We start from the raw sequence: 115343 nt of genomic DNA on the forward strand, positions 1-115343 counted from the left end.
CCTTCGGCTCAGCGCTTTCGAGCGCTAACCGGCGACCCGGCCGCGGACCGGCCACTTCGTGGCCGTCCCTCCCTAAGGGTCGGGAGTGCGGTGGTTGGGTTGGGTGGGTTGTGGAAGACGGGGACGGGCTGAGGTGCACGGGGTGGTTGGCGGTTATTCGCCGGGTTAGTGGGCCGGGGATACGCAACCCACTGATTATGTGAGGACATGGGTAACTCCCCTGTCGCCTCCCAGCCGCTACTTACACGAAGTAAGGCCGGGAGCTAACGGGGTTAGCTCCCGGTCGGCCCGCTAAATTCGCGGAGAGGCGGAACAAGCGCCTTCCAATGCGGTTATGAAGAAGGGGAATTGGGCGGCGAAGCGGTGGAGGTTGGGGTCTCGGTCGTAGCCGGCGAACCAGTAGAGGCCTGGTTGTGAGTCCGCGGCGGGGTTCATGTCGCGGAAGGTGCGGATCCAGTTGTCGGCTCGGCCGCTGATCACCGTGTAGGGGAGGGCGCGGGAGAAGATCGTTTCCTGGTCGATGGGGGGGATGCGGTCGCGGGTGACGGTGTCGAGGCCGCGGTGCATGGCGCGGATTCGGCCTGCGACGGTGTCGCCGAGGGGAGTTCGGGTGGGGAGGTAGGTGGGGAGCAGCATCGCCGCGCCGCCTGCGAGGGCGATGGCTACGCCTACCAGGGCGTGGCCTGCGGTCAGGGCGAGCGTGACCGTGATGATCAGGCCGAGGGCGATCAGGGCGGCGCCGATCCAGCGGGGGAGAGCCCGCTGCTTCGGGTCGGCGAAGGCGCCGGTGGCGACGGCGTCGTTGCGCATGGCGGTGCGGATCGGGTCCAGTTGCAGGCGGCCGGGGGTGCGCAGTTCGCGGACGGCGACCGCGTCGGTGCCCTCGGGGAGCAGCATGTCGTAGACGGTGCGTTCGTAGTCGCGCAATTGGTCGTCGGGGGCGTTGACGCGGCTGATGCGCCAATCGTCTTCGCCGCGCGCGTTCACCGGGGTGATCCACAGGTAGCGCCGAACGGCGAGATCGACGACGGTGGCGGCGATGTCGACCGGATCGGCGTGCTCGTCGATGATCAGGCCCGCCTCGCCGGGGAGCACACCATCGGGGGAGGTGAACTCGACGCGGCCGCCCTGCTGGATCAGCGGATCGAAGGCATCGCTGCCCGCGACCGCGGCGGCGGCGCGCTTTCGCGCCAGCAGCACATAGGCGATCATGCCCGCCAATGCCAGCAGGAAAGCGCCGAACGCGGCGAGCACGGGTGTGGTGAAGGCGAACGGACCCGTACCTCCGCCGCGCACATCGGCATTCGCGGGCACGGTGCCGGGGGGCATCTGCAAGGTGAGGTCGATGGCATCGCCCTTGCGCAGGTTTGTCTGGTGCAGATAGAGCACGCCGTCGGGTTCGGTGTGGACATCGGCGCACGGCTTGGCATTGCCCGCGGAGCCGAGTTTGCAGTCCACGATGCCCATTTGGAAGCTCGGGCTGATCACCGAGACGTCGAGCACGGCGATATCGGCGTTGAGCACGCCCAGCCAGTGGAACACCTGTGTGCCGGGCATATCGGAGACGGTGTTGTGCACCGAATACGTGAACTTCGATTCGCCCGGCGTGGCCTCGACGACGAACTGATCGTTGACGGTGGTCGCGGTGCCCGCGCCGCTCGCCGTCACATCGGTGACCTTGAAGACCCGCTCGACATCGTCACCGACCTTCAGGCGCAGCGGCAGCGACATCGTGAAATTTCCATCGGCAGGTACCGCGACAGTTTCAATGACCTCGAGCACACCGGTTTCGGTGAGCGTGAGGTCGGCGGTGATCGAAACACCGGTGGTCTCGGGCTGCGTGTGGGCTACCGGCGCGGCCACGAGCAAACCCGCCGCAGCGAGCAGCAGCGCGCCCGCGGCGCCCCCCCGAAAAGTCAGCATGGGTGCCTACTCTAGACAGCTTGCTATTCTGCGTCAGCGGCTGTCGACGAACCATGAGACGAGGGGGGCACGGGGGAGTGACTCAACCACCGTACGGTTATGGGCCGAATGGCCCAGGTGGACGACCGGTTCCACCACCCCCCGGCTATGGTCCGCCCCCGGGATATCGGCCACAACCGGGATATGGGCAGCCAGGTTATCCACAGCCGCAGGGTTATCCACAGGGGTACGGGCAGCGTCCGGCGTATGGTCCGCCGCCGGGATATCGCCCGCCGCCCATGCCCTACGGTCCGCCGGGCAGGCCGACTCCGCCGCCACGTAAACGCGGTGGTGGCTTCACCTCGGCAATCCTCGTTGTCATCTTCCTGCTGGTCGGTGGTCTGGTGAAATACGCCGTCAACACCGGCGTAGATTTCGGCATCGGCGCGATCGGCCCCAAGCCGACCACCACCTACACTCCACAGCCCGGTACCGCGCCCGCCGCGACCAGCGACAACCCGCTGCTCACCGACTCCGACGGCACCCTGGTCCCGGCATCGTGCAACTACGCGCCGTGGGGAACCCAGGTGGACAAGGCACGCGCCTTCTTCGAATCGGCCGCGACGTGCCTCGAATCGGCGTGGAAACCGCTACTGGCGGAGAACAATCTGCCCTTCGAGTCGCCGACGCTCAACATCACCGCGACCACCGACGGCATCTCCACCCCGTGCACCGGATCGACGAGTAACTTCGCCGCCTTCTACTGCCCGGCGAACAAGACCATCTACATGCCGATCAGCCAGCTGCAGACCGAGCAGTTCCGCGACAACTGGGTCGTGTACCTGTCGGTGTTCGCCCACGAGTACGGCCACCACGTGCAGGCCCAGTCGGGCATTCTGCGCAAGGCCAACAGCGAGCGCGTCGACGCGGGCGCCCGCTCAGCCAAGGGGCTGGAGCTCTCGCGCCGAGTCGAGTTGCAGGCCAACTGTTTCGACGGCATGTTCATCGCCTCGTCGAAGGGCGGCGGCTCGCTGTCCTCGTCGCAGGTCACGGTCGCCACCAAGGATTCCTACGGCCGCGGTGACGGCCCCGGCGACATGCGCGACCACGGCACCGCCGAGCACGGCGGCCAGTGGTTCGAAACCGGCCTCGACCGCAACCTCACAGCCCAGTGCAACACCTTCACAGTATCCGCGAGCGAAGTGAACTAGCTGTCCCGCCTCTCCGCGCCTTCTAGCCGGACTTGTGTGCCGCACAGGTAGCGTTGGCGGCCGACGGTGGGGTGTGGGGTGAGTTGGCCCGTTCCCGGTGAGTTACCCATGTCCGTGCGTGATCAGTTGTCAAGGTGATTGATGTATCCCCCGCCTCCTCCGCAGCCGCCCTATGGCAGGCCAATGCCGCCACCGTACGGCGGGCAGATGCCACCGTATGGCGGGCAGATGCCACCATACGGTGGGCAGATGCCACCGTATGGTCGGCCCGCGATGCCGCCGTACGGGAGGCCGTTGCCGCCGCCGTACGGCTATGCGCCGCAGGGGTATCCGCCGCCGCGTCGGGGTGGATCGGGAGCGGTCGGTGCCGTATTGACGGTGTTGACCGTGTTCGGGGTCATCGGGTTGCTGATCGCCGCGGTGACTCTGTCCGAGCAGAGCTCGCCGGGTTCGGTCGCCAAGACGACGCCGCCGAGTTTCACCTACAGCTCGAATTCGCCGGTGCCGACCACCGATCCGACGTCAGCGCGCGCCACGACCACCGCGCGCACCACCGCGCCGACCACAACTAAACCCGCAGGGCCGCAACCTGTTATCGCTCTCGGTCAGCATCCGCTGTTCAAGAACGACGACGCGGGCCTGACGAACATGGACTGCGATCTGCCGCGCTGGTCGACCAACGCGGCGGTGGCCAAGGCCTTCTTCGCGGCGGCGCAGGTCTGCCTCGATCAGATGTGGCGGTCGAATCTGGCCGCCGCGAATCTGCCGTTCAAGAGCCCGGGTCTGGTTGTCGCGGAACAGCCTTCACAGCTGTCGTCGCCGTGCGGTGGCTCCACCAGCGACGCGTTCTACTGCAGCGCCTCTAGCACCATCTACATGTCGACGGCGGGCCTGGTCATACACAACACCCCGTATCCGCCGATGGAGGCGCTGTCGGTCTACGCCCACGAATACGGTCACCACGTCCAGGGGCTCACCGGCCTGATGCAGGCCTCGTCGAATCAGCGCCGTGAGCAGGGCGCGATGTCGTCGGATGGACTGGAGACCTCACGTCGAATGGAGTTGCAGGCCAGCTGTTTCGGCGGTATGTACATCGGTTCGTCCGAGGCGGGTGGCTCCTGGACCTCGCAGGAGGGCTACGCCGCGGTGAAACACAACTACAACCGCGGTGACGGCAACGGCCGCCACCGCGATCACGGCACCTCGGACCACAACGGCAATTGGTACAACCAGGGCTACACGAAGAACCGCAACTTCCAATGCAACACCTGGCTGGCACCCGCCGACGAAGTCAGTTAATTCCCGTAGTGGCCTTCGCCGAAGCGGCGCGGCGAACTGCCGTGAACCCCTTCGGCATAGGCGGTTTCGGCGTGGAGGGCGAAGTCGATGCCCGCGGTTTCGTCTTCCTTGCTCACGCGGAAGCCGATGATCTTGTCGATGCCCTTGCCGAGCACCCACGAGACCGCGAAGGCGTAGGCCGCGACCACGAGCACCGCCACGAGTTGCTTGCCGAGCTGGGCGAAGCCGCCGCCGTAGAGCAGGCCGTTCACGCCGCCGGTCATCACCTGGGTGGCCAGCAGGCCGATCAGGACGGTGCCGACGATGCCGCCGACGAAGTGCACGCCGACCACGTCGAGCGAGTCGTCATAGCCCGCTTTGTGTTTCCAGCCGACCGCGAAGGCACACACCACACCGGCGGCCAGGCCGACGATGACCGCACCGAAGGTGTTCACCACGCCGCAGGACGGGGTGATCGCGACCAGACCGGCCACCACACCCGAGGCGGCGCCGAAGGTGGTCGGCCTGCCGTCGCGGAGCTGTTCGACGAGGAGCCAGCCGAGCATGCCGAGGCTGCCCGCGACCAAGGTGTTCAGGAAGACCGCCGCCGCGGCACCGGTGGCACCCAGCGCGGAGCCCGCGTTGAAACCGAACCAGCCGAACCACAGCAGACCGGCGCCGAGCAGCACGAACGGCAGGTTGTGCGGACGCATCGCGTCGATGTTGAAACCGATCCGCGGCCCGAGGACCAGCGCCAGGGCCAAGGCCGAAGCACCGGAAGCGATCTCGACCACCAGGCCGCCCGCGTAGTCGAGCGCGCCGAAATTCAGCAGCCAGCCGTCGGGTCCCCACACCCAGTGCGCGATCGGCGCGTACACCGCCAGGGTCCACAGCGGAACGAACACCATCCAGCCCGCGAACTTGGCGCGGTCGGCGATGGCGCCCGAGACCAGGGCGGCGGTCAGGATGGCGAACGTCAGCTGGAAGGTGACGAACAGCAGCTCCGGAATGGTGCCGCGGACGGAGTCGGGGTTGATCCCGGCCAGCCCGACGTGCTCGAGATTGCCGATCAGGCCACCGCCCGCGTCGTCGCCGAAGGCCAGGCTGTAGCCGGCGACCAGCCAGACCACGGTGACCAGCGGGATCGCGATGAAGCTCATCATCAGCATGTTCAGCACGCCGGTCGAGCGCACCATCCCGCCGTAGAAGACGGCCAGTGCCGGCGTCATCAACAGCACCATGGCGGTAGCCGCGAGTAGCCAAGCAGTGGCCGCGGGGTCGATCGTTGCGGGCACGGTAACTCCTTTCACGCGTGAATGCGTTGCGAGAAAGTTACCGAACACTCACCGCGGATGGCGGCGCTAGGCCCGGTTTTCCTTGGCCAGTGCCCGCGCGCCGCGCTTGCCGGGAATGGGCAGGTCATCGCCGTCCGCTAGCCATTCGGCGGTGGTGAGCCAGCGGCGCTGGGCATGCGCGTCGGCAACGTCGAAGAACACGCGGCGGCCGCGATCGTCGCGCGCGTCGCGGGCGAGCACCGCCCAGCTCGGCGGCTTGCCCCGGTCGGCGGTGTGTTCCACGACGAAGCCCGCGACCAGCTTGCCGACCATGTTCACCGGCTTCTGCGAGACCCGATTGCCGTATTTCGCGGTGTGCCAGCGCCGCGCCGGACACAGCGAACCAGGGCCCGCGTTCGAGGCGATCCAGCCGGCGCGCTGCGCCCGTTCGATCAGCCACAGATGCTTCACCGCCGACGGCGCGATCTCGCCCACCCGTTCGGCGATGAGCTCACAGACCTCGGCATCGGCGAGGATGTCGCGCCTGGTCGGGCCGATATTGTGCTCGGTCCAATGCGCGGCGGCGAGGCGGGCGAGGATGCGACCGAACTCGTCGATGCTGCGCTGGGCACGGCGGCCGAGCCGCTCGATCCGCTCGGCCTCGCGGCGCATCTCGTTCTGCGCGGTGAGCGTGCGGATGGCCGCCATCGTGGGTACCTGCCCGCGTTCGAGCAGTTGCAGGATGGCGTCGGCGGTCGCCGGGTCGGCCGCGGCCGCGACGGGTAACGAGTCGCGTTTGATGTCGAAGTCTTGGGGGCTGATCGCCCGGCTCAATAGCCCGACCGCGGCATTGTCGCCAGCGAAGTCGGTGTGGGCCAGCCAGGCCGTTGCGATGTCATCACACGACAGCACGATGAAACGTTCCTCCGGTCGATGCGGTGGGGGAGCGATCGGTGCGCGAAGGTTGTGCCCCGGTCGGGATGAGGGACCGGCCGGGGTCACCAACCTGATGAAGGTTTGGCCACCGAAGTTGCCGAGATCCACGGTAGCCAGACACTTGCGTCGCTGTCACGACGGTTCATGGTTTCGTTACATCCAGTAAGAGGCCGTCAACCAGGGAACAGGTACGCATTTCCGGTGTTACCAGGGTCGATGGATTGGTCGACAGTGTATTCGCCGCTCGGATGGCAGTCGATAGCTCGGCCGTTGCACCTACTGGACCGCTTTGCTCCTACGCTTCAGACCGCGCAATTCAATGTGATTTGCATCACAGTTCGTTCATTGCTTCGTTACCGCGTTACCGCACAGTGCCAGCCGCCGATAAACCCTGTCGGACGCTCTCGGTAGCCTGTGGGTCGTGGCTCTGTACCGGAAGTATCGACCGGCGACATTCGCGGAAGTAGTGGGTCAGGAGCACGTCACCGACCCGCTGAGTACAGCGCTGGATACCGGACGGATCAGCCATGCGTACCTGTTCTCCGGGCCGCGTGGCTGCGGCAAGACCTCGTCCGCTCGTATCCTCGCGCGCTCACTGAACTGCGTGGACGGACCCACCTCGACACCGTGCGGTACGTGCTCGTCGTGTGTGGCGCTCGGGCCCGGCGGCACAGGCAATCTCGACGTCATCGAGCTCGACGCGGCCAGCCACGGTGGCGTCGACGACACCCGTGAGCTGCGCGATCGCGCGTTCTACGCGCCTGCCGAGTCGCGCTATCGGGTGTTCATCGTCGATGAGGCGCACATGGTCACCACGGCCGGTTTCAACGCGCTGCTCAAGATCGTCGAGGAACCGCCCGCCCACCTGATCTTCATCTTCGCCACCACCGAGCCGGACAAGGTGCTGGCGACGATTCGCTCACGCACGCACCACTATCCGTTCCGTCTGCTGCCGCCCGCCACCATGCGTGGACTGCTCGGCAAGATCTGCGAGCAGGAGCATGTGCCGGTGGAGGAGGCGGTGTATCCGCTGGTCATCCGTGCCGGTGGTGGTTCGCCGCGCGACAGTCTGAGCGTGCTCGACCAGTTGCTGGCGGGTGCCGGACCCGACGGTGTCACCTACCCGCGCGCGGTCTCGCTGCTCGGCGTCACCGATGTGGCGTTGATCGACGACGCTATCGACGCGCTGGCCGCCAACGACGGCGCCGCCCTGTTCAACACCGTCGACCAGGTGATGGAAGCAGGCCACGATCCGCGCCGTTTCGCCGTCGACCTGCTCGAACGACTGCGCGACCTGATCCTGCTGCGCGCGGTCCCCGACGCCGCCGACCGCGGCCTGGTCTCCGGCCCCGGCGACGTGCTGGAACGGATGCGCGACCAGGCCGAACGCCTCGGCCCCGCCACCCTCACCCGCTACGCCGAACTGCTGCACGATGGCCTCGGCGAAATGCGCGGCGCCACCGCCCCGCGCCTGCTCCTCGAAGTGATCTGCGCCCGCATGCTCCTACCCTCGGTCTCCGACGCCGAGTCGGCGACCCTGCAGCGCCTGGAACGCCTGGAACGCGGATTCGCGGGCGGATCGGTCCCCGCTCCGGCCCGTCCCGGCCCCGCCGCGGGTGAGCCACCCGCTGAACGTCCGTCCGCACCCGCGTCGAGCGGCCGCCGCGGCGCGGAACTTCTCGCCGCCGCCCGCGCCGAGAAGGAAGCGGCGACCAGCGGTTCGCCGGCAGCTGGCGTCGCGAGCCCCGTTGTCGCGGAACAGAAGCCCCCCGCCACGGCGCCCGCAATTCCCGCACCGAGCGTCGCGCCGGCCGAGCCTGCGCCGCTCGCTGAGTCCGCACCTCCGTCGCCCGCACCCACGCAGTCAGCGCCGTCCGTGCAGGCCCGGACTGTGTCTGAGCCGCCCGCACCGCCTGTGCCTGCCGCGCAGCCCGCATCGCTGGCGCCGGTCGCACAGTCCGCACCGCCGATGTCTGCCGCGCAGCCCGCACCGCCTGCGCCGGTCGCACAGTCCGCACCGCCGATGTCTGCCGCGCAGTCCGCATCGCTTGCGCCAGTCGCGCCGCCCGCGTCGCCTACCTCACCACCGGTCGATTCCGGGCAGGGCGTCGGTGAAGGCCCTTCGGAAAATGTTGCCCCCCAACGACTTGTGGCAGGTGTTCCCCCGGCTGAAACAGTCAGGACAGCGCCGTCCGACTCCCGTATTCGGTCGGAAAGCTCTGGCCCCGAGCAGTTCTCCGGACGGCCGACCGAAACCGGCTCACGTCGCGCTGGCGTCGAACCGACCTCGGCGCCGGAAGCGGTAGCACCCCAGGCGGATTCGTCGGCTCAGCCCGAACCCGAGTCGGCTGTCGGCGCAGCGTCGTCGCCGGTCGAGGCGGCCCCTGTGCAGGCGGAGCCGCGGGTCGGCGCCGCGCAGCCACCGGCGGCGACCGAGGATCTGGTCGGCATCGTCGATGCCGCGTGGCCGGAGATCAAGGGCCGGGTGCGCGAGTTCGGCGCTACGTTGCAGGCGTTGCTGTCGGGGGCGGCGGTGTCGCGGGTCGACGGTGACGTGATCGTGTTCGCGCATCAGAGCGCGCCGTTGGCGCAGCGGTTGTCCGATCCGCGCAATATCGATGCGGTGCGTTCAGCCGTGCGGGCGGTGCTCGGGCGTGAACTGAATGTGCGCTGGGAGACCGGAGCTCCCGCGCCGCGACCGGCGCCCGCCGCCAAGACCGGGGCGGCACGGGGAACGGCGAGTCCGGAGAGCAAGCCCGCGGGGCGGCCGAAATTCTCCCGGCCGAGTCAGGCCGGGGGCAACCAGTCGACGAACCGGGCGAACCGGCCATCCGACGATGACATTCCGCCGCCCGATTTCCCCGACTTACCCGATGATCCCGGCCCGGACAGTGGGTCCGAGTCCCGCTCCGGCGCCGATTCCGCGCGCAATGCCGCCGTGCTCGCCCCGCCGACCCCCGAAGAGGAACGGGAGATGCTGGCCGCCGCCGCGGTGCCGGTGGCTCCCGGTGACCGTCAAGACCCGGACGAGGTCGCTCTGGCGTTGCTACGTGAACAGTTCGGAGCAAAGAGTCTGGATGGTTGACAGCCACCGTCCGCACCGCGTTAAGTTAACCGGAGTTCGCACACCACGGTAGTATGAACGGGTGGCCGGTATCACCGGAAGAGCATGGTTCTATGCTCCGCTGGTGCTTGCCGGGATTTGTACGGCGTCGAGACAATTGGTCGTGGCGTTCGTGCGGCCACCGCACCCCAAGGAAGGAAACACTCCGATATGACCACAGAGGCCTACATCTACGAGGCCATCCGCACTCCGCGCGGCCGCGGCAAGAAGAACGGCTCGCTGCACTCGGTCAAGCCGATCGATCTGACTGTTGGTCTGATCCAGGAGCTGCGTGGCCGTTTCCCGAACCTCGACGAGGACCAGATCTCGGACCTGATCCTCGGTGTCGTCACTCCCGTCGGTGACCAGGGCATGGATATCGCCCGCGTCGCGGTCACCATCGCGGGTCTGCCCGACACCGTCGGCGGCTTCCAGCTCAACCGCTTCTGTGCCTCCGGCCTCGAGGCCGTGAACCTGGCCGCGCAGAAGGTTCGCTCCGGCTTCGACGACCTGGTGATCGCCGGTGGCGTCGAGTCGATGTCGCGCGTGCCGATGGGCTCCGACGGCGGCCCCTGGGCGCTGGACCCGGCCACCAACTACGACGGCTACTTCGTGCCGCAGGGTATCGGGGCCGACCTGATCGCCACCATCGAGGGTTTCACCCGCGATGACGTCGACGCCTACGCCGTGCGTTCGCAGGACCTGGCGGCCAAGGCCACCACCGGCGGCTACTTCGCCAAGTCGATCGTGCCGGTCAAGGACCAGAACGGCCTCGTCGTGCTCGACAACGACGAGCACATGCGTCCCGGCACGACCGCCGCCGACCTGGGCAAGCTCGGCCCGGCCTTCGCGGGCATCGGTGAGATGGGTGGCTTCGACGCCGTCGCGCTGCAGAAGTTCACCTACATCGAGAAGATCAACCATGTCCACCACGGTGGCAACAGCTCGGGCATCGTCGATGGCGCCGCCCTGCTGCTGATCGGCAACGAGGAAGCGGGCAAGAACTCGGGTCTGACCCCGCGCGCCCGCGTCGTCGCGACCGCCACCTCGGGTGCGGACACCACCATCATGCTGACCGGTCCTACCCCGGCTGCGAAGAAGGCACTGGCCAAGGCAGGCCTGACGATCGAGGACATGGACCTCGTCGAGATCAACGAGGCGTTCGCCTCCGTGGTGCTGAAGTTCCAGAAGGACCTCAACGTCCCGGACGAGAAGCTGAACGTCAACGGTGGCGCGATCGCGATGGGCCACCCGCTCGGTGCCACCGGCGCCATGATCACCGGCACGGTGCTCGACGAGCTGGAGCGCCGCAACGCGCGCTACGGCCTGATCACCCTGTGCATCGGTGGCGGTATGGGCGTTGCCACCATCATCGAGCGCGTCTGAGCCTCGGCCGACTTCACTTCTCATAGGAGAGAACGAAAAACTATGACTGACAACATCATCGGCTGGGAGAAGGACGCCGACGGCGTGGTCGTGCTGACCGTCGACGACCCCAACCAGGGTGCCAACACCATGAACGACGCGTACCTCGATTCGATGGTCGCGACCGTGGACCGCCTCGAGGCCGAGAAGGACGACATCACCGGTGTCGTGCTCACCTCTGGCAAGAAGACCTTCTTCGCCGGCGGCGATCTGAAGAACATGATGAAAGTCGGCCCGGACAACGCGGCCGAGGTCATGGCGATGGTCGCCCGGGTCAAGGCCCCGCTGCGTCGCCTCGAGCAGCTCGGCAAGCCGGTCGTCGCCGCCATCAACGGTGCTGCCCTCGGTGGCGGCCTGGAGATCGCGCTGGCCACCCACTACCGCATCGCGGCCGACGTCAAGGGTTCGGCCATCGGCCTGCCCGAGGTCTCCCTCGGCCTGCTGCCCGGTGGCGGTGGCGTGACCCGCACCGTGCGCATGCTCGGCCTGCAGAACGCGCTGATGCAGGTGCTGCTGCAGGGTCAGCGTCACCGCGTCACCAAGGCCAAGGAAATCGGCCTGATCGACGAGGTCGTCGGCACCATCGAGGAACTCGTTCCCGCCGCCAAGGCGTGGATCGCGGCCAACCCCGAGGCCGCCCAGCCGTGGGACAAGAAGGGCTTCAAGATCCCCGGTGGCACCCCGTCCACCCCGGCCTTCGCGGCGAACCTGCCCGCGTTCCCGGCCAACCTGCGTAAGCAGATCAAGGGCGCCAACATGCCCGCCCCGCGCGCCATCATGGCCGCGGCGGTCGAGGGCGCGCAGGTCGACATCGACAACGCGCTGACGATCGAGGCCCGTTACTTCACGAGCCTGCTGACCGGCCCGGTCGCGAAGAACATGATCCAGGCGTTCTTCTTCGACCTGAACCACATCAACGGTGGCGGCTCTCGTCCGTCGTTCGAGGATGTGCCCAAGCGCGACATCAAGAAGATCGGTGTCATCGGCGCGGGCATGATGGGCGCGGGCATCGCCTACGTCTCGGCCAAGGCCGGCTACGAGGTCGTGCTCAAGGACGTCGAGCTCGCCAACGCCGTCAAGGGCAAGGGCTATGCCGAGGCCATCGAGGCCAAGGCGCTCTCGCGTGGCAAGACCACCCAGGAGAAATCCGACGCGCTCCTGGCTCGCATCACCCCGTCCGCCGACGCGGCCGACTTCAAGGGTGTCGACTTCGTCATCGAGGCCGTGTTCGAGAACCCCGAGCTCAAGAACAAGGTCTTCCAGGAGATCGAGGACATCGTCGACGTCGATGCCCTGCTCGGCTCGAACACCTCCACTCTGCCGATCACCCTGCTCTCCGAGGGTGTGAAGCGCTCCGAGGACTTCATCGGTATCCACTTCTTCTCCCCCGTGGACAAGATGCCGCTGGTGGAGATCATCAAGGGCAAGAACACCTCTGACGAGGCGCTGGCCCGGGTGTACGACTACACTCTCGCCATCAAGAAGACCCCGATCGTCGTCAACGACAGCCGTGGCTTCTTCACCTCGCGCGTGATCGGCACCTTCATCAACGAGGCCATCTCCATGGTCGCCGAGGGCATCGACCCGGCCACCATCGAGCAGGCCGGTCTGCAGGCCGGCTACCCGGCCGCGCCGTTGAAGCTCAGCGACGAGCTGAACTTCACCACCATGCAGAAGATCTACAAGGAGACCCAGGCCGCCGTCCTGGCCGCCGGTGGCGAGCTGAACGCGGCCAACGTGGCGACCTCCAAGGTCGTCAACTCGATGGTCGACGAGCACAAGCGCACCGGCAAGCTGGGCGGCGCGGGCTTCTACGAGTACGTCGACGGCAAGGCCACTGGCCTGTGGGACGACCTGCGCGAGATCTTCAACTCGAGCCGTGAGCTTCCGGAGGGTGTCACCTTCCAGGACCTCAAGGACCGGATGATGTTCGCCGAGTCCATCGAGACCCAGAAGTGCTTCGACGAAGGCGTGCTCACCAGCACCGCCGACGCGAACATCGGCTCGATCTTCGGCATCGGCTTCCCGGCCTGGTCGGGTGGCTCGCACCAGTTCATCGTGGGCTACCCCGGTGGCCAGGAGGCCTTCGTGGCCCGCGCCGACGAGCTGGCCGCGAAGTTCGGCCCGCGTTTCGAGGTCCCGGCCTCGCTGCGCAAGTAAGTAGGTAGTTCCGGTCTTCGCGCCGGATCGCCGACGCCCGCCACCTCACCGAGGTGGCGGGCGTTCTTTCGTTGTCAGCGCTTGGCGTAGTCGGCCTTCGGGCTAGTAGCAAGGCCGCTAGCGGAAGCCGAGCGCCCCGACGATGTCGCCGTGGCGGTATCGTAGGTACTTCTCGACGAGCGCCGAATCGACAGCCGCGGTCGCGGTCACGAGCGTGATCACCACGAATTCCTTCGATGCCCCGGCCTTCCATTTGCCGGTCTCGAAGTCGTCGATCATGCCTGCGGGGCGCACTTTCAGATCCTTTTGCTCGATCTTGTCGGCCGCCGCTTCAGCCGCCGCCGCGTCCGGCATCGCCAGTACGAACTGGGTCAGCTTCACTGCTCCGGCCTCGGCCGAGAGCAGCATCTCGACCGCGTACTGACACCCGAGCCCGGTGAGCTTCCCGTCTTTCTCGACCGCGGCGCAGTTGTCGTGATCGCGTCCTTCCACCCAGTCGGCGTTCATCTCGACCGCGCCGAGCTTGAAGTCCCACGGCCCCTCATAGTCGGCATAGCTCAACTTCGCCCCCGACTTGGGCTTCGGCTTGGTAGTCGTTGTCGGTTTCGCGGCAGTGGTGGAAGTAGCCTTCGAGGACGCGGCCACCGCGGTACCCGCAACCCTGTCCCGACCGGCTGCTACGAGCAGCCCGGCGCCGATGGCCAACCCGGCGATCGCCACCAGCGCGACAACGATCCACCCCGCGTTCGACTTCGGTGGCGGTCCGAGCGGCGCGATCTCCTGCGCATAGGGCTTCGGACCGGCGGCACCGTACTCCTGCGGCTGCCCCCAAGGCGCCGGATCCTGCTGCCCCGACGGATACGTCATAACCAACTCCCCCCAATCCGCTCGACGCGCTCCCTATCCGCCCGAGTCGTGCCATCGACTGTACTGACCTCTGACCGTCCGCTACAGATGGCCTCGCCACGCGTCTGACAGGTGAGGCTCCGCCATAAACCGTGGGTTATGGGAACGCCGTGTCATACTTGACACAGAACTTCTGAAAAAATTCAGAAGTCCTTCCCGATGGCTGAGGTATGCGGCATGATCACCGAGGTGCAATGGAGCGAGTTGCAGCGCGACCCGAAGCAGGTGGCTCGGCTCGCGGATGAAGGCGACGTGCGGGTTCGGCGTCGTGACGGGGCTGCGCTGCTACTCATGCGTGAGGATCGGGCGCAAGGGCAGGCCGAAGGCGCAATGGCGGCGGCCAGAGCCTTGCGCAACGTCCTTACACATCTGCCACCAGATATCGCTGCAGCAGCATTGATCGATGAATTCCCCTGGGTAGACCTGCTTCCCGAGGCCGATCGGGTGTTGTTTGTCAGGGAATTCGCGCGGTCCTTTCAAGCATCGGCAGAGCTGGGCGAATGGTCGATGCTGGCCAATACCGTGCACGCGTGGCGCAATACGGCATATATCTACACAGACCCGGACCTCGTCGAACAACTGACCACGCCGATCGACACCGATTTCGGACCGGTGCCGGAACCCGAGGTGGACTAGCAATGTCGCCGAAGCGAGGTGACCGAGTCGCGCCGCCTGCGGGTCCCGGCATGTGGGAGGCGCGATTTGCCACAACAGCAGCAGCGAAGGGCTGGGAGGAGCTATGTCGATCGGCGCGCGCGAGCACCTGGGAGGCATGGATCGTGTTGACTGAGCGCCCGACAAAACCGGAAAACCCTGCTCGCCAGGACAAACTCAAGGGCGCTCTCTCGACTCACGTCGTGGGTGGGAAGCTGCTCGACCAGTGGCAGTACGAAGTTACTGGAGGTGGGCGAATCTGGTACTGCCCTGACGCCGAGTCGCGCATCGTATGGATCGTGGTCGCCGGTACTGGGCATCCGAAGGCGACCGACTGATCTCCAGTTCGTTGGTGGATCGCGTTGTCGCCCACGGGTCGTCGCACCGCGCTGATCGCGCTCGCGGTGTGTTGTGCCGCGGTTCGGACAACCGTTGCCGCCACAGCGTCGAATCTCCACCCGATAGACGCCGGATCGCGCTAGCTTGGATATGTGCGGTGATGTCGGTGACAACCCCGCATACCGACCGAAACGCCGGTGACGCCGATGGTGAGAGGTGGTCACATGGATCCGGAGCAGACGCGTATGCAGCGCGGGCTGGCCGAGGCGGCGCCGGTGGGGCTGAATACGCAGCGGACGATGGCGCCGGGGGTGCCCGACGAGGCGGTGATCGCCGAACTCGATGTCATGGGCCTCACGGGAGCCAAGGAGATCGGGCGCGGCGGGTTCGGTGTGGTGTACCGGGCCTTACAGCCTGCGCTGGATCGAGTCGTCGCGGTGAAGGTGCTGTCCTCGGAAATCGACGTGGAGAGCCGGGAACGGTTCCTGCGCGAGGAACAGGCGATGGGCAGGCTCTCGGGTCACCCGAATATCGTCGACATCCTGCAGGTCGACGTGACCGAGACCGGGCTGCCGCTGATCGTGATGCCGTACTGCTCGCGCGGCTCGCTCGAACGCCTCATCCACGATCGCGGCCCACTGACCTGGTCGGATACCTTGCGAGCCGGGGTGAAGCTGGCCGCGGCGATCGAGTCGGCGCATCGGGCGGGCATTCTGCATCGGGATGTGAAACCGGCGAACGTACTGCTCAGCGGCTACGGGGAACCGCAACTCACCGACTTCGGCATCGCCCGCATCCCCGGCGGTTTCCAGACGTCGAGCAGCCTGATCACCGGCTCGCCCGCGTTCACCGCGCCGGAAGTGCTCAGGGGCAATGAACCGACTGTTCAGTCTGATATCTATGGCCTCGGCGCGACCCTGTTCGCCCTGCTGACCGGCCACGCCGCGTTCGAACGCCAATCGGGGGAGAAGGTGGTCGCCCAGTTCCTGCGCATCACCACCCAGCCCGTCCCCGACCTGCGCGCCCAGGACATCCCGAGCGACGTCGCCGCGGTGATCGAAAAGGCCATGTCGCCCGAGCCGACCGACCGTCCTTCCTCCGCCTACGAGTTCGGCGAAATGCTGCGTGAGGTTCAGCGCGCCCACGGCCAGATGCCCGACGAAATGGCGCTGCTCGACTCCGAGGACACCACCGAGGACGCATCAGAGGTCTTGAAATCGGTCACCGGCCGCCGCAGTTGGCCGCTGACACTGCAGACCGTCGGCCCCTCGGTACCCATGCCGAGCACGACGACCGGCACCCTGCCGCCGACCGCCGCCACCAAATTCCGCCCGCCGACGCCCGCGCGCGAGCCCTTCCCCCGCCAGCGCCTGCTCGACGTGCTGCGCGAGGGCGGCGAGCGCCGACTGGCCCTGATTCACGCGCCCGCCGGTTTCGGCAAGAGCACCGTCGCCACGCAGTGGCGCGCGGATCTGGCCACCCGGGGTATTCCGGTGGCCTGGCTGGGTGTCGACCAGGACGACGACAGCGAGATCTGGTTCCTCGCCCACCTCATCGAGGCCATCCGCCGGGTGCGCCCCGATGTCGGCGCCGGGCTCGAGCAGGTGCTGGAGGAGCGTCCCGCCGACGCCGTCGCCTACGTGATCGCCACCCTGATCGATGAGATCCACGCCAGCGGGCAACCGGTGGTCGTCGTAGTGGACGACTGGCACCGCGTGCGCGACCCCGGCGTGCAACGGGCGATGGCGACCCTGCTCGACAACGGCTGCCACCACGTGCGGTTCGTCATCACCAGTCGCGATCAGTCCGGTCTGCCGATCAGCAGGTTGCGGGTACGCGACGAACTGGTCGAGCTGGACGCCGCCGCGCTGCGGCTCACCGAATCGGAGACCCGCCAGATCCTGGTGGAACGCAACGGTTTCGCGCTCACCGATGAGCAGGTCGAGCAGATCCACGTCGCGACCGACGGCTGGCCCGCCGCGATCCAGCTGGTGAGCCTGACGCTGCGCGGTAAGGCAGACCCGGCGCAGTTGCTCGCCTCGCTCGCCGAGGGCGGGCACGGGATGCGGGAGTACCTGGCCGAGAACGTGCTCGACGCGCTGGCGCCGGAGCAGCTCGAGTTCCTGATGGCGATCTCGGTGGTCGAGCGGGTGAACGGCTCCCTGGCCGGGCTGCTCGCCGACGTGCCCGACGGTGCCGCGCTGCTGGCACAAGCCGAGCAGCGTGAGCTCTTCCTGCACCGGATCCAGCACGACCCGGAGTGGTACCGCATGCAACCGCTGTTCGCCGAGCACCTGCGCGCCCGGCTCGACCGCGAACATCCTGGACGTTCGAAAATGCTGCACCGCAAGGCTGCTCGCTGGTACGCCGAGCATCAACTGCTGCGCAAGTCCGTGGATCACGCACTGGCGGCGACCGATCTCAAACTCGCCGCCGACCTGCTCGAAAGCGGCGGCATGGACCTGATCGACGGTTCCCGGCTGGCCACCCTGCTCGGCACCGTCTCGAAACTGCCTGTGCAGCAGGTGACGTCACGGTCGAAGCTGTTGATGGCGGTAGCCAGGGCAAATATGAACATGCAGCAGACCGGGACCGCCCGCAGCGCGCTCGGCAGGCTGTCGAACCTGCTGGCCCGCAGCTCGCCCGGTGAGCCGGAACTGACCGAACAGCGTTGCGTGGCAACGGTGCTCGATGCCGCCGACCGGGTAGCCCACGATGACATCGCCGAGGTGGCCGACACCCTGGCCGCCGTGTTGGCAGAACCCGGCGACCTGCCTGCCTGGACGGTGTCGACCGCCGCGAATCTGATGTCGTTCGTTCGGCTGTGTGAGTTCGACTTCGACGCGGTGACCGAGCTACAGGATTGGGCCGCCGACTATCACACACAGTCGAAGGACCCGCTCGGTCCGGTATTCGGCCTGTGCGCGCTGGGCGACGCCGCCTACGAGCGACTCGACATCGCCGCTGCTACTACCTTTTTCGAGCAGGCTTACGAGACTGCGCGGACCAAGGCCGGGCCGCGCTCGGACGCCGCCCGGATCGCGGCCGCGCTCCTCGGCGAATTGGCTTATCGCCGTGGCGATCTGGTGCTGGCTGATCGGCTGCTCGACGAGAGCCACGAGCTGGTTACCCGGGTCGGTCCGGTCGACTTTCTGATCGCGACCTTCGTGATCGGGGCCAGGGTGAAGGCCGCGCTCGGCGACCAGTACACGGCCTCGGCGCGCCTCGACGAAGGCGCGCGCGTGGCCGCGGAGAACGGGTTGGCCCGCCTGGATGCCCATGTGCGGGCCGAACGGTCCAGGCTCGGATTCCCCACCGGCGAGGACGGCTTCGTTCCCGACACCTCCGGTAACGGCGCACGGCGTAAGAAGGGCGCCGCCGCGCTGATCACCGAGGCGCGTGGCATCGCCGAAATCCGCATCCTGCTGGCCGAACAGCGGCTGCGTGCCGACGATCGCGCCGCCCGCCACGCCAGGGTGATCTACGCGAAAACGCTCGACCAAGCCCGTCCACGCGCGGAATTGGACGCGACCCTGCTGCTCGCGGAATGTCTCGCGTCGGCGGGGTGGGTCGGGGAAGCGACCGGGCTGGTGCTGCCGGTCCTGCGCACCTGCGCCGAACTGGGCTGGACCAGACCGCTGCTGGACGCGGGGCCGGGTGTGGTCGGCCTGCTGCATGTGTTGCGCACGCAGTCCCATGACGGGCAGGAGCATCCGATCCTGCGGGACCTGCCCAGTCACTTCCTCGACGAACTACTGCAATAATCTTGGCGGCTGGCGCCGCGGTTCTCTGTGTTTATTGGCGGCTGGTGCCGCGGTTCTCGGCGCTGAACTCCACCTCTTCCCTCCCTACGGGCACTCCTTCGTCGCACCCTTCGGTCAGTCCATCGGCGGAGGCGCGCCGAGAACACGGCGGCGTGCTAGGGCTGCCACCACGGGCGCAACGGGACATCCCAGTTGCCGCTCGAATCGAGCTTCACGCCGAGCACGTGGTGCAGCTGGATCACATTGCGCTGGAAGCCCAGTCGGCAGCCCGCCATGTACAGCCCCCACACCTTCGCGGTGCCCTCGCCGACCTCGGCGACGGCCTCGTCCCAATTGGTGACCAGGTTCTTGCACCATTCGTGCAGTGTCAGCGCGTAGTGCTCACGCAGGTTCTCCTCGTGCAGCACCTCGAGGCCGACGTTCTGGATATCGGCGATGATGCGGCCGGAACCGATCAGCTCCCCGTCGGGGAAGACGTAGCGGTCGATGAAGTCGCCGGCCTTGGTGGTGCGGGTGTTGTCGTGTCGGGTGATGCAGTGATTGAGGAAAAGCCCGCCCACCCGCAGCTTGTCCTTGATGTAGCCGAAGTAGAACGGGTAGTTGTGCACGCCGATGTGCTCGGTGAGGCCGATCGAGGAGACGGCGTCGAATTCGCCCTCGGGGATGTCGCGGTAGTCGCTGTGCCTGACCTCGGCGAGCTCGCTGAGACCTTCCTCGGCGATCTTCTGCTGTGCCCAGGCGGCCTGTTCGGCCGACAGCGTCGCCCCGATCACCCGCACACCACGGTGTGCCGCGTAGCGAACCATGCCGCCCCAGCCGCAGCCGATATCGAGCAGCCGGTCGCCTTCCTTCAGGCGCAGCTTCTCGAAGATCAGGCGGTACTTGTTCTCCTGGGCCTGCTCTAGCGTCGAGTTCTCATTGCCGTACACCGCACAGGTGTAGGTCATCGACGGGCCGAGGACGTACTCGTAGAACTTGTTGGAGACGTCGTAGTGGTGGTGGATCGCCTCCGCGTCGCGAGTCTTGGAGTGACGCAAGCCTTCCAGCGCGATCCGGCGCCACCGGGGCAGTGTCTCCTGCGGCGGGGGTGCGATCGGCTTGAGCCGCTCCCAGCCCAGCGAGCGGGCGATGGTGACCAGCGACATTGCCGAAGGACGATGGAACTTCATGTCCTGCATGGCTTTCAAGATGTCGTACGGGTCGCCGGGATGCACCCCCTCGGCGATCATGTCACCGGCGATGTAGGCGCGCGCCATGCCGAGGTCGCCGGGGGCGCCCGCCAGGTAGTTGATGCCGCGTGGGGTCTTGATCTCGAGGGTGAAGGGCGCGTCCACCGGGCCGGTCGTGCTGCCGTCGTAGGCGGTCAGGCGGACAGGGATGTCGCCGTCTACGAGGGTTTCGACGACCTCGGCGATGTTGAGCCGGGTCCCCAGCTCTGCCAATACCTCGGATCGGTCCTTGAATGTCGTCACTTGCGTTGCACCGCCTTCGAATACAGATTCAGCAGTCGTTGGTCCGGGTCGTAACGGGTCTTCAGTTCGGTGTAGGTGTCGCCGCCGTAGAGCTCGGCGAACTCGGCTTCGTCGTAGTAGGAGTCCGAGTAGAGCGACTTGTGTCCGTCGAACGCGGACACGATCTTCTCGATGGCGCGGTTGGCCGCCCCTTCCGGTTGACCTCGCTCGGTCGGCACCGCCGACCAGAATCCGACATTGACGTAGGTGCGCTGTGGCTCGAGCGGATACAGCGGCCACGGACGGGCACCGTCCGTGGCCGGCGCGTCGTCGAGCGCACGCAAGCGCAATGGGCACAACCAGATCGGCTCGATAGGTATTTCCCGGAGGAACCATTCGACGAAGTCGGCGGTGTGTTGGACCGGCACCTCGATGTCCTGCACGACGCGTTCCTGCGGGGGGTTGCCCTTGCGGGCCTGCCTGCGGTCATCGATGTGGTACTTGCGGTCGAGCGCGACCAGTTTCCAGTAGAAACTGCTGCGGCGGCGCGACTTCGGCCAGAGCCTGCGGATCTTCGGATTCTGGGCGCCGAACGCGCGCGAGCACCAGAACCAGTCGGTGTCCCAGCGCCACAGGTAGTCGTGGATGGTCAGCCGGTCGCGTGTCACGCCGTCGGCGTGCTGCAGGGAGCGGTAGAAGATGTCCATGCCGGTGTAATCGCTGACCGGCCCCGGCTCCTCGGTCCGGCGACCCAGGGTCAGGTAGCTCTCGCTCGCGCTGAACACCACGCCGTCGACGTAATCGACATCTTCGCCCTCGAAGCGACGTTCGACGACGATCCGATCGAGTTCGGCTTCCAGCTCACGCAAGTCGTGGAAGCGCACGTGCCGCAGTTCCACGAACGGCAGAACGGGTTCGAGCTCGATCTTCAGCCGGACGGAGTATCCGAGCGTGCCGTAGGAGTTGGGGAAGCCGTGGAACAGGTCGGCGTGCTCGCCGGTCGGTGTCGCGGTGACGATCTCGCCGGAACCGGTCAAAATGTCCATTTCCAAGACGGATTCGTGGGGCAGACCGTTGCGGAACGAGGTCGATTCGATGCCGAGGCCGGTCACCGCGCCGCCCAGGGTGATGGTCTTGAGCTGGGGCACCACCAGCGGCGCCAGCCCGTAGGGGAGAGTGGCCGCCACCAGGTCCTCATAGGTGGTCATGCCCGCGACGTCGGCCGTGCGGGCTCGCGGGTCCACCGCGATCACCTGCCCCAGGCCGGACACGTCGAGGCCGGGCGCGGTGGGTGCCGCCCTGGCCCGGAACAAGTTCGATGTCTTCTTCGCCAGCCGGACGACGGCACCGGGTGGGATGGCGCGATAGCTTGCCAGCAGTCGCTCCACACCCGCCCGATGCGCGGCATATCCGGACTCGCGTGTGGCCGGTTCGTGACCAGCCCTACCCAAAAGACTCACTGCCACCCCTTTGACGCTAGTACGACCCCGTCCGCCCGGCCACCGGATACTTGCGCGCCGCGACAAAAAGTCACGTACATGTTCCCGCGCCGCCCCGACCTGGTCGGGTGAACCGGTGCGAGACAGGGCAGGATGTAACCCGGTCGAGATATCGCCACACCCCCCAGCAAGGAGTCAACAGTGGGACAGGTCAGCGCCAGCAGTTCGATCGTCGTCGCCGCGGATCCGCAGCGCACGCTCGCAGCGATCGGCGATTACGAGACGATTCGGCCGCGCATTCTCTCCTCGCACTACCGCGACTACAAGGTTGTCGAAGGCGGCAACGGCGCGGGCACCGTGGTGGAGTGGACGCTGCAGGCCACCGAGAAGCGCACACGCAACGTGCGCGCGACCGTCACGGTGGCGGATTCGGTCCTCACCGAGCGCGACGCCAACTCCACCATGGTCAACACCTGGACCGTCACCCCCGACGGCACCGGCTCGAAGGTCACCGTCGAGACCACCTGGAAGGGAGCGGGCGGCATCGCGGGCATCTTCGAGGGCATCTTCGCCCCGCTCGGCCTGAAGAAGATTCAGGCCGAGGTGCTCGGCAACCTCTCGCGCGAACTGGCCTGAACCCAGTTCTCCGGAGTCGGTCAGTCCTTGCCGATGTCGAAGAGGTTTCCTTCGGGGTCGGCGAGGGTGGTCCACTGGATGCCGTACTCGTCGAAGTCGCCGATGTGCTTGCCGCCCAGGCTGATCGCGCGCTCGATGTACTCGGCCCACTCCGCGGTGTGGAAATCCAGATGAACCACATTTTTGCCAGGGGTCTTGTCGGGGACCTGGATGAACATCAGGGTCGGGGCGTGGCCGGCGGATTTGCCGACGGTGGCGAAGAACTGCGACGCCTCCGGGTCTACGGGCAGATCGAGCAGTTGTGCGTAGAACTCGGCCTGGGCGGTGGCGTTGTGGCAGTCCATGGTGATGTTGGCCAGGACGATGGTCATCAGATGTCTCCTTCGGTGATCGGCCAGCACACTTCGGTGCGATATTCGGCCGGGTTATCGGTGATGTCGGGTCCCACGAGATAGCGCTCGCGGACCGGTTCGTCGGGCAGTGCGGCGCCGTGCTCGGCGACGTGGCTGCCGAGTGCGCCATAGGTGCGGTCGAAGTCTTCGAACGGGCCGTCGTGTACGGCCACGGCGAAGTGGCGGGCCGGGAAGTCGACGATGGCGAAGCCGCGGGTGGGGACGAATTCGGCCCCGGGCGGCAACGGTACGTACGCGGTCACCGCGCCGTTGTCTTCGGTGAAGAACTCGTTCGAATACGTCGCGCCAGCAACGCCTCCCGGATCCACGCCCGACTCGAGCAGGATCATGTACAGCTGCTCGAACGCTGTGCCGCACCAATCGGCGATGGCGGTGTGCTCGACGTGGTCGGTGACCGTGAGCGCCGTGAACGCGGGCTCGATCCGGTAGTCGACCTCGATCGGTGGTGGGGGTGCGGTGAGCAGGGCGCGCAGCGAGAGCACCACCTCGCGGGTGCGATCCAGCGCCGCCTCCATCCTGATCAGATGCGCCCGCAGCGCGGCGTCGCGCTCGGCGGGATCGGCGGCGGCGAGCACGGTGCGGATCTCCGGCAGCGGCATGTCCAGATCGCGCAGGCGGCGGATCAGATGGGCTCGCTCCACCTGGTCGGTGGAATATCGGCGGTAGCCGGTGCCGACATCCACCGCGGCAGGTTCGAGTAACTCGATCTCGTGGTAATACCGCAGCGTCTTGACGCTCAGATGGGTGAGGCGGGCGAACTCGCCGATCGCCACGGTTGCTGTCATAAGAGCTAGACAACACCCTCCAGCGGGTGGAGGGTCAAGCGCCGATCAGGCGGGCGCCAACACGAAGGCGGCGAGCAGTGGCCAAGAGCCCTCGCGCCACCACGAATAGCCGAACCAGACGCCCGGGGTGACCTCGCGGATCTCGTCGTAGACCTGTGGGGTGGGTGACGGCGCGTAGTTCAGTGCCCAGGTGGGGGCGCCATCGAGGATCGACGGTGCTCGATAGACATCGGCGGGGAAAGCCTCGATCCCGGCGCCGGTGACCCGGTTGGTGAGTGAGCCGCCGTCCGGTCCGGTGCGGAACACCTTGCCGATCCACAGTGCGGGTGCGGCCGCTTCGAGTTGCGGCGGGCGTGTCACCCAGCCGTTGGTGAGGCCCGTCGCCACCGCGCCCGCCTGCGCGTCACGGTAGATCTGGTCCTGCTGGGTGACGCTGCAGCGGAAGCGCAGCGAATCGATGGTCGCCGCGCGATTGCCTGGATCGAGTACGCAGCCGTTGCCGTAGTCGTTGATCGCGCCCCCGGAGTCGGCTGATACGGCGGCGGGAGCGAGAAGGAGCAGGCTAGCGACAGATACGAACACGGCTGAAACTGATGCCAGGCGCGCACGGGATGTATTCATCTGATCTCCTAGAGATTGCTGAATCATTGCCAGGCCTGGTCTGATCGTATGCTCGAATCCCCGGCGGAGCCATCGTTTCAGCGGCCATTCGCCACGACTAAACTGGTAACCGCACGCGGCCAGAGCTCCGCACCCGACGCATCCCACGGTTTTCGGCCGCCTCGCACCCGAGGGCGAGACGGAATGCCGCAGGCGCAGTATCGTCCCTCGGTGTGCGGCCCCCAGGGCCGAAAACCCCGCGGCGCCAGCCGCCAAAGACACAGGAGTGTTGTGCAACCCGGTGATGGTCAGTTCGATATGCAGGCACTGCTCGCCCAGGCTCAGCAGATGCAGCAGGCAGTGATGCAGGCGCAGGCCGAGCTCGCCGAGACCGAGGTGTCCGGTCAGGCAGGCGGCGGTCTGGTGCAGGCCACGATCAAGGTCAGCGGCGAGGTGATCGCACTGACGATCGACCCGAAGGTGGTCGATCCGGACGATGTCGACGGACTGCAGGACCTGGTCATCGGCGCGATCAACGCCGCGATGGCCAATGCGCAGCAGCTCGCGGCCGAGCGCCTCGGTCCCCTGTCGCAGGGCCTCGGCGGCAGTTCGATGCCCGGTCTGCCCGACTTCTGATGTATGAGGGGCCGGTTCAGGATCTGATCGACGAGCTGGGCAAACTGCCCGGGGTCGGTCCGAAGAGCGCGCAGCGCATCGCTTTTCATCTATTGCAGGTGGAGCCGCCGGATATCGACCGGCTGCAGGCCGCCCTGCAGAAGGTGCGCGACGGCGTGCAGTTCTGCGTCTCGTGCGGCACCGTCGCCGATGGTGAGCTGTGCCGGATCTGTGCCGACCCACGCCGCGACCGCACGATGATCTGTGTGGTCGAGGAACCCAAGGATGTGCAGGCGATCGAGCGCACCCGCGAGTTCCGTGGTCGCTACCACGTGCTCGGTGGTGCGCTCGATCCGCTCAGCGGCGTCGGGCCCGATCAATTGCGGATCAGGGAGCTGCTGACCCGCATCGGTAATCAGGAAGACGGCATCGATGTGAGCGAGGTGATCATCGCGACCGACCCGAATACCGAGGGCGAGGCGACGGCCACCTATCTCGTGCGGATGCTGCGCGATTTCCCCGGGCTCACCGTCACCCGGTTGGCCTCCGGGCTGCCGATGGGTGGCGACCTGGAATTCGCCGACGAACTGACCCTCGGCCGGGCACTTTCCGGCCGACGGACGCTGTAGGACCAGGCGCGACGGCGGTAGGCGTGGTTGCCGCCGTCGCGGCCGCACGAGGCTCAGAGCTCGACGCGGGTCCAGGTGACACCCTCGGCGGTGGCGGGCTTGCCGTTGGCCCAGTCCCAGATGATGGCGGCGACCTGCGCCGGGTCGTCGAGGGTCGTGCCGAAATGCCGGTCGGGGGCGCCGTCGCGATATTCGAGGGTGTAGGGGCCGCTCGGGTCGCGGTAGGTCTGGATGTAGCGCTGTTCGCCCTCTTCGACGATGAGGTACGGGTTGGGGGCGGCGAGCCCGGCGACCCATTGGTGTGCCAATTCCTCGGTGAGATAGGGGAATTCGCCCGCGCCGCCGTGCGTGACGTTGATCGGGATGTGGTCGGCCGGGTCGATGATCCAGGTCAGCTGCGGATCGTAGACGGCGTAGCCGCGCGGAGTGGCGAGGTCGAAGAGCAGGTTGCGGACGAAGCCGATGGCGTCGTACGGCGAGGGGATGTAGAGCGTGTCGCCGCTGGGGCCGCCGACGGATTCGACGCTGAGGAACGAGTCGTCCACCGGCAGTTCGGCGTTGCGCGCGTTCAACTCGGCCGCGATCTCGGCGATCGGTTCGGACTCGGTCAGGCCTTCCTGGGCGGCGAGGTAGGCGTCGATCTCGTCGACAGAGCTGGCGACGCCGGATGGCAGCAGGATGTGGTCGTAGCTCACGGTGCCAGCTTAGCCGCTGGTGCCCCGCGTCTCGGCCGGTAACCCACAGGGCCGAGACCGGCTATTACCGCGGTGTTTCGAAAGGGGTGCCGGTCGGGAAACTCCGGTTTCGTCGGCCCGCGCGGTGTCGGGGGTGTGTGGTCCACTTGGTGAATGGGCATCAAGGTGTCACTCGAGCACCGCACGGCATACTCCTTCGATCGTCTCGTCGAGGTGCATCCGCATGAAGTGCGGTTGCGCCCCGCCCCGCACTCGCGCACGCCGATCGAGGCGTACTCCCTCGAGGTGTTACCGGCCGAGCACTTCGTCAACTGGCAGCAGGACGCGTTCGGTAATTTCGTTGCGCGCCTGGTGTTTCCGAACCCGACGAAGGAGTTGTCGATCACCGTGGGGTTGATCGCCGACCTCGAGGTGGTCAACCCGTTCGACTTCTTCATCGAGGATTACGCCGAGTTCTTCCCGTTCGAGTACGACACCGCACTCGCCGCGGATCTCGCGCCCTATCTGCGGCGCGTCGACGAGGCGGAGCCGGGCAGTGGGCCGGGGGAGTTGCTGCGGGACTGGGCGCGGGTGCACCGGCCGCAGGGCCGCATCCGTGCCATCGACTATCTCGTCGAACTCAACTACGCGCTGCGCGGTTCGGTCGACTACACCGTGCGCATGGAGGCGGGTGTGCAGACGCCCGATCACACCTTGCGCACCGCGCTCGGGTCCTGCCGTGACTCGGCCTGGTTGCTGGTCGGCGTGCTGCGTGAGCTGGGGCTGGCCGCCCGCTTCGTCTCCGGCTACCTGGTCCAGCTCACCTCCGATGTGCCGTCGCTGGACGGTCCGTCGGGCCCGGCCGCCGACTTCACCGACCTACACGCCTGGACCGAGGTGTATCTGCCCGGCGCGGGCTGGGTCGGCTTGGATCCCACCTCCGGCCTGTTCGCGGGCGAAGGCCACATCCCGCTCGCCGCCACCCCGCATCCCGGCGCCGCCGCCCCGATCACCGGGGCCACCGGGATCACTGAGGCCACCCTCGACTTCAGCAATGTGGTTCGCCGTATCCATGAGGATCCGCGAGTCACGCTGCCCTACACCGATTCCCAGTGGGAAAGCATCGTCGCATCCGGTGCCGCGATCGACGCCCGGATGGCGGGGGCCGATGTCGGCCTCACCATGGGCGGTGAGCCGACCTTCGTCTCCATCGACGACCAGGTCAGCGCCCAGTGGACCACCGACGCCGACGGCAGGCACAAACGTGAGCGCGCCGTCGACCTCGCCGACCGACTCCGCTCGATCTACGCGCCGACCGGCATCGTGCAGTACCGCCAGGGCAAGTGGTATCCCGGAGAACCGTTGCCCCGCTGGGAGATCGCGATCGCCTGGCGGGCCGATGGCGAGCCGATCTGGCGGCGTCAGGATCTACTCGCCGACCCGTGGACGCCGGTTTCCCGGCACACGCCGTCGACTGGGGGCGTCGCCGACACAGTGGGGGCCGACCACTCGAACGGCTACGCGCCTGCCGGTGCCGAGGTCGCGACCGCGGTTGTCGCGCTGGGGCTGGCGGACGAGTCCGGTGCGGACGCCGTCGGTGACGTGCCAGGGTCGGCCGGCGCGGTGTCGGTGCTCGAAGCGCACCTCCCCGCCGCCACGATCGACACCGACATGGTCCCGGTCTTCGATGCGCGTCGTCGCGTCAGCGGTGACGAAATCGCCGCCGCGGTTGTCGCGTTGGGGCTTGCCGGGGATGACGAGGTCCGGAGGATGGGCAAGGCGGGCGGTGTCGATCTGCTCGACAGAGTCGACTATGTCGATGCGGGCGATCTCGCGGAGGCGGCAGAACCCGCTGTCGAGGCGGCGGATCTCGAGGTGGTGGAGTTCGACGACGGGCCGGCGCTGATCGACGAACCCGTCGAACTGGTCGCCGCCGAACATCGCCGCGCGGCGGAGACCCAGCAGGCCTGCGCCGACGCCGGTGGCGCTGTTCGCCCGGCGGAGAAGGCCGAGGTGTCGAAGAAGGCAGCGAAGGAGTCAGCCAAGGCGGCCAAGAAGGCAGCGGCTGAACTGCGAAAAGCCGCCAGGAAGAACAAGTTTCGCGGGAAAAAGGGGGCCGGGAGCGCGCCGCCGTCGGTCCACCCGCCCATCCAGTTGACCCGCTCGCAACCGAGCAACTCGGCCGCCGGGGTGATTCCCGACCGGGCGCCCGCGGCCGACATCGGTGCGGCCAAGGCATTGATCGCCGAGATCGCGGGCACCCTGGGGTTGCCGGATGTGCAGGTGCGGCCCGCTTTCGAGGATCCGTTGGCGCGGTTGGCAGCGACCGTGAGCGCGCCGTATGGCGATCCGCCGCCCGCCGATATCGACCCGACCGAGGACTCGCCCGAGGTGCGGCGGGTATTGCTCGAGAGTTTGGAGGAGTCGGTCGATCAGCCGTCGGCGTATGTGCTGCCGATTCATCGGCGGGCCGACGGCGTCGGCTGGGCCAGTGCCGACTGGCAACTGCGCCGTGGCCGTGCCGAGGACAGTCGCGGTCGGATCGTGTTGGCCGATGGCGATTCGCCTGCCGGACTACGCCTTCCGATCGGTTCGGTGTCCTGGCACGCGCCGCCGATCCTGCCCGACAGCGACCCGCTCTACCAGAAACCGCTGAGTGAAGAACGGGTCGAGCCGGCCGCCGCGGTGGAGCCGGCCGATTTCACGCCGACGACCGCGCTGGTCGCCGAGGTCAGGCAGGGTCGGCTGCATGTGTTCCTGCCGCCGGTGACCGAGCTCGACGACTTCCTCGATCTGATCGCCAAGGTGGAGGCGGCGGCGGTGGCGATCGGGCAGCCGGTGGTGCTGGAAGGCTACGCCCCGCCGAGTGACGCACGGCTACAGACGTTTTCGGTGACGCCCGACCCCGGTGTGATCGAGGTGAACATCATGCCCACCAGCTCGTTCGCCGAGCAGGCCGAGGTGCTGAACACCCTCTACGAGCAGGCCAGGCTCGCCCGGCTGAGCACCGAATCCTTCGACGTGGACGGCACCCACGGCGGTACCGGCGGCGGCAACCACATCACCCTCGGTGGCGTCACCCCGGCGCGTTCACCGCTGCTGCGCCGCCCCGACCTGCTGGTTTCCATGCTCACCTACTGGCAGCGCCACCCCGCGCTGTCGTACCTGTTCGCGGGTCGTTTCGTCGGCCCGACCTCGCAGGCGCCCCGCGCGGACGAGGGTCGCGAAGGCGCGCTCTACGAACTCGAGATCGCCTTCGCCGAGGTCGCCAGGCTCACCGCCGAACAAGCCCCTGGCCCCACGCCGTACGAAATCCAGTCGGCCCCTTGGCATATCGACCGCGCGCTGCGGCACCTGCTCACCGATCTCACCGGCAACACCCACCGCGCCGAGTTCTGCATCGACAAGCTGTACAGCCCCGACTCGGCTCGCGGCCGGCTCGGGCTGCTGGAACTGCGTGGTTTCGAGATGCCGCCACATTTCCAGATGGCGATGGTGCAGTCGTTGCTGGTGCGCGGCCTGGTCTCGATGTTCTGGGACAAGCCGCTGCGCGCGCCGCTGATCCGCCACGGGTCCAACCTGCACGGCCGCTATCTGCTGCCGCACTTCCTGAACAACGACATCGCCGAGGTCGCGGCCGACCTGCGCGCGGCGGGCGTCGACTTCGACACCGCCTGGCTCGACCCCTTCACCGAATTCCGCTTCCCCCGCATCGGCACCGCCATGATCGGTGAGGCGGAGCTGGAACTGCGCGGCGCGATCGAACCGTGGCTCACCCTCGGCGAACAGACCACCGGCCAGGGCACCGCGCGCTACGTCGACTCGTCGGTGGAACGCCTCCAGGTGCGGTTGGTCGGCGCCGACCGCGGCCGCTACGTCCTGACCTGCAACGGCATGCCAGTACCGCTGCTGGCCACCGACAAATCCGACGTCCAGGTGGCAGGCGTGCGCTACCGCGCCTGGCAGCCGCCGAACTCACTGCACCCCTCGATCACCGTCGACGCCCCTTTGGTGTTCGACCTGGTAGACGTCGCGACGGGCATCTCCCGCGGTGGCTGCACCTACCACGTCGTACACCCCGGCGGCCGCGCCTACGACGACGCACCCGTCAACGCCGTCGCCGCCCAATCGCGCCGCAACCGCCGTTTCGAGGCCGCCGGACATACGGTGAATCCGATGGATCCCGCCGAACTCCGTGCGAAGATCGCGGCACAGTCGACCGATGTCGGAGCGCCAGGCATCCTGGACCTACGCCGCGCGCGAACAGTGTGGGGCCAGTAGTCGAGAGTTTCGGCGCGCCACCGAACGTCTGGTCGACACACAGGCCGATCTGGTCGACGAGTCGTTGGAAGTCAGTGGCTTTGGGTTTTGCGGCCGTCCCGATTCTGGAGTGACGGAGGGAGGGAGCGCAGCGACTGACCGGAGGAGGGAAGAATCGCCGACATTCGGGGCCGCAAAACCCCGCGGCGCCAGCCGCGAAAATTACAGGAGGCTCGGTGGCTCAGCGCGATGAAGCGCTCAGGGACGGGAATCGGCAGGGATCGGGCGTGCGCGCTCAGGTTGCCGAGCAGTTCGCGCGGTATCGGGCTGACAGTTTGGCGGGAGCGCGCTTCGACGAGTGCGGTAGACCCACTACGGGCTATTACGACGAGTTGGTCGATGGGCGTGGCCGGGTGCGATCGATGTGGTCGGAGCTGTCGGCCGACTTCATCGATCAGGGGATCGGCGGGATCGATCGGATCGATCACCGGGTGCGCAGGCAGATCGAGGACGACGGTGTCACCTACACCGAGGTCGGTCTCGGCGGCGATGACGACACCTCGATCCCGCAGCCGTGGCGCCTCGACCCGATTCCGCTGCTGGTTTCCGCCGAGGACTGGACCCGCCTGGAAACCGGGTTGGTGCAGCGCTCGCTGGTGCTCGACGAGGTGCTCACCGATGTGTACGGCCCGCGCAGGCTGCTGAGCTCGGGCCTGCTGCCCGCGGAGGTGGTGTTCGGCAATACCGGGTATGTGCGGGCCGCGCACGGCATCACGATTCCCGGCACCCACCAACTGTTCCTGCACGCCTGTGACATCAGCCGGTGGAGTGACGGGCAGTTCCGGGTGCTGGCCGACTGGGCGCAGGCTCCCTCCGGCGCCGGATACGCCCTGGCCGACCGACGTGTGGTGGCCTCGGCGATTCCCGAGGCTTTCGAGCACGCGGGGCCACGACCACTGAGCCCGTTCGCACGGGCCATGCGGTTGATGCTCGAGGAAGCGGCACCCGAGCTGGCCGACGGGGAAGAGCCGGTCGTCGTGGTACTCAGCCCCGGTTCGCATTCCGAAACCGCCTTCGACCAGGCATATCTCGCGCAGATGCTCGGTTTCCCGCTGGTCGAGAGCTCCGATCTGGTGGTGCGCGACGGCGCGCTGTGGATGCGTTCGCTCGGCAGCTTGGAACGGGTCGATGTGGTGCTGCGGCGCGTCGATGCCGAGTTCTCCGACCCGCTGGATCTGCGCCCCGATTCGCGCCTCGGGGTGGTCGGATTGGTCGAGGTGCTGCGCCGCGGGGCGGTGACGGTGGTGAACACCCTCGGTAGCGGGCTGCTGGAATCGCCCGCGCTGAGCCCGTTCCTGCCGCGCATCGCCCGCTCGGTCCTCGGCGAGGATCTGCTGCTCGACGCCACCCCCACCTACTGGGGTGGCGACGACACCGAGCGCGCGCACCTGGTGTCGCACGTCGGTGACCTGGTGATTCGCTCCGCCGTCGACGGCTCGACGATTTTCGGGCCGAGCCTGTCGGCTGCCGAACGCACCGACCTGGCTGCCCGGATCGAGGTCGAGCGGTGGAAGTGGGTCGGGCAGGAGCCCGCCCAGTTCTCGGTCGCGCCCGCGGTCGACGGCCCGGCGGGATTGGCGCCCGCGCCGGTGGGTATGCGGTTGTTCTCGCTGGCCCGGCGGGGCGGTTACACGGCGATGGCAGGCGGACTCGGCCAGCAGCGCATGCGGCTCGAACCGACCCGCAGCGTGATCAAGGTGGCCGCCAAGGACGTGTGGGTCCGCGCGGCTCCGGCCACCGTGCCCGCCGCGAGTTCCGAAGCGCCGCACGAGGAACGGTTGCGCCGGGCGGTCCCGGTCGTCGAGGCGATCAGCTCGCCGCGCGTGCTCAATGACCTGTTCTGGATGGGCCGCTACAGCGAACGCGCCGAGTCGGTGGTGCGGCTGCTCGCCGCCACTCACGATGTCTACCAGGATTACCGCTACCGCCCCTGGCTCGACGGCGCCGAAGCCTTGCCGATCCTCATGCGCGCGCTGTCGATCACCACGGGCACCGCCGCTCCACAGTCGGTGCTGCCCAATGGAACCGGTCAGTTGGTGGCGGTGCGGTCCGGTGATGCCGGTGCTGCTGAGAAAGATCCGAAAACCGATGTCGGGCACGGTGAGTCGCCAGTCGGCGCCGAAGATCCCACACACGACGCGGCGGTCACGCAGCCACCCCGCTCCCCATCGGCCGACGAAGTATCAACGGACGCGGCACCTCACGACTCGCCGTCTGATCCGATGGCATCACAGTCCGCGGGGCAGAGGGAGTCCGTGGGGCAGAGGGAGTCCGTGGGGCAGAGCGAGTCCGTGGGGCAGAGCGAGTCCGCGGGGCAGAGTCAGATCGCTGGGCAGCGCCAGTCCCTGGCGGAGGATCAGTCCGCCGGGGCGGATCAGTCCACGGCGGATGAGGCAGAACTCGACTCCGAGGATGATGCGGCGGAGGCGCCGTGGGAGCGGGCGGGGACCAGTGCCCTGGCTCGCGCGCTGCGGACCACCGGTGTCACGCCCGAGCGTGGGGCGGAGCCGGTGCCCGCGGCTGAGCCGGAGCCTGTTCTCGCGCGGTCGCGGCAGGCGCAGGGGCAGTTCACCCATCGTGCGATGGATGCCAGTGGTCAGGACGGTGTGGCGGCGCGCCGGGCGGTCGCGGGCGCCTCCGCGGAGGGGTTCGGGTACCTGGCTTCGTTGACCGGCGATCGTGAGCTGGCCGGATCGTTGTCATACGCGGTGGACCACTACGGGTCCGCCGCGCGGGCGGTGCGCGATCAGCTCTCCAGCGACACCTGGATGATCATCGGTGCTGTCGATCGCGCGCTGGCCGAATTCCGCAGTGCCAGTACCGAACAGGAGACGGCGCTGTCGGCGGTGCATTCGCTGACGCTGGCGGCGTTGCTGTCGCTGTCGGGGATCGGCGCCGAGTCGCTGGTGCGCGACACCGGCTGGTACGTCATGGATATCGGCAAACGGATCGAGCGCGGGCTCGCCGTGACGTCGCTGCTCAATGCCGCACTGGGGCGGCGGAGTTCGGCCGAGGTGCAAGGGGTAGTCGCGGAGGCCGTACTCACCGCGACCGAGTCAGCGGTGAGTTACCGTCGCCGCCATCGTGGTTCGGCCCATGTGGCCGCGTTGGCCGGACTGCTGCTGTTCGATCCGGGCAACCCGCGTTCGCTGGTCTATCAGCTCGACCGCCTCGAGGCCGACTTCCAAGCACTACCAGGCGGTTCCGGCGCCTCGCGTTCGCAGCGGCTGCTCGCCGATGCCCAGCGCATGCTGCGCCGCATCGACCCGGCCGACCTGGAACACACCGACGACGACGGCGTACGGACCGAGCTGGTGGAATTGCTGGAGGGGGTGCACTTGCGACTACGCAAGCTGGCCGAATCGTTCGAGGCCACCAAACTCACTGTCCCGCTGGGTATTCAGCCCCTCTGGGGCAACACAAGGCTCGTCGGATGAGCGGGCGATACGCGGCAGTACACCGCATCGGCGGCAACACAAGGCTCGTCGGATGAGCGGGCGATACGTGGCGGTACACCGCATCGGTGGCAACACAAGGCTCGTCGGATGAGCGGGCGATACGTGGCAGTACACCGTATCGGTGGCAACACCAGGATGGTCCGATGACCCGGCGATACCTGGTGGTGCACCGCACCACCTACAGCTATTCCGACGAAGTGACCAGTTCCTACGGTCGCGCGTACCTCACCCCGCGCGAATACCCGGGCCAGCGCCTGCTCGAGCACGAGATCTACATCGACCCCGTGCCCTCGGACCGCTCGGTGGGCACCGATGTGTACGGCAACACCACGACGTATTTCCATGTGACCGCCGAGCACCGCAACCTCGAAGTCACCGGCGAGTCCCTGGTGGACGTCGACGGCGAACACCCGCAGAACATGCCGGGTGTCGACCTGCCGTGGGAGTCGGCGCGTCCGAGCACCGCCACCGGCCCACTGGCCGTCGAATTCACCCTGGACCTGCTCCCGCCCGAGATCACGCCCGACGTAATCGACTACGCCGCACAGAGTTTCCCACCGGGAAGGCCGCTGCTCGAAGCGGTGACGGAACTGAACACCCGCATCCACGACGACTTCCAGTATCGGTCCGGCTCCACCACCGTGAGCACCAGTGTGGCCGATGTCTTCGCCGCCCGCGAAGGTGTCTGTCAGGACTTCGCCAGGATCGGCGCGGCCTGCCTGCGCTCGCAGGGTCTGGCCGCCCGCTATGTCTCGGGCTATCTCGCCACCGATCCGCCCCCGGGCAAGGAGCGCATGGTCGGCGTCGACGCCACCCATGCCTGGGCCGCGGTGTGGCTGCCCGGCACCGACGACACCGATCGCGCCGGTCGCTGGATCGCCTTCGACCCCACCAACGACCAGTTCGCCGATGAGCGGTACGTGACGGTGGCGTGGGGCCGCGATTACCAGGACGTTCCGCCACTGCGTGGCATCATCTACACCGATGCGAAGCAGTCCACAATCAAGGTCTCGGTCGATGTAGCTCCGGTGGAGGTGTAGTCCGTGCGTGATTTCGTCTGTCCGAATTGCGGTCAGCAGCTGGCTTTCGAGAACTCGGTCTGCCTGTCCTGCCGCAGCGCACTGGGTTTCAGCCTGACCGATCGCACGCTGGTGGTGATCGGTGACCCGCCGGGCGACGCCGCGGTCGATCACGCGGCAGGTGTCGTCGACAGTGATCGCTTCCGCCTGTGCGACAACCTGCATGTGGCGCAATGCAATTGGCTCGTCGACCGGGATGGGTATGGGCCGGCGCTGTGTGTGTCGTGCCGGCTCACCAGGACCAGGCCCAATGATTCCGACACCGGCGGCCTCGCCGCGTTCGCCGAGGCGGAGGCAGCGAAACGCCGGTTGATCTTCGAACTGGTCGAGTTGGGCCTGCCGATAGTCGGCCGTGACGAAGACCCCGAGCACGGGCTGGCCTTCGACCTGCTGTCCAGCCGTACCAAGGGCGTGCTCACCGGTCATATCGACGGAGTGGTCACCCTGGACCTGGCCGAGGCCGACGACCCGCATCGCGAGCAGTTGCGCATCGAGATGGCCGAGCCGTATCGCACCTTGCTCGGCCACTTCCGCCACGAGATCGGGCACTACTACTTCCCCGTTCTGGTCGCTGATAACGCTGCGCTGCAACGCTTCCGGGATCTGTTCGGTGATCCGTTCGCCGACTACCAGGCGGCACTGGATCGCCACTATTCCCAGGGCGCGCCCCGTGGCTGGAAGCGCGACTACGTCTCCTCCTACGCCACCATGCACGCCGCCGAGGACTGGGCCGAGACCTTCGCCCACTACCTGCACATCCGCGACACCCTCGATACCGCGGCGGCCTTCGGACTCGCCCCCGCGGGCGCGACCCTCGACCGCCCGCAGATCGGCCGTGCCGGGTTCGACAAGATCATCGAGCTCTGGCTGCCGCTCACCTGGTCGCTGAACATGGTCAACCGCTCGATGGGCCACGACGACCTGTATCCGTTCGTGCTGCCCGAGCGGGTGCTGGAGAAGATGCGCTTCGTCCACGACCTGTGCGCCGGTAGTCACGCCGCCGTCCCGGAGATCGTCGCCTCTACCGGATAACGCATTGTCGATTTCGCTGCGACGAGGGTCACAGCTAGCTACCCTTCGGGATTGAGACCAGAGCGTCTCAATCCGGTCGGTACCTCGACTCGGACTGCTCGATGAGAAGTGTGTGGCTATGAACTCTCCACTGGTATCAGTCGGTCTGCCGTTGGCGCTGGCGGTGATCATGTTCGGCCTCGGGCTCTCGCTCACCGGCGCCGACTTCGCCCGCATCGCGAAGACGCCGCGCATCGTCGCCATCGCGCTGGCCTGCCAATTGCTGGTGCTACCGGTGGTCGCGTTCGGCCTGGTGCTGCTGTTCGATCTGTCGCCGATTCTGGCGGTCGGCATGATGCTGCTCGCCGCCTCGCCCGGTGGGACGACGGCGAACCTGTTCAGCCACCTGTTCCGTGGCGACGTGGCGCTGAATGTGTCACTGACCGCGGTCAATTCGATCATCGCGGTCGTCACCGTGCCGGTGGTGACGAACTTCGCCATCGGCTACTTCGAGCCGGCAGGCGAGGATGGTTCCGTCGGTCTGCAGCTGAGCAAGGTGGTCCAGGTTTTCGCCATCGTGCTGGTTCCGGTCGGTCTCGGCATGCTGGTGCGCCGCTGGTCGGCGGGGTTCGCGAACCGGATGGACAAGCCGGTGCGGATCGGGTCGGCGATCACATTGCTGCTGGTGATCGTCGGCACCATCGTCAGCGAGCGCGAGACGCTCACCAGCTCGCTCGCCGATGTCGGCGCCATCACCGTCGTGTTCTGCCTGATCAGCCTGTCGGTCGGCTACTACCTGCCGCGCCTGCTCGGCGTCGCCGACCGCCAGGCCATCGCCTGCTCGTTCGAGGTCGGCATCCACAACAGCACGATCGCCATCACCATCGCGATCAGCGTGCTCGACAGCACCGAAATGGCCATTCCCGCGGCCGTCTACGGCGTGCTGATGTTCCCGCTCGCCGCGCTCGTCGGCTGGCTCATCACCCGCAGGCAAGTGCGGTCCGAGGTCGCCGTCGAGTGAGTCAGGCAGTGGACACTTTCCCCGCATCGGACTAACCTCTTAGCTAAGGAGGCGTTATGGCAGGGAACGCGGCGGAACAGTTCAATATTCACGACGCGAAGACGAACCTGTCGCGCATCATCGAGCGGGTGGAGCAGGGGGAGGAAATCGTGATCAGTCGTGCCGGAACTCCGGTCGCCAAGGTGGTTCCGTTGAGCCGTCGGGTCAATCGCACCGGTCGTGGTTCGCTGCGTGGCCGCGTGGAGCTGTCGTCTGATTGGGATTCGCCGGAGACCAACGCCGATCTCGCGCGCGACTTCGACGCATGAGTGTCCTGCTGGATACCCATGTGATCCTGTGGTGGCTCACCGACGACCCGACGCTCGATGCCGGGCTACGGGAGCGGCTCGATCACGATCCCGACGTGTATGTCAGCGCGGCATCGGTCTGGGAAATCGCGATGAAGCAGGCATCGGGAAAGCTGGCTGGTCCTGCCGACCTACCCGAGCGGGTGGTCGGCAGTGGTTTCCTGCCGTTGGCCATCGACGCGCGACATTCGATCGAGGCCGCACGTCTGCCATTGATCCATCGCGACCCGTTCGACCGGATACTGGTCGCTCAGGCTCGGTGTGAGGAGCTGACGCTCATCACCCGGGATCCGTATTGCCTCCAGTACGAAGTTGATTCGCTGCGCTGCTGACTTCAGGCGCGCAGGCGTTCCTTGCGGAGTCGGTCGACCTCGGGGAGGTCGAGGGGGGCCAGGTCGGTGGCGGGGATGCCGAGGGCCTTGGCGATGAGGAGATCGGCCAGTTCGGGGTTGCGGGCCAGGGCCGGGCCGTGCAGGTAGGTGCCGAAGACCGAGCCCTGGACGACGCCCTCGGTGCCGTCGCCGACGCCGTTGCCGACACCGCGGGTGACGCGGGCGAGCGGGGTGGCATCGGGGCCCAGAGTCGTTCCGCCCCGGTGGTTTTCGAAACCGGTGAGGGGTGCTTTGAGTCCGGGGACCAGGGGTGTGGTGGTTACTTCGCCGATGGCGCGAACCTTTTGGGGAGAAGTGGTGACGTCGAAAAGGCTTACGCCGTCGACCTTTTCGCCCGCCGAAGTCTCGTACCAGTTGCCGAGCACCTGGATGGCGGCGCAGATGGCCAGGACGGGTGCGCCCTTGGCGGCGGCCTGCTGGAGGCCGGGGTACTTCTGGAGATGGCGGGTGGCCAAGCGCTGCGCGGAATCCTCAGCGCCGCCGAGGGTGTAGATGTCGAAGGAGTCCGGGACGGGATCGGCGAGGGTGATGTCGATGATCTCGGCGTCGTAGCCGCGCATGCGCAGACGTTGCCGCAGCACCAAGGCGTTGCCGCCGTCGCCGTAGGTGCCCATCACGTCGGGCAGGACGAGGCCGATACGAATGGTTGACTCGCTCACTTGCGGGCCTCCAGGTCACGGTTGAGATCGCGGAACGCGGTGTAATTGGCCAGCACCTCGACGTGTCCGGCAGGGCAGGACGCGATGGCGCGCAAGGGATCCGGGACGAGAGTGTGGTCGACGCCGGCGTAGGTCAGGCGCACGGCGAGGTCGGTGGCGCGCTCGCCGGAGGCGACCACCTGCACGCCTTCGAAGTGCTCGAACCGCACATCCCACAGCCAGGACAGATCCTCGCCGTCGGGCACCTGACCGTTCACCGCGATCACCAGACCGGCCGAGGACGGCTCGATCATCGACAGCGCTTCCTGCCAGCCCGCGGGATTCTTGGCCAGCAGCAGCCGGGCATCGTGCTCGCCGACGGTGACGGTGCGGTAGCGGCCCGCGATCTCGCGCACGGTGCCGGTGGCATCGGTCGCCTTCGCCGGTTCGGCGCCCATCGCGACCGCGGCGGCCACAGCCTGCGCGGCATTGCCGCGGTTCGCGCGACCGGGCAGGGCCAGGTGCAGCGGAGCGCGGAAACCATCAGGGCCGCAGAGGTCTTCGCCGTCGAGCCACCACACCGGTTGCGGGCGGTGGAAATCGGCGCCGGTCGAGCGCCAGTTCTCGCCTTCCCAGACGATCGGCTCACCGCTGCGCGGACAACTCGTCGCGTCGACGGCCCAGCCGCTGCCGGCCGACACCCACACCACCTTCGGATGGTCGTAGGCGATGGAGGCCACCAGCACGTCGTCACAGTTGGCGATCACGACCGTGTCGGGATGACGCAGGAGCCCGGCGCGCAGCTTGCGTTCGATCATGTTGATCTCGCCGACCCGGTCGAGCTGGTCGCGGCTGAGATTGAGCAGCACCACCGCGGCGGGGTCGAGCGCGTCGCTCACGTGCGGCAGGTGCAGCTCGTCGACCTCGATCGCGGCCAGCGCCACCCCTTGGTGCAGGCTCAGCGCGGCCACGATGCCCGCGTCCATATTGGCGCCGTCGGCCTGGGTGGCGACATCGCCGAGCGTGCCGAGCGCGGCGGTTGTCATCCGCGTGGTGGTCGACTTGCCGTTCGTGCCGGTGATCAGCACTGTGCGCCGACCGCGCCCGAGCTGCGTCATGATCGACGGATCGATCTTCAACGCGATCAGGCCGCCGATCATCGAACCCTTGCCGCGACCCGCCTTCTGCGAAGCCCACGACGCTGCCGCCGCTGCTCGCAAGGCCAAGCGCCCACGCACCGAGATGTCTGCCACGCCGCGAGTCTATGTGCGCGGTGTTACGCGCCGCGTGCGGGAGGGTTTCGCACGGTCACGCGCCCCGTGCGGGACGGGTGTGACGTGCGGTTCGGTGGTCGCGGGTCAGGTGTGGTCGTCGAACAAATTGGGCAGGCCGCGGGCGTAGCGGTCGGTGTCGAGGGCGCGCAGGGGCTCGAGTTCGGGGGTGCGGCGCAGGCGGAAACCGCGGCAGCGCGGCGCCGAGGAGCCCGCCACGTCGAGCAGCGCGTTCACCGCGGCGCGGGCCGACTCGTTGGCACCCTCCATGGTCGCCAGGTCGATATCGGTGCGGACGTAATCACCGGCGAGGAACATGTTGTCGATCGAGCCGTGCGGCTCGGGGCGGGCGTCCCACGAACCCGCGGTATTGATGAGCAACGGGTCGGCATTCGCATTGCGACTGCCCTGCCAGGTGATTCCCGGATCGAGAAACCAGGAATGCACGTCGGCGGGGCGGAGCAGTTGTTCGCGATCGTTGAGATGGCTGCTCAACTGCTCCCAGACTTCGCGGAAGATCTCCTCGTGGGTGCATTCGGTGGCGGGTTTGCCGTAAAGCATTCCGGGCGAATTCCAGTCGGAGATATCCACCGAAAGGCAATCGGCCACCGAACCGTCGCCGAAGGACGGCAGTTTGTCGGTCCACAACTGATTCTGGCTGATCGAGGTGAGCGACCACGGCGAATCGACATAGGCGGTGTGGCCGCGTGAAATACGCAGTGGCGCACGGAAATAGATCTGTATTCCGTTCATCCAATCGACGAAGAGCCGATCCGTCGCGGCGAGTTCCGGTGCTACGGCGAGCACTTGCGACGACCACAGTTTTCTCGCCTGCTCCACCGGCAGTGCCACCACGAAATAGTCGGCGTCGACCGTGCGTGCCCCGGCGGAATCGGTGATTCGCGCAGCGCGGATTCGTCGGTCGCGCACCTCGAGTTCGCTGACCCGTGCGCCGAGTTCGAACCGGACGCCGAGGCCACGCAGGTGGCGCACCCACGGGTCGATCCAGGCGGTGTTGGTGGTGTTGTTGAGCACCCGGTCCAGGCTGCCGTCGTTGCCGAGGCCGAGCGGGTTGCCGAGGAACTGTTCACCCATGCTGCCGATGGTTCGGGTACTGGCCAGGTTCTCCTTGGCGGCGACCATGATCGATGTCAGCGACCTGGACACGATGGCGCGGAACTCGTGCGAACGCTCGTGCCCGCGCACGAAGTCGAACCAGGAGGTGTGCTCCCACTGACCGAATCGGCGGGCATCGCAGCTGGTGTTGAACACCATCAGCCGGTTGGCGAAGTACATGCCTTCGGTGGGGGACATCCTGGAGATCGTGGTGATCGTGGCGGCCAGGGTTTCCCTGATCGAATCCGGGGTCACCTGTGCGGCGGTGATGCTGTCGGGCAGGGCGAGCAGGATGTCGTCGCCGTCGCGGCGCGAGAACCTCGCCTCCGGCACCGCGATGAGGTTGTTCCACACGCCGTCGGCATTGCCGGCGAACGGAATTCGGCGCATCGTGTCGGGCAGGTTCTGATAGAAGCCGGGGAAGAAGCGGAACCCGTGCTCACCGGGCAGATCGGGCCTGCCGTCGCGGCCGGTGCCCGGCACGCCCACGCTGCGCGCCTTGCCACCCAGCGCCCGCGCCTCGTACACGGTGACCTCGAACCCGCGTTCGGCCAGCTCGTGGGCGGCGGTCAGTCCGGCCACACCGCCGCCGAGTACCGCGACCCGACGGCCGGGTGGCGCGGCGAATCCCGGCGCTCCCGCTACGGCCCCCGCCGATATCACCCCCGCTGCGACCGTGCCGCGAAGAAGGTTCCTTCGCGAAACGGGCCACCGCTGTTCCGCCATACGCTGTTCAGCTGCCTTGCTCGAGTATTGCTTGCGATTTGCTACCACTCTAGAGCGCGGCGAAGACCTAGCTTTATCGACCTGTGCGTCGTTCGCGAGCTCGAAACCGACCGGTCGCACGGAAAACGCATCGGGCGACCGATCACATGCTAGCCAGAGCTCGAGCGATCGTGGGTTGAATTCGGGTTCATGCGCGGGCCAATTCGGGGATGGGGGCGGGCGCTGGTGGTTTCGCGATGCCACGGCCGGTGGTCGCCGCGAAGGCGCCCGCGATCACGACCGCGCCGCCGATCAGCGCGGCCACCGACGGCTCCTCGTCGAAGACCGCCCAGGCCGCGGCGATGCCGACGACCGGCACGAGCAGCGACAACGGTGCCACCGTCCCCGCGGGATAGCGGCTCATCAGGTAGGTCCACAGGCTGGATCCGCAGACCGTCGAGAGGATGGCGATGTAGGCCAGCGCGACCAGCGCCGGCAGGCCATCGGCGGAGAACGCGGTGCCGATCGCGCGCAAACCTGTTCCAGGCCCCTCGACGGCCATCGACAGCGCCAGCATCGGCAATACCGGAACCACCGACATCCATAAGGTCAGGTGCAGTGGGTTGTAGCCGGGGGAGTCGGCACCGGCCTGCCGGGCGCCGATATTGCCGAACGCCCAGCCGAGGCCGCCTGCGAGGGTCAGCAGCACCGGGAGCAGGGTGGCGGTCGCCATGCGGTCGGCACCGATGATGACCATGCCGAGCACGGCGACCGCGAGACCGGCGACTTGAACAGGCCGCAAACGCTCGCGCAGCAGCACCGCGCCCAGCACCACAGTGAACGGCGCCGACGACTGCAGCACCAGTGAGGCGAGACCGGTCGGCATGCCGGTGCGCATCGCCGTGAACAGGAACGCGAACTGCAGGATGCCGAAGCCGGTGCCGTAGAGCAGCAGCCAGCGGGTGCGCACAGCCGGGCGCGGGATGAAGATCAGCACGGGGATCGCGATGACGGCGAAGCGCAGTGCGACGAAGAAGAAGGGCGGGAAGTGGTCGAGGCCGATCCGGATGGCCAGGAAGTTCAGGCCCCAGAGCACAACGACGGTCAGTCCGAGCAGGCGGTCACGGGAGGTCACGCCCTTATCGTGCGGGCGGCTAAAGATCAGCACAATCGAATAAATATGGATGAATAACGTAGTTTTACTTCATGTTCTCGATCGAGCGGTTGCGGATTCTGCGCGAGCTGGCCGACCGTGGCACGGTCGCCGCCGTCGCCGAGGTGCTGTCGATGACGCCCTCGGCGGTCTCGCAGCAACTGAAGGTGCTGGCCAGGGAGGCCGGGGTCGCGCTGCTCGAACCGGACGGGCGCCGGGTGCGGCTCACCGACGCCGGGCAGGCGCTGGTGCTGCGGGCCGACGACGTGCTCGCCGCGATGGAGCGGGCAACCGCCGAGATGGCCCACTACCGGGGCTCGCCGCGCGGACAGGTGCGGGTGGCGTCGTTCCCGTCCGGGGCCGCGCTGCTGCTGCCGCCCGTGCTGGCCACGTTGGCCACCAGCGGGGTAGAGCTGGTGGCGGGTGACGAGGACCTGCCGCCGAGTGAAGCATCGAAACTGCTGGCCGACTACGACATCGTGCTCACCCACCGCGACGAACGCGCGCCGTCGCTGTCCGGGCCGCGGCTGTCGGCGCGGGTGCTGATGCGTGAGCCGATCGATGTCGTTGTCGCGCCGGATCATCCGCTGGCGGGGCGTTCGTCGGTGCGTCCGGAAGAACTCGCCGAGGAGACCTGGGTGAGCGTGCGCGGTGGGTTCCCGATCGACGATGTGCTCGAGTCCATCGCCACCGTCACCGGGGTGCGACCGCGGATCGCGCAGCGGCTCAACGAGTTCCGGGTGATCGAAACGCTCGTTGCGTCCGGCTACGGCGTCGCGCTGATGCCTCGCTATGCCGTCGCCCACCCCGACGTGTCGGTGCTACCGCTGGCCGGGGTCCGTGCGGCCAGGGTCTACGAGATCATCACCCGCCCGCAGGCGCACCGCAGCCCGGCCATCGCCACGGTGCTCGACGCGTTCGAGGCCGCAGCGCGCGAAGTCATCGCGCGGTGACGGACCGATACCATCGCCGCCGGGTAGGCCGCGACGGCCGCCTACCCGCCGGCGATGTTCTGTGACAACAGAATTCGGTCAGAATTGGCCGGGCTGGTACTGCTGACCCGGGTAGGGCTGGCCCGGCTGATACGACTGCTGCTGCTGCTGTGAACCGTGGTAGCTGAAGTCGTCGGCGACCATCGCGGCCAGTTCGAGCAGGGCCCGCCTGGTCGGCTTGCTGACCAGTTCGAGGTCGATCTCGGCGCCCTCGGCCAGGTGATCGTCGAACGGGACGATCTGCACGGCGCGGGTGCGGTCGAGGAACAGCTTGCGCAGCTGGTCCAGGTCGACCGTGGACGCGCCACGCCGCGAGGCGTTCACGACGACGACGGTGCGTTCGACCAGCTTGCTGTAGCCGTGGTGGTCGAGCCAGTCCAGCGTCGCCGAGGCGCTGCGCGCACCGTCGATGGCGGGGGAGGTGACCAGCACCAGCGAGCTCGCCATATCCAGCACGCCCGACATCGCCGAGTGCATCAGACCGGTGCCGCAGTCGGTGAGGATGATGTTGTAGAACGACTGCAGGATGCCGATGGCCTTGCGGTAGTCGGCCTCGCTGAAGGCCTCCGACACGGCCGGATCCTGTTCGGAGGCAAGCACTTCCAGCCGGCTCGGGGCCTGCGAGGTGTGCGCGCGAACATCCGAGTAGCGGGTGATCTGCTGGTCTTCGAGCAGGTTGCGCACCGTCGAGCGGGTCTGGCGCGGCACCCGGTGGGCGAGCGTGCCCAGGTCGGGGTTGGCGTCGATGGCGATGACGCGGTCACCGCGCTGGGAAGCGAAGGTGGAGCCGAGTCCGACCGTGGTGGTGGTCTTGCCGACGCCGCCCTTGAGCGAGAGGATCGCGATCCGGTAATCGCCGCGCACGGGCTGGTTGACCCGCTCGCCGAGATCGCGGTAGACGACATCGGCCGCCGACTCACCGGGGTTGATCGCACCGCCGGACACCTTGTGCACGGCCTTGCGCCACCCGCTGCGCGGCGACTTACGCGCGCGCTTGAGCAGGTTCAGATCGTTGACCGAATGGCCGGGCTGACCGGGCTGCTGCATGTGCTGCGGCTGGAAGGGCTGCTGCTGCGGGGGCGGACCGCCTTGCCACTGCTGGCCGGGCGGCGGACCCGCCGGACCCGGCTGGCCGAGCTGACCGGGGAACTGCCCCTGTTGCCCGGGGAACTGTCCTGGCTGTTCAGGGAACTGTCCCGGTTGTCCGGGGAACTGTCCCGGCTGCTCAGGCTGCTGACCCGGGGGCATCCCGCCCTGCATCGGCGGCTGGTACATCGGCGGCGGCGGAGGCGCCCAGCTGTAGATGGGCTCGGACTGCGGCCCCTGCTCCTGGGACGGGAACTGCTGCTGCTGTTCGGGACCGGGGTAAGGCTGCCCCTCGGCGCCGGGGTACTGCGGCTGCTGTTCGGCGCCGGGGTACTGCGGAGGCATGCCCGGTTGCGGCTGCTCGCCTGTCGCGTGCGGGCCGGGGTAGGGCTGTTGCTCGCCCGGCTGACCCGGCCACGGCTGCTGCTCTGGGCCGTTCATCGGCGGCGCGCCATTGTGCTGATACGGATCGGGCACCGAGTACGGAGCGCCCTGCGCGAACTGACCCGGCGGCGCGAAACCGGCGGGCTGGTACACGGTCTGGTCGGCGACTCCGGCATGGCCGGGCTCGGCGACGGGATGCTCACCGGTCGACGGATCGCCGACTTCACCGGTCGGTTCGGCGGCGGTGTCGGCGGGCTCGATGTCGTCCTCGGTCGCGGTCTGCACACCGGAGGGACCGGACGCAGCTTCGGACACGTCAGCCGACGGACTCTGCAGCCACGGCGGCGAGGTCGGATTATGGTCGTTGTTGGTCACAGTTCCCCCACTTGCTCGCTGAACGAGCAGGAAAGCTCGGCGCTGAATATGCCCTAAAACGCTAACACGGGGTGCCTGGTCGGGTGGTGTCGCGCTTGGGTTCGCGGGTGTGGAGCGGACGGGGGTTTGGTGGTCTCAGGTGGGTTTACGAGATGTGGCTCGGGACTTCGGGTCCGCTCGAGTTCGCGGGGGGCGGGATTTGTTGTGGGGTAGTCCCAGGAGGTTTGACGCTGTGTTTATTGGCGCGCTGGCGCGCGCGTGTCCGCGGCCCCAAGGGGCCGCCGATCAGGGCTCGAGACTAACGCCTTCGGCGTAGCGCTTTCGAGCCCTGATCGGCGACCCGGCCGCGGACCGGCCACTTCGTGGCCGCCGCTCCCCAGGGGTCGCGGGTGGGGGTTGGGAGTGCGGTCATGGCGGATTTGGGGTGTGCCATGGGGTTGGGAGTGCGGTCAGGGGAGATTCGGGGTGCGGTGTGGCCGGGTTCGCTGGTGTGCGGACCCGGCCAACCTTGGTGTGGGTCTACTGCGCGGCGCGGTTCACGGCCGAGACGACCGCGCGCAGGGAAGCGGTGGTGATCGAGGTGGCGATGCCGACACCCCACACGACCTTCTCGCCGATCGCGACCTCGACGTAGGCGGCGGCCTGCGCGTCGTCGCCGGCGGACATGGCGTGCTCGCTGTAATCGAGCACCCGCACATCGAAGCCGACGGTCGCGATCGCGTCGACGAACGCGGCCAGCGGGCCGTTGCCGGAACCGCTGATCTCCTGCTCGGCGCCCTCGACCTTCACGGTCGCCACGATCGAGTCGACGCCACCGTCGGTCTCGGCGGCGGTGACCTTCTGCTTGATCCGCTCGAGCGGCATGATCGGGTTCAGGTACTCGGTGGCGAAGACGTCCCACATCTCCTTGGGCGTCACCTCGCCGCCCTCGCCGTCGGTGATCGCCTGGATGGCCTGCGAGAACTCGATCTGCAGGCGACGCGGCAGCACCAGCCCGTGATCGGTCTTCATGATGTAGGCAACGCCGCCCTTGCCGGACTGCGAGTTCACCCGGATCACGGCCTCGTAGGTGCGGCCGACATCCTTCGGGTCGATCGGCAGGTACGGAACCTCCCAGACGATGTCGGACACGTCGGCGTCCTGCGCGTCGGCGGTGGCCTTCATCGCGTCCAGGCCCTTGTTGATGGCGTCCTGGTGGCTGCCGGAGAACGCGGTGTAGACCAGATCGCCGCCGTAGGGGTGACGTTCCGCGACGGCCAGCTGGTTGCAGTACTCCACCGTGCGACGGACCTCGTCGATATCGGAGAAGTTGATCTGCGGGTCGATGCCGCGCGAGAACATGTTCATGCCCAGCGTTACCAGGCAGACGTTGCCGGTGCGCTCGCCGTTGCCGAACAGGCAGCCCTCGATGCGGTCGGCGCCGGCCTGGTAGCCCAGCTCGGCGGCCGCGACGGCGGTGCCACGGTCGTTGTGCGGGTGCAGCGACAGCACGATCGAATCGCGGCGGGCCAGATTGCGGTGCATCCACTCGATCGAGTCGGCGTACACGTTCGGCGTGGCCATCTCGACGGTCGCGGGCAGGTTGAGGATCAGCGGCTTCTCGGGAGTCGGCGCGATGATCTCGGAGACCGCGTCGCACACCTCACGGGCGTAGTCCAGCTCGGTGCCGGTGTAGGACTCCGGGCTGTACTCGTAGCGCCACTCGGTGTCGGGGTAGCGCTGCTCGATCTCCAGGCACAGCTTCGCGGCATCGGTGGCGATCTTCTTCACCGCGTCGCGCTCGGCGCGGAAGACCACGCGGCGCTGCAGGATCGAGGTGGAGTTGTAGAAGTGCACGATCACGTTCGGTGCGCCGGCGCAGGCCTCGAAGGTGCGCTCGATCAGCTCGGGGCGGCACTGGGTGAGGACCTGGATGGTGACGTCGGCGGGGACAGCGCCGTCTTCGATGATCTCGCGGACGAAATCGAAATCGGTCTGGCTCGCGGCCGGGAACCCGACCTCGATCTCCTTGTAGCCCATCCGCACCAGCAGGTCGAACATGCGGCGCTTGCGGGCCGGGCTCATCGGGTCGATGAGGGCCTGGTTGCCGTCGCGCAGGTCGACGGCACACCACGCGGGCGCGCGATCGATGATTTTGTCGGGCCAGGTGCGGTCCGGAACCGTGATCGGCTCGACCTCTTCGGCGAAGGGGCGATACCGGAACGACGGCATCGAGGAGTTCTTCTGGGTGTTCCAGGCGGGCTGGTCGGCCGGTGCGGGTTTGCCGGGGGCCGTAATGGTGCGCGAAGCGGATACGAATGCGTCAGCCGAGGACATGCAAGTTTCTCCGTGGGTGTGAAGGATTCCCTGAATGGGAGCGGGTCGACCGGCGCGTTGGAACCCCGCGACGGGAGCCGGTCCGTATCAGGACCCGTCGCGGCGGCCGAGAAGAAGAGCCCGCTGCAGCATGATCCTTCGAGCTTACCGCGTGCCCACCCTCGCTCGTAAGCGGCCTGGAGAATCCACCTAGTTGATTTTGCTCACCAGTTGACCAGTACGGTTTCCCCCATAACGCACGCTTGTACGGACCCGCGCGTCCGACGAGACGTACCAAAGGAATTCGAATGACTTGGTTACAACAGGTGGCCATCTTCGCCGCGGGTATCGCGGCGGGTGGCATCAATACGATCGTCGGATCGGGCACGCTGATCACCTTTCCCACGCTGCTCGCTTTCGGGTTGCCGCCGGTGACGGCGAATGTGTCGAACACGATCGGGCTCGTTCCCGGCTCGGTGAGCGGGGCTATCGGATATCGGCGCGAACTACGAGGGCAGCGGTCGCGACTGCTGCAACTGGGCATCGCGTCGCTGCTCGGCGGCATCACGGGCGCGATTCTGCTGTTGACGATGCCGGCGGAGGCGTTCAAGGCGATCGTCCCGGTCCTGATCATCGTGGCGCTGATCCTCGTTATCGTGCAGCCGCGGCTGGCCGCGTGGGTGAAGAAGCGCCGGGAGGGCGGTGAGTCGGCGGCGCCGGAGCACGGTGGCCCGATTCTGCTGATCGCGGTGTTCGCCACCGGCATCTACGGCGGCTACTTCGGGGCTGCCCAGGGCGTGCTGCTGATCGGTCTGCTCGGGGTGTTCGTGCACGAGGACATCCAGCGGCTCAACGGCGTGAAGAACGTCCTCGCCCTGATCGTCAACGGGGTGTCGGCGGTGATCTTCATCGCGATCGCCGAGGTGGACTGGCAGGTGGTCGCGTTGATCGCGGTCGGCTCGATCATCGGCGGGCAGCTCGGCGCGAAGGTCGGGCGGAAGTTGCCGCCGAATGTGCTCAGAGGGGTGATCGTGGTGGTCGGCACGATCGCGGTGGTGCGGTTGTTGACCAGCTGATCCACGTTCGGTAGTCCCAGATGGTTTGACGCTGTGTTTTTGGAGCGCTGGCGCGCTCGAGTTCACGGCCCTGTTGGGTCGCCGATCAGCACTCGAGACTAGAGCCTTCGGCTCAGCGCTTTCGAGCGCTGATCGGCGACCCGCCGCGAACCGCCGCTTCGCGGCGGACCCGCCTCGAGGTCGGGTCGTGCGGGGCTGAGTGTGTGTGGTGACATTCGACAAATGTGGGTACTACCGGGCGATATCCGGTAGTTGCGGGGTATTCTTCGCGTCGGCCATGCGTGATGAGGGAGGTGGCCTGGTGCACAGACGTGCCTTTTTCAAGGCGGCGGGACTGGCGGCTGTTGCCGGTGCCGCGGGAACGACGCTGACCGGCGCGCCCGCTTCGGCGGATCCGCGCGAGGCGATGTTCCGGTCCTGGGTGCCGGAGATCTTCGCCCCGATTCCGGACGCGCCCGCGCACTCGCCCGCCATCGTCATCGGCTCCGGCTTCGGTGCCGCGGTGACGGCGCTGCGCCTGGCCGAGGCCGGCATCGCCAATACCGTGCTCGAGCGCGGTTCGCACTGGCCCAACGACCCGTGGCGGGAGATCTTCACCGGCGACGATCTGCCCGATGGCCGCGGATTCTGGCATCGCACCAGCTTCACCGGCGTCACCAAGGTGCCGATGAGTTTCAGCGCGTTCGGCGGGGTGCTGGATGTGACCGAGTATTCCGGGATCGATGTGTGGCGGGCCGCCGCGGTCGGTGGCGGATCGGTGATCTTCACCGGGGCGATGGTGGCGCCGCAACGCAGGCTCTTCGACCAGGTCTTCGGTGGTGTGGTCGACTACGGCGAGCTGGAAAGCGTGTACTACCCGCGGGTGCGCCAGATGCTGCGGCTCGACACGATGCCCGCCGACATCTACAACTCCTCGCCGTTCGCGCACTCGCGCGCCTGGGACGACCAGGTGCGCGCGGCCGGTTACCAGCCGCTGCCCAACGATTCGATCTTCACCTGGGATGTGCTGCGCAGCGAGCTCGCGGGAACCTCCCGTGCCTCGGCCACCTCGGCCCGCTCGAACCTCGGCAATTCCAACGGCGCCAAGTTCGATCTCAATCAGAACTACCTGCGCTACGCCCGCGAGACCGGCAAGTCCCAGATCTTCCCCGGCCACCGCGTCGACGCCATCGCCCAGGAGGCGAGCGGCAAGTTCGTGGTCGCCGTGTCGAAGCTGACCCCGAGCGGCCAGGTACTGAGCACCCGCAACCTGACCTGCGACAAGCTCTTCCTCGGCGCGGGCTCTGTCGGCACCTCGGAGCTGCTGGTCCGCGCCCAGGCCACCGGCACACTACCCAACCTGAACGAGCACATCGGCGACGGTTTCGGCACCAACGGTGACGTGGTGCTGGCCCGCGGCGCGAGCGCTATCGCGGGCCACGGCCAAGGTGTGCCGAGCGCCAGCCGGATCTACGACGAATCCAGCGTGCCGCTCACCCTGGAGAACTGGTACATCCCCGGTATCCCGTTCGAGACCGGCGCGCTGGCCTCGCTCGGCATGGTTCTCGACCCGAGTCGCGCCCGCTTCGGCTATCACGCCGCGACGGGCGGCGTCGGCCTGAACTGGTCGACGGGCACCCAGCACGCGGTCGCCGCAGCGGCCCGCGCGGTCGACCACCGGATCGCCGAACGCGCGGGCGCGGTCGCCGAATACAGCGCGCTCGGCTACGACGCCAACGCCCAGTTCACCGCGCATCCGCTCGGCGGCGCGGTCCTCGGCAAGGCCACCGACGCCTTCGGGCGCGTCCACGGACACCCCGGCCTCTATGTGATGGACGGTGCCGCGATCCCCGGCAGCACCGCGACAGTCAACCCGTCCCTGACCATCACCGCACTGGCCGAACGCAATATCGAGGCAGTGCTGCGCGGCTGAACACGCCACCGACCGGCGTCGGCAACTCCCCTCGCCGCGCCGGTCTACCAATTAGCGTGGGAAAAGCACTAGGCGACCCCGCACCGCCTCGATGAGGTAGCCGGGGTTGCCTGCCATGCCCGAACTCGCGGATTCAGCCGCCAGAAATACAGGAGCGACCAGTTGGCTTCACCGGGGATCGAACGGGTCGAGGCCCTGCCGGACGTACGCTCGAAAACGCCAACGCTGCGTACCGATATCTTCATGCTGATCCTCGCGATCATCTCGGTGGTGCTGGTCGTGTGGATCACCTTCTTCGACGTCAGCGAGCCGACCTATCACGCGATCGTCATCGTCGACACATCGATCTGCGCGATCTTCCTAGTCGAGTTCCTCTGGCGCTGGCGGCGGGCGGGCTGGCCGTGGTCGTACCCGTTCATCTACTGGTACGAGATCCTCGGCATGATCCCGGTGACCAGCCCGCTGTTCCGCGGGTTCCGGCTGCTGCGCATCGTGGTGATCGTGATCCGGCTCGGCCGGGTGGCCGATCGGGCGCTGGGGGAGCGGGTCACCGCGACGATCGTCAACCGGTTCGTCGGCACGATCGTCGACGTCATCAAGCGCCCGATGACGATCGCGATCCTCGACGAGGTCTCCAAGGTCCTGCGCGCGGGCCATTACACCCAGAACATCGCCGCCGCGCTCGAGGAGAACCACGCCGAGGTCGACCAGCTGATCATGGACCTGATCAAGAACGACCCGCAGACCGGCAAACTGCGCTACGTCCCGTTCCACGACGACATCATCCGGCTCGTCGCCGACACGGTCTACCGCATGCTGCGCCAGCTGCTCGACGACCCACGCACCGACGAACTCGTCGCCGACATGCTGCGGGAGAACCTCGACCAGATCAACGACGCCGTGCGCGCCGGGGTGCGGGTTCCGCCGTCGCACCGTGGGGCGACGCCCGCCGAGCACGGCGTGCGCCACCACCTCAGTCAGATCAAGCGTGTCTGATCTGGTCGCGCGGCTGGGCGAATCGCAGCGTCTCGAAGACCACCAGCGCGGCCAGCAGCGCGCACAGCAGGGTGAGCGAGGCGAGCGCGGGCAGGTGCGCGGCGAACGGGATGAGCGCGAACAGCAATACGGCGACCACCACGCGTTCGGCCGACAGTGACTTGGTCGCATAGTATTTCGCGAACGTGATGCCGAGCAGGAACAGCGCCGGACCGCCGTAGAGCGCGCCGAGCGGGATGCCGTACAGCGGGTCGGTGAGCGTGTGATGCGACGAGTCGCCGACGTAGTACAGCACCTTCTTCAATCCGAGCGAGAGGCCGATGATGCCGACGATCATCGGAAAATGCCCGTACATGTAGGTGTTCTGGGCGATCTTGATCTGCCGAGCGTCCTTGGCATGGGCGAAGGCGTGCTCGATCGAGATCGCCGCGACATCGAAGTACAACCACCACAGCAGGCCCGAGATGGCCAAGCCGAGCATGGAACCGAGTGCGATCGGCCAGGAGATGGGCAACCCGGCCACCCCGATGCCGATCGAGACGATGGATTCGCCCAGCGCCACGATGATGATGAGCCCGTAGCGTTCGGAATAGTGCTTGGCCGAGTTGAGCCGCCAGTCGGTGCCCGCCGCCCAGGTCCACAGCATGTCCCCGACGATCGCGGCGAGCCACAGCAGGATCTGGGTGAGACCGGTCGTCATCGCGGCGACGACCAGCAGCGTGGTGCCGACGGTGATCGAGCCGAGCGCCCAGCGCAGCAACTGCTTGCGCAGCTGCGCATCCCCGGCGCTGATCGTCCAGAACACCGTGACGTGCACCAGTCGCACGATCAGGTAGGCCACCGCGAAGACCAGCGGACCGAACCAGCCACCGGAGAGATCGGCGAAGGCCTCGGGAATGGTGAGCGCGGCCAGGAACGCGCCGCCCATCGCGACGAACATCGCGACCCGCGTGATGCCCTCGTCGGCCCGCACCACATTGCCCAGCCACGAGTACGCGATCCACAGCCACCACATCAGGGCCAGGACCAGTGTCGCCCGCAGCATGTTCGCGGCGGTCGTCTCGTTGGCGGCCAGCGCGGTGACCATCGTGAACGCGAAGACGATCACCAGGTCGAAGAACAGCTCGAGCTGGGTCACCGAGTTCTCTTCGGTAACGGGCTGGTACCGGGCCCGCCGATTTCCGATCATGCGCCAATCGTCGCACCCCCGGCCGCGATTCGCGCGGACAGAAAATCGACGACGCGATGGTTTCGCCGACGGCGCAACTAGCCGGCCGCGTAGCCCCCGACCTCGGGGTACCGCTCGGCGAATTCGATGAAGTTCGCGACCGTCTCCTCGTGCAGCTTGCGCAGCGTGCGGTTGAACAGGATGCCCGGAATGGGCAAGGGGAGCGAGAGCTCCACGTGGTAGTCGACCTCGGTGCCCTCTGGAGTGTCCAGCAGCTCGATCCAGCCGCCGCCCTTGGAACCGCGACTGCTGTCGACGACCCGCCACGACGACCGGTACTGCTCCCAGGTGTACTCGAGCACCTGGGCGTCGGAGTTGCCCATGAAGTGGGCGGTGGCGAAGACCCGGCGTGGCCTGCCGTCGGCATCCCGTGGCCCGACCCGGACATCGCTGAGCGAGGTCGACCACTCCGACATCAGGTCAACGGCCAGTAGTGCGTCCATCACTTGGTCGATCTCGGCGTCAACGGTGAATCGGATGTCGATCTTCGAGCGCATCTGTGTCTATCCTCCGAACCCCCGCAGCTTTCGCGCCCGATTGTGCACAGTCGTACTAGTGATCGTCAACACGTCTATGGTCTGGACATATGACCGGGGTCAGCTGCATATCACACGCTCTACGGCTGTTTCGATCAACGCCATGCTCTGATTCTCGGTGAAGATTCCGGGCAATGTGAGATGTTCGACAATGAGCCAGTTGAGCGCCAGATAGAGCAGTAGTACCGACTCCGCGTCGCCGGGCAGGCCGGATGCCAGATGGTTGCGCACGTTGAAATCGATGTCGGCGCGGACCCGTTCGGTGAGCACTTCGCGCAGTTCGGGGCGGCGGGTGGCCTCGAGGCGGAGTTCGAGCAGCGCGAGATAGGCCTTGCGATGCGATTCGATGCGTCCGACCACCTCCTTCATCAGTGCCGTGATGTTCTCGATGTTCTTCGGCCCGTCGCTGACCAGGGCCATCGTTTCCTCGCTCGGCTGCACCACCTCGTAGAAGCGCACGCCTGCCTGGGTGAGCAGCTCGTCGCGATTGGCGAAGTAGTTCGACGCCGTGCCCGCGGGCACGGCGGCCTGCTTGTCCACGGCACGGAAGGTGAGGCCGCGGGCGCCTTCGTCGGCGAGGACGTCGATTGCCGCGTCGAGCAGGGCTTGCCGACGTTCGGGATTAGTTCGCACTTGACACCACTCCATCCGTAGTACTACGTTGAAACCACTTCAATCAGAGTACAACACCTGAGGCGGTAACCATGCGAAAGCTTGTCTACTACATCGGCGTCTCGATCGACGGCTACATCGCCGGCCCCGGCGGGGAGGCGGAGTTCTACCCGGTCACCGACACCTACGCGGCGGCGCTCGGTGCCGAATTCCCCGAAGCCATCCCGACCCACCTGCGCGCGAGCATCGGCATGGACGTCGATACGCCGAACAAGAACTGGGACACCATCCTCATGGGGCGCGGCACCTACGCCCCGGCATACGACGCCGGCATCGCGAGCCCGTTCGCCCATATGAAGCAGTACGTCTTCTCGTCCTCGCTCGGTCCGGTCGACGATCCGAACGTCGAGGTCGTCACCGGCGACCCGGTCGAACTCGTCCGGGAACTCAAGCAGCACGACGGTCTCGACATCTATCTGTGCGGCGGCGGCAACCTGGCGGGCCAGTTGGTCGATGAGATCGACCAACTGATCGTGAAGAGCTACCCGGTCGTCGCGGGCGACGGCATCGCGGCCTTCACCGGCGTCTTCAAACCGACATCCTTCACCGCGGTACAGCGCAAGGAATTCGACAACGGCGCGCAGGTCACCTGGTTCGATCGAGCGTGAATCCCATGGTTATCCACAGGTGACAAGCCTGTGTCGTTTTCCACAGGCAGGGTAGGTAGCAGCAAAACCGGTGGCCCGAGCCCGGTACTCTTGGTCGCTGATACCAACCTGACACTCGATCGTGAAGGACCTGCTGTGGCTCTCGTAGTTCAGAAGTACGGAGGATCCTCGGTGGCCACCGCCGAGCGGATCCGGCGCGTCGCTGAACGGATCGTGGAGACCAAGAAGCAGGGGCACGACGTGGTAGTCGTGTGCTCGGCCATGGGTGACACGACCGATGAGTTGCTCGATCTCGCGGAGCAGGTGGCCCCGGCGCCGCCCGCGCGCGAGATGGACATGCTGCTCACCTCGGGTGAGCGCATCTCTAATGCCTTGGTGGCCATGGCTATTCACACTCTCGGCGCCGAGGCCCGCTCGTTCACCGGCTCGCAGGCCGGCGTGATCACCACCGGCGCGCACGGCAACGCCAAGATCATCGACGTGACCCCGGGCCGCCTGCAAGAGGCCCTCGCCGAGGGGCAGATCGTGCTGGTGGCGGGCTTCCAGGGCGTGAGCCAGGACAGCAAAGACGTCACCACACTGGGCCGCGGCGGTTCCGACACCACCGCCGTCGCGCTGGCCGCGGCGTTGAAAGCCGATGTCTGCGAGATCTACACCGACGTCGACGGTATCTTCTCCGCCGACCCGCGCATCGTGCCCGACGCCCAGAAGCTCGACAAGATCTCCTACGAGGAGATGCTCGAGATGGCGGCCTGCGGCTCGAAGGTGCTCATGCTGCGCTGCGTGGAGTACGCGCGCCGCTACAACGTTCCCGTTCATGTTCGGTCGTCCTACACCGACAAGATCGGCACCACTGTTTTCGGATCGATGGAGGACATTCCCGTGGAGCAGGCAATCCTGACCGGCGTCGCGCACGACCGCAGCGAAGCCAAGGTGACCGTCGTCGCCCTACCGGACGAGCCGGGCTACGCCGCCAAGGTGTTCCGCGCGGTGGCCGACGCCGAGATCAATATCGACATGGTGCTGCAGAACATCTCCAAGGTCGACACGGGCAAGACCGACATCACCTTCACCTGCCCCAAGACCGACCTGGTCCGCGCGGTGCAGATGCTTACCGCGCGCCAGGACGAGATCGGTTTCGCCGAGATCCTCTCCGACGATCACATCGGCAAGGTTTCTCTGGTCGGTGCCGGGATGAAGTCGCACCCCGGCGTCACCGCCACCTTCTGTGAGGCGCTGGCCAACGCGGGGGTGAACATCGATCTGATCTCCACCTCGGAGATCAGGATCTCGGTGCTGGTGCGCGATACCGAACTTGATGAAGCTGTCCAGGTGTTGCACAAGGCATTCGATCTCGGCGGCGACGAAGCCGCTGTCGTCCACGGCGGAACGGGGCGTTAAGCAATGGGTGTACGTGTAGGTGTTGTCGGTGCGACCGGTCAGGTCGGCGCCGTCATGCGCAAGCTGCTCGAAGAGCGCAACTTCCCGGCTGACGAGGTGCGGTTCTTCGCATCCGCTCGCTCGGCGGGCAAGACGCTGCCGTGGCGCGGTGGCGAGATCGTTGTCGAAGACACCGAGACCGCTGATCCCTCGGGTCTTGACATCGCGCTGTTCTCGGCCGGTGCCACCATGTCGCGCGTGCAGGCCCCGCGTTTCGCCGCGGCGGGCGTCACCGTGATCGACAATTCCTCGGCCTGGCGCAAGGATCCCGATGTGCCGCTGGTGGTGTCGGAGGTCAACCCCGAGGCCACCCGCAACCTGCCCAAGGGCATCATCGCGAACCCGAACTGCACCACCATGGCCGCGATGCCGGTGCTCAAGCCGCTGCACGACGTGGCCGGTTTGCAGCGCCTGATCGTCTCGAGCTACCAGGCTGTTTCGGGTAGCGGGCTGGCCGGCGTGGAGGAGCTCGCCTCGCAGATCCGCGCGGTATCCGCCGATGCGGAGAAGCTGGTGCACGACGGTTCGGCCGCTGAGTTCCCCGCGCCGAACAACTACGTCGCGCCGATCGCCTTCAACGTGATCCCGCTGGCCGGTGCCCTGGTCGACGACGGTTCCTTCGAGACCGACGAGGATCAGAAGCTGCGCAACGAGAGTCGCAAGATCCTCGGGCTGCCCGATCTGCTGGTGAGCGGCACCTGCGTGCGGGTTCCGGTCTTCACGGGGCACTCGCTGTCGATCAATGCCGAATTCGCCGAACCGCTTTCGGTGCTGCAGGCCAAGGAACTGCTGGGCAAGGCGGCGGGTGTGCGGCTGGTCGACGTGCCGACTCCGCTGGCCGCCGCGGGCCAGGACGAGTCTCTTGTGGGACGGATTCGCCAGGATCCGGGTGTGCCTAGCGGTCGTGGTCTCGCACTGTTCATCTCGGGTGACAACCTGCGAAAAGGTGCCGCTTTGAACACGATTCAGATCGCGGAAGTTCTGCTCGCCAACCGCTGATTGTTCGGTAGTCCCGGATGGGGGCGGAGCCCCGGGGTTTGGTAGTCCCGGGGTGGGTTGTGTGGCAGAGCTTGGGGTTCGAGTAGTCCCAGGCAGGTTTGACGCTGTGTTTATTGGCGCGCTGGCGCGCGCGTGTCCGCGGCCCTGAGGGGCCGCCGATCAGGGCTCGAGACTAACGCCTTCGGCGTAGCGCTTTCGAGCCCTGATCGGCGACCCGGCCGCGGACCGGCCACTTCGTGGCCGCCGCTCCCCAGGGGTCGCGGGTGGGGGTTGGTAGTGCGGTCATGGCGGATTTGGGGTGCACGGGGTGGCTGATGGTGTGGGAGGGGTGCGGTGATGGCGGTCTTGGGGTGCAGCGGGTGCGACTGGTGCTGCGGTGATGGCGGTCTTGGGGTGTGGTGGGCGGCGGGGTTATCTCGATTGTGGGAGAAACCAGCTCAGCGGATGCCGGGGGTGCGTGGGTCGTTGCCGATGCAGGCGAGGATGGCGCAGCCGGGTGGGATGCTGGCGAAGGGGGGAGCCAGGGGTTGGTTGAGGCAGTCGAAGACGGTGCAGCCGGGGTAGGCGCCGGGGCCGATGCCGAAGACGGCCAGCAGGATGTTGGCGTCGATGAGCTTGCCCGCGTCGAATTGGAGTGGGGGTTCTACGTAGGGTTCGGCGATCGGCACTCGGGTGTCGGTGATGGCGGCGAACAGGCGGCGGAAGAATTCGTGGGGCAGTTCTTCCGCGTGCGCGAGGACGCCGCTCGGGCCGTGGGCGGTCTGGTTGCCGAAGGGGCCGGTCCACATCACCGTCATGTCGAGGCTCGGCAGGAAGAAGATGTTCTGCAGGCCGAGCCCGGACATGAAGTACGAGTCGGCGGGCAGGAATTCGGGGGATTCGCCGCAGTTGGCGCCCAGCCAGAACAGGTAGCCGTAGCAGCTGTTCGCCTTCGACGGTGTGCGGGCTTCGCGCAGATAATCCGCCGAGATCACCCGGTCGGCGCCCCAGCGGCCGTCATTGGAGACGAGCAGCCCGATCTTGGCCAGGTCGTTGGGCGGCAGCATGAGGTGGGCGTAGCCGTAGGTGTGGCCGGATCGGTCACTCGCCCAGTAGTAGTCGGTGCGCGGGATGCCGAGCGGGTCGAACAATTCCCGCTGCGCGAACTGCTGTAGCGGTTCGCCGACGGCCAGCTCGATCACATACGACAGCAGGTCGACATTGCGCTGGCTGTAGCTGAACGTGGTGCCGGGCGGGTTGGTCAACTCCACCGACAGTGCCTGCACCGCCGAGTGCGGGTCGATCGGGATCACCGCGGTGATGCCCTCCGACAGCACACCAACTTTCATCCCCGAGGTTTCCGTGAGCAGGTTCTCGACGGTGATCGAGCGGTGTGCCGCGTCGCCGAGACCGGGCGGTAGGTAGCGGTCGATGGGCGCGTCGATATCGAGTTTTCCTTCATCGGAAGCGATTCCGGCCAGGATCGACACCACCGATTTGGTGACGCTCCAGATGTTCCACGGCGTATTGCCGGTCTCGTCGTTGCGCAGTCCTTCACCGACGAGGCAGTTGTGCCGGAAGATCTGGACGTTGAGCCGGTTGCGGGTGGCGGCGAACTGCAGTGCCGCTTCGAGTTTCGCCGAATCGAGCCCGACCTGTTCGGGTTCGGCTCGTTCTAAGTCGCGACCGGAGGTCACCTCGCAGGTCGTACTCGGCGCAGCGTGGGCCGGTACGGCGAACAAGCTCGCCGAGGCCAGCACCGCAGCGATCGTTCCTGCGAAAACGCCCGTGATGTGCCGCATGCGGGCGAGAGTAGCCCCCGACACGCACCGTAACCCGTATAGCGTGGCCGCCGAATCCACTGATCGCGGACATGTTCATCTCCGCGCAATACCGCGAATCCCGTACACCCCAGCACCGACCGCGAGCACCCCGAGCCCGGCCAGCACCGACCCGATCGGCAACGCGAACCCGACCACCACACACCCCACCGCGCCGAGCACCGGAACCCAGCGCTGCGGCCTGCCCTCGGCGGCGGTCAGTGTAGCCGCCGACAGATTGGCGATGAGGTAATACGCGAGCACCGCGAACGACGAGAAACCGATCGCCGCCCGCAGATCGACCGTCGCCGCGAGCACCGCGACCACCACACCCACCGCGAGCTCGGCCCGGTGCGGGACAGCGTATTTCGGATGGATCTCGGCCAAACCTTTGGGCAGATGGCCATCACGCGCCATCGCGAGCGAGGTCCGCGAAACCCCCAGGATCAACGCCATCAGCGAACCCGCCGCCGCCAGCACCGCACCGATCCGCACCACGGGCGCCAACCAGTCGGCCCCCGCCGCCGCGACGACCTGCGCGAGCGGATCGCGCGCCGCCGCCAGCCCTCCCGAGCCCAACGTCAGCAACGCGGCCACCGCCACCAGCGCGTACACCGCCAAGGCCACCGCCAGCGCGAGCATGATCGCCCGCGGAATAGTCCGCTCCGGCGCACGCACCTCCTCGCCTAGCGTGGCGATCCGCGCGTACCCCGCGAACGCGAAGAACAACAACCCCGCCGCCTGCAACACCCCATACGGCCCGATCTCTTTGTCGAGAACCGTTGCCCCCGAATGAGTCCCACCCACACCCACCACAACGACAACCGCCAGCGCCGCCAGCACCGCCGCCACGATCACCCGCGAAGCCAACGCCGACTTCTGCACCCCCACATAGTTGATCCCCGTCACCAGCACCACGGCACCTACCGCCACCGCATGCGCCTGCTCCGGCCACGCGTAACTGCCCACCGTCAACGCCATCGCCGCACACGACGCCGTCTTCCCCACCACGAACCCCCACCCCGCCAAATACCCCCAAAACGCCCCCAACCGCTCCCGTCCATAGACATATGTCCCGCCGGACACCGGGTACAGCGCGGCCAACCGCGCCGAAGACATCGCGTTGCAATAGGCGAGCACCGCGGCCACCCCCAAAGCCACCAGCAACCAAGACCCACCCACCCCCGCAGCGGGCCCCAACGCCGCGAAAACCCCGGCCCCCACCATCGCCCCCAACCCCACCACGACCGAATCCCCCAGCCCCAGCCCCCGCCGCAACTGCCCATCCGAAGTCATAGGCCCATCCTCGAGCATGCGCGGATAGCCCGCGACCCGGATAAGACAAACGCCGCCAGGTCGATGAGGGTGACCTGGCGGCGTTCGCTGGGGCCGACGCCCCACAAGCGCCTCTCGGCGGGTGGTCGCTCGTAGCGACAAAAGGGGTGAGGCCCGGGGCTGTTCGGACGTCGACTCCCGTGTTCAACCGCGGTCGGCGGTGAACTATTCCGACGGCTCGATGTGATCCGCGCAACGCACGAGGCAGGTACCGCGAAAGGTGTACCTGCCTCGTGTCATAGCAGGGCAAAGGGCCTGGTTCGGGGCTCTTTCGTGGTCGGTGTCAGTGGGTCAGAAGTTGCTGAACCAGTACAGGATGCTTGCCAGCAACCAGACGATCGCGGTTTCCATCGTCGTTCTCCTTGCGTCGGTACTTCCATCATCGCCGAAGACGTGCGTTCGCCGACAAGTTGTTCTTAAGAAGCTCTAGAGACCGACACCGCATTGTTGCTTCAGACACCGGAACAACCGGGTCCGATCGGTCTCGAGGGGTGATCGGCCGGACCCGGCGGTGCAGACCAGAAGGTGGCTCTTCCAGACGCTGAAGACGCACTGCCGACGGTAACCACACCGACGGGCTGGGCCGAGGATGTTCCATGACGTGTCGTCGGGTACGCGGACCGGGCCGGTCTGATCGAGGGGTGATCGGCCCGGCCGTTTGCGTATGGCCCGGATTCGGGTAAGGGTTGTGGGGTGGTCGATATTGCGGAGCACTCCGACGCGCTCGACCGTGCTGAGGTGCGGCTGCGCGAAGAATTCGCGACAATGTTCGAGCTGGAGACGATCCATCGTTTCCTGCATTCCTCCTACGAGAACTTCGCCGCCAGGGCGACGGTGACCCTGTACTTACCGCTGCTGGCCGAGCGATTCGGGCGGCAGCGCTTGCAGGCGCTGGCCAAGATCGAGGGCAAGGTGGCCCAGCCGCGCCCGACGGTGCTGTTCCTGTGTACGCACAACGCGGGCCGCTCGCAGATGGCGCTCGGCTTCTTCGAGGAGCTGGCGCTGGGCCGGGCGGTGGCCTGGTCGGGTGGGTCGGTGCCGAGTGGGCAGCTCAATCCGTCCGCGGTGGCGGTGATGGCGGAGGTCGGCGTCGATATCTCGCGCGAGTATCCGAAGCCGTGGACCGATGAGATCATCCGCGCCGCCGACGTGATCGTCACGATGGGTTGCGGCGATACGTGTCCGCTGGTGCCGGGGGTGCGCTACGAGGAGTGGATCATCGAGGATCCGGCCGGGCTGGAGGTCGAGCAGGTGCGGCCCATCCGCGACGACATCGGTCATCGCGTGACCGGCCTGCTCGCCGAGCTCGGCATCGACGTCACCGATCCCGTTGATACGCCACCCAACTCCCGTACCGCGTGATGTCGGTGGTGCCTAGCTCCTGATCATGCAGGGCAGCAACAGTTTCGGTGAAGGCTGCCGGGCTCTGTGGCTCGAGGTCTTCGGGTCGGGGGATTGCGATCTTGGGCACGGCGGATACTCCGAGTCGGACGTCGGCTGGCCACTCGCGGGTCGCGAGAATCCTTGCCCGCCAGCACCTTTCTAGCGGTGACGGCCAGGTCCAGCGGCAGTTTCCATTGCCGCATAAGCGAATTCAGGACAGCCGGCAATGGTGATCACTAACGGCTCTATTCGCTGAGGGACATGGCGGCAACGGCACGGGAAATGCGCTCGAGCACCACATCCAGCGAATCGCCGATGTGGGTGTGCAAGAGCCGCTGAGCCAGCGTGAGGTCATCGGCGAGGACCGCGTCGAGAATGCCGAGGTGCTCGCTGATCGTGGTCTCGATGCGGTTGTTGATCATGAAGTCGTACATGCGCACATGCCGGATCCGGGAGTTCACCGCCACCAGGGCGCGCACCATCTCGGCATTGCCCGCCGCGGTCAGCAGCGCGACATGGAATTCCTCGTCGACGACGACGAAACCCGGCTCCTGGACGGGCGGGTCGGCCTGCAGGGTCAGCCATTTCTGCCGCTCGGCGCGCAGCAGCGCGGTGTCGTGGGTGATCCGCGGATCCGCCCGCACGCGCGTCATCCCACCCAGTTCCAGGGTCAGCCGTAGCTCGTAGAGATCGCGAATCCGCGCCACACTCGGCCGCACCGGGCTGAACCCGAACTCCTCACGCTGCAACAGCCCGTCGGAGCAGAGCATCGTGAGCGCCTCCCGAACCGGCGTGCGGGAGATCCCGAACCTGGTCGACAGTTTCGGCTCGGTGAGTCGCTCCCCGAACCGGATATCCCCGTTCATCAACTCCCCCCGCAACGTCGAATACACGACGTCGCGCAACGGCCTTCCCGAGCCATCTCCCGGTGCATCCACCCTTGTCGACATGGGTGTATACGCTATCGACCGCTAATTTCTATCGAATGGCAGAAAGTAAGCGCCACGTTATCCCCTGCTCACACCGGCACCCTCACCACGCAGGGCCGCGCGCCGCGAGAACTTCTCAACCAACCCCGAACACGCAGGCAACCCCACCCACCACGCAGACGCCCACACTCGAACCACGAGCCCACCGTCGCGCTCCCACTCCGCTCACCCCGGAAGGGCGACCCACATGAGCCCCACCATCCTGGCCCTCATCCTCGGCCTGATCTCCCTCACGGCCATCACCATCTGCTGGCCGAACCCCCTCGACCGCAAACCCCCTCAGACAAGCGAAGAGCCCCTGACCAGTGAACTGATCAGGGGCTCTTCTGTGTCTCAACCAACACGTCGGGGTGACAGGATTTGAACCTGCGACCTCTTCGTCCCGAACGAAGCGCGCTACCAAGCTGCGCCACACCCCGTGAGGCGAACCTGAAGTAGCTTACAACGTGGGGTCGTGAAACGTTAAATTGGCTGGTCAGGTGGGGGCTAGTCGAGGGATCTGATGGTGCTGAAGATGCGTTTGGCCGTTGCGGTGTCGATGGCTCCGGGGACGCCGGTGTCGGCGACCATGACCATGACGAAGCTGCCGTCCTTGGCGCCTTTGAAGGCGTAGGTGTAAACGGAGTAGGTGGCGGCGCAGCCGGATTTGGGGGCGGGGACGGTGCCGGTGGTCTCGGTGAACATGCCCTCGGTTTTGCCGTCGATCGACTTCAGGGGCTGGGCGGGCCCGGGGGTGCCCTGGGAGCCCTGGTAGGCGAGGGGGGCGGCTTTGATGCCGAGTTCGGCGCCCGCGGCGGCGTTGTCGGCGTTTTTGGAGCCGGTGAGCAGCGACATGGTGCGGGTGGAGTTGGGGCAGTAGTCGCGGCCGTCGGAGGCGTAGCCCTTGCCGATCACGGAGTCGCCGGGCGGTTCGCCGACGCCGCCGATGGTGGTTTCGGAGGCGACCTTCCAGCCTGCCGGGACGTCGTAGGCGGCGCCACGGTCGGGGGAGGCGACTACCTGGTAGCCCTCGATGAGGGGTTTGCGATTCGATGCGGCACCCGAGGGGGGCGTAGTGCTGGGTTCGGTTTTGCTCGACGAGGTCGGCTTAGGGGTGGTCGACAGGGCGCTGACCATCGACGGAGTGGCGCCCGCGGTGTTGGTCGGTGCGTTGTCGCCGCGAGTCAGTGCGACCGCGGTGATCGTGCCGCCGACCAGGAGCAGCGCCGCGACCCCGGCCGCGGCCCAGATCGCCGCCTTGTTTCCGGATTTCTGGCTGGGCGGGAAGGGCTGGCCGTAGGACTGGACGCTGCGGTGGTCCAGTGGCGGGATTTCGCCGTATTGCTGCGGCACCGGCTGCTGCCAACTCGGTGCGCCGACCCTGGTCGGGTCGGTATGCCCCGCCGGTGTGCCCCATTGCTGCTGGCCGGGCTGTTGCGGAGCGGCCCCCCAAGGTTGCTGGCTACCTGCGGCAGGAGCGCCCCACTGCTGGCCGGGAGGAACCGGCGCGCCCCACTGGCCGGGAGGCTGTTGTCCGGCAGGTGGATTCATGCCCGGTTGCGGATCCGCGGGCTGCCCATGCTGGGCCGGAAGCTGTTGTCCGGTAGGCGGATTCATGCCCGGTTGCGGAGCCGCGGGCTGCCACTGCTGGCCCGGAGGATGTTGTCCCGCCGGGGGGTTCATGCCGGGCTGCCATGGCTGATTCGAACCCGGCTGGCCTGCAGGCGGATTCGCTCCCGGCCAGGGCAGGGGTGGCTGATGGAGCTGGGTCGGGTCGCCCTGCCCTGGCGGTGGACCTTGTTGTCCCGCAGCGGGATTGCCGGGATCCTGCCAATCCTGCGGGCCCGCGGGAGCCCAGGAGGTGGGCTCGGGCAGGCCGGGCGGTGGGCCGGAGCCGTCCCAGCGCAGCGTCGGCGGGAGGCCGGTGCTGCCCGGTGTCCAGACCGCGGTGGGGTCAGGTGTGCCCTGATTCGGTTGTCCCGCAACTGGATCAGGCGAACCGGGCCGCTGCCACTGCTGGTCGGGCTGGTTCGGTGCGCCGGGCCCGCCGAATACGGTCGGGTCGTCGCGCCTGTCGTCGGATCCACTGCTCACGGTCGTCTCCTGATGACACCTCAATGAAAATGTCGTTCGGAGCCAGACCCTAGCGGGCTACGGCCTCCGAGGTCGAAATGCCGAAGCCGGTGTCGGCGGAGGGCCGCTTGGGCTGGGCGCCGACCAAAGTCAGCAGCGTGGCTTCGGGGCGGCAGCAGAAGCGGTAGGGCGCCCACGGGGAGGTGCCGATGCCCGCCGAGACGTGCAACTGGGTGTGCTCGCCCCACTGGGAGGCGCCCTTCACGCGCGACTTGTCGATGCCGCAGTTGGTGACCAGCGCGCCGTAACCGGGGACGACCAGCTGCCCACCGTGCGTGTGACCGGCCAGCACCAGGTCGTAGCCGTCTTCGGCGAAACGATCGAGCACGCGCGGCTCGGGCGAGTGCGTGACACCGATACTGAGCTGCGCCAGCTGGTTCGGTGCGCCCGCGACGGTCTCGTAGCGGTCGCGCTGCAGGTGCGGGTCGTCGACGCCGGCACTGGCGATGCGGATACCCGCCACCTCGAGGTCGCGCCGGGTGTGGGTCAGGTCGAGCCAGCCGCGTTCGGTGAATGCCGCGCGCAGGTCCTTCCACGGCAGCGGATCGCCGTAGACGCGACGGTGATCTTTCTTGAAATACTTCAGCGGATTCTTCGGCACCGGCGCGAAATAGTCATTCGAACCGAACACGAACAAGCCCGGTCGAGCCAGCAGCGCACCGAGGGATTGCACCACGGCGGGCACGGCCTTGGGATGGGAAAGATTGTCGCCGGTATTCACGACCAGGTCGGGTTCGAGCCGGTCGAGTTCGCGCAGCCACTGCTGTTTGAGCTGCTGGCCCGGCATCATATGCAGGTCACTGACGTGCAGAATGCGCAACGTCGGCGACCCGGGCGCCAGCACCGGCATCGTGGCTTCACGCAGGACGAACGCGTTCCGTTCGATCAGCGTGGCGTAGCCGATGCCTGCGACGGCGGCCCCAGCGGCTCCCAACGCGGTTCGGCGGACAGCGGACGTCGAGATAACGGGCATTTGCCCAGCATAGGCGACCCCCTCCCGGATCGGCGCGTGTGTTTCCGCACAAACGGTCTGGAATTTTCTCCGCGACGGAAATGTGATGGGAGTCCGGAGAGCGAACGACTACGGTAAACCGCATGTCGGAACTGAAAGCCAAGCTGCGCGCGGATATGACCTCCGCGATGAAAGCCAAGGACAAACTGCGTCTCGCGACCCTGCGGATGCTGCTCGCCGCTATCCAGACTTCCGAGGTCTCCGGTACGGAGGCGCACGAACTCTCCGATAACGATGTCGTGTCGCTGTTGCAGAAGGAAGCGAAGAAGCGCAACGAGGCGGCGGTGATCTACGAGCAGAACGGTCGCGGTGAACTGGCCGCGAACGAGCGCGCCGAAGAGCAGATCATCGAGGAGTACCTGCCGACTCAGCTCGACGACGCCGAGGTGGCGCAGGTTGCCGATACCGCGATCGCCCAGGTCGCCGAGCAGCTCGGTGCGCGCCCTGGGATGAAGCAGATGGGTCAGGTCATGAAGGTCGCCACCGAACTGGCCGCCGGTAAGGCCGACGGGTCCCGGATCTCCGCCGCGGTCAAAGCCCGGCTCTGAAACAGGAATGGCCGCCGTCCGAATCGGACGGCGGCCATTTTCGTGTGACTAGCGCGGCACCGGGATGGGGATCGGTGGCAGGCGCGGAATCTGCGGCAGCCCCGGAATCACCGGTGCTGGCGCGGCGGGCGGGGGAGTCGTCGGCGCGGGCACCCGGACGGTCCCGTCACTGATGTAGATCGTGACCACCGAGCCCGGAATGGCCGAGCCGTTCGGTGAACTGCCCATCACCGTGCCCTTGGCCTGTGAACCGGCTCCTGTCACCGCCGAGACCTGGAAGCCTGCACCGGACAGGATCGAGGTGGCCTCGCCCTGCGACTTGCCCGCGACATCGGGGACCTGGGAGTTGTTCGCGCCACGGACGTACTTGTCGTCCAGCGGCGGCAGCGCGGCAGGCGGGTATCGGTCCATCAACGGCTTGATGGCGTTGAACCAGGTGCGGGCCGGTTCATTACCGCCGAACAGGCCGGAGGCATTACTGGCGCCGCAGTTGCGCAGCGGGAACGAGCAGATCTCCCCGGGGGTCGGGCTGTCGCCGTAGACGTAGACCGACGATGCCAGCGAGTTGGTGAAGCCGACGAACGCCGAGGAACGGTGGCTTTCGGTGGTACCCGTCTTGCCCGACATCGGCGCCGACCAACCCACGCTGCGCGCCGCACCCGCGGCGGTACCGCTGACGTCGTCCTTGCTCATGGCGTTGGCGAGGGTGTTGGCCAGACCGGGGTCGACTACCTGCTCACAGGCCTGCTGGGTGAGCGGAACAGCCTTACCGTTGCGGTCGAGAACTTCCTTGATCGGCGAGGGCGGGCACCACTTGCCGCCGGAGCTGAGCGTGGCGGCGACATTCGACAGTTCGAGCGGGTTGATCGCGAACGGGCCGAGGGTGAACGAACCCATGTTGTTGTTCTTGATGTGGTCGGCCAGGCTCGTCTTGCCGTGGCCGGAGGTGCCCGGTTCGGCGTAGGCCCGCATGCCGAGGCGCACAGCCATGTCCACCGCGGCCTCGACACCCACGTCCTGGATCATCTTCACGAAGGCGGTGTTGGGCGAGGTCGCGAGCGCGTCGGTCACCGACATCGATCCCGGGTAGTTACCGGCGTTCTTGACGCACCACGAGTCGGCTGGGCAGCCCGGCGAGTTCGAGTAGCCCATGCCCTTGGCAGCGTAGGTGCCCGGCACATCGATCTGGGCGGCGATGCCGAGGCCCTTCTCCATCGCGGCGGCGGTGGTGAAGAGCTTGAAGATCGAGCCCGCGCCGTCACCGACCATCGAGTACGGCTGGCCGAGCAGCGTCTCGTTGGCGTCACGGTTGAGGCCGTAGGTGCGGCTCGACGCCATCGCGAGAACCGCGTGCGAATCCTGACCGGGCGCGATTACCGACATGACCTCGGCGATGTTGTCGAGGTTGGGGTCGGCCTGCTCGTTCACCGAACGCTTCACCGATTCCTGCAGCACCGGATCGAGGGTGGTCTTGATCAGGTAGCCGCCCTTGTCGATCTGCTCGCGACTGATCCCGGCCTCTGTGAGGTACTCCAGCGCGTAGTCGCAGAAGAAGCCTTTGTCGTTGGCGGCGATGCACCCGCGCGGTAGACCCTTGGGCTCGGGCAGCACGCCGAGCGGTTCGGCCTTGGCCTTGCTGAACTCCGCGGCGCGGTGCGGGATGTTCTGGATCAGCGTGTCGAGCACGGTGTTGCGGCGATCGGTGACGCCGGTGACGTTGGTGTAGGGGTTCAGCTTGGAACTGGACTGCACCATGCCCGCCAGCATCGCCGACTGGGTGATGTTGAGCTGGGACGCGTCGATACCGAAGTAGGTCTGGGCGGCGTCCTGGATGCCGTAGGAGCCGTTGCCGAAGGGCACCAGGTTCAGATAGCGGGTGAGGATCTCGTCCTTGGACAGCTCGCGGTCCAGGGTGAGCGCCATCCGGATCTCGCGCAGCTTGCGCGCCGGTGTGGTCTCGATCGCGGCGCGGCGCTCGGCGTCGGTCTTGGCGACCACGAGCAGGTTGAAGTTCTTCACGTACTGCTGGTCCAGGGTCGACGCGCCCTGCTGCACTTCACCGGAGGAGGTGTTGGTGAGGAACGCGCGCAGCGTGCCCTGCCAGTCCACGCCCTTGTGATCGGCGAAGCGCTTGTCCTCGATGGACACGATCGCCAGCTTCATGTTGTTGGAGATGCGATCGCTCGGCACCTCGAAGCGGCGTTGCTCGTAGAGCCACGCCAGGGGCGATCCGTTCGCGTCGACCATGGTCGACACGGCGGGGACGGTGCCCTCCACCAGTTCGGCTGAGACGTTGTCGACGGCATCGGCGGCGCGGTTGGAGATGAACCCGAATCCACCGGCCAAGGGGAACAACAGCCCAGCGACAAGCACGGCGGCCAGCGCGCAGCTGCCGGCCAGCCTCGCGAGCGTTTGAGTGATCGGCACGAGCCCAGCCTAAAGGGTGGCGTGGCGAGGTTCACTGCTGTGCTGCTCGACGGGGAATGTCCGGGCGGTGCCAGGGGGGTTGCTCGGGCGTGTCAACAAAATGATCACATCGGCGTGTCGCGACCGGCCACGCCGGTGAACAGCACTACTGCGCCGTTCTGGCCCGATTTGAATGGACGCCCGTACCAAAAAATCGGGGGGCGGTCTTGCGTAACCGCCATACCTTTACCTAGATTGAGAACCCAGTGTGATAGAGCTAACACTCAAAGTGGAATGTGGTGCGGAACGCAGCGGTAGTTGGGTTGCTGTGATCCGCGCTCGCGATTCTGGAGCGCCGCACAACGGTGTTCGGACTGCAAAGGGGCACATCAAATGCACATCACAACCCCCATCGCTCGACTGGATGTAGAGCAGGCCGAGGCAAGGATCGCTTGGGTTGCCCAGGCGCGATGCAAGGAAGTGGACCCTGATCAGCTGTTCGTTCGCGGTGCGGCCCAGCGCAAGGCGGCAACGATCTGCCGCCACTGCCCGGTGCTGATGCAGTGCGGTGCCGATGCGCTCGACAACCGGGTCGAGTTCGGTGTGTGGGGCGGGATGACCGAGCGGCAGCGGCGTGCGCTGCTCAAACAGCATCCCGACGTGACGTCGTGGGCGGAATTCTTCAACGCCCAGCGCCAGCATCAGGTGGCTATCTAGCAGTCGAGACCGGACCGTTATCACAAACGGCGCCGAGACCGCGTGGTTTGCGGAATCGGCGCCGTTGGTGAGTGTTACCGGATTGTGAGCTATAGCGGATTTGTCTGAATCGATCAGGCCGAAGCCGGGGTACCTGTCAGCTGATCGGCGACCGCGCGCAGTGCTTCGAGGTCGGAGACCTCGAAGGGCAGCGCCGTCACCGAGACGATCTGTACACGCGGATGCGCACCGGTGAAGCGATGCAGCAGCCGCCGCTCCCGCGCCGCCGTCGACACCCGATCCGCGTGGATGCGCAGCACCGAGGCGGTCAGCGGGTCCGAATCGGCCAGCTGGTCCGAGGCGGTCAGCGCGTGATCACCGGACAGCTCCGAGAGCGCGGGGTGCGTCCGGTTCAGCACCAGCCCGGCCAGCGGCATCTTCTCGGTCGAGAGCCGGTCGACGAAGAACGACGCCTCGCGCAGCGCGTCCGGCTCGGGCGCGGCGACCACCAGGAAATGGGTGCCCGGCTTGGACAGCATCGCGAAGGTGCGCTCGGCCCGGTCCTGGAACCCACCGAACAGCGATTCCAGCGACTGCAGGAACGTCGAGGCGTCCTTGAGCATCTGCCCGCCGACGATGGTCGACACCCCGCGCATCGCCAGGCTCATCGCCCCGGTGACGAACCGGCCGACACCGCGCCCCGGCGCCATGATCAACCGGATCATCTTGCCGTTGAGGAAGGTGCCGAGCCGCTTGGGCGCGTCGAGGAAATCCAGCGCGTTGCGCGAGGGCGGAGTGTCGACCACGATGAGGTCCCACTCCTTGCGCGCGGCCAGCTGGCCGAGCTTCTCCATCGCCATGTACTCCTGCGTGCCACCGAACGAGGACGCCACCGTCTGATAGATCGGATTGGCGAAGATCTGCTCGGCCTTGTCCGCGCTGGTGTGCTCGAGCACCATGTCGTCGAAGGTGCGGCGCATGTTCAGCATCATCGCGTGCAGCTCGCCCGGGACCTCGTGATCGAGTTGCACCCGCTGCGGGGTGTTGTCCAGCTCGGCCACGCCGAGCGACTGCGCCAGCCTGCGCGCCGGATCGATGGTCAGTACCACCACCTTGCGGCCCGATTCCGCCGCTCGCAGCGCGATCGAGGCCGCGGTGGTGGTCTTGCCGACCCCGCCGGACCCGCAGCACACGATCACCTTGGCGCTCGGATCGGCGATGATCTTCGAAACGTCCAATAAGGGCGGGGTGGAAACGTGCTCGCTCATCGGACTCCCTGCGCGGATAGCTGTTCGGCCAGTTCATAGAGGCCGCCCAGGTCGATGCCGTCGCCGAGGGCGGGCAGGGACAGCTGGGGGACATCGATCAGCGCCAGTTCGGCGGCGCTCGCGTTCTGCGCGGTGAGCACCGTCGCGTGGTCGACCGTTTCGGCGATCAGACCGTCGAAGTCCGATTCGGACAGGGTGATTCCGGCCTTCGCCAGGCCGGCGGCGATGGCGGCGGTGTCGAGTTCGCCCGCGACGGCCGTGTCGCGCTCGGCCGGGGCGAGTTCGGCGGTGGCCGCCCGGTTGACGATCACCGTGCCGATCCGCAGATCGTCGGCGGTGAGTTCGGTGATCGCGTCGGCGGTCTCCTGCACCGGCAGCGCCTCGAGCAGCGTCACCAGGTGGATCATCGTCTGATCGGAGTGCAGCAGGCTGGACACGCCCTCGGCCTGCGAGGCGATCGGGCCGCCCTTGGCGATCTCGGCCATGGCCGTGGTGACGTCGAGGAAGCCGGCGATCCGGCCGGTCGGCGGCGCGTCGACGACGATGTCGTCATAGGCGGGCTTGCCGTCCTTGCCGGTGCGGACCACGCATTCTTTGATCTTGCCGGTGAGGATCACATCGCGCAGACCAGGCGCAATGGTGGTGACGAACTCGATGGCGCCCATCCGGCGCATCGCCCGGCCCGCGAAGCCGAGGTTGTAGAACATGTCGAGGTATTCGAGGAACGCGTACTCGATGTCCAGTGCCAGCGCCGTCACTTCGCCCCCGCCGTCGGCGCTGGCGATATGGGTCTCGGTGGGCGGCAACGGTGGCCGGTCGAACAATTGCGCGATGGACTGGCGACTCTCGACCTCGACCAGCAGCACTTTGCGTCCCCCAGCGGCGAGCGCGAGTGCGAGTGCGGCCGAAACGGTCGACTTGCCGGTGCCTCCCTTGCCGGTCACGTAGTGCAAGCGGGCCTTGGCCGCGCGCTGTGGCCATCCGGTCGACGGTTCGGGAACCGACGAAACCGGCTCTGCTGTTGGTGCTCCCACGTCGCCGAGCCTATAACCCGTTTCTCACAGGCGTTCGGGGTGAGTCCTAAACTCACACCATGAGTGAAGTCACCCTGTGGGAGTACGCGACCGTGCCGCTGTTGACGCACGCGACAAAGCAGATCCTCGACCAGTGGGGGTCCGACGGCTGGGAGCTGGTCTCGGTGCTGCCCGGCCCGACCGGCGAACAGCACGTGGCCTACCTGAAGCGGCAGAAGTAACCATGGCCACCGCGTGGAAGGACGCGCTCGACCGGCTCGGTGTCACACTGCCACCGGTCGCCGCCCCTGTCGCGGCCTACATCCCCGCCGTGCGCACCGGTTCGCTGGTGTACACCTCCGGCCAGCTGCCCTTCGTCGACGGTGAATTGTCGGCGGTCGGCAAGGTCGGGGCCGAGGTGGATGTGGAGCAGGCCAAGGAGGCGGCTCGGCTGTGCGCGTTGAACGCGCTCGCGGCCGTGCACGATCTGGTCGGGCTCGACCAGGTGGTGCGGATCGTGAAGGTCGTCGGATTCGTCGCCTCGGCGCCGGGCTTCAGCGATCAGCCGATCGTGATCAACGGCGCGTCGGAATTCCTCGGTGAGGTCTTCGGCGAGGCGGGCGTGCACGCGCGCTCGGCGGTCGGCGTCTCGGAACTGCCCAAGAACACACCCGTCGAGGTGGAATTGATCGTCGAGGTCGGATAGGCAGCCGTCATGGCACTGGAACATCCCGCGTACGGCCAAGTCAGACAGGTCACCCCGACGGCATCGGTACTACTGGCCGACAATCCTGGTCAGATGACGCTCGACGGCACCAACACCTGGCTGCTGCGCGGCCCGGACAGCGACTCCTTTGTGGTCGTCGACCCGGGACCGAAAGACAAGAAGCACACCGCCGACATCGTCGAGGCCACCGGCGGCCGGATCGCGCTGACCCTGATCACCCATCACCATCACGATCACACCGGCGGTATCGATCACCTGGTGAAGGCCACCGGGACGCCGGTGCGTTCGGTGGACCCGGCGTATCTGCGCGGTGCGGTCGTGCCGTTGGCCGACGGCGAGGTCATCGAGGTCGCCGGTCTGCGGATCACGGTGCTCGGCACGCCGGGTCACACCACCGATTCGGTGAGCCTGCTGCTCGACGACGCGGTGCTCACCGGTGACACGGTCCTCGGCCGTGGCACCACCGTGCTCGAATCCGCTCCCGGCGCGCTGGCGAACTTCCTCGCGTCGCTGGAAAAGCTGCGTGAGCTCGGCGCGGGCAAGGCATTACTGCCTGCGCACGGGCCGGATCATCCCGATGCGACACCGGTCGCGCAGTACTACCTCGACCATCGGCGCGAGCGGCTCGATCAAGTGCGGGCTGCGCTGGTGGAGCTGGGTTCGGGCGCGGGCGCTTTCGCGGTGGTCCGCAAGGTGTACGCCGATGTGGACAAACGGCTGTGGCCCGCTGCGCGTAGTTCCGTGCAGGCGCAGCTGGAATACCTGCGAGCCGAACAGAACTGATCCCCACTCGATCGCCGACGCGCTCGCTCCGTCGGCGATCGAGCTATGTCCGGGCCAGGAACGCAGACGTCCCGGCACGGCGAAACCGCGATGGTGTGGACGAGGCCCTCTCCTCGTGAGCCCACACACAGACGCGGCCCCGCTGTACCGGGACGACCTCGTGTTCGAACGTCAGCGAGCGCGACGTGCCAGACGCTCGGAATCCGAGATCAGCACGCTCTTGCCCTCGAGGCGCAGCCACCCGCGATGAGCGAAGTCGGCGAGCGCCTTGTTGACGGTTTCCCGGGAAGCACCGACCAGCTGGGCGATCTCTTCCTGGGTCAGGTCGTGGGTCACGCGTAGCGCGCCCGCTTCCTGGGTGCCGAAACGCTGTGCGAGCTGCAGCAGCGCCTTGGCGACGCGACCTGGCACGTCGGTGAAGATCAGGTCGGCGAGGTTGTTGTTGGTGCGGCGAAGGCGTCGTGCCAGCACGCGCAGCAGCTGCTCAGCGATCTCGGGGCGCTGATCGATCCACGACTTGAGAGCGTCGCGATCCATCGTCACGGCGCGGACCTCGGTGACCGTGGTCGCGGTCGAGGTACGCGGGCCCGGGTCGAAGATCGACAGTTCACCGAACATGTCGGACGGACCCATGATGGTCAGCAGGTTTTCCCTGCCGTCCGGGGACCGTCGGCCGATCTTCACCTTGCCCGTCGTGATGATGTACAGCCGATCGCCGGGTTCGCCCTCGTTGAAGATGACGTGGCCGCGCGGAAAATCTACGGGCTGCAGCTGCTTGGCGAGCGCGGCCACCGCGGTGGGCTCGACGCCTTGGAAGATGCCTGCTCTGGCGAGGGCCTCGTCCACGAATGTGCTCCTTATGGGATATGGCTTGCGAACCTGGTCGAGCGAATCGACCAACCGCGCAGTCTACGCGGCAATCCGGCACCGCAGTGACAGACACCACGTAAAGAGTGGATTGCGCTCTGTGAATCGATCGTTTAGCTCGCCCGGGCAACGTCCATTTCGGAGGTCCGGGAACGGCGTTTGCGCACGCGCGCCACGGCGGCGGGCAGGCCGAGCTTCGTCAGCTCTTTCACTTCGGCGTTGCTGGCGCTGTCCAGGTACTGCTGAACCTCTTCGTCGGGTTCGAGAAGCTTTCGGAGCCGATTCTCGACCCGCTCCATCCCCAGCGCGAACAGCATCAACAGCACTGGGAAGAGCACCACAGCGAGTCCTTGCATGACTGGCAGTAAACACGGTCCAGGTCTCAGATGGAACACAGCGGGCAAACTGGCCGGGCAATGTTGTCGTAGCGGTTCCGTATGGTGAAGCAGTGCCCGTTTCCCCTGCCCCCGCTGCCGCCGGCGATGCCGATCCGGCAGTGGTTACGGCTGCCGCGCCCACCGGAATTTCGGCTGCCCGCAAGCGCAAGAACCGTGCGATAGCTGCGGAAACGCGGATCGGACTGGTCCGCCGAGCCCGCCGGATCAACCGCACGCTCGCCGAGGCGTTCCCCGGGGCGCACTGCGAGCTCGACTTCACCACCCCACTGGAACTGGCCGTCGCGACGATCCTGTCCGCCCAGTGCACCGACGTGCGGGTGAACCTCACCACTCCGGCGCTGTTCGCGAAGTACCGCAGTGCCTACGACTACGCGCAGGCCAACCGGGTGGAGCTGGAGGAATACATCAGGGCCACCGGCTTCTACCGGAACAAGACCAGTTCGCTGATGGGGCTCGGCCAGGCGCTGGTCGAAAAATACGACGGTGAGTTGCCTCACACTCTGGACGAATTGGTGAAATTGCCCGGGATCGGGCGCAAGACCGCCAACGTCATCCTCGGCAACGCGTTCGAGGTGCCGGGTATCACCGTCGACACCCACTTCGGCCGGCTGGTGCGCCGCTGGCAGTGGACCGACGAAGAAGATCCGGTCAAGGTCGAGCACGCGGTCGGCGCGCTGTTCGAGCGCAAGGACTGGACGATGCTCTCGCACCGGGTGATCTTCCAGGGGCGTCGGGTGTGCCATGCGCGCAAGCCGGCCTGCGGCGCGTGCGTGCTCGCTGACGACTGCCCGTCGTTCGGGCTCGGTCCGACCGATCCGGCGGTGGCCGCGGAGTTGGTGAAGGGCCCGGAGCGCGAACACCTGCTGAACATGGTCGGCCTGTGAGCGGAGCCTCGCTGCTGCGGCGGCCCGAATTGCGCTGGGTGCTCGCCGCGGTGATCTTGGTCGTCGCCGCGACGGTGGCACTGTGGCCGCGCGAGGGTTCCGAGTCCACTGGCACTATTTCGCAGACAACGCGACAGACGTCGGGCGTGTCGGCCGAGGAACGAGCAGCAGCGGAACTCGCACCCTGCCCGGCTACGCAAGCATCTGTGTCGGGCCCACAGCCGACCGCGCAGACGCAAGCGGCGGGGTCGGGACCGTTGGCCGGGCTTCAGCTCACCTGCCTGGCCGATGGCAAGCCGACGGACCTGGCTGCCGCGCTGGCGGGAAAGCCCGCGCTACTCAATCTGTGGGCCTACTGGTGTGGCCCCTGCGCCACCGAGTTGCCCCACCTGCAGGAATTCGCGCAGCGGGCGGGCTCGGCACTAACGGTCATGACCGTGCACAGTGATCCCGGCGAGGCGATGGCACTGTCTCGGCTGAGCGGACTCGGCATCACCCTGCCCGGTGTCGAGGATCCGGAGGCCGCCGTGCGCAGTGCGGTCGGTGCGCCCGCGGTACTGCCCGTTTCGGTGCTCGTGCGGGCCGACGGCACCATCGCGAGTGTGGAGGTGCGTACCTTTGCCGACGTGGCCGACATCGCGGATACGGTATCCGCGAAGCTGGGGGTCACGGTATGACAGAGGACGTAACAGTGGCGTGCGGATCGAAGGCGATGGCGTGAACGATGTAGCGAGGCTCGACGATTCCGGCCTGCCCTCCTGGCTGCGCCACGCGATCAGATCCGGTGGCCACGACGCCGACGACACTCTCGCTACCTCCCGCGCACTACGCCGGGCCATGTCGATCACCGGCAAACCACGCCAGGCCGCCGTCCTCGTGCTGTTCGGCGGTTCGCCCGAGTCCGACGAGTCAGCGCCCGGCGGCCTGCCCGCCGACGCCGACGTCCTGCTCACCCAACGCGCCTCGACCATGCGCCAGCACCGCGGCCAGATCGCGTTCCCCGGCGGCGCCGAGGATCCCGGCGACGGCGGCCCGGTCGGCACCGCGCTGCGCGAGGCCGCCGAGGAAACCGGTCTCGACCCCGCGGGTGTTCAGCCGTTCGCCCTGCTGCCGAAACTGTTCGTCCCGCCGTCGAAATTCGACGTCACTCCGGTGCTCGGCTACTGGCGGGCACCCAGCGCGGTCCGGGTCGTCGATCAGGGCGAAACCGAGCGTGTCGTGCGTGTGCCGCTCACCGAATTGCTAGATCCGGCACACAGATTCATGGTGCGTGGCAGTCTCGGCTACCAGAGCCCCGCGTTCCAGGTCGACGGCATGCTGGTGTGGGGACTCACCGGCGGTATTCTCGCCGGCATCATCAAATCCGCTGGGTGGGAACGAAACTGGGATCGGGGCGACGTGCGTGACCTGGAGAGCTCGCTGGCTGCGGTCGGAATGACCCTGTGAGCCCCTCGGTATGGCTCGACATCGCGGTGGTATTGATCGCGCTGGTCGCGGCGTCCACCGGGTGGCGGCAGGGCGCGGTGGCGTCGGCGCTGGCGTTCTTCGGGGTCGCGCTCGGCGCGGTAGCGGGCATTCTGATCGCGCCGCACATCCTCAAACACCTCAGTGAGGGCCGCAGCCGGGTGCTCGGCGGCATCCTGCTGATCGTGCTGCTGGTGATCGTCGGCGAGGTCGCGGGCATGGTGCTCGGCCGCGCCGCGCGCACCAGCATCAGGCAGCCGGTCGCGCGCAGTGTGGACAGCGTCGTCGGCGCGGTGTTACAGGCGGTGACCGTGCTGGTCGCGGCCTGGCTGCTCGCGTTGCCGCTGGCCACCGCGTCCCAACCCGCCGTCGCCGCCGCGATCAACGGGTCCAGGGTGCTCGCCGACGTCAACTCCGTCGCGCCGGACTGGTTGCGCAAGGTACCCAACGAGTTCTCCAAGCTGCTCGACACTTCCGGACTGCCCGACGTGATCGGGCCGTTCGGCCGAGCGCCGATCGCCGCCGTCGAACCGCCTGATCCGTCAGTGTTGGCGAGTCCGGTCGCGGCTTCGCTGCAGCAGAGCGTGCTGCGCATCCGGGGCACGGCCCCCAGTTGCCAGCGGGCGCTCGAGGGTTCGGGCTTCGTCGTCGCGCCGGAACGCGTGATGACCAACGCGCACGTCGTCGCGGGCACCAACACTGTGTCGGTCGATACCCCGCGCGGCGCCCTCGATGCCACCGTGGTGCTGTTCGATCCGTCCAAGGACATCGCGGTCCTGGCCGTACCGGGGCTCACCTCGCCGGTCCTGGACCCTGCCCCCGAGCCCGCGAGTTCGGGCGAGAGCGCGATCGTGCTCGGCTACCCCGGTGGTGGCCCGTACACGGCCAGCGCCGCCCGAGTCCGCGCGACCCTCGACCTCACCGGCCCGACCATCCACCGCGACGGTGAGGTCGAACGTGAGGTGTACACCGTCCGCGGCCAGGTCCGCGCCGGCAACTCGGGCGGACCACTGGTCGACGCCGAGGGCAAACTGCTCGGCGTGGTCTTCGGTGCGGCCGTCACCGACGACGACACCGGCTACGTCCTGACCCTGAACGAGGTCGCGCCCGAATTGGCCGCAGCCGCCCCGAGCAGCACCAAGGTGGACACGGGCGGCTGTGTACTGAGCTGAGCTAGCTCGTCCCGGGTCAGAATCTCGGTTCAGGGTGAGACCAGGTCGTCGTGGGGTGACCCGTTGACCCCGTTCTGCTCGCGCCAATGCGTGGTCAGCACCTCGTTGACCTTGGCCGGTTTCTCCTGGTGCGCGTAATGCCCGGCATCCGGAATCGACACCAGCGTCCGATTGGGTGACAACGACTCCCCGCGACGGAACGTGGCGTCGAGCAGATACCGATCGTGCTCGCCGCGCAGCATCAACACCGGGATGTCGATCGGCGTGCGCATCGTGGCCATGAACCGCTTACCGTCGGGCCGCCACTGACTGCGAAACGCCCAGCGCTGATATTCCAGCGCACTGTGCGCGGCCCCCGGGATCCGGATGGCGTGGCGCATCCGCGACGCGGTCTCGACAAATTCCGCGCTGCGCGACCAGGATGCACCGACCCGATCGTGCAGCAGCCGCTCGACCTCGGCTCCACCACGCCGGGTGAGCAGGTTTTCGGGATAGCGCGGCAGCTGATACCGCAGGAAGTCGGGCAGCCAGGTCGCACGCTGCGCCGGATCGCGCAGGACAGCGCTCTTGAGCGCGGCGGGATGCGGCGAGCTGACCAGCGCGATCGAGCGGACCAGTCGCGGATGCAGCACCGCGGTGGCCCAGCACACCAGTCCGCCTTCGGCGTGTCCGACGAGCGTGGCCTCGGTGTGTCCGAGCGCTCTGATCAGTCCGGCGATGTCACCGGCGAGGGTCCACCCGTCGTAACCGCGCGGTGGTTTGTCGGTATCGCCGTAGCCGCGCAGGTCGACGGCGACGGTGCGATACCCGTGGTCGGAAAGCGCGGTCAGCTGATGACGCCACGACCACCAGAAATCGGCGAAACCATGCAGCAGCAGCACCAGCGGCGCCTCGGCGCGGTCCGTACCGTCGGCTTCGGCGACAACTGCTTCGACGACATGGAAGCGGATTCCGTTGGCGTGCACGTCCCGGTGGGTCCACGGTCCGTCGAAACGGACGCTGGAGGGATCCGGGAATGAGTTGGACGACACGCCGATCGAGCCTAGTGGGCGGGTCCGGCTGTTGCGACCGGGCCCGCCCGGTGCGTCATCGGTTACTCGACTTCTCCAGCGAAGGAGTCGCCTCACGATGGGTGAACGCGGCAGGCAGTACCTCGGCGGACTGCTTGAGCGAGCCGATCGTCTTCTCCGGCGCGCGCACCTTCCGGACCTTGAGCCACCCGAACAATGCCAGCAGGACTGTGGTGAGCACCATCAGCAGGAACACGATCAGGAACGCGGCCCAGCGCCACAGCCACATGTCGAGCAGCTCGGCGACGAAGAAGAAAAAGAAGAACGAGCTGAACAGCAGTACCACCAGCGCGAGGATGAAGAAGACGCTGCCGGTGAGCCCCTTCTTGATCTCGCCGGTGACCTCGGCCTTGGCCAGCGCCACCTCGGCGCGCACCAGTGTCGACATCTGCTCGGTGGCATCGCGCACGAGGCTGCCGATGCTCGCCGATCCGGGCGGATTGGCGTCGGTCAACGGGATCGAAGTGACCGTCCGACCGTCATGTCCGCCTTGGGTGTAACTCACTTCGTCGACCCTTCTCCCTGTGGTAACTGGTCTGCATCGCGGCGCGCCTGGTGCACACGTCCTCGGCGCAACAGTAGCGCCGATCCGATCAGCGATGCTGCCATCGAGGTCACCAGAACGGCGGCCTTGGCAAGATCGATGGCATCGGTGCCGACGTCGGCGAGCGCGAGTTCCGCCACCAGAAGGCTAACGGTGAACCCGATCGCGCCGAGTACCGACAGGGCGAACATGTCGCGATACTCCAGTCCGGCAGGCCGTTTCACCCAGCCGAGCCGGATCGCGACCCAGCTCACCCCGAAGATCCCGATCGTTTTGCCGAGCAGGAGCCCGAGGATGATCGCCAGCGCGAGCCGGTCGGTGAACAGCGATCCGAACACCGCTCCGTTGAGCGGCACACCGGAGGCGAACAGTGCGAACAGCGGCACACAGAACCCGGCCGAGATCGGCTGCACCACATGCTCGAGGTGCGTCGCGGGCGCCGTCTTCTCGCCGGGATCCTTGCGCACTCTGGTGAGCAGCCCGAGCGCGACACCGGCCAGCGTCGGATGGATGCCCGCCTCGTGCAGCGCGTACCAGCACACCAGCGCGACCGGAATATAGAACAGCGGCGTGTGCAACCGCAGTTTCTGGGCGAGCGCCCACGCGCCGCAGCAGGCGATGGCCGCGGCCAGCCACAGCAGCGACAGCGAGGCGGTGAACAGCACCGCGATGAGAACGATGGCGAGCAGATCGTCCACCACGGCCAGGCTCAGCAGGAACACCCGGGCGCTGGTGGGGATCCGCGAACCGGTCATCGCGAGGATCGCGAGCGCGAAGGCGATATCGGTGGCGACGGGAATGGCCCAGCCTCGGTCCATGCCGGGCACGCCGTGGCCGATCACCAGCGCGATCACGGCCGGGGTGATCACGCCGCCCACCGCGGCGATGATCGGCAGCGCGGCCCGTTTCGGGTCGGCCAGCTCGCCGACGGCGAACTCGCGTTTGAGCTCGAGCCCGGCGACGAAGAAGAAGATCGCGAGCAATCCGTCCTTGGCCCAGTCGGCCAGGGTGAGGTCCAGGTGCAGCGCGGAGATACTGAGGCGGGTGTCGATTATCGTCTGATAGCTCGCGCCCCACGGCGAGTTCACCCAGATCAGGGCCACCGCGGCGGCCACGAGGAGCAGCGCACCGCCGACGGTCTCGGTGCGGAGATAACGGGTGAGCTCGGAGCGGACGCGTGTGATCAAGGGCAAGCCTTCCGGCAGGGGTCGACTGAGCTGCGGGCGCTCATCGGCTCGATGCACGACCGCATGCCGACCAGACTTCCCGGCACACCTCTACGCGATCTTAACGGACCCGGCCGGTGACTCCGGAGGTCACCGGCCGGGTGCGCGTCAGTTGCTCCCGGTGCGAATTGCCTCGAAAACGCCAGGATCGACCAGCGTCGAGGTATCGCCGAGCTCGCGTCCCTCGGCGACATCGCGCAGCAGCCTGCGCATGATCTTGCCGCTGCGCGTCTTGGGCAGCTCGGGCACGATGTGGATCTCGCGCGGTCGCGCGATCGGGCTGATCTCCTTGGACACCTGCGCCTTCAGCTCGGCGACGAGCTCCGGCCCCGCCGACCCCGCGGCCTCACCGGTGAGGATGGTGAACGCGACGATCCCCTGCCCGGTGGTCGCGTCGGTAGCGCCGACCACGGCGGCCTCGGCGACGGCAGGGTGCCCGACCAGCGCGGACTCGACCTCGGCGGTGGAGATGCGATGCCCGGAGACGTTCATGACGTCGTCGACCCGGCCCAGCACCCACAGGTCACCGTCGGCGTCGAGTTTGGCGCCGTCGCCCGCGAAGTACCACCCCTGCTCGGCGTAGCGCTCCCAGTAGGTGGACCGGTAGCGATCCATATCGCCCCAGATGCCACGCAGCATCGACGGCCACGGCTTGTCGAGCACGAGGTATCCGTTGGCCTCGGTCTCGCCGAGCTGTACCGGCTTGCCCTCTTCGTCGACGACGGTCGCGGAGATTCCGGGCAATGGGCCCATCGCGGCGCCCGGCTTGGTCGCGGTGACGCCGGGCAGCGGGGAGATCATGATGGCGCCGGTCTCGGTCTGCCACCAGGTGTCGACGATCGGAGTCGTGTTCGCGCCGAACACGTCCCGGTACCAGCGCCATGCTTCGGGGTTGATCGGTTCGCCGACGGAGCCGAGCAGTCGCAGGGTGCTCAGATCGTGTGCGTCGGGGATCTCACGGCCCCATTTCATGAACGTGCGGATCAATGTGGGCGCGGTGTAGTAGATGGTGACACCGTATTTTTCGATGATCTGGAAGTGTCGGTGTTCGTCGGGGGAGTTGGGGGTGCCTTCGTAGACGACTTGGGTGGCGCGGTTGGCGAGTGGTCCGTAGACGATGTAGCTGTGGCCGGTGACCCAGCCGATGTCGGCGGTGCACCAGTAGACGTCTTGTCCGGCTTTGTGGTCGAAGACGTTGTGGTGGGTGTAGGCGGTCTGGGTGAGGTATCCGCCGGTGGTGTGGAGGATGCCCTTGGGTTTTCCGGTGGTGCCGGAGGTGTAGAGGATGAACAGCGGATGCTCGGCGGGGAAGGCTTGCGCCTCGTGTGAAGGCGAAGCGGCAGCGACGGTTTCGTGCCACCACAGATCGCGCCCGTCGGTCCACGGCACCTCCGTGCCGACCCGGCGCACCACGAGCACGTGCTCCACCGACGACGGCACGTCACCCTTGGCCGCCAGTGCCTCGTCGACCGCCTCCTTGAGCGGTGCCGGCTTACCGCGCCGCCACTGACCGTCGGTGGTGATGATCAACCGGGCCTCGGCGTCGTCGACCCGCTGCCTCAGCGCGCTCGGGGAGAATCCCGCGAACACCACCGAGTGGGTGAGTCCCAGCCGCGCGCACGCCAGCATGGCCACGATCGCCTCGGGCACCATCGGCATGTAGATGGCGACGCGATCGCCTGCCGACAGCCCGAGCTCGGTCAGGTAGTTCGCCGCCCGCGAGACTTCTTCCAGGAGTTCGCGGTAGGTGATCTCGCGCGAGTCGCCGGGTTCGCCTTCCCAGTGGATAGCGACCTGGTCGCCGTGCCCGTCGATGACGTGGCGGTCGACGCAGTTGTAGGAGACATTGAGCTCGCCGTCGCCGAACCAGCGCGCGACCGGGGCGTCGGCCCAGTCGAGCACCTCGGTGAAGGGTTTGTGCCAGTGCAGCCGGTTGGCCTGTTCGGCCCAGAAGCCGTCGCGGTCGGTCTCGCCACGGTCGTAGAGCGCGGCGTCCGCGTTGGCGGCGGCGGCGAATTCCGCACTCGGCGGATACGAGTCCTGGTGTCCTGCAGCAGTTTCGGTCACGTCGATTCAGCCTCACATGCCTGGTGCGGTCGGGTCGGTCGCCGGGGTGCGGCCCGGCTGTCTAGACAGTAGCCAACAGACCCGCGCGGGAGTGTCCCGTTATCGCGACGATGTTTCGCGGCGGTCAATAGGGCTAGTTCATCCGATGACTTCGCGGACAGACCGGCCGGTCGCGAGCTATCGTTTTTACTCAACGGTTCAGCTGATGGTTCCCGATATTTGTTCATATTTTTCTGCCGAGGGCGAGGGGCTCGGCAATTTTTCCTGCGTTTCCAGCGAGTAACCGTACTGATACATGTGAACTGAAAATGGCTCGGATCGCTGAAAAATCGAGCCGGAGCCGCTAACCTCCGACCGTTAGCCACGGAATTGAACCGGGAGAGAGCGTTGAGATTCATCAGAGCGACCGCGCTGGTCGCGGCGGGACTGGCGGCCACAAGCCTCAGTCTCACCGCGTGCTCGTCCGACGACAGTGCTGATTCGAGCATCGTCACCACCAATGCGGGCGAGCCGCAGAATCCATTGGTGCCCAGCAATACCAACGAGAACATGGGCGGCCGCGTTGTCGACCGTTTGTTCGCCGGGCTGAAGTACTACGACGCCAACGGCGTCGCCCACGACGAGATGGCCGAGAAGATCGAGACGACCGATCGTAAGTCGTACAAGATCACCATCAAGCCGAACTGGAAGTTCACCGATGGCACCACGGTGACCGCGAAATCCTTTGTCGACGCGTGGAACTACGGCGCTCTCGCCGACAACGCGCAGCTGCAGAGTTACGTGTACAACCCCATCGCCGGGTTCGACGAGGTAAGCGCGGAAAAGCCGACCGCCAAGACAATGTCGGGCTTGAAGGTCGTCGACGACCGTACTTTCACCGTCGATCTGAAGTCGCCCTCGATCGACTTCGAGAGCGCGCTCGGTTACTCGCCGTTCTATCCGCTGCCCGAGGCCGCTTTCAAGGATATGAAGGCTTTCGGTGAGAAGCCGATCGGCAACGGTCCCTACGCTTTCGGTTCGTGGGAACACAACGTCAAGATCGATTTGACGCCCAACCCGGACTACCCCGGTGGCCGCCCGGCCAAGAACAAGGGCCTCCGATTCGTGATGTACCAGTCCTACGACACCGCGTACGCGGATCTGCAGGCGGGAAACCTCGACACCCTCGATACCATTCCCGACAGCGCCATTACCACCTACCAGAGCGACCTCGGCGACCGTGCGATCACCAAGCCGACCGCGCAGAACCAGCACATCGGCATCCAGACCACCGTGCCGCATTTCGGTGGCGAGGAAGGCGTCTTGCGTCGCAAGGCCATCTCGATGGCGATCAACCGCCCGCAGATCATCGACAAGATCTTCAACGGCACGCGCACGCCGTCGCGCGACTTCACCGCGGCGACCCTGCCTGGCTACGACGCGAACCTGCCGGGTTCGGAAGTGTTCGATTACAACCCCGACCAGGCCAAGAAACTGTGGGCGCAGGCCGACGCCATCTCGCCGTGGTCGGGTCAGTACCAGATCACCTACAACAGCGACGGCGGCCACCAGGCCTGGATCGAGGCCGTGGCCAACAGCGTGAAGAACACCCTGGGTATCGACGCGGTCGCCAACCCGATGCCGACGTTCAAGAACATCCGTGACGCGGTGAACGCCAAGACCATCGGCACGGCGTTCCGCTACGGCTGGCAGGGTGACTACCCGACGATGATGCAGTTCCTGAGTTCGCAGTACTACAGCTTCTCCGAGACCAACAATGTCAACTACAACAATCCCGAGGTCGACCGCCTGTTCAACGCCGCCCTCGCCGCCCCGACGCAGGCGGATTCCTACAAGCTGATCGCACAAGCGCAGGCGATCATGCTCGAGGACATGGCCGACATCCCGGTGTTCGACTATGTCGCCAACGCGGGTCGCTCGGACAAGGTCACCAAGGCCGAGCTCACCTGGAATGGTCTGTTCGACTTCGAGAACATCGAGAAGTAGAACTCGACGATGGGGCCGAGTCACTGTGTGTGGCTCGGCCCCCGTCGTTTTCGGAGGAAATGATGGCTTGGTACGTACTTCGGCGTCTGCTCCAGATGATCCCGGTATTCCTGGGCGCGACGCTGCTCATCTATGCGATGGTCTTTCTGATTCCGGGTGACCCGATCAAGGCGTTGGCAGGCGAGAAACAGCTGACGCCTGCCGCCGAGGCGGTACTGCGCGCTCGATATCACCTCGATCAGCCTTTCATCATGCAGTATCTGCATTACTTGAAAGGGATTCTCACCCTGGACTTCGGCACCTCGTTCTCGGGCCGACCGGTGCGCGAAGAACTCGAACGCGCCTTTCCGATCACCATCAAACTCGCTTTTCTCGCGGTGCTGATCGAAGGCTTCTTCGGCATCGTGTTCGGATTGATCGCCGGGTTGCGCAAAGGCAAGCTTTTCGATTCGTCGATGCTCATCGCGAGTCTGGTGATCATCGCGCTGCCGGTGTTCGTCGTGGGTTATCTCGCGCAGTTCCTGCTCGGTGTGAAGTGGGGGATCGCCCCGGTCACCGTCACGGGTAAGGCGAGCCTGAGCGAGTTGATCGTGCCCGCGTTCGTACTCGGATCGCTGTCGTTCGCCTATGTGCTGCGGCTGACCCGGAACTCGGTGGCGGAGAACAAATCCGCTGATTTCGTCCGTACGGCGACGGCGAAGGGACTCGGGCGCCGTCGCGTGGTGACCGTGCACATTCTGCGGAACTCGATGATCCCGGTTGTCACCTTTCTCGGAGCCGATTTCGGCGCGCTGATGGCGGGCGCGATCGTCACCGAGGGCATCTTCAATATTCCCGGCGTCGGCGGCACCATGTACCAGGCGATCATCCGCGGCGAGCCGCCGACCGTGGTGTCGTTCGTAACGGTGTTGGTGGTGTTGTTCCTGCTCGTCAACCTCGTGATCGACCTGCTCTATGCCGCTCTGGACCCGAGGATCCGTTATGCATGACAAGCAACAGCATTTCGTGGCCCCCGCCGACGAGGTGGAGGTGCTCGCCACCGACCGTGTCCTGGACAACGGCACCCCGACCAGCATCTGGGGCGACGCGTGGCGGCGACTGCGCCGAAACCCGGTGTTTCTGGTCTCGGTGGTGTTGATCGTGTTCGTCATGCTCGTGGTGGTCTGGCCTTCGCTGTTCACCGACCAGGATCCGCGATTGTGCCTCGGCGAGTTCGGCATGGACGGCCCGCGTGAGGGTCATCCATTCGGATTCGACAAGCAGGGCTGTGATGTCTTCGCGCGCACCATCTACGGCGCCCGGGCGTCGGTGACCGTCGGCATCGGCTCAGCCGCGCTGTTCCTGCTGGTAGGCGGCATCCTCGGCGCGATCGCCGGCTTCTACGGTGGCCTGCTCGACACGGTCGTCTCGCGTGTCGCCGAGATCTTCTTCGCCATCCCGATGGTGCTGGCCGCGATCGTGCTGCTGCAGCTGCTGCGGCCCGCGGGGATCATGACGGTCATCACGATCCTGGTCGCCTTCACCTGGCCGCAGGCCGCGCGCATCACGCGTGGCGCGGTGATCGAGGCCAAGAACAGCGAATATGTCACCGCTGCCAAGGCATTGGGTGTGTCGCGTCTCGGCACGCTGATGAAGCACGTGCTGCCCAACTCGGCGAGTCCGCTGATCGTGGTCGCCACGATCTGGCTCGGCGTCTTCATCGTCACCGAGGCGACGCTGTCCTACCTCGGCGTCGGCCTACCGCCGAGCATCGTGTCCTGGGGCGCCGATATCGACCGCGCCAAGACCGAGATCCGTACCTCGCCGATCCTTTTCTACCCGGCGACCGCGCTGGCCATCACGGTGCTGAGCTTCATCATGCTCGGTGACGCGGTGCGCGACGCGCTCGATCCGAAGGAGCGCACCCGATGAAGCCCCTGCTCGAAATCCGGGACCTGGACGTCAGTTTCACCTCCGACGGCAAGCAGATTCCTGCCGTGCGCGGGGTGAACCTCACCGTCTATCCCGGTCAGACCGTCGCCATCGTCGGCGAATCCGGCTCGGGCAAGTCGACGACCGCGCACGCGATCATCGACCTGCTGCCCGGCACCGGCAAGGTGACCGGCGGTTCGATCCTGTTCGACGGCAAGGACCTGACGACGGCGTCGGAGAAGGAGATCGTCGCGATTCGCGGCAACGGCATCGGCCTGGTCCCGCAGGATCCGATGTCGAACCTGAACCCGGTGTGGAAGATCGGCTTCCAGATCCGGGAAACGCTGGTGGCCAACGGGATAGCCACCGGCAGCGCGGCTCGCGAACGCTCGGTGGAACTGCTGACAGAGGCGGGCATGTCCGATGCCGAACGGCGGGTGAACCAGTACCCGCACGAGTTCTCCGGCGGTATGCGTCAGCGCGCGCTCATCGCGATCGGTCTGTCGTGCAGGCCGAAACTGCTGATCGCCGACGAGCCGACCTCGGCACTCGATGTCACCGTGCAGCGCCAGATCCTCGGTCATCTCGAACAGCTCACCACCGAGCTGGGGACCGCGGTGCTGCTGATCACCCACGACCTCGGCCTCGCCGCGGAACGGGCTGAGCACCTGGTGGTGATGTATCGCGGCAAGGTGGTGGAATCCGGTCCCGCGCTACAGATTCTGCGCGATCCGCAGCACGCGTATACCAAGAAGCTGGTGAACTCCGCGCCGTCGTTGGCGGCCTCGCGGATGTCGTCGTCGCGGCAACGCGCCGAGGTGCGTGCGCAGGCTGTGGAAGTAGCTGTCGCCGAGAAGGCATCCGACGCGCTACCCGACACAGTCCTCGATGTGCGAAACCTGTCCAAGGCGTTCAAGATTCGCGGCAAGCGTCCATGGCAGTCGGCGGATTTCGTGGCCGTCGACGACGTGAGTTTCACGGTCTGCCGCGGCACCACCACTGCGATCGTCGGGGAGTCGGGATCGGGCAAGTCGACCATCGCACAGATGGTGCTCGGCCTGCTCGAACCGACTTCGGGCACAGTGGCTTTCGACGGCAAGGACGTGGCGAAGCTGGGCGGCAAGGGCGCGTTCGCATTCCGGCGCCGAGTGCAGCCGATCTTCCAGAATCCCTACGGTTCGCTCGATCCGATGTACTCGATCTTCCGCACGATCGAGGAACCGCTGCGGGTACACAAGATCGGTACCGCCACCGAGCGCGCAGCGGTGGTGCGCGACCTGCTCGACAAGGTGTCGCTGCCGTCGTCGGTGCTGCGGCGCTATCCCAACGAGTTGTCGGGCGGGCAACGTCAGCGGGTGGCGATCGCCCGCGCGCTGGCGCTCTCGCCGGAAATGGTGGTCTGCGATGAGGCGGTCTCGGCTCTGGATGTGCTGGTCCAGGCTCAGATCCTTACCTTGCTCAATGATCTCCAGGCGGAGCTGGGGCTGACTTATCTGTTCATCACCCACGACTTGGCTGTTGTTCGGCAGATCGCGGACAACGTGTTGGTTATGCGTGAGGGCAAGGTGGTCGAGGCGGCCACGACTGATGAGGTGTTCGCCGCGCCGCGTGAGGAGTACACGCGGACGTTGCTCGAGGCGATTCCTGGTCGGGAGCTGCTCACGGGGTAGGGGTTTGGTAGTCCCAGAGGGTTTGAGGCTGTGTTTATTGGCGCGCTGGCGCGCGCGTGTCCGCGGCCCTGAGGGGCCGCCGGTTAGCGCTCGAGACTAGAGCCTTCGGCTCAGCGCTTTCGAGCGCTAACCGGCGACCCGGCCGCGGACCGGCCACTTCGTGGCCGTCCCTCCCCAGGGGTCGGGAGTGCGGTGGTTGGGTTGGGTGGGTTGTGGAAGACGGGGACGGGCTGGTGTGAGCGGTGTGGTTGGGAGTGCGGGGGTTGTGTTGGGTGGGGTGTTGAAGGAGGGGTGGGGTGGTGTGAACGATGTGGTTGGGAGTGCGGGGGTTGTGTTGGGTGGGGTGTTGAAGGACGGGAGCGGGGTGGTGTGAACGGCGTGGTTGGGAGTGCGGGGGTGGGGTTGGTGGTTGTGGAGGACGGGGGCGGGGTGGTGTGAACTGTGTGGTTGGGGGTGCGGTGGTGGGGTTGGTGGGTTGTGGAAGATGAGGCGGGCTGGTGTGAACCGTGTGGGTGGGAGCGCGGGGGTTGGGGTGTTGAAGGACGGGTTGGTCTTGGGTAGTCGGCTCTCGAAACTCTTCGAGAGCTCGATACGTCGGCGTACCGTGGGTTCGTCCGGGTGGTGCGGTGTGGATCACAGGGTTGGAGACGCCGGTGGATCGAATCGATGCTGAACGGCTGGCTGAGCGGGAAGCGCGGCGGCGTCGGGCGGTGACCCCGGCGGCGAAGCGGCTCGCGGAGGTGCCGTGGCCGGATCGCAGCTGGCCGACGGTGCGCGGGTTGTATGTGACCGTGGGGGCCGCACTGTACGAGCGGTAACCTCCATGCCGTGACTGATCCGCTGCAGCCCCTGGTCGACCTGCCCGGCGTGCGCGAGGCCGCCGACAAGGCGCGCGACGCGCTCGCGGCCGTGCATCGGCACAAGTCGAACCGGCGCGGTTGGGCGACCACCGCCGCCGAAGCCGCCGTCCGTGCGGCCCGTTCCTCGGCGGCCATCGAAGGCGCGAGTACCGATCTGCCCGCCGATGGCCGGGTCAGCGATCCGGTGCTGGCCGGCGCGTTGCGGGTGGGCCAGGCGCTCGACGGCGACGCGCTCACCAATCTCATCGGCACCTGGCGGCGCGCACCCCTGCAGGCGCTGGCCCGGCTGCACCTGCTCGCCGCCGCCGACCTGGTGACCGACGATCAGGAACTCGGTCGTCCGCGCTCGACTCCGGGCGTCGCCGAGCGGCTCGATCTGCTCGCGCAAACCATCCAGACCAGCAAGGCACCCGCCCCGGTGATCGCGGCGATCGTGCACGGCGAGCTGCTGACGCTGCGTCCGTTCGGCACCGGCGACGGGGTCGTCGCGCGCGCTGCTTCGCGTCTGGTCGCGGTGGCCAGTGGGCTCGATCCGCACAGCCTCGGCGTGCCCGAAGTGTTCTGGTTGCGCCGCCGTCAGGCCTACCTCGACGCGGCGGCCGGATTCGGCATGGGCACGGCCGAAGGTGTCGGCGGCTGGGTGCTGTTCTGCGCGGGCGCGCTGGAAGACGGTGCTCGCGAGGCGAACTCGATCGCTGACGCGGCGGCCGGCTGAGCTTCATCGAAGGCGTCCCCACACATCGAAACGGGCGGCGTTGTCGATTGCTCGACCTCACCGCCCGCTAGCACGGAACACCCGGTTACCAAGCGTGCAGGGTGGGTTGTGTTCGGTGGCCTCGGCGATCATCCCAACCCCGCCGGTTCATCCCCGCAACCTGTGCGAGGCGTTCGCCGACGTGAGCTCGAATTTCGCAGGCCCACAACTCTTTCGGCCTTGTCGCGGCGCGCTCCGCGTGGGTGCCTGGTGTCCGTGCTGGGAAGGGTGGGATGGGAGGCGAAACCTTCTCTTCCGGGTCCGTCTTGGCCTTCCGTCCTTCCGTGCCTCCATTCTTACACTGTGATGGCACTCACATCAAGGGTTTCGGAGGCATTACCGAATCCTATCGAATTCGGCGTGTCGCTCGGAGATTCGTGCTGGAGCGTCGCAGGTCAGCGTCGTTTACGCAGCAGCCGATAGCTGATCGCGCCCGCGATGATCGCGCTGAGTCCGACGGCTGCCGTCGCGGCGACGGTGGTGGTCGACGGTGTCTGGAATCGCGACCACAGCGACACCGGATTGGAGAATGTGAGCACCGGCCAGCCGCGGCTCGCCGCCTCCTTGCGCAGCGCGCGGTCGGGGTTTACCGCGGTCGGATGGCCGACAGCGCTCAGCATCGGCACATCGGTCACGGAGTCGGAGTAGGCGTAGCACCGTGACAGGTCGTAGCCCTGCTCGGCGGCGAGCTTCTCGATGGCGGCGACCTTGCCCTCGCCGTAGCAGTAGAACTCGATATCGCCGGTGTACTTGCCGTCCTCGACCACCATCCGGGTCGCCTCGGTGTGCGAGGCGCCGAGCACCTCCGCGATCGGGCTGACGATCTCCTCGCCGGAGGCCGAGACGATCACCACATCGTGTCCGCGGATCGTGTGATCGGCGATCAGATCGGCGGCCTCGGCGTAGATCAACGGGTCGACGAGATCGTGAAGTGTCTCGGCCACAATGGCTTTCACCTGCTCCACATCCCAGCCCGCGCACATGTTGGCCAGGTTTGCCCGCATCCGTTCCATCTGGTCGTGATCGGCACCGGAAAGCAGGAACAAAAAGTGTGCGTAGCTGCTCTCCAACACGGCTCTGCGGTTGAGCAGACCTTGCGCGTAGAACGGTTTGCTGAAGACGAACGCGCTCGACTTCGCGATCACTGTTTTGTCGAGATCGAAGAACGCGGCGACCCGCCTGCCCGGCACCGGGGCTCCGCCCGATTTGCCGAGTCTTGTGTCCGTAGGCGAGGTCTGGTCGCGTTCTGGCGTCACGTCAACAGAATAGGCACGACCAGCGCGCACCGCAGGATCGACTGTCCGCACCGTGGAAAAGGGTTTGCCCCGGGGACGCCGGACGGCGCGAATCGCCGAAGAATGTCGGCGAATGCTACTTGCGCCCGAACTAGGGAGTGGGTGTAGTATTGCTGGCACCTGGACTTAGTCCAGGCGCGTTCAGCCCGACCCCCCGGGGCTGAACCCGACGGCCCCAGCCTCCTCCCCCCCGGCTGGGGCCGTCCTCTATTTCGGGGACGATCGAAAAGTTCTCCACACCCCCGAGTTATCCACAATCGGCGTTTTCGGGGTGTTGACAACTTCCTCGCTCGGCGACGCTGAGTCGTATGAACCAAGCCCCGATGCGCAGCAGCTCCCCACACATCGCGCCCGCTCTCGTGCTCGTGCGTGACGATCGATTGCGTGCGGAGGTACGCCGGGTCGCGGCGGCCGCCGAGCGCGTCACCGACGAGCGGGTGATGCCTGTCGGCAGGCATGCGTGGGCAGGGGCCGGGATGGTGATCCTCGATACCGCCGCCGCTGTTGCCGCCGCTGTCGCCGGCTGCCCGCGGCGGGCGGGCGTCGTCCTGGTCACCGAGGGGGAACCGGCCGTGCCCGACTGGCAGGCGGCGACTGCGGTGGGTGCCGAACGGGTTGTCGCGCTGCCCTCGGGTGCGGTCGCGCTGGTCGAACAGTTCGCCGAACACGCTGAATCCCGCACGGGCGAAGGGATAGTCGTGGCGGTGGTGGGCGCGGGTGGTGGCGCCGGGGCATCCACGCTTGCCGCGGCTACCGCGCTGCGCGGGGCCGCGCGCCGCGTCCGTCGCGACACGGTGCTGATCGACGGTGCCCCGCTCGACGGCGGGATAGATCTGGTGTTGGGCATGGAGAATGTGCCAGGGCTGCGATGGCCCGACCTGATCATCGAGGACGGGCGGGTGTCCGCCGCGGCACTGCATAATGCGTTGCCCGCCGCGTCTCCCGGCTTGGCGGTGCTGTCCTGTGGGCGAGCGCGGCCAGGTGCCGCCGGGCCGGGTCGCTCGCCGACCGACCCGGCTGGACGCGCCGGGATCGGATATTCGCCGACCGGCTCGTCCCGCGCGGCCGAGCATGCGGTGAGCGGACACCCGATCGGGTCGGCGCCCGGGGATGGATGTGCGGGGATCGGCGGGTCGTCGATCGGGTCGATGCCCATGTCGGCGCGTGCGGGGATCGGATATGCGCCGACCGGGTCCGTGGCCGGGCGCCCGCGGACCGGATGGTCAGCCACCGAGCTGTCTCCCGCTGCTGTGCGCGCGGTCATCGAATCCGGTAGGGACGCAGGCGATCTTGTCGTCTGTGATGTCTCGGCCGAGCGTGGCCCCGCCGCCGACACGATGCTCGACGCCGCCGACCTGGTCGTCCTCATCGTCCCGGCGCGACTGCGCTCCATCGCCGCGGCCGAAGTCGTCTCGGCGTATCTGGGAGAACGAAACCCGAACCGCGGCTTGATAGTTCGTGGACCCGCGCCGGGCGGCCTGCGCGGTGCGGAAGTGGCCGAGTTGCTCGGGTTGCCGCTCCTGGCCGCGGTTCGAGGGCAAGCAGGCTTGGCGTCCCGCCTCGAACGCGGGGGTCTGAGCGTGCGCCGTCGCGGCCCTCTACGAGACGCCGCCGATGCGGTCCTCGCCATGGTCGGAGCTGACGTGCCATGACTACCTCCGGTATGACCACATTTGTCACCGTCGATCTCCTCGAACGGGTCCGTGAGCGACTCGCCGAACATCCGGGTGTCCCTGATGCCGCGCAACTGGCGGCCGCGATCCGCGCCGAAGCCGGCGGTGTGCTTGCCGATACCGACCTACTCCGGGCCCTGCGCCTGCTGCAGACCGAGATGACCGGGGCAGGGCTGCTCGAACCGCTGCTGCACGATCCTCGGGTCGCCGATGTGCTCGTCACCGGCCCGGATTCGGTGTGGGTCGACCGTGGCCGCGGGCTGGAGTCGACCGATGTGCGGTTCGCCGACGAGGCAGCTGTTCGCCGCCTCGCCCAGCGTCTCGCCCTAGCCGCGGGCCGCCGCCTCGACGATGCTCAACCCTGGGTCGACGGCAAACTCGCGGGAACCGAAGCCACGCTGGGCGATGCGTTCGGCGTCCGGCTCCACGCCGTCCTCGCCCCTGTCGCCCACGACGGCACCTGCCTATCCCTTCGCATCCTCCGACCCGCGACTCAGGGTCTCGACGCGCTGGCCGCCGCCGGCTCGATTCCACCGGATGCCCGCCGACTGCTCGGCGACATCGTCCGCGCCCGGCTCGCATTCCTCGTCGTAGGTGGTACCGGCGCGGGAAAAACTACGCTCCTCTCTGCCCTGCTCGCCGCGGTAGACCCGGCCGAACGGATCATCTGCGTCGAGGATGCCGCCGAGCTGGCCCCCGTTCATCCCCATGTCGTGCGCCTGGTCGCACGGACCGCGAATGTCGAAGGTGTTGGCGCGGTTACGGTCCGCGATCTGGTCCGCCAGGCCTTGCGAATGCGGCCCGACCGGATTGTCGTCGGCGAGGTCCGCGGTGCCGAAGTGGTCGACCTGCTGACCGCGCTCAACACCGGCCACGATGGCGGTGCAGGCACCGTCCACGCCAACTCGCCCCAGGAAGTCCCCGCCCGGCTGGAAGCATTGGCGGCCCTCGGCGGCATGGACCGCGCCGCCCTGCACAGCCAACTGGCCGCCGCGGTCCAGGTAGTCCTCCATGTCCACCGCCGCTCCGACGGAACCCGTGCCCTCCGCGAAATCGGCATCCTCCACCGTGATTCCGACGGCGTCCACATCACCCCGGCCTGGCGGTCGGACAGCCACCCCACCCCCGCGGCCGCCGAACTCCAACGGCTACTCGAGGTGCGCCTCGGATGAGCGATCTCATTGTGGAGATGGTGGTTTCACCGCCGGATCGGCGCCCACACGACCGAATCGGATCGGTGGGCGCGGGGACTTGTTGGTTGGACCTCCGCTCGACGCGGTCGGCGAGTGGTGACCGAGCAGCAGGTTTCGTCTCGAGGAAGGTGAGCTCGTGGGTAGTGCGTTGCTCTGTTGTGCGGTTGCGGTTCTCGTGCTTCCAGTGGCAGGCGGGCAGCGGCGCTTCGCCCGGCTGTTCGGCGCGGGCGGGAGTAGCGCACCGAGCCGGGTGCCTGTGGAGTGGTGTGCAGGAATCGGATTGGGGTGCACGGCGTTCATGTTCGGCCCTGGCGTCGGCCTGGCAGCTCTCCTGCTGGGAGTCACTGTGGCAGCGCGGAAGCGGCGCGGTCGTGGTGACCGCGACCGACGCCGTGAATGTGGATACCTACTGGCCGGCCTCGAAGCCGTGGTCGGCGAGCTCCGAGTCGGCGCCCACCCGAGCGCGGCGGCGGAATCCGCCGCAGGCGAGTCGCGCGGCGAAGCCGCACGCGTACTGGCGACCAGCGCTGGCCGCAGCCGCCTCGGTGGCTCCGGCGCCGACGGCTGGGTGCAAGCGGATTCGATTGTCGCCGAAGAACTGTCGAGGGTCGCCGCCGCCTGGCGAGTAGCCGAAGAACACGGCCTGGCCCTGGCAGAGCTGCTCTCGGCCGCCAGATCAGACCTGCTCGGCCGCGTTCGCTTCCGAGACCGCACCGAAGCCGCCCTCGCCGGCGCCCGCGCATCGGCTACCGTCCTGGCCTGCCTCCCCGTGGTAGGCATCGGCCTAGGTCAACTGATGGGCGCCGCCCCGCTCACCATCCTGTTCACAGCTCCGGCCGGCGAGCTACTGCTCCCACTGGGCGCGGCCCTGGCCTGCTGTGGACTGCTGTGGACAGATGTCATCACCCGCAAGAGCACGGCCTGACCCACATCGCAGCACGGTCGAACGGTTGGCAGAAGTGGCCGTCGACCCGACTGCCTGTGGACAGATGTGAACACCCCGACAAGACCACAGGCTGACCGCGAGGTGCCGGCGGGTCGGCCCGGATCGGGTGTGGACAGGTGTGGATCAAACTTCGAGGAGGGGATTGCTGTGCAGGGGATGGTTGGTGCTGCGCCGGCGGCGTTGTTGGTCGCCGCGGTGGCGATCATGTTGTTGCCCGGGCGGGTTGCCGTCAGCCGACGGGTGCGTGCGCTCGGACCGCCAGCAGTTGGTGCGTCCGGCGCGACCGGCGGCGCCGCGAAGGTCGATCCGCTCGGGTCTGCGTCCGCCTTCGATCTGCTGGCCGCTTGTCTACGCGCGGGACTGCCGATGGCCGCGGCCGCGCGCGCGAGCGCGCCGACAGCGCCGCCGGTTCTTCGGGCCGCATTGCTCAGGGCCGCAGACCTTCTCGCGCTGGGCGCCGACCCGGCGACGGCTTGGGAGCGGGCGGCCGCGGATGCCGTCGGGTCGGTCGGCGCCGACGAGGTGGAGTCGCTGGCCAGAATGGCACGCCGTTCGGCCCGCTCCGGCGCCTCGCTGGCAGCGGCGATCGGCGAACTGGCCACGCAGCGCCGCGAAGTCGTGGAAGACGCCGCCGTCGCGCGCGCCGAACGCGCGGGCGTGCTGATCGGCGGCCCGCTCGGCCTGTGCTTCCTGCCCGCTTTCGTCTGTCTCGGCATCGTCCCGGTCGTCATCGGCCTGGCGGACCGAGTGCTCGGCGCGGGCGGCCTGCTGTGACCGGCCTCGACGAGGCCACCGAATCTTCACCGTGCGGAGCAGCCGCGCGGTGCAACCAGAGAGGGGATCACGATGACGTTCGTCCACGCGGTATACACGGGGGCCCGCACCCGATTCACACGTCTGCTGATCGACGACGACGGCATGTCCACGGCAGAATACGCAATCGGCACCATCGCCGCGGCGGCCTTCGGGGCAGTGCTCTATGGGGTCGTCACCGGGGACAGCATTGTCAACGCGCTGACCGGCATCATCGACAAGGCGCTCAACACGAGCGTGTAAATCGCTGCGACACAAGCATTCTCGGTGCCGATGCGGGCGCGGTGACGGTCGAGGCCGCCATCGCCCTCGCGGCCTTGGTGTGCGCCGTGGCCCTGTGCGTCGGCGCCCTCCTCGCCGGATCCACCCAGGTCCGCTGCACCGACGCGGCTCGCGAGACCGCCCGGTTGGCCGCCCGCGGTGACACTGCGCGGGCGATCACCGCGGGCAAGACCGTCGCCCCGCCGGGCGCGACCGTCGAGCTTCGCACCGAAGGAGATCGAGTCGTAGCCACTGTCGCCGCGAACACCCCACTGCTCCCTGGCCTGCGCCTTCGCGCCGAAGCCGTAGCCGTCACCGAGCCGGGAGTGCGACCGTGACGGCAAGGTGCGACAGGTCGGCGTGGCGTGGGCTGGCTGGGGATGAGGGCGGGGCGACGGTGTTCGTGTGTGTGGCGTTGGCTGGGTTGATCTGTCTGACGTTGCTGGTGGGGCAAGTGGGTGGGGTGGTGGTGGCTCGGCATCAGGCGCAGGGGGCCGCTGATCTGGGGGCGTTGGCCGCGGCGGGGGTGTTGGCGCAGGGCGCGGAGTCGGGATGTGGGGAGGCCGGGGAGATCGCTCGGCGGATGGGGGTTCGGGTGCGGCGATGCGTGGTCGCGCAGTGGGATGTTGTTGTCGATGTCGAGGCGAATGTGTCGGCGGGAGTGTTCGGCGTGCGCACTGTACGGGCTTCGGCACGGGCGGGTCCGGTAGAAGAGAATGCGTGACGCGGAAGTGTTATCACTGGTCGGTGGTTGTTCCGCGCCGAACCAATTCGGAATTCAGTGCCAAGCCCGTTTGCGCATTCTTTGATCTCGCCCAGAAAAAAATGAAAAGTATTGGTGTGGCGGTACCGGCGGTTCCAGTTGGCTATGGGCCAGTTAATAGAAAAGTGGTCCTTTTTAATCGGACATCGAGTGCCCGTGGACATATCGCCGCTGGTCAACGCTAATTCGGACGAGTGACCAGCATTCTTTGAGTGAGGTGTATCGGCGGTCACGTGGCGTGCACACGGACATCACGACTCCGCGGGCTGGTCAGCATGGGCCCGAAGCTCGCGGAGAACGGCGGCCAGCAAGCGTCCGGCGGCGTCCTTGTCCAGGGGGTTGTTGCCGTTGCCGCACTTGGGCGACTGCACACACGAGGGACATCCGTCCTGGCACGCACAGCTGCGGATCACGCTCAATGTGGCGGCCAACCAGTCTGTGAGCTGGGCGAATCCACGTTCGGCGAAGCCGGCGCCGCCGGGCTGCCCGTCGTAGACGAACACCGTCGGCGCACCTGTATCGGGATGCTCGGCGATGGAGACGCCGCCGATGTCCCACCGGTCGCAGCCCGCGACGAGGGGCAACATGCCGATGGCCGCATGCTCGGCCGCGTGCAATGCGCCGGGCAGCTGTTCGTCGGCGATGTCGGCGGCGGCGAGCAGGCGAGGCGTGACGGTATATAGGACAGCCTTGGTGTGGAGCGTGTGCGCGGGCAGATCGAGCTCCACCTGGTCGAGCACCTCACCGGTCACCAGCGTTCGCAGGTAGCCGACAACCTGGTTGGTGACCGCGACCTGCGCGGATGCCGCGGTGACCGCGCCGAGCACGCGCTCCTCGATCACCCCTTCGACGGTGATCGAGGTGATCTGCCGGGAGCTGGTGGTGAAGCCGGGATCCACCTCGTTGACGAACGCGACACCACCTTCGAGGTCGAGTTCGTCGACGAGATAGGTCTCGCCCTGGTGCAGATGGACAGCCCCGGTGTGCAGGGTGGCCGGGGCCCGGCCCGCGTCGGCGGTGCCGAGCAGGCGTCCGGTTTCGGCGTCGACGATCGCGACCGGCGAGCCGAGCCCACCGCGCACATCCACGTCGTCGTGCGGGTGGGTGTGCGCAGTGACATGCCATCGAGGACCTGCGGCACGGGTGCTCGGCCTGCGCCGGATCAAGCCCTGTTCGGCCAGGTCGGCAAGTACTGCATCGGCCATGAGCTCGCTCACCTCGATCTCGGTGAGCGGCAGTTCCATCGCGGCGCACAGCAGTTGGGGGCCGAGGATATAGGGGTTGTAGGGGTCGGTGATGGTGGCCTCGATCGGCCGGTCGAGCAGCGCTTCCGGGTGATGCACCAGGTAGGTGTCGAGCGGGTCGTCGGTAGCCACGAGCACCACCAGCGAACCCTGCAACCGCCTGCCCGCCCGCCCAGCCTGCTGCCAGAACGAGGCGACCGTCCCGGGAAAACCGGCGATGACCACGGCATCAAGGCCCGCGATGTCGACGCCGAGTTCGAGGGCGTTGGTACTGGCCGCGCCGAGCAATGTCCCCTGCGACAGCGACTGCTCGAGCTCGCGCCGGTCTTCTGCCAGATATCCCGCCCGATAGGCGGCAACCCGTTCCTGCAGTTCGGGGGCGGTTTCAGCGAGGACGCGCCGGGCATCCAGTGCGATCAGTTCAGCGCCGCGCCGCGAGCGAACGAAGGTGAGCGTCCTGGCGCCCTCGGTGACCAGGGCCGCCATGATCTTGGCCGCCTCGCTGGTAGCGGTGCGTCGAACCGGCGCCCCGTTCTCCCCGGTCTGCATCGCACTCAGCGGCGGTTCCCACAGCGCGACAGTGCGGGCACCGCGCGGCGAGCCGTCCTCGGTGACGGCGACGACCGGCGCCCCGATCAGCCTGCTCGCCGACGCGGCCGGATCGGCACTGGTGGCCGAGCACAGGATGAACACCGGATCGGCGCCGTAGAACCGCGCGAGCCGGCGCAGCCTGCGCAGCACCAGCGCGACATGCGAACCGAACACTCCTCTATATGCGTGGCATTCGTCGACGACCACATACCGCAGGTTGCGCAGCACCCGCGCCCAGCGCTGATGCGAGCGCAGAATCCCGACGTGCAGCATGTCGGGATTGGTGAAGATCCAGCGTGCGTTGGCCCGCACCCACTGCCTGACCTCGGCGGGAGTGTCGCCGTCATAGCTCGCCGGATGCGCCTCCCGCAGCGGATTGTCATGGATCAGGCTGCCGACGGCGCGCAGCTGATCGGCGCCGAGCGCCTTGGTGGGGGAGAGGTACAGCGCGGTGGCGCGCGGGTCCTCGTGCAGCGCGGTGAGCACCGGCAACTGGTATCCGAGCGATTTCCCTGACGCGGTCCCCGTGCTCACCACCACGTGGTTCCCGGTCGCCGCGAGATCGGCTGTGCGGGTCTGGTGTTCCCACGGCAGCTCGATCCCCTGCGCGTCCAGGGCTGTGACCAGCTCCGATGGCACCCATTCCGGCCATGCGGTGGTGCTCGCGCGCTGTGCGGGCAGCTCCGCCACATGGGTCAGGGGGTTGCCGCCGACAGCCGCTTCGGCCAGGACACGATTCAGCAACGATCGCCCGTAGCTCTCGCTCGTTTCGTGCTCTCGGACCCCGGTCCGGTCGGTCGGATTCATCCAGTCCTCCTCTCACGCGACACGAGAAGTGTGAAACGTGTGTGTGCGCCAACCACTACCTGGGATTTCGTAACCCAGTAGCGATCTGGGTCACAGCAAGTTTGCTAGAAGCTCACTCGGTTATCTAGAAGCAAACAGACCGAAAGTACGGATACACCCAATCTGTCCCTTACCTGCACATTCGCAAGATCAGGAATTTTGCAAATAGTCGGTAACTCGACTGTCGAATTGCGCAGAGACATGGTTCATTGGGTCTCGGTCGCAAGCTTCTGTGTTCGAGGGACGGATCCAAGGTCCAAACCATCAGCAGGATCGTTGTTGCGAACGCCGTGCTCAGGATTTCCTTGCAGGGGGACCAACGGTACAGCGGTCGGAACGGGCCCGGTGGACGAACCCAGTTGTCCGCCGTTTCCGGTAGAAAGAGAAGGAAACAGAATGGCACAGGGAACTGTGAAGTGGTTCAACGCGGAGAAGGGGTTCGGCTTCATCGCGCCCGAGGACGGCTCAGCTGACGTCTTCGTCCACTACTCGGAGATCCAGGGCACGGGCTTCCGTACCCTCGAGGAAAACCAGAAGGTCGAATTCGAGGTCGGCCAGGGCACCAAGGGCCCCCAGGCTACCGGCGTTCGCGCGCTCTCCTGAGCTGCGAAACACAACAACGCCTCATCCCCCTCCTCCGCATGCGGAGGAGGGGGATGAGTCATTTCCGGGTAGCATCGCCCAGGACAGCGCCCGCGACGGCAACCGCCGCAAATGCCTCTACCCCCAGTGCGCAGGGTATAAACGTCACTGATAGTGATGTCCGAACATCACTATCAGCCCCAGCCGCGCACCGAGCGGACCTCCCGACGCGCGGATCAAGAAGGAAGGTGTTCGCCGGTGGCAACACGAGACCGCAGTTCAGCCGACCAGGGCCGACCCCTGCGTCGTCTCGTGATCGTCGAGTCGCCGACGAAGGCCCGCAAGATCGCGCCCTATCTGGGCCGTAACTACACCGTCGAGGCCTCGGTGGGCCACATCCGCGACTTGCCGCGCGGTGCCGCCGACGTGCCTGCCAAATACAAGGGGCAGTCGTGGGCGCGCCTCGGTGTCGACGTCGATCACGACTTCGAGCCGATCTATGTGGTGAACCCGGATAAGAAGGCCAAGGTCGCCGAGCTCAAGAGCTTGCTGGCCGACGCCGACGAGCTCTACCTCGCCACCGACCCCGACCGCGAGGGCGAGGCGATCGCCTGGCACCTGCTCGAAACACTCAAGCCGAAGGTCCCGGTTCGCCGGATGGTCTTCCACGAGATCACCGAGCCCGCCATCCTCGCCGCCGCGGCCGACACGCGCGAGCTCGATAACGACCTGGTCGACGCGCAGGAAACCCGCCGCATCCTGGACCGCCTCTACGGCTACGAAGTCTCCCCGGTGCTGTGGAAGAAGGTGATGCCGCGGCTGTCCGCCGGTCGCGTGCAGTCCGTCGCCACCCGGGTGATCGTGCAGCGTGAGCGTGAGCGCATCGCGTTCCGCTCCGCCGGGTACTGGGATATCGCCGCCAAGCTCGACGCCGGTCCCGACGAGAAGTCCGATTCGACCAACCCGCGCACGTTCGGCGCGCGGCTTGTGCAGGTGCAGGGCGACCGGGTCGCCTCCGGTCGTGACTTCGGTTCCGACGGTCAGCTCAAGTCGGCCACCGGTGTCGTCGTGCTCGACGAGGCCTACGCCCGCAGGCTGGCCGAGGCGCTCGACGGTGCCGCCCTCGAGGTGAGCTCGGCCGAGGCCAAGCCGTACACGCGCAAGCCGTATCCGCCGTTCATGACTTCCACGTTGCAGCAGGAAGCGGGCCGCAAGCTGCGGTTCACCTCCGAGCGCACGATGCGGGTCGCACAGCGGCTGTACGAAAACGGCTACATCACCTACATGCGTACCGACTCCACGACACTGTCGGAGTCGGCCATCGCGGCGGCTCGCTCGCAGGCGACCCAGCTCTACGGCGCGGAGTACGTCTCGCCCTCGCCGCGCCAGTACACCCGCAAGGTCAAGAACGCGCAGGAGGCACACGAGGCGATCCGTCCCTCGGGTGACACGTTCATGACGCCCGGCCAGCTGGCCTCGAAGGTCGACAACGACGAGTTCAAGCTCTACGAGATGATCTGGCAGCGCACGGTCGCCTCGCAGATGGTCGACGCGCGCGGCACCACGCTGACCCTGCGCATCACCGGCACCGCGGGGACCGGCGAGGAGTGCGTGTTCTCGTCCTCGGGTCGCACCATCACCTTCGCCGGGTTCCTCAAGGCCTATGTCGAGAGTGTGGACGAGGAGGCGGGCGGCCAGTCCGACGACGCCGAATCTCGTTTGCCCGCACTGGAAGAGGGCCAGAGCGTCACCGCCGTCGAGCTCACCCCCGACGGCCACAGCACCAACCCGCCCGCTCGCTACACCGAAGCCTCGCTGATCAAGACGCTGGAAGACCTCGGCATCGGCCGTCCGTCGACCTACTCCTCGATCATCAAGACGATCCTCGATCGTGGGTACGTCTACAAACGCGGCAGCGCGCTGGCTCCGGCCTGGGTGGCGTTCGCGGTGATCGGTCTGCTCGAGGCCTACTTCGGACGACTCGTCGACTTCGACTTCACCGCCGCGATGGAAGACGACCTCGACGCGATCGCCGGTGGGCGCGAGCAGCGTGGAAACTGGTTGTCCAGCTTCTACTTCGGTGGCGATCACGGTGCCGAGGGTTCGGTCGCGCGTTCGGGCGGCCTCAAGAACATGGTCTCCGTGCAGCTCGACGACATCGACGCGCGCGAAGTGAACTCGATCAAGATGTTCGTCGACGAAGAGGGCCGCGATGTCGTGGTCCGCGTCGGCCGGTTCGGTCCCTATCTCGAGCGGATGGTCATCAATCCTGATGACCCCGAAGGTGATCGGATCTCGCAGCGGGCGAACCTGCCCGACGATCTGCCGCCGGACGAGCTGACGCCCGAGGTCGCCGAGAAGCTGTTCTCGACGCCGCAGGAGGGTCGTTCGCTCGGCGTCGACCCGGTATCGGGGAACGAAATCGTCGCCAAGGAAGGACGTTTCGGCCCGTACGTCACCGAAGTACTGCCGGAACCGCCCGCACCCGACCCGGACGCGGCGCCGGCGAAGAAGACCAAGAAGGCCGCGGAGGTCAAGCCGCGCACCGGTTCGCTGTTCAAGTCGATGGACCTCGCCGAGATCACCCTCGACGACGCGCTGATGTTGCTCTCGCTGCCCCGGGTGGTCGGCAACGATCCCACCTCGGGCGAGGAGATCACCGCGCAGAACGGCCGCTACGGCCCGTATCTGAAGAAGGGCACCGACTCCCGTTCGCTGGCGACCGAGGATCAGCTGTTTTCGGTCACCCTCGAGGAGGCGCTGAAGCTCTACGCCGAGCCCAAGCGTCGCGGACGTCAGGCCTCGGCGGCGGCACCGCTGCGTGAGCTGGGCAACGACTCCGCCACGGACAAGCCGATGGTGATCAAGGACGGCCGTTTCGGCCCGTACGTCACCGACGGCGAGACCAACGCCAGCCTGCGCAAGGGCGACGAGGTCGAGTCGATCACCGACGAGCGCGCCTCCGAATTGCTTGCCGATCGCCGGGCGCGTGGTCCGGTGAAGAAGGCGGCGAAGAAGACGACCGCGAAGAAGGCGGCCAAGAAGGCGCCCGCCAAGAAGACGGCGGCGAAGTCGACCGCGACGAAGACGGCCACCAAGACCGCGGCCAAGAAGACGACCGCGAAGAAGACGGCCGCCAAGAAGGTTCCGGCCAAGAAGGCTCCGGCGAAATCCACTGGGACAGAACAGGATTGACCGCTTTGCGGTGGCGGCACCCGTTATCTCGAAGCGGGGTTCAGGGATGTCGGGTCCAGCCGTCCGGTAATCCTGTCGGACCGCGCGGCTAGGGTGTAGCGCGTGGCAGGTGTCTTCGATCGACTGGTCGGCCAGGACGTGGTCGAGACCGAGCTGGCCGCTGCCGCGAAGGCGGCGCGGGCCGGTGTGGTCACCGGGGCGATGACGCATTCGTGGCTGTTCACCGGGCCGCCCGGTTCGGGGAGGTCCGTCGCGGCGCTGTGTTTCGCGGCGGCACTACAGTGCACCGATCCCGGCATCGTCGGCTGCGGCAAGTGTCACGCCTGCACCACGACGATGGCCGGTACCCACGGTGACGTGCGGCGCATCATCCCCGAGGGTCTGAGCATCAGCACCAAGGAGATGCGGGCGATCGTGCAGATCGCGGCCCGTCGCCCGAGTACCGGTCGCTGGCAGGTCGTGGTCGTCGAAGACGCCGACCGCCTCACCGAGGGTGCTGCCAATGCGCTGCTCAAGGTGGTCGAAGAGCCACCGGACCGCACCGTCTTCCTGCTGTGCGCGCCGACCGTCGACCCCGAGGACATCTCCGTCACCCTGCGCTCGCGCTGCAGGCATGTGCACCTCGTGACCCCGACCGTCACCGCTATCGCACAGGTCCTGCGCGATAGCGATCAGCTCGACGCGAAAACCGCCGACTGGGCGGCTTCGGTCAGCGGCGGGCACGTCGGCCGCGCCCGCCGCCTCGCCACCGACGAAGACGCCCGCCAACGACGCAAGCGCGCTCTCGCGCTGGTCACCGCGACCGAACGCCCCGGCGCCGCCTACGCCGCCGCCGACGAGCTGGTGAAATCCGCCGACGACGAAGCCAAACTGATGAGCGCCGACCGCGACGACCGCGAACGCGATGAACTCGCCACCGCCCTCGGCGCGGGCGGCACCGGCAAGGGCTCCGCCTCGGCCACCCGCGGTTCGGCCGGTGTTCTCAAAGACCTCGAACGCCGTCAGAAATCCCGCGCCACCCGCACCGGCCGCGACGCACTCGACCGCGCCCTCATCGACATCGCGGGCATGTACCGTGATGCCCTTGCCATGCGCTTCGCGGGCCGCGGCACCCCCATCACCCTCACCCACCCCGACATGGCAGGCGAGATCACCGACCTCGCCACCAACGTCCGCCCCGAAGGCCTCCTCCGCAGCATCGACGCCGTCCTTGCCTGCCGCGAAGCCCTCGACCTGAACGTGAAACCCCGCTTCGCCATCGCCGCCATGGTCGCCACCCTCATCACCGCCCGCACCACCTGACCACCCGTTTTCGCGTTCTACCGGTTCCCGCGATAGACTCGCGTCGCCGAAATGGCACGCCGCCTTAGCTCAGTCGGTAGAGCGCTTCACTCGTAATGAAAAGGTCGCGAGTTCGATTCTCGCAGGCGGCTCCACAAGTCCAGGTCAGGGCGGGTATCCGGGATGAACCCCGGTGCCCGCCCTGAGCTGATTTCCCAACTAATTCCCAACTAACTGCTTTCACCAGACACCGCGCGGTGCAGCACGTCGGCAGCCGCTTCGTGAGTTCGCCCACGTGCCATGTAGTGCCGCTGAGTCATCGCCGGATCGACATGCCCGAGCACGTCAGCGGTGACACGGGCGGACAGCCCAGCATCGTCGAGGATGGTGGCGACCGCGTGGCGGAAACTGTGCGGAACGATGTCGTCGGGCAAGCCGATCGCCTCCCGAACCCGCCGCCACTCAGCCGCCACGTTGTTGGGATCACGCAACGTCCACACAGCCGATGGGAACACCAGATCCCACTTCTCGGCGTCTGCCCCCGGATCGGGCGGCGACGCCAGCCGACGCGCGGCGAGGACCGGTTTGCGACGTTTGAGCATCTCGACCGCGAAAGGTGGCAAAGCGATCTTGCCGCCACGGTTCTTCGGATCGTCCTCGATCTCCTCCCGGATCAGGCCCTTCCCCGGTATGCGAAGCACCTTCCCGGTAGTGCGCAACGTTCGACGGTCGATATCGATGTCGGACCACAGCAAGCCAACCACCTGTGAACGGCGAAGTGCCGAGCCAGCCAGCAAGGTGACAAGGTCGGCCAGGTCGGCGCTTTCGCAGTACTCGGCGACGGTCGGCGGGCGGTACGCCTTGACCGGAGTCTCACGGCTCCGTTCCGCCCGCGACAGTTTGCGAGGGCAAGGGAGGGCTGACGTACGCACCGCCGCCAGGATGAAACGCAGGTCATCGACGCTCAAATCCCCCGCGCCGCCGGTACGTCCCTTCGGCGCGATGTTCTTGGGCATCTGTGATTCACGCACCGGGTTGACGGCAATCGCGTCCTTGCGCACCGCGTAGCGGAACATGCCGGACAGGACGTTGCGCGCAACTCGCATCGTCGCAGGTCCTCTGGCATGGCCAACCTCGGTCAGGAACGCCTCAACTGCCGAAGTCTTGACTTCCAGAAGGCCACGCCCACCAAAGGCCGTATCGAACATGGCTGCCGCGTCGTCGTAGCGGTCGAGCGTATTGCCCGCGCGCTCCTGCTCGACCAGGTGCTTCCGGTAGAGAACCCACAGCTGCCGAACCTTTGTCGACGCTGACAACTCGCCACCCAGATCGACGCGGATAGCCGCCGCAGCGGCCAGCACAGCGTCCAACGCGCGCTGCCCAGTGCGGTCTGGCACCGGTCGTCCCCGTGCGTCCAGCTTGAGGGGAGAGACGCGAGCGAGGTCCCGCCGTCGCCCCGAAGCGTCCCGCACCAGAACGCGAGCGGACCAATGCCCAGGTGACAACTCGGTGAGCATCGGCTTACCCGCGACGCCCAGCGGACGGGCAGGACGGCCGCGACTCATACCGACCCGCCGATGCTCAATCCTCGAGTCCCTCCAGTGCAGCGTCCAGAGCGTCTAGATCCCAACGGAAGTCCTTTCCGAGTCTCTTCGGCCGGGGAAGCCACGGATGCTTGTCCCGTTGCCGAGCCCACCGCCGCAGCACCTCCGGATGAATGCGAATGTGCGCAGCGGCGACTTTGGTAGGCACCCACTGGCGAACCAGTGGAGTTGATGCCGGATCAGCAGACACGGCCGCCTCCCCGCTGGTCAACAGCCAAAGAGTTGCTGATGGTTTGCCGATGATCGGGTGGGTCTACCCCGTCGTACGGTGGGGGCAAACCGATGGCGAGTGCTGCCCGGTCGTACTCGGCGCGCCATTCCCGCCGTTGTGCAACAGCTTTCAGAAGCAGATGGCTGCGTTTCGGTAGGCGTGTGCCCGGGGTGACCGTGGCCCACGTATACCGGGTCAGATCTGGAGGCGCCTTGTCGATACCGACGGCGGCAAGCGTGCGGCGAACGAACTCCATCCGGTCGGCCTTGTGATCACCGATCGTCTTCCCGGTCCAGCGTTCCGAAGTCAACACCCGATTACCTGGCAGGCCGAGCGTCTCGCGGCGATGCGCACGGCTCTTGCACTGCCCCGGTCGAGTCCGCGACCCGGCCCCTTTGGGGACGATGCCGTAGAGCAGCCACACCGAGCACCGCTCCGAGCACGGCGTCATCTTCAGTGACGCATGGAGGCGGTCGTAATGACGTTGCTGCCGCACTGTTTTCGCTTCAAGGATGTCGGACACCGATTTGGTGAGGTACTTGCACAGGTACCCGATCCCGCGCTCTGACTTGTCCGACCCGCCGACCAGACGGCGTGCATGGACTTTCTTCCCGAAGCGAGCGACATGCGCGGGCTGCGCATCAGTGGCCCACGTTGATTCCATGGCCTCGTTCCACGATTGCAACGCCATCCGGCTCACGGGATCGACGAACGTCTCCGTGTCGCGGTCCCACACTGGCAGGCGAGTCCCGCCGTAAATCATCTGTGTCGGCCGCGGCCACCACACCTGGTGATAGGTCGCTTCGGTCACCTGTCGGATCAGATCGATATCGACCAGGCCGCGCAACGCGATGTGGAGGTGCGGCGCACCACGCTTCTGAGGCTCGACCACCCCGAAGTACTGGATAGACCAGCCAATCGCACGGCGCAGGTTCTGAATCCACCGCGAGAACAAGCGCGCACACCAAATCGCATCCCAGGCCGCGCGCCGGTAGTCATAGCTGTCGGCATCGAGCGGCGTGGAATCCTCCCGAAACACCTTGCCGTAGGAGTCCATCGTGATCGTGACGAACATCGACGCCCGCGCGGACCCATCAGCGTTGGCACCGCCGATCGTGCGATCGTCGACCGGCAAGCGGGGAAGGTCCGGCGTGTCTTGTCGGCGACGCGTCGATCGACCCCGAGGTCCCGCTACCGCGCTGGGTTCGGCGCAATCGTCACCGCCGGCATCGTCCGATTCCTGCGAATCCGGTGGCTTTCCAGTCGTCCCCAACACCGCCAACTGCTTGTCCGCCCAAGCGATCTCATCCCGGAGTTCTTGTGCTTCATCGGCGACCCCTTCGGCGAGCGTTGCCATCAGATCAGCTCGGTACACCATCAGCGACACATGGTCGAACGACGGCGCGGCCCGGGGTATCTCGGGCTCACGGTCGAGGTGCCAACCCGCCCGACATTGCTGGGCGCGGATACGTTTGGCCTGCCGCGCACACGGTCCACACACCGCTTCGAGAGTGTGCCCGCATGGCACCGGCACCAATTCCCTTGCCCCGCTGACAGTGTCGGTACGTTCCAGAACCATCGGACGCACACAGACCCCGTGCTGCTCGGCCGCAGCGATCGCCACCGCATCGAACGAGGGCATCCGCACCCGCAGTGCCGATTCGTCATCCTCGCGACCACGGTCGAGGACCAGCGTTGCATCGTGCCCAGTACTCACAGCTCGGCCCGCCCGTCACCACTGTCATTGCCGCGCAGCGGATTACCGGCCGAATCGCGTGGCAGCGGGGGATAGGTCGCCATGATCCAGTCGATATCGTCATCGGTCACGTAGTAAGCGCGGACTCGCGTGATGTCCGTAGAGGTTTCGTGTTCGACATAGCCGACGCCAGGCATGTTCTCAGGTATCTCGTCACACAACGCACCACGATCCCGACCGCCCTTGCCGAAAACCATGTCGGGCTGGGTGTACTCCCGCAGCCGCAGACCCACCCGATACGGAAAGAGTTGGCGCAGCTCCAGGACCTCTTTGGAAGGGTCTTGCAGGCAGCCCACGACAGGCATCGCAACGGCGCGAGACTGGGTAAGGATCACCCCGAGGCAACGGGTGATCGCATCTTTGACCTTGCGGTCGGAGTAGTAGGCAGTCAAGCTCGCCACCTCATCCACCAGCAGCAACACCAACGGCTCATCCACGGTCGGAGTGATCTTGCGCGCCCGGTCGTTCAGGTACTTCTCTCCGCGGGACTGCACCAACTTCGCGGCGTCCTCCAAAATCTCCAGTGCCGCTGCTCCGCTGTCGGAAGCGAAGCGAGCGAACCACTCACGGGCATACCCGAACTCCATACCCCCCTTCGGATCGATCACCCAGACCACCACCGTGCCCTCCCGGATCGCCGGACCCAGCGCCGCGAGCAGCGACCACGCCACCGACCCCTTACCTGACCCAGTGGCCCCAGCCACCAACAGCTGATTGCCGAGCAGACGCACCCGCCACAGCTCTCCGAGCTCTGTCAGCCCAATCGAAAGATCCTCCAGAGCGATCGCTTTCGATTCGATTCGTGGAAGAGGTATCGGATCAACGAGAGTGTCGGAGTGCACGACCTCGAGTCGTAGCCATCCCGGTTCCACGAGCCGTACCCGCACCCCGATGGCCGCGAACGAGTGGTGCAGGGCATCGGCTTGTTTCGCCCATTGCTCGCGCGTCTGCCCGTCGAGCATCTTGATCTCGAGGACATCGGCGACTGGCCCGGTCCGCACCCTGACCAGACTCGGTGTCAGCACCTTGGTATCGAGCACGATCGTCAACCCGTGCATGGCTATCAGCAGCGACCAACGCCGTCGATACCGCGACCACACCCGATGCCGGGCCCGTACTCGACTAGCCACCCACCGCTCCCACGAGTGCGGCCACCAACGCGCCCACCCGATCCAGCCCACCGCCACCGCCACGCCAGCGGTGACGCCGAATTGCCAACCCACCCACCAGCCGACCGCGACAACCGCCGCAACCGGCAGCGACAACATGGGAAACAGCACCGACCACCACGCCACTCGCAGGCCGAGCAGGACCGTCGTTTCGAGCAGGCGCATCACGTCCAAGCCGAGCTGGTCACCGACCGACTCCGGCTGTTGATTTCTGTAGAAGTCATCCGAACGAGCCATGAGAAAACTCACATCCAGGTAGCGCGAAACCATCTGTCTCGCAACAAGATTGATACGTTTTGAGAGCGGTGCGGCCAACGGACCGCAGACCGGAAGGCCGCACCGCGCTACATCGGGGTCAGACCGAAGGCTTGACCGGACCAGACGGAGTGCGCGCACCCGGCGCATACCCCTTCGCGCGCACAGTCCAGGTCAGGTACTTGAACTCACCCTGACCGCCGACGCGAGGAGTGACCATCAATCCGGTCAACTCGATCGGCCGCATACCTGGCGCGATCTCCGGCGTCGTCGGCACCGGTTCGATGTTCGACAGCAGCAGCACCTCATAAGCCCGGCGCCGCGGATTCCGTTCCCCCGGATCGAGAACCGCAATCTTCCACACCAGTTCATGAGTCACCGAATCGCGACGCTGTGGACCAGGGCGTAACGGGTCGCCGGAGTACTCGGTATCCGGCAGCACCGCCCCGACCTGGAAGAGCCCGCCTCCGAAGAAGGCTGCGAACGTCGGTTCGAATCGGAAGTCACGCCGGAATTCCGGCACCACTTCGTTGGTGTCTTTCTCGGCCATCAGGCCACCTCACTTTGTGATCGCACACGAGAGGAGGCGCACCATGGACAACTTTCGACTACTCTGGACATGGCGGAGCCTGTCTCTGCGTGAATGGAATGGGGACTCCACGACGGGTTAACGGCCCATATGTCGCGTGAGTTGTTTCGTTCAGGCTGTCCCCTCGTTGCCTCGAGGGGGCAGCCGCGAATCAATTGGTTTGCGTCTGGTTGATCAGCATCGCCTCACTATCGGGGTCGAGACCGAGGCGCTGGACAGGGCGCGACGGCCGAACGGAGTCATAACCCCTGAGGGGGATCATGTTGCGCTGCAAGTGTCCCCGGCTGACACCTACAGGGCGGTGCAGCGCGGTCCGTCAATCCGGTACCCGTGACCATTGCGACGGATCACGCCTACCTTCCATGATCCAGGCCGATACGACTCGGTCAAGGCTCTTAGGTGATCATGTTTTGATCAGTCAAATATTGAACATTTGCAGGAGACTCGTGACGCCTGATGAAACATGTTGTATTGCAACATAAGTCACCAATCATTGTGTGAAATAGCTGTATTCGGTGACAACGCCGCCGTGTACATCGCCACCATTTGCTTGCGCGTCCGCCGGATGGCACACCAACTACGCAACGGGCAACTGGGCGTAGAAGTAGCCTCTGTGTTGTCGCGCAGTTGGTGGCCTCGCGCAGAGCGACGGTCCCAAGCAACCTGCACGTTGGGACCGAGCGGCTACTGGATCACCGGGCGATGACTTGCAACTGGGTGAGCGCTTCGAGCGTGAGAGCTGCGGCAATGCCGACCGACCCGGCGATAGCCCACCGAAGCCGTTCGAGGCCGCGTATCCGGGCTTCGTGGTCGGAGTTGGATGAGGTCAGAAGGTCGAGCCTCGCTTCGATGCGAGCGAGTCGTTCAGACTCTTCGGGGGAGATTTTTGGCATACGGAACTAACCCCTATCTGGGATGTCGTTCCTGGTACCCATCTCCAGGCGACCACGTGCATGGACAACAGTCGTCCAACTCACACTCATGTGGCGCGGGTGCGTATTCGGTTGCAGCACACAACCTACCATCCTTGCCGTCGGCGTCCGCGCGGCATCCACCTGTCCTGCGGAGGAATGAATATGCCAGTGCGCCAGGCGATTTGATATTCAACTGGGCAATGCTCGTCCTGAAGGTCGTGGCCATAGACCACCTTTTGACCTCCGTTTTCGGTCGATACCACCCGAGGATTCATCGTTGGCGGTTGCATGGCCGCCTCGATCAATTCGCTGGTGTACACCTTGACGTGGCCGTGTCTACACCCGACTTGCCACCATCTATCCAGCCCGTCCCATGAGTCAGCGAATGCCCAATTGCAAATGCCGTGCTGTCGTTTGCCGCCTGAAGTCTTGCCCACAAAGTAGAACCGTCGAGCGCCACCCTCCATCCGGAACTCGTAAACGGTTCCGAGTGAACAGCCTTTGACCGGGCAACGCACAGCGAGTTGGGGCATAGTGGACCGCCGCCGCGGGCTCATCGTCTCCAGTTCCCTGGCGTACCAGTCACCCGCATTCTTCCAGACAGCCAGTTCAGCGGGCCACACTACGGTTCTCATCCAATGACGAAACGCGTTCCATTCAGCAGGATCGCTCGAATCAAGCGCACGGTCCCGAAGTTTGCCGCGATGCTCATAGCCCGCCGTGGCCTCAAGTTCCGCTTGCCACGCAGCCTTCGGCTCTTCCTTCACGGATCACCCGGGAGATGCCGCACGGGCACGAGTCGGCAGGTACAGGTCTGGATTCTCTTCCAATAGCTTCAGCCAAGGGATGTCCATCCCTGGCCGATCACCAGCATCCGGCAAGTCAGCAAGCAGGTCGCGCCCGTCTTGAGCGGCTTCCACGTCTTGGTTGCCAGACCGCTGCAATGGGACTTCCGTCTCGCCAACGCGGACGAAGTACACGTAACCTCGGCCAACGTCGTTCGAAACTTGGCGCGTCCGCTCAGCCCACGGCTCGCCCAGCGTGTGAGACTCCTCTGTGATTCCGCTGTAGCCAATGACCTTGCCGTCCTCAATCAGGCGGAAGCGGATCTCTCGTGCACGGCCAGGTGGGTTGCGGTTCTTGGCCTGGTGGACGAGCCCGACTTTTCGCCGCTTCATCGTCTTGTCCCAGGCAGGCCAGTCCGCCGAGCGGCGGTCAGAGTTATGGCATGCGATGTCCAACAGAAAGACCTCGTATAGGTCTAACCCCGTCGGCCGGTACACCAAGTGTTGCGTAGGAGGGTCCATCTGGGGGTCGGTATCGGGGACTTCGACAAGGGACTCCAAGCCAGTCGACTCCGCGAACGCCCAGCGGACGATAGGTGGCGCTTCCACGACCAACTGCGGATCCAATTGCTGGAAGAAGTTCACTGCATCAAACAACGTGTCCACAACCGGCCGACCTTCAACTTCCTTGCGATAGGCATCCTGGGCCTCGCCGCGGGCACGCTTTTGCGGCTCAGGTGCTGACGCGTCGATGTTGACGTAATCATCAGGCATGTCCGCGTACCTCGACCAGTCGTACACAACCCGCAGGCGCGTAGGGCCCATCGACATAGGAATCCCGAAGTGTGCTCCTGGCACGAGCAGACCATCGAAGAGGACGGGCGAGTGCTCCTCACAATTGCGGATCAACTCCAGCCCCATCACGACTCTCCCTAGAGGCGTGCTCGCTCGATGGCTACGGTAGGCATCACCGTGTTGGTTGCAGAATACGGCTTCATCGAGGACGTTGACCGCCGAAGCGACGCGGCGGACCTCCAGAGCCGCGGCCTCCGGATCCTCCATGGTCGCGTACCAGTAAGCCTCAATCGCACGTCGGACTTCACGCATATAGCGGCGTCCTTTGGCGGCGTACGCGCCGTCGAGGGGAAACCTCGCTTCTGTCACCACTGCAGCATCCCAGTCCTCCGGATAGACCACCAGCGATTTCCCTGACGCGAGGACAACCTGCCGTGAACCCAACGGATCCCAATCTAACGACGCAGAATCACCAATCTTGTTGTATCACGCTGCGATTACCGCCCTGGCGCGCTCGGCGAAGTCTGCGACCAGCGGGTGCGGACCAAGCGTCCGCAGTCGCTGATTCACGTCACGAACCGCAGATGTTGTCCGGGAGGACTTGACCTGTCGCGACAGCTTCAGGGTTTGCAACCCGGCCGCATGTGCCGCTTCGAGGTCGCGATTCTGGACGTGAGATGCCGCCATCGCCGCATGTGACATGGCCCCGCGACGTGCACGGCCCTGCAGCTTTGCGGCTTCGATGGACCGGCTCGCGTGGAATGCTGCTTCGCTAGGCCGACCGATGTCGCGGAACGAGTTCGCCAACTCTCCGAACACGTACGCGGTGTCGATGAATCGCGCCCACTCCGGTTCGGACTCGGGATCGATCCGGTCGAACGCGCGCTCAGCCTCGGCCACTGCGTTAACCGTCGCCGTAGTGTCGCCCAGCGCTGCGAGGGCGCGTGCTTCGAGCGTCCACAAATCTGCCAGGCAGGCCGGCGAGGCGTCCTTCTTCAGACCCATTCGCCCAGCCTGGGCGAGTTTCCGTCCTTCGGTCGGGTGACCCATCAGGGTTGCCTGATCGGCCATCCCGGCGAGCACATGCGCACCGAGGGCGGGATCTCGAGACTCCTCCGAAAGCCGCAGCGCCTGAATCAAATACCGCTGAGCGATGCCATGCTCACCGTTGTCGAATGCCATCCAACCGAGCAAATACGTCTGTTCAGCTGCTGCCCCGTACAGCGCTCCGCGAACCTCGTCGGTGTGGGAGCGGCGCAGCAACGGGTACACATGGTCGTTCATGTACGCGGCCAACATGAGACGCCCAGTGCCACCACCTTGGAAGACGTCCATCTGTTGGAACTGCGCGAACATCGACTGAACTGCCGAGACGTCTTCCAGTCGAACCCGCTGGCGGTCAACAGGCAGTTGATCGAGGGTGTTCAGCAACCAGTCACGTGATGGACCGAGCGCGGCGATTACGGCAAATGGCGCGGAGGTCAAGAAGTTGCGACGGTCCACGTCTGCTCTCCCTAGGTCAGCGACCGACTCGACGGTCTCGGTCCATGACGGGTGGTAGGTGAGCGCGCGATCTGCGGTCGGCTCGCCGAGCCCGAGATCATAGGTGGTTACGCGGATGCCGATCTTGGTCGAGATGATGTCGGCGAGGATCGCAGGGACGGGCGGCCGTGGCTGCATCCCGTCGAGCCAACGCCGCACGCTCGACGCATCAGGGCGGACCTGTAGTTCACCGCGCGCAGTGGCATAGCTGGCTACTTGGCGAGCGATCTCCTTGTTGCTCCAGCCGGTCTGGGCAAGCCAGCCTTCGAGCTGACGGTTGCGATCCATCAATTCCCCTCAGAAAGTGCGGATGTGCCACCTTTTGCCACCACCTCAGACGGTACTAGTCCCTGCCTGGATGGAACAGACTTCAAAGGTGCCCGGGGAGAGGACGCACTCACCGCACCGAAGACCCGGGTGCACCTTTAATACACCAACTTTGAGGGGGGTGACATGTTCGGGACCGGCAGCAGCGAACGCGGCATCCTGACCGTGGAAAGCATCACCGACCAGCTCAGACGTGACCACATCGAGCGCGCAGCGATCGCGAAGCAGTTCGGATGTCCGACCTTCACCCGCCCCGGACACCGGGGTGAGCGAGGAATGTGGTCGTGCGGAACCGACCCCGGCCCGATGAGCACGCCGCAAGCCCATCTGGCGATGCAAGTGCATATCGACTGCGACCAGTACGTCTGTGCGGTGCGGCGTCGCGCCCGAGCCACGCTGGTCGACTCAGGCGCGATGCGCCTCGATGGACGGGAAGATCGATGACCAAACAGCACCTCCCAGTAG

Annotated in this window: 94 protein-coding genes and 2 tRNA genes (1 of these 96 running past the window's edge); 53 read left to right on the forward strand and 43 right to left on the reverse strand. The window is 66.7% G+C overall.

Translation table 11 applies throughout. The annotated features are described in order from the left end of the window. Nucleotides 1-291 precede the first annotated feature (291 nt). Nucleotides 292-1923: a DUF2207 family protein gene (locus ACFWO8_RS23465; protein WP_378960261.1), complete on the reverse strand. Its 1632-nt coding sequence runs from the start codon at nucleotides 1921-1923 to the stop codon at nucleotides 292-294. Between the two features lie 278 nt (nucleotides 1924-2201). Here ACFWO8_RS23465 and ACFWO8_RS23470 point away from each other — a divergent pair, with 278 nt between their 5' ends. Next, complete coding sequence (locus ACFWO8_RS23470; protein ID WP_378960275.1) at nucleotides 2202-3113, forward strand: neutral zinc metallopeptidase; 912 nt, start codon at nucleotides 2202-2204, stop codon at nucleotides 3111-3113. A gap of 249 nt (nucleotides 3114-3362) precedes the next feature. After that, a complete protein-coding gene (locus ACFWO8_RS23475) occupies nucleotides 3363-4412 on the forward strand; it encodes a neutral zinc metallopeptidase (RefSeq protein WP_378960307.1) in 1050 nt (349 codons plus the stop codon). On the opposite strand, the gene ACFWO8_RS23480 is transcribed toward ACFWO8_RS23475, so the two are convergent. Together ACFWO8_RS23480 and ACFWO8_RS23485 are read right to left on the reverse strand one after the other, a co-directional pair. Next, nucleotides 4409-5686: an ammonium transporter gene (locus tag ACFWO8_RS23480; protein WP_378960392.1), complete on the reverse strand. Its 1278-nt coding sequence runs from the start codon at nucleotides 5684-5686 to the stop codon at nucleotides 4409-4411. The genes ACFWO8_RS23475 and ACFWO8_RS23480 overlap by 4 nt on opposite strands. 66 nt (nucleotides 5687-5752) lie before the next feature. Next, nucleotides 5753-6577: a hypothetical protein gene (locus ACFWO8_RS23485; RefSeq protein WP_378960410.1), complete on the reverse strand. Its 825-nt coding sequence runs from the start codon at nucleotides 6575-6577 to the stop codon at nucleotides 5753-5755. Between the two features lie 445 nt (nucleotides 6578-7022). Between ACFWO8_RS23485 and ACFWO8_RS23490 the strand changes: the two genes are divergently transcribed. From ACFWO8_RS23490 to ACFWO8_RS23500, 3 genes are all read left to right on the forward strand, one after another. Then, nucleotides 7023-9686 carry a DNA polymerase III subunit gamma and tau gene (locus ACFWO8_RS23490; protein ID WP_378960468.1) on the forward strand — a complete coding sequence of 888 codons (2664 nt, stop codon included), beginning with the start codon at nucleotides 7023-7025 and terminating at the stop codon, nucleotides 9684-9686. A 189-nt stretch (nucleotides 9687-9875) separates the two neighbouring features. Further along, on the forward strand, nucleotides 9876-11090 hold the full coding sequence (locus tag ACFWO8_RS23495; protein WP_378960484.1) for an acetyl-CoA C-acetyltransferase: 1215 nt from the start codon (nucleotides 9876-9878) through the stop codon (nucleotides 11088-11090). A gap of 42 nt (nucleotides 11091-11132) precedes the next feature. Beyond that, nucleotides 11133-13289 (forward strand): 3-hydroxyacyl-CoA dehydrogenase NAD-binding domain-containing protein, encoded by a 2157-nt coding sequence (locus tag ACFWO8_RS23500; RefSeq protein ID WP_378960560.1) that lies wholly within the window; start codon nucleotides 11133-11135, stop codon nucleotides 13287-13289. A 117-nt stretch (nucleotides 13290-13406) separates the two neighbouring features. Here the strand turns inward: ACFWO8_RS23500 and ACFWO8_RS23505 are convergent, their stop codons facing one another. Further along, on the reverse strand, nucleotides 13407-14156 hold the full coding sequence (locus ACFWO8_RS23505) for a hypothetical protein (protein WP_378960578.1): 750 nt from the start codon (nucleotides 14154-14156) through the stop codon (nucleotides 13407-13409). A gap of 216 nt (nucleotides 14157-14372) precedes the next feature. Between ACFWO8_RS23505 and ACFWO8_RS23510 the strand changes: the two genes are divergently transcribed. Beyond that, a complete protein-coding gene (locus ACFWO8_RS23510) occupies nucleotides 14373-14831 on the forward strand; it encodes a hypothetical protein (RefSeq protein WP_378960595.1) in 459 nt (152 codons plus the stop codon). 581 nt (nucleotides 14832-15412) lie between these two features. Continuing rightward, nucleotides 15413-18952, forward strand: coding sequence for a protein kinase (locus ACFWO8_RS23515; protein WP_378960694.1), 3540 nt, complete (start codon nucleotides 15413-15415; stop codon nucleotides 18950-18952). Nucleotides 18953-19107: 155 nt separating this feature from the next. Here the strand turns inward: ACFWO8_RS23515 and ACFWO8_RS23520 are convergent, their stop codons facing one another. Further along, nucleotides 19108-20424, reverse strand: coding sequence for a class I SAM-dependent methyltransferase (locus tag ACFWO8_RS23520; RefSeq protein ID WP_378960800.1), 1317 nt, complete (start codon nucleotides 20422-20424; stop codon nucleotides 19108-19110). Further along, nucleotides 20421-21863, reverse strand: coding sequence for an FAD-binding oxidoreductase (locus tag ACFWO8_RS23525; protein WP_378960858.1), 1443 nt, complete (start codon nucleotides 21861-21863; stop codon nucleotides 20421-20423). Before ACFWO8_RS23525 ends, ACFWO8_RS23520 begins: the two co-directional genes overlap by 4 nt. Nucleotides 21864-22043: 180 nt before the next feature. Here ACFWO8_RS23525 and ACFWO8_RS23530 point away from each other — a divergent pair, with 180 nt between their 5' ends. Further along, nucleotides 22044-22478 (forward strand): SRPBCC family protein, encoded by a 435-nt coding sequence (locus ACFWO8_RS23530; RefSeq protein ID WP_378960942.1) that lies wholly within the window; start codon nucleotides 22044-22046, stop codon nucleotides 22476-22478. Between the two features lie 20 nt (nucleotides 22479-22498). On the opposite strand, the gene ACFWO8_RS23535 is transcribed toward ACFWO8_RS23530, so the two are convergent. The 3 genes from ACFWO8_RS23535 to ACFWO8_RS23545 are packed head-to-tail and all read right to left on the reverse strand — an operon-like array spanning nucleotide 22499 to nucleotide 24297. Further along, on the reverse strand, nucleotides 22499-22849 hold the full coding sequence (locus ACFWO8_RS23535) for a VOC family protein (RefSeq protein WP_378960979.1): 351 nt from the start codon (nucleotides 22847-22849) through the stop codon (nucleotides 22499-22501). Then, nucleotides 22849-23676, reverse strand: a complete 828-nt coding sequence (locus tag ACFWO8_RS23540) for a MerR family transcriptional regulator (RefSeq protein WP_378961013.1) — start codon at nucleotides 23674-23676, stop codon at nucleotides 22849-22851. Before ACFWO8_RS23540 ends, ACFWO8_RS23535 begins: the two co-directional genes overlap by 1 nt. Before the next feature lie 45 nt (nucleotides 23677-23721). Next, complete coding sequence (locus ACFWO8_RS23545) at nucleotides 23722-24297, reverse strand: hypothetical protein (protein ID WP_378961040.1); 576 nt, start codon at nucleotides 24295-24297, stop codon at nucleotides 23722-23724. A gap of 270 nt (nucleotides 24298-24567) precedes the next feature. Between ACFWO8_RS23545 and ACFWO8_RS23550 the strand changes: the two genes are divergently transcribed. Beyond that, complete coding sequence (locus ACFWO8_RS23550) at nucleotides 24568-24912, forward strand: YbaB/EbfC family nucleoid-associated protein (protein WP_378961117.1); 345 nt, start codon at nucleotides 24568-24570, stop codon at nucleotides 24910-24912. After that, nucleotides 24912-25520 (forward strand): recombination mediator RecR, encoded by a 609-nt coding sequence (gene recR / locus ACFWO8_RS23555; RefSeq protein WP_056822003.1) that lies wholly within the window; start codon nucleotides 24912-24914, stop codon nucleotides 25518-25520. Before ACFWO8_RS23550 ends, recR begins: the two co-directional genes overlap by 1 nt. Nucleotides 25521-25573: 53 nt before the next feature. Here the strand turns inward: recR and ACFWO8_RS23560 are convergent, their stop codons facing one another. Next, entirely contained in the window at nucleotides 25574-26215 is a 642-nt protein-coding gene (locus ACFWO8_RS23560; protein ID WP_378961228.1) for a hypothetical protein, read from the reverse strand. A 153-nt stretch (nucleotides 26216-26368) separates the two neighbouring features. Between ACFWO8_RS23560 and ACFWO8_RS23565 the strand changes: the two genes are divergently transcribed. The 7 genes from ACFWO8_RS23565 (at nucleotide 26369) to ACFWO8_RS23595 (ending at nucleotide 37762) form a co-directional block, all read left to right on the forward strand. Beyond that, on the forward strand, nucleotides 26369-30475 hold the full coding sequence (locus ACFWO8_RS23565) for a transglutaminase family protein (protein WP_378961292.1): 4107 nt from the start codon (nucleotides 26369-26371) through the stop codon (nucleotides 30473-30475). A 266-nt stretch (nucleotides 30476-30741) separates the two neighbouring features. Next, complete coding sequence (locus ACFWO8_RS23570) at nucleotides 30742-33951, forward strand: circularly permuted type 2 ATP-grasp protein (RefSeq protein ID WP_378961344.1); 3210 nt, start codon at nucleotides 30742-30744, stop codon at nucleotides 33949-33951. A gap of 164 nt (nucleotides 33952-34115) precedes the next feature. After that, nucleotides 34116-35012: a transglutaminase N-terminal domain-containing protein gene (locus ACFWO8_RS23575; RefSeq protein WP_378961369.1), complete on the forward strand. Its 897-nt coding sequence runs from the start codon at nucleotides 34116-34118 to the stop codon at nucleotides 35010-35012. 3 nt (nucleotides 35013-35015) lie between these two features. Next, the gene (locus ACFWO8_RS23580; RefSeq protein ID WP_378961401.1) at nucleotides 35016-36083 is read left to right on the forward strand and encodes a putative zinc-binding metallopeptidase; all 1068 of its coding nucleotides are present in this window, start codon (nucleotides 35016-35018) and stop codon (nucleotides 36081-36083) included. A gap of 118 nt (nucleotides 36084-36201) precedes the next feature. Beyond that, nucleotides 36202-37083, forward strand: coding sequence for a bile acid:sodium symporter family protein (locus ACFWO8_RS23585; protein ID WP_378961412.1), 882 nt, complete (start codon nucleotides 36202-36204; stop codon nucleotides 37081-37083). A gap of 56 nt (nucleotides 37084-37139) precedes the next feature. After that, entirely contained in the window at nucleotides 37140-37391 is a 252-nt protein-coding gene (locus ACFWO8_RS23590; RefSeq protein ID WP_378961423.1) for a type II toxin-antitoxin system Phd/YefM family antitoxin, read from the forward strand. Continuing rightward, the gene (locus ACFWO8_RS23595) at nucleotides 37388-37762 is read left to right on the forward strand and encodes a type II toxin-antitoxin system VapC family toxin (RefSeq protein WP_378961430.1); all 375 of its coding nucleotides are present in this window, start codon (nucleotides 37388-37390) and stop codon (nucleotides 37760-37762) included. The genes ACFWO8_RS23590 and ACFWO8_RS23595 overlap by 4 nt, the downstream gene beginning before the upstream one ends. 2 nt (nucleotides 37763-37764) lie before the next feature. On the opposite strand, the gene ACFWO8_RS23600 is transcribed toward ACFWO8_RS23595, so the two are convergent. The 4 genes from ACFWO8_RS23600 to ACFWO8_RS23615 all read right to left on the reverse strand — a co-directional run bounded on the left by ACFWO8_RS23600 (nucleotide 37765) and on the right by ACFWO8_RS23615 (nucleotide 42687). Further along, nucleotides 37765-38481, reverse strand: a complete 717-nt coding sequence (locus ACFWO8_RS23600) for a type 1 glutamine amidotransferase (RefSeq protein ID WP_378961440.1) — start codon at nucleotides 38479-38481, stop codon at nucleotides 37765-37767. Beyond that, nucleotides 38478-39713: a MurT ligase domain-containing protein gene (locus ACFWO8_RS23605; RefSeq protein WP_378961475.1), complete on the reverse strand. Its 1236-nt coding sequence runs from the start codon at nucleotides 39711-39713 to the stop codon at nucleotides 38478-38480. The genes ACFWO8_RS23600 and ACFWO8_RS23605 overlap by 4 nt, the downstream gene beginning before the upstream one ends. Before the next feature lie 105 nt (nucleotides 39714-39818). Continuing rightward, nucleotides 39819-41573 carry an FAD-dependent oxidoreductase gene (locus tag ACFWO8_RS23610; RefSeq protein WP_378962733.1) on the reverse strand — a complete coding sequence of 585 codons (1755 nt, stop codon included), beginning with the start codon at nucleotides 41571-41573 and terminating at the stop codon, nucleotides 39819-39821. A gap of 187 nt (nucleotides 41574-41760) precedes the next feature. Beyond that, nucleotides 41761-42687 carry an EamA family transporter gene (locus ACFWO8_RS23615; RefSeq protein ID WP_378961482.1) on the reverse strand — a complete coding sequence of 309 codons (927 nt, stop codon included), beginning with the start codon at nucleotides 42685-42687 and terminating at the stop codon, nucleotides 41761-41763. A gap of 71 nt (nucleotides 42688-42758) precedes the next feature. Here ACFWO8_RS23615 and ACFWO8_RS23620 point away from each other — a divergent pair, with 71 nt between their 5' ends. Beyond that, complete coding sequence (locus ACFWO8_RS23620) at nucleotides 42759-43658, forward strand: LysR family transcriptional regulator (RefSeq protein ID WP_378961497.1); 900 nt, start codon at nucleotides 42759-42761, stop codon at nucleotides 43656-43658. A 78-nt stretch (nucleotides 43659-43736) separates the two neighbouring features. Here ACFWO8_RS23620 and ACFWO8_RS23625 read toward each other — a convergent pair whose 3' ends face one another. Beyond that, nucleotides 43737-45224 (reverse strand): AAA family ATPase, encoded by a 1488-nt coding sequence (locus ACFWO8_RS23625; RefSeq protein WP_378962738.1) that lies wholly within the window; start codon nucleotides 45222-45224, stop codon nucleotides 43737-43739. 837 nt (nucleotides 45225-46061) lie between these two features. Further along, nucleotides 46062-47858, reverse strand: coding sequence for a 2-isopropylmalate synthase (gene leuA, locus ACFWO8_RS23630; protein ID WP_378961504.1), 1797 nt, complete (start codon nucleotides 47856-47858; stop codon nucleotides 46062-46064). 287 nt (nucleotides 47859-48145) lie between these two features. On the opposite strand from leuA, the gene ACFWO8_RS23635 reads away from it, so the two are divergent. The 3 genes from ACFWO8_RS23635 (at nucleotide 48146) to ACFWO8_RS23645 (ending at nucleotide 51821) form a co-directional block, all read left to right on the forward strand. Beyond that, nucleotides 48146-48913: a sulfite exporter TauE/SafE family protein gene (locus tag ACFWO8_RS23635; protein WP_378961509.1), complete on the forward strand. Its 768-nt coding sequence runs from the start codon at nucleotides 48146-48148 to the stop codon at nucleotides 48911-48913. Nucleotides 48914-49214: 301 nt separating this feature from the next. After that, nucleotides 49215-50825 (forward strand): GMC oxidoreductase, encoded by a 1611-nt coding sequence (locus ACFWO8_RS23640; protein WP_378961515.1) that lies wholly within the window; start codon nucleotides 49215-49217, stop codon nucleotides 50823-50825. 162 nt (nucleotides 50826-50987) lie between these two features. Then, complete coding sequence (locus ACFWO8_RS23645) at nucleotides 50988-51821, forward strand: ion transporter (RefSeq protein WP_378961521.1); 834 nt, start codon at nucleotides 50988-50990, stop codon at nucleotides 51819-51821. Here ACFWO8_RS23645 and ACFWO8_RS23650 read toward each other — a convergent pair. The 3 genes from ACFWO8_RS23650 to ACFWO8_RS23660 form a co-directional block, all read right to left on the reverse strand. Beyond that, nucleotides 51808-53010: a low temperature requirement protein A gene (locus tag ACFWO8_RS23650; RefSeq protein ID WP_378961532.1), complete on the reverse strand. Its 1203-nt coding sequence runs from the start codon at nucleotides 53008-53010 to the stop codon at nucleotides 51808-51810. The two genes, ACFWO8_RS23645 and ACFWO8_RS23650, sit on opposite strands and share 14 nt — an antisense overlap. 77 nt (nucleotides 53011-53087) lie before the next feature. Further along, complete coding sequence (locus ACFWO8_RS23655; RefSeq protein ID WP_378961542.1) at nucleotides 53088-53546, reverse strand: SRPBCC family protein; 459 nt, start codon at nucleotides 53544-53546, stop codon at nucleotides 53088-53090. Between the two features lie 99 nt (nucleotides 53547-53645). Then, on the reverse strand, nucleotides 53646-54218 hold the full coding sequence (locus ACFWO8_RS23660) for a TetR/AcrR family transcriptional regulator (protein ID WP_378961554.1): 573 nt from the start codon (nucleotides 54216-54218) through the stop codon (nucleotides 53646-53648). Nucleotides 54219-54289: 71 nt separating this feature from the next. Here ACFWO8_RS23660 and ACFWO8_RS23665 point away from each other — a divergent pair, with 71 nt between their 5' ends. From ACFWO8_RS23665 to ACFWO8_RS23675, 3 genes are all read left to right on the forward strand, one after another. Next, on the forward strand, nucleotides 54290-54865 hold the full coding sequence (locus ACFWO8_RS23665; protein ID WP_378961564.1) for a dihydrofolate reductase family protein: 576 nt from the start codon (nucleotides 54290-54292) through the stop codon (nucleotides 54863-54865). 135 nt (nucleotides 54866-55000) lie between these two features. Further along, nucleotides 55001-56266: an aspartate kinase gene (locus tag ACFWO8_RS23670; protein ID WP_378961573.1), complete on the forward strand. Its 1266-nt coding sequence runs from the start codon at nucleotides 55001-55003 to the stop codon at nucleotides 56264-56266. Nucleotides 56267-56269: 3 nt separating this feature from the next. Continuing rightward, on the forward strand, nucleotides 56270-57304 hold the full coding sequence (locus ACFWO8_RS23675) for an aspartate-semialdehyde dehydrogenase (RefSeq protein ID WP_378961600.1): 1035 nt from the start codon (nucleotides 56270-56272) through the stop codon (nucleotides 57302-57304). A 437-nt stretch (nucleotides 57305-57741) separates the two neighbouring features. Here ACFWO8_RS23675 and ACFWO8_RS23680 read toward each other — a convergent pair whose 3' ends face one another. Further along, entirely contained in the window at nucleotides 57742-59085 is a 1344-nt protein-coding gene (locus tag ACFWO8_RS23680) for a serine hydrolase domain-containing protein (protein ID WP_378961610.1), read from the reverse strand. A 75-nt stretch (nucleotides 59086-59160) separates the two neighbouring features. Continuing rightward, entirely contained in the window at nucleotides 59161-60399 is a 1239-nt protein-coding gene (locus ACFWO8_RS23685; RefSeq protein WP_378961621.1) for an APC family permease, read from the reverse strand. 732 nt (nucleotides 60400-61131) lie between these two features. On the opposite strand from ACFWO8_RS23685, the gene ACFWO8_RS23690 reads away from it, so the two are divergent. Then, nucleotides 61132-61800, forward strand: a complete 669-nt coding sequence (locus ACFWO8_RS23690; RefSeq protein WP_378961633.1) for an arsenate reductase ArsC — start codon at nucleotides 61132-61134, stop codon at nucleotides 61798-61800. A gap of 266 nt (nucleotides 61801-62066) precedes the next feature. Here the strand turns inward: ACFWO8_RS23690 and ACFWO8_RS23695 are convergent, their stop codons facing one another. From ACFWO8_RS23695 to ACFWO8_RS23710, 4 genes are all read right to left on the reverse strand, one after another. Further along, complete coding sequence (locus ACFWO8_RS23695) at nucleotides 62067-62771, reverse strand: GntR family transcriptional regulator (RefSeq protein WP_378961638.1); 705 nt, start codon at nucleotides 62769-62771, stop codon at nucleotides 62067-62069. A 384-nt stretch (nucleotides 62772-63155) separates the two neighbouring features. Next, nucleotides 63156-63229, reverse strand: a tRNA-Pro gene (locus ACFWO8_RS23700). Nucleotides 63230-63296: 67 nt separating this feature from the next. Beyond that, a complete protein-coding gene (locus ACFWO8_RS23705) occupies nucleotides 63297-64883 on the reverse strand; it encodes a hypothetical protein (RefSeq protein WP_378961646.1) in 1587 nt (528 codons plus the stop codon). 49 nt (nucleotides 64884-64932) lie between these two features. After that, the gene (locus ACFWO8_RS23710) at nucleotides 64933-65895 is read right to left on the reverse strand and encodes a metallophosphoesterase (protein ID WP_378961652.1); all 963 of its coding nucleotides are present in this window, start codon (nucleotides 65893-65895) and stop codon (nucleotides 64933-64935) included. A 122-nt stretch (nucleotides 65896-66017) separates the two neighbouring features. Here ACFWO8_RS23710 and ACFWO8_RS23715 point away from each other — a divergent pair, with 122 nt between their 5' ends. After that, nucleotides 66018-66482 carry a GatB/YqeY domain-containing protein gene (locus tag ACFWO8_RS23715; RefSeq protein ID WP_378961661.1) on the forward strand — a complete coding sequence of 155 codons (465 nt, stop codon included), beginning with the start codon at nucleotides 66018-66020 and terminating at the stop codon, nucleotides 66480-66482. A 48-nt stretch (nucleotides 66483-66530) separates the two neighbouring features. On the opposite strand, the gene ACFWO8_RS23720 is transcribed toward ACFWO8_RS23715, so the two are convergent. Beyond that, complete coding sequence (locus tag ACFWO8_RS23720; protein WP_378961672.1) at nucleotides 66531-68909, reverse strand: penicillin-binding protein; 2379 nt, start codon at nucleotides 68907-68909, stop codon at nucleotides 66531-66533. A gap of 372 nt (nucleotides 68910-69281) precedes the next feature. On the opposite strand from ACFWO8_RS23720, the gene ACFWO8_RS23725 reads away from it, so the two are divergent. Next, the gene (locus ACFWO8_RS23725) at nucleotides 69282-69605 is read left to right on the forward strand and encodes a WhiB family transcriptional regulator (RefSeq protein WP_056821932.1); all 324 of its coding nucleotides are present in this window, start codon (nucleotides 69282-69284) and stop codon (nucleotides 69603-69605) included. A gap of 113 nt (nucleotides 69606-69718) precedes the next feature. On the opposite strand, the gene ACFWO8_RS23730 is transcribed toward ACFWO8_RS23725, so the two are convergent. Further along, nucleotides 69719-70852 (reverse strand): ArsA family ATPase, encoded by a 1134-nt coding sequence (locus ACFWO8_RS23730; RefSeq protein ID WP_378961685.1) that lies wholly within the window; start codon nucleotides 70850-70852, stop codon nucleotides 69719-69721. After that, nucleotides 70849-71886 carry an ArsA family ATPase gene (locus ACFWO8_RS23735; protein WP_378961701.1) on the reverse strand — a complete coding sequence of 346 codons (1038 nt, stop codon included), beginning with the start codon at nucleotides 71884-71886 and terminating at the stop codon, nucleotides 70849-70851. The genes ACFWO8_RS23730 and ACFWO8_RS23735 overlap by 4 nt, the downstream gene beginning before the upstream one ends. Before the next feature lie 59 nt (nucleotides 71887-71945). Between ACFWO8_RS23735 and ACFWO8_RS23740 the strand changes: the two genes are divergently transcribed. The 3 genes from ACFWO8_RS23740 to ACFWO8_RS23750 are packed head-to-tail and all read left to right on the forward strand — an operon-like array spanning nucleotide 71946 to nucleotide 73375. Beyond that, nucleotides 71946-72107 (forward strand): DUF4177 domain-containing protein, encoded by a 162-nt coding sequence (locus tag ACFWO8_RS23740; RefSeq protein ID WP_101464811.1) that lies wholly within the window; start codon nucleotides 71946-71948, stop codon nucleotides 72105-72107. Nucleotides 72108-72109: 2 nt separating this feature from the next. Beyond that, nucleotides 72110-72571: a RidA family protein gene (locus ACFWO8_RS23745; protein ID WP_211300352.1), complete on the forward strand. Its 462-nt coding sequence runs from the start codon at nucleotides 72110-72112 to the stop codon at nucleotides 72569-72571. Between the two features lie 9 nt (nucleotides 72572-72580). Next, complete coding sequence (locus tag ACFWO8_RS23750) at nucleotides 72581-73375, forward strand: MBL fold metallo-hydrolase (protein ID WP_378961727.1); 795 nt, start codon at nucleotides 72581-72583, stop codon at nucleotides 73373-73375. Between the two features lie 171 nt (nucleotides 73376-73546). On the opposite strand, the gene ACFWO8_RS23755 is transcribed toward ACFWO8_RS23750, so the two are convergent. Both ACFWO8_RS23755 and ACFWO8_RS23760 read right to left on the reverse strand, forming a co-directional pair. Then, complete coding sequence (locus ACFWO8_RS23755; RefSeq protein WP_040703546.1) at nucleotides 73547-74221, reverse strand: Crp/Fnr family transcriptional regulator; 675 nt, start codon at nucleotides 74219-74221, stop codon at nucleotides 73547-73549. Between the two features lie 134 nt (nucleotides 74222-74355). Continuing rightward, the gene (locus ACFWO8_RS23760; protein ID WP_378961736.1) at nucleotides 74356-74583 is read right to left on the reverse strand and encodes a hypothetical protein; all 228 of its coding nucleotides are present in this window, start codon (nucleotides 74581-74583) and stop codon (nucleotides 74356-74358) included. Nucleotides 74584-74765: 182 nt separating this feature from the next. Between ACFWO8_RS23760 and nth the strand changes: the two genes are divergently transcribed. From nth to ACFWO8_RS23780, 4 genes are read left to right on the forward strand one after another with little or no spacing between them, the layout of a single operon-like run. Beyond that, nucleotides 74766-75524 (forward strand): endonuclease III, encoded by a 759-nt coding sequence (nth, locus tag ACFWO8_RS23765; RefSeq protein WP_378962744.1) that lies wholly within the window; start codon nucleotides 74766-74768, stop codon nucleotides 75522-75524. After that, nucleotides 75521-76201: a TlpA family protein disulfide reductase gene (locus ACFWO8_RS23770; protein WP_378961742.1), complete on the forward strand. Its 681-nt coding sequence runs from the start codon at nucleotides 75521-75523 to the stop codon at nucleotides 76199-76201. The genes nth and ACFWO8_RS23770 overlap by 4 nt, the downstream gene beginning before the upstream one ends. A gap of 40 nt (nucleotides 76202-76241) precedes the next feature. Beyond that, the gene (locus tag ACFWO8_RS23775; RefSeq protein ID WP_378961756.1) at nucleotides 76242-76970 is read left to right on the forward strand and encodes an NUDIX hydrolase; all 729 of its coding nucleotides are present in this window, start codon (nucleotides 76242-76244) and stop codon (nucleotides 76968-76970) included. Beyond that, nucleotides 76967-78160 carry a MarP family serine protease gene (locus ACFWO8_RS23780; RefSeq protein WP_378961778.1) on the forward strand — a complete coding sequence of 398 codons (1194 nt, stop codon included), beginning with the start codon at nucleotides 76967-76969 and terminating at the stop codon, nucleotides 78158-78160. The genes ACFWO8_RS23775 and ACFWO8_RS23780 overlap by 4 nt, the downstream gene beginning before the upstream one ends. Nucleotides 78161-78189: 29 nt before the next feature. Here ACFWO8_RS23780 and ACFWO8_RS23785 read toward each other — a convergent pair whose 3' ends face one another. The 4 genes from ACFWO8_RS23785 to acs all read right to left on the reverse strand — a co-directional run bounded on the left by ACFWO8_RS23785 (nucleotide 78190) and on the right by acs (nucleotide 83067). Then, the gene (locus tag ACFWO8_RS23785; RefSeq protein WP_378961797.1) at nucleotides 78190-79191 is read right to left on the reverse strand and encodes an alpha/beta fold hydrolase; all 1002 of its coding nucleotides are present in this window, start codon (nucleotides 79189-79191) and stop codon (nucleotides 78190-78192) included. 55 nt (nucleotides 79192-79246) lie between these two features. Continuing rightward, nucleotides 79247-79735, reverse strand: coding sequence for a phage holin family protein (locus ACFWO8_RS23790; protein WP_378961803.1), 489 nt, complete (start codon nucleotides 79733-79735; stop codon nucleotides 79247-79249). After that, nucleotides 79732-80961, reverse strand: coding sequence for a Na+/H+ antiporter NhaA (nhaA, locus tag ACFWO8_RS23795; protein WP_378961811.1), 1230 nt, complete (start codon nucleotides 80959-80961; stop codon nucleotides 79732-79734). Before nhaA ends, ACFWO8_RS23790 begins: the two co-directional genes overlap by 4 nt. Before the next feature lie 147 nt (nucleotides 80962-81108). Continuing rightward, entirely contained in the window at nucleotides 81109-83067 is a 1959-nt protein-coding gene (acs, locus tag ACFWO8_RS23800) for an acetate--CoA ligase (RefSeq protein WP_378961820.1), read from the reverse strand. Between the two features lie 387 nt (nucleotides 83068-83454). On the opposite strand from acs, the gene ACFWO8_RS23805 reads away from it, so the two are divergent. The 6 genes from ACFWO8_RS23805 to ACFWO8_RS23830 all read left to right on the forward strand — a co-directional run bounded on the left by ACFWO8_RS23805 (nucleotide 83455) and on the right by ACFWO8_RS23830 (nucleotide 90209). After that, nucleotides 83455-85053, forward strand: coding sequence for an ABC transporter substrate-binding protein (locus tag ACFWO8_RS23805; RefSeq protein ID WP_378961830.1), 1599 nt, complete (start codon nucleotides 83455-83457; stop codon nucleotides 85051-85053). Nucleotides 85054-85115: 62 nt separating this feature from the next. Continuing rightward, nucleotides 85116-86042 (forward strand): ABC transporter permease, encoded by a 927-nt coding sequence (locus ACFWO8_RS23810; protein WP_378961841.1) that lies wholly within the window; start codon nucleotides 85116-85118, stop codon nucleotides 86040-86042. Beyond that, the gene (locus ACFWO8_RS23815) at nucleotides 86035-86964 is read left to right on the forward strand and encodes an ABC transporter permease (protein ID WP_378961851.1); all 930 of its coding nucleotides are present in this window, start codon (nucleotides 86035-86037) and stop codon (nucleotides 86962-86964) included. Before ACFWO8_RS23810 ends, ACFWO8_RS23815 begins: the two co-directional genes overlap by 8 nt. After that, nucleotides 86961-88634 carry a dipeptide ABC transporter ATP-binding protein gene (locus tag ACFWO8_RS23820; RefSeq protein WP_378961865.1) on the forward strand — a complete coding sequence of 558 codons (1674 nt, stop codon included), beginning with the start codon at nucleotides 86961-86963 and terminating at the stop codon, nucleotides 88632-88634. The genes ACFWO8_RS23815 and ACFWO8_RS23820 overlap by 4 nt, the downstream gene beginning before the upstream one ends. Before the next feature lie 653 nt (nucleotides 88635-89287). Continuing rightward, a complete protein-coding gene (locus ACFWO8_RS23825; RefSeq protein WP_266297608.1) occupies nucleotides 89288-89452 on the forward strand; it encodes a hypothetical protein in 165 nt (54 codons plus the stop codon). Between the two features lie 10 nt (nucleotides 89453-89462). Further along, complete coding sequence (locus ACFWO8_RS23830; RefSeq protein WP_378961873.1) at nucleotides 89463-90209, forward strand: oxidoreductase; 747 nt, start codon at nucleotides 89463-89465, stop codon at nucleotides 90207-90209. A gap of 434 nt (nucleotides 90210-90643) precedes the next feature. Here the strand turns inward: ACFWO8_RS23830 and ACFWO8_RS23835 are convergent, their stop codons facing one another. Beyond that, entirely contained in the window at nucleotides 90644-91438 is a 795-nt protein-coding gene (locus ACFWO8_RS23835) for an HAD-IB family hydrolase (RefSeq protein WP_378962749.1), read from the reverse strand. 413 nt (nucleotides 91439-91851) lie between these two features. On the opposite strand from ACFWO8_RS23835, the gene ssd reads away from it, so the two are divergent. The 7 genes from ssd to ACFWO8_RS23870 all read left to right on the forward strand — a co-directional run bounded on the left by ssd (nucleotide 91852) and on the right by ACFWO8_RS23870 (nucleotide 97153). Further along, the gene (gene ssd, locus ACFWO8_RS23840; protein WP_378961889.1) at nucleotides 91852-93195 is read left to right on the forward strand and encodes a septum site-determining protein Ssd; all 1344 of its coding nucleotides are present in this window, start codon (nucleotides 91852-91854) and stop codon (nucleotides 93193-93195) included. Nucleotides 93196-93206: 11 nt separating this feature from the next. After that, nucleotides 93207-94388: a TadA family conjugal transfer-associated ATPase gene (locus tag ACFWO8_RS23845; RefSeq protein WP_378962754.1), complete on the forward strand. Its 1182-nt coding sequence runs from the start codon at nucleotides 93207-93209 to the stop codon at nucleotides 94386-94388. A 367-nt stretch (nucleotides 94389-94755) separates the two neighbouring features. After that, the gene (locus tag ACFWO8_RS23850; protein WP_378961899.1) at nucleotides 94756-95334 is read left to right on the forward strand and encodes a type II secretion system F family protein; all 579 of its coding nucleotides are present in this window, start codon (nucleotides 94756-94758) and stop codon (nucleotides 95332-95334) included. Between the two features lie 177 nt (nucleotides 95335-95511). Further along, nucleotides 95512-96129: a type II secretion system F family protein gene (locus ACFWO8_RS23855; RefSeq protein ID WP_378961910.1), complete on the forward strand. Its 618-nt coding sequence runs from the start codon at nucleotides 95512-95514 to the stop codon at nucleotides 96127-96129. A 72-nt stretch (nucleotides 96130-96201) separates the two neighbouring features. Next, nucleotides 96202-96411 carry a DUF4244 domain-containing protein gene (locus ACFWO8_RS23860; protein ID WP_378961919.1) on the forward strand — a complete coding sequence of 70 codons (210 nt, stop codon included), beginning with the start codon at nucleotides 96202-96204 and terminating at the stop codon, nucleotides 96409-96411. 41 nt (nucleotides 96412-96452) lie between these two features. Then, nucleotides 96453-96767 (forward strand): TadE family type IV pilus minor pilin, encoded by a 315-nt coding sequence (locus tag ACFWO8_RS23865; RefSeq protein WP_378961931.1) that lies wholly within the window; start codon nucleotides 96453-96455, stop codon nucleotides 96765-96767. Continuing rightward, nucleotides 96764-97153 (forward strand): Rv3654c family TadE-like protein, encoded by a 390-nt coding sequence (locus ACFWO8_RS23870; RefSeq protein WP_378961943.1) that lies wholly within the window; start codon nucleotides 96764-96766, stop codon nucleotides 97151-97153. Before ACFWO8_RS23865 ends, ACFWO8_RS23870 begins: the two co-directional genes overlap by 4 nt. Before the next feature lie 290 nt (nucleotides 97154-97443). Here ACFWO8_RS23870 and ACFWO8_RS23875 read toward each other — a convergent pair whose 3' ends face one another. Further along, nucleotides 97444-99834, reverse strand: coding sequence for a DEAD/DEAH box helicase (locus ACFWO8_RS23875; protein ID WP_378961952.1), 2391 nt, complete (start codon nucleotides 99832-99834; stop codon nucleotides 97444-97446). A gap of 435 nt (nucleotides 99835-100269) precedes the next feature. On the opposite strand from ACFWO8_RS23875, the gene ACFWO8_RS23880 reads away from it, so the two are divergent. The 4 genes from ACFWO8_RS23880 (at nucleotide 100270) to ACFWO8_RS23895 (ending at nucleotide 105086) form a co-directional block, all read left to right on the forward strand. Next, nucleotides 100270-100476 carry a cold-shock protein gene (locus ACFWO8_RS23880; protein ID WP_019044597.1) on the forward strand — a complete coding sequence of 69 codons (207 nt, stop codon included), beginning with the start codon at nucleotides 100270-100272 and terminating at the stop codon, nucleotides 100474-100476. 237 nt (nucleotides 100477-100713) lie between these two features. Beyond that, nucleotides 100714-103650 carry a type I DNA topoisomerase gene (gene topA / locus ACFWO8_RS23885; RefSeq protein WP_378961974.1) on the forward strand — a complete coding sequence of 979 codons (2937 nt, stop codon included), beginning with the start codon at nucleotides 100714-100716 and terminating at the stop codon, nucleotides 103648-103650. Between the two features lie 102 nt (nucleotides 103651-103752). Further along, nucleotides 103753-104952 (forward strand): DNA polymerase III subunit delta', encoded by a 1200-nt coding sequence (locus ACFWO8_RS23890; protein WP_378961980.1) that lies wholly within the window; start codon nucleotides 103753-103755, stop codon nucleotides 104950-104952. A gap of 58 nt (nucleotides 104953-105010) precedes the next feature. Further along, nucleotides 105011-105086 (forward strand) — tRNA-Thr (locus tag ACFWO8_RS23895). A 75-nt stretch (nucleotides 105087-105161) separates the two neighbouring features. Here the strand turns inward: ACFWO8_RS23895 and xerC are convergent. The 7 genes from xerC to ACFWO8_RS23930 all read right to left on the reverse strand — a co-directional run bounded on the left by xerC (nucleotide 105162) and on the right by ACFWO8_RS23930 (nucleotide 114839). Continuing rightward, a complete protein-coding gene (xerC, locus tag ACFWO8_RS23900) occupies nucleotides 105162-106448 on the reverse strand; it encodes a tyrosine recombinase XerC (RefSeq protein ID WP_378961997.1) in 1287 nt (428 codons plus the stop codon). Between the two features lie 266 nt (nucleotides 106449-106714). Continuing rightward, nucleotides 106715-108388 (reverse strand): replication initiator, encoded by a 1674-nt coding sequence (locus ACFWO8_RS23905; RefSeq protein ID WP_378962008.1) that lies wholly within the window; start codon nucleotides 108386-108388, stop codon nucleotides 106715-106717. Between the two features lie 71 nt (nucleotides 108389-108459). After that, entirely contained in the window at nucleotides 108460-109986 is a 1527-nt protein-coding gene (locus ACFWO8_RS23910; RefSeq protein ID WP_378962013.1) for a cell division protein FtsK, read from the reverse strand. Between the two features lie 40 nt (nucleotides 109987-110026). Then, nucleotides 110027-110476 (reverse strand): hypothetical protein, encoded by a 450-nt coding sequence (locus tag ACFWO8_RS23915; RefSeq protein WP_378962018.1) that lies wholly within the window; start codon nucleotides 110474-110476, stop codon nucleotides 110027-110029. A 1057-nt stretch (nucleotides 110477-111533) separates the two neighbouring features. Next, a complete protein-coding gene (locus tag ACFWO8_RS23920; protein WP_378962025.1) occupies nucleotides 111534-112196 on the reverse strand; it encodes a hypothetical protein in 663 nt (220 codons plus the stop codon). A 3-nt stretch (nucleotides 112197-112199) separates the two neighbouring features. Further along, nucleotides 112200-113411 (reverse strand): hypothetical protein, encoded by a 1212-nt coding sequence (locus tag ACFWO8_RS23925; RefSeq protein WP_378962029.1) that lies wholly within the window; start codon nucleotides 113409-113411, stop codon nucleotides 112200-112202. Between the two features lie 84 nt (nucleotides 113412-113495). Continuing rightward, entirely contained in the window at nucleotides 113496-114839 is a 1344-nt protein-coding gene (locus tag ACFWO8_RS23930; RefSeq protein ID WP_378962037.1) for a hypothetical protein, read from the reverse strand. A gap of 165 nt (nucleotides 114840-115004) precedes the next feature. Here ACFWO8_RS23930 and ACFWO8_RS23935 point away from each other — a divergent pair, with 165 nt between their 5' ends. Next, the gene (locus ACFWO8_RS23935; protein WP_378962045.1) at nucleotides 115005-115322 is read left to right on the forward strand and encodes a hypothetical protein; all 318 of its coding nucleotides are present in this window, start codon (nucleotides 115005-115007) and stop codon (nucleotides 115320-115322) included. Beyond that, nucleotides 115319-115343 carry the 5' end (the start) of a hypothetical protein gene (locus tag ACFWO8_RS23940; protein WP_378962051.1) on the forward strand. Its footprint extends 299 nt past the window's final position, so only the first 25 of its 324 coding nucleotides appear in the window; it begins with the start codon at nucleotides 115319-115321; the stop codon falls past the right edge of the window. The genes ACFWO8_RS23935 and ACFWO8_RS23940 overlap by 4 nt, the downstream gene beginning before the upstream one ends.

It is taken from the genome of Nocardia sp. NPDC058480 (assembly GCF_042720495.1).
In the GTDB taxonomy this organism is placed as follows: Bacteria; Actinomycetota; Actinomycetes; order Mycobacteriales; family Mycobacteriaceae; genus Nocardia.

Bases quoted from the DNA above. Each gene is read 5' to 3' on its own strand.
- ACFWO8_RS23465 (WP_378960261.1), bottom strand. From the start codon at position 1,923: ATGCTGACTTTTCGGGGGGGCGCCGCGGGCGCGCTGCTGCTCGCTGCG.
- ACFWO8_RS23470 (WP_378960275.1), top strand. From the start codon at position 2,202: ATGCCCTACGGTCCGCCGGGCAGGCCGACTCCGCCGCCACGTAAACGC.
- ACFWO8_RS23475 (WP_378960307.1), top strand. From the start codon at position 3,363: ATGCCACCGTATGGTCGGCCCGCGATGCCGCCGTACGGGAGGCCGTTG.
- ACFWO8_RS23495 (WP_378960484.1), top strand. From the start codon at position 9,876: ATGACCACAGAGGCCTACATCTACGAGGCCATCCGCACTCCGCGCGGC.
- ACFWO8_RS23500 (WP_378960560.1), top strand. From the start codon at position 11,133: ATGACTGACAACATCATCGGCTGGGAGAAGGACGCCGACGGCGTGGTC.
- ACFWO8_RS23505 (WP_378960578.1), bottom strand. From the start codon at position 14,156: ATGACGTATCCGTCGGGGCAGCAGGATCCGGCGCCTTGGGGGCAGCCG.
- ACFWO8_RS23510 (WP_378960595.1), top strand. From the start codon at position 14,373: ATGATCACCGAGGTGCAATGGAGCGAGTTGCAGCGCGACCCGAAGCAG.
- ACFWO8_RS23515 (WP_378960694.1), top strand. From the start codon at position 15,413: ATGGATCCGGAGCAGACGCGTATGCAGCGCGGGCTGGCCGAGGCGGCG.
- ACFWO8_RS23535 (WP_378960979.1), bottom strand. From the start codon at position 22,849: ATGACCATCGTCCTGGCCAACATCACCATGGACTGCCACAACGCCACC.
- ACFWO8_RS23540 (WP_378961013.1), bottom strand. From the start codon at position 23,676: ATGACAGCAACCGTGGCGATCGGCGAGTTCGCCCGCCTCACCCATCTG.
- ACFWO8_RS23545 (WP_378961040.1), bottom strand. From the start codon at position 24,297: ATGAATACATCCCGTGCGCGCCTGGCATCAGTTTCAGCCGTGTTCGTA.
- recR (WP_056822003.1), top strand. From the start codon at position 24,912: ATGTATGAGGGGCCGGTTCAGGATCTGATCGACGAGCTGGGCAAACTG.
- ACFWO8_RS23565 (WP_378961292.1), top strand. From the start codon at position 26,369: ATGGGCATCAAGGTGTCACTCGAGCACCGCACGGCATACTCCTTCGAT.
- ACFWO8_RS23575 (WP_378961369.1), top strand. From the start codon at position 34,116: ATGACCCGGCGATACCTGGTGGTGCACCGCACCACCTACAGCTATTCC.
- ACFWO8_RS23585 (WP_378961412.1), top strand. From the start codon at position 36,202: ATGAACTCTCCACTGGTATCAGTCGGTCTGCCGTTGGCGCTGGCGGTG.
- ACFWO8_RS23590 (WP_378961423.1), top strand. From the start codon at position 37,140: ATGGCAGGGAACGCGGCGGAACAGTTCAATATTCACGACGCGAAGACG.
- ACFWO8_RS23595 (WP_378961430.1), top strand. From the start codon at position 37,388: ATGAGTGTCCTGCTGGATACCCATGTGATCCTGTGGTGGCTCACCGAC.
- ACFWO8_RS23610 (WP_378962733.1), bottom strand. From the start codon at position 41,573: ATGGCGGAACAGCGGTGGCCCGTTTCGCGAAGGAACCTTCTTCGCGGC.
- ACFWO8_RS23620 (WP_378961497.1), top strand. From the start codon at position 42,759: ATGTTCTCGATCGAGCGGTTGCGGATTCTGCGCGAGCTGGCCGACCGT.
- ACFWO8_RS23625 (WP_378962738.1), bottom strand. From the start codon at position 45,224: ATGAACGGCCCAGAGCAGCAGCCGTGGCCGGGTCAGCCGGGCGAGCAA.
- leuA (WP_378961504.1), bottom strand. From the start codon at position 47,858: ATGTCCTCGGCTGACGCATTCGTATCCGCTTCGCGCACCATTACGGCC.
- ACFWO8_RS23635 (WP_378961509.1), top strand. From the start codon at position 48,146: ATGACTTGGTTACAACAGGTGGCCATCTTCGCCGCGGGTATCGCGGCG.
- ACFWO8_RS23650 (WP_378961532.1), bottom strand. From the start codon at position 53,010: ATGATCGGAAATCGGCGGGCCCGGTACCAGCCCGTTACCGAAGAGAAC.
- ACFWO8_RS23655 (WP_378961542.1), bottom strand. From the start codon at position 53,546: ATGCGCTCGAAGATCGACATCCGATTCACCGTTGACGCCGAGATCGAC.
- ACFWO8_RS23665 (WP_378961564.1), top strand. From the start codon at position 54,290: ATGCGAAAGCTTGTCTACTACATCGGCGTCTCGATCGACGGCTACATC.
- ACFWO8_RS23675 (WP_378961600.1), top strand. From the start codon at position 56,270: ATGGGTGTACGTGTAGGTGTTGTCGGTGCGACCGGTCAGGTCGGCGCC.
- ACFWO8_RS23680 (WP_378961610.1), bottom strand. From the start codon at position 59,085: ATGCGGCACATCACGGGCGTTTTCGCAGGAACGATCGCTGCGGTGCTG.
- ACFWO8_RS23685 (WP_378961621.1), bottom strand. From the start codon at position 60,399: ATGACTTCGGATGGGCAGTTGCGGCGGGGGCTGGGGCTGGGGGATTCG.
- ACFWO8_RS23695 (WP_378961638.1), bottom strand. From the start codon at position 62,771: ATGTCGACAAGGGTGGATGCACCGGGAGATGGCTCGGGAAGGCCGTTG.
- ACFWO8_RS23710 (WP_378961652.1), bottom strand. From the start codon at position 65,895: ATGCCCGTTATCTCGACGTCCGCTGTCCGCCGAACCGCGTTGGGAGCC.
- ACFWO8_RS23715 (WP_378961661.1), top strand. From the start codon at position 66,018: ATGTCGGAACTGAAAGCCAAGCTGCGCGCGGATATGACCTCCGCGATG.
- ACFWO8_RS23725 (WP_056821932.1), top strand. From the start codon at position 69,282: ATGCACATCACAACCCCCATCGCTCGACTGGATGTAGAGCAGGCCGAG.
- ACFWO8_RS23730 (WP_378961685.1), bottom strand. From the start codon at position 70,852: ATGAGCGAGCACGTTTCCACCCCGCCCTTATTGGACGTTTCGAAGATC.
- ACFWO8_RS23740 (WP_101464811.1), top strand. From the start codon at position 71,946: ATGAGTGAAGTCACCCTGTGGGAGTACGCGACCGTGCCGCTGTTGACG.
- ACFWO8_RS23745 (WP_211300352.1), top strand. From the start codon at position 72,110: ATGGCCACCGCGTGGAAGGACGCGCTCGACCGGCTCGGTGTCACACTG.
- ACFWO8_RS23750 (WP_378961727.1), top strand. From the start codon at position 72,581: ATGGCACTGGAACATCCCGCGTACGGCCAAGTCAGACAGGTCACCCCG.
- ACFWO8_RS23810 (WP_378961841.1), top strand. From the start codon at position 85,116: ATGGCTTGGTACGTACTTCGGCGTCTGCTCCAGATGATCCCGGTATTC.
- ACFWO8_RS23815 (WP_378961851.1), top strand. From the start codon at position 86,035: ATGCATGACAAGCAACAGCATTTCGTGGCCCCCGCCGACGAGGTGGAG.
- ACFWO8_RS23820 (WP_378961865.1), top strand. From the start codon at position 86,961: ATGAAGCCCCTGCTCGAAATCCGGGACCTGGACGTCAGTTTCACCTCC.
- ssd (WP_378961889.1), top strand. From the start codon at position 91,852: ATGAACCAAGCCCCGATGCGCAGCAGCTCCCCACACATCGCGCCCGCT.
- ACFWO8_RS23845 (WP_378962754.1), top strand. From the start codon at position 93,207: ATGACCACATTTGTCACCGTCGATCTCCTCGAACGGGTCCGTGAGCGA.
- ACFWO8_RS23855 (WP_378961910.1), top strand. From the start codon at position 95,512: ATGGTTGGTGCTGCGCCGGCGGCGTTGTTGGTCGCCGCGGTGGCGATC.
- ACFWO8_RS23860 (WP_378961919.1), top strand. From the start codon at position 96,202: ATGACGTTCGTCCACGCGGTATACACGGGGGCCCGCACCCGATTCACA.
- ACFWO8_RS23875 (WP_378961952.1), bottom strand. From the start codon at position 99,834: ATGAATCCGACCGACCGGACCGGGGTCCGAGAGCACGAAACGAGCGAG.
- ACFWO8_RS23880 (WP_019044597.1), top strand. From the start codon at position 100,270: ATGGCACAGGGAACTGTGAAGTGGTTCAACGCGGAGAAGGGGTTCGGC.
- xerC (WP_378961997.1), bottom strand. From the start codon at position 106,448: ATGCTCACCGAGTTGTCACCTGGGCATTGGTCCGCTCGCGTTCTGGTG.
- ACFWO8_RS23905 (WP_378962008.1), bottom strand. From the start codon at position 108,388: ATGCCCTCGTTCGATGCGGTGGCGATCGCTGCGGCCGAGCAGCACGGG.
- ACFWO8_RS23915 (WP_378962018.1), bottom strand. From the start codon at position 110,476: ATGGCCGAGAAAGACACCAACGAAGTGGTGCCGGAATTCCGGCGTGAC.
- ACFWO8_RS23930 (WP_378962037.1), bottom strand. From the start codon at position 114,839: ATGGATCGCAACCGTCAGCTCGAAGGCTGGCTTGCCCAGACCGGCTGG.
- ACFWO8_RS23935 (WP_378962045.1), top strand. From the start codon at position 115,005: ATGTTCGGGACCGGCAGCAGCGAACGCGGCATCCTGACCGTGGAAAGC.